Annotated in this window: 103 protein-coding genes and 1 riboswitch (1 of these 104 cut by a window edge); of the genes, 55 read left to right on the top strand and 48 right to left on the bottom strand. The window is 64.4% G+C overall.

The window, feature by feature from the left end; all coding sequences use genetic code 11:
* Positions 1 to 329: 329 nt before the first annotated feature.
* A complete protein-coding gene (locus IVA87_RS31845) occupies positions 330 to 902 on the bottom strand; it encodes a 6,7-dimethyl-8-ribityllumazine synthase (protein ID WP_247299492.1) in 573 nt (190 codons plus the stop codon).
* Between the two features lie 77 nt (positions 903 to 979).
* Positions 980 to 1,153, bottom strand: a riboswitch (FMN riboswitch).
* Positions 1,154 to 1,583: 430 nt separating this feature from the next.
* Between IVA87_RS31845 and IVA87_RS31840 the strand changes: the two genes are divergently transcribed.
* Positions 1,584 to 2,084 carry a YbjN domain-containing protein gene (locus tag IVA87_RS31840; protein ID WP_247277547.1) on the top strand — a complete coding sequence of 167 codons (501 nt, stop codon included), beginning with the start codon at positions 1,584 to 1,586 and terminating at the stop codon, positions 2,082 to 2,084.
* Between the two features lie 211 nt (positions 2,085 to 2,295).
* Entirely contained in the window at positions 2,296 to 3,120 is an 825-nt protein-coding gene (gene proC, locus IVA87_RS31835; RefSeq protein WP_247299490.1) for a pyrroline-5-carboxylate reductase, read from the top strand.
* A 15-nt stretch (positions 3,121 to 3,135) separates the two neighbouring features.
* Here proC and IVA87_RS31830 read toward each other — a convergent pair whose 3' ends face one another.
* The 4 genes from IVA87_RS31830 to IVA87_RS31815 all read right to left on the bottom strand — a co-directional run bounded on the left by IVA87_RS31830 (position 3,136) and on the right by IVA87_RS31815 (position 6,630).
* Complete coding sequence (locus tag IVA87_RS31830; protein WP_247299488.1) at positions 3,136 to 3,528, bottom strand: hotdog domain-containing protein; 393 nt, start codon at positions 3,526 to 3,528, stop codon at positions 3,136 to 3,138.
* A gap of 88 nt (positions 3,529 to 3,616) precedes the next feature.
* Complete coding sequence (locus IVA87_RS31825; protein WP_247336890.1) at positions 3,617 to 3,820, bottom strand: tautomerase family protein; 204 nt, start codon at positions 3,818 to 3,820, stop codon at positions 3,617 to 3,619.
* Between the two features lie 120 nt (positions 3,821 to 3,940).
* The gene (hisS, locus tag IVA87_RS31820; protein WP_247299486.1) at positions 3,941 to 5,455 is read right to left on the bottom strand and encodes a histidine--tRNA ligase; all 1,515 of its coding nucleotides are present in this window, start codon (positions 5,453 to 5,455) and stop codon (positions 3,941 to 3,943) included.
* Between the two features lie 92 nt (positions 5,456 to 5,547).
* Complete coding sequence (locus IVA87_RS31815) at positions 5,548 to 6,630, bottom strand: branched-chain amino acid aminotransferase (RefSeq protein WP_247336887.1); 1,083 nt, start codon at positions 6,628 to 6,630, stop codon at positions 5,548 to 5,550.
* A 340-nt stretch (positions 6,631 to 6,970) separates the two neighbouring features.
* Here IVA87_RS31815 and IVA87_RS31810 point away from each other — a divergent pair, with 340 nt between their 5' ends.
* The 3 genes from IVA87_RS31810 to IVA87_RS31800 are packed head-to-tail and all read left to right on the top strand — an operon-like array spanning position 6,971 to position 9,656.
* Positions 6,971 to 7,513, top strand: coding sequence for a MarR family transcriptional regulator (locus tag IVA87_RS31810; RefSeq protein ID WP_247299482.1), 543 nt, complete (start codon positions 6,971 to 6,973; stop codon positions 7,511 to 7,513).
* Positions 7,510 to 8,241, top strand: coding sequence for a response regulator transcription factor (locus IVA87_RS31805; RefSeq protein ID WP_247336884.1), 732 nt, complete (start codon positions 7,510 to 7,512; stop codon positions 8,239 to 8,241). The genes IVA87_RS31810 and IVA87_RS31805 overlap by 4 nt, the downstream gene beginning before the upstream one ends.
* Positions 8,242 to 8,267: 26 nt before the next feature.
* Positions 8,268 to 9,656: an ATP-binding protein gene (locus tag IVA87_RS31800; protein ID WP_247299478.1), complete on the top strand. Its 1,389-nt coding sequence runs from the start codon at positions 8,268 to 8,270 to the stop codon at positions 9,654 to 9,656.
* 64 nt (positions 9,657 to 9,720) lie between these two features.
* On the opposite strand, the gene IVA87_RS31795 is transcribed toward IVA87_RS31800, so the two are convergent.
* On the bottom strand, positions 9,721 to 10,251 hold the full coding sequence (locus tag IVA87_RS31795) for a DUF3617 family protein (RefSeq protein WP_247299476.1): 531 nt from the start codon (positions 10,249 to 10,251) through the stop codon (positions 9,721 to 9,723).
* A 43-nt stretch (positions 10,252 to 10,294) separates the two neighbouring features.
* A complete protein-coding gene (locus IVA87_RS31790) occupies positions 10,295 to 10,600 on the bottom strand; it encodes a hypothetical protein (RefSeq protein WP_247299474.1) in 306 nt (101 codons plus the stop codon).
* Between the two features lie 184 nt (positions 10,601 to 10,784).
* Between IVA87_RS31790 and IVA87_RS31785 the strand changes: the two genes are divergently transcribed.
* The 4 genes from IVA87_RS31785 to IVA87_RS31770 all read left to right on the top strand — a co-directional run bounded on the left by IVA87_RS31785 (position 10,785) and on the right by IVA87_RS31770 (position 13,585).
* Positions 10,785 to 11,246 carry a hypothetical protein gene (locus IVA87_RS31785; protein WP_247299472.1) on the top strand — a complete coding sequence of 154 codons (462 nt, stop codon included), beginning with the start codon at positions 10,785 to 10,787 and terminating at the stop codon, positions 11,244 to 11,246.
* 117 nt (positions 11,247 to 11,363) lie between these two features.
* Complete coding sequence (locus IVA87_RS31780) at positions 11,364 to 12,068, top strand: ribonuclease T2 (RefSeq protein ID WP_247299471.1); 705 nt, start codon at positions 11,364 to 11,366, stop codon at positions 12,066 to 12,068.
* Between the two features lie 189 nt (positions 12,069 to 12,257).
* Positions 12,258 to 13,118 carry a 23S rRNA (adenine(2030)-N(6))-methyltransferase RlmJ gene (gene rlmJ, locus IVA87_RS31775; protein WP_247299469.1) on the top strand — a complete coding sequence of 287 codons (861 nt, stop codon included), beginning with the start codon at positions 12,258 to 12,260 and terminating at the stop codon, positions 13,116 to 13,118.
* 251 nt (positions 13,119 to 13,369) lie between these two features.
* On the top strand, positions 13,370 to 13,585 hold the full coding sequence (locus tag IVA87_RS31770; RefSeq protein ID WP_008544396.1) for a cold-shock protein: 216 nt from the start codon (positions 13,370 to 13,372) through the stop codon (positions 13,583 to 13,585).
* A gap of 70 nt (positions 13,586 to 13,655) precedes the next feature.
* Here the strand turns inward: IVA87_RS31770 and IVA87_RS31765 are convergent, their stop codons facing one another.
* A complete protein-coding gene (locus tag IVA87_RS31765; protein WP_247299467.1) occupies positions 13,656 to 14,279 on the bottom strand; it encodes an outer membrane protein in 624 nt (207 codons plus the stop codon).
* A gap of 249 nt (positions 14,280 to 14,528) precedes the next feature.
* On the opposite strand from IVA87_RS31765, the gene uvrC reads away from it, so the two are divergent.
* From uvrC to IVA87_RS31720, 9 genes are all read left to right on the top strand, one after another.
* Entirely contained in the window at positions 14,529 to 16,598 is a 2,070-nt protein-coding gene (gene uvrC, locus IVA87_RS31760) for an excinuclease ABC subunit UvrC (RefSeq protein ID WP_247336881.1), read from the top strand.
* A gap of 97 nt (positions 16,599 to 16,695) precedes the next feature.
* Positions 16,696 to 17,313, top strand: a complete 618-nt coding sequence (gene pgsA, locus IVA87_RS31755) for a CDP-diacylglycerol--glycerol-3-phosphate 3-phosphatidyltransferase (RefSeq protein WP_247277561.1) — start codon at positions 16,696 to 16,698, stop codon at positions 17,311 to 17,313.
* Entirely contained in the window at positions 17,310 to 17,561 is a 252-nt protein-coding gene (gene moaD, locus IVA87_RS31750; protein WP_247299463.1) for a molybdopterin converting factor subunit 1, read from the top strand. The genes pgsA and moaD overlap by 4 nt, the downstream gene beginning before the upstream one ends.
* Positions 17,562 to 17,648: 87 nt before the next feature.
* Complete coding sequence (locus tag IVA87_RS31745; protein WP_247299461.1) at positions 17,649 to 18,116, top strand: molybdenum cofactor biosynthesis protein MoaE; 468 nt, start codon at positions 17,649 to 17,651, stop codon at positions 18,114 to 18,116.
* A complete protein-coding gene (prmB, locus tag IVA87_RS31740; RefSeq protein ID WP_247299460.1) occupies positions 18,116 to 19,105 on the top strand; it encodes a 50S ribosomal protein L3 N(5)-glutamine methyltransferase in 990 nt (329 codons plus the stop codon). Before IVA87_RS31745 ends, prmB begins: the two co-directional genes overlap by 1 nt.
* Before the next feature lie 90 nt (positions 19,106 to 19,195).
* Positions 19,196 to 19,783: a phage holin family protein gene (locus IVA87_RS31735; protein WP_247299449.1), complete on the top strand. Its 588-nt coding sequence runs from the start codon at positions 19,196 to 19,198 to the stop codon at positions 19,781 to 19,783.
* The gene (locus IVA87_RS31730; protein ID WP_247299447.1) at positions 19,784 to 20,914 is read left to right on the top strand and encodes a YihY/virulence factor BrkB family protein; all 1,131 of its coding nucleotides are present in this window, start codon (positions 19,784 to 19,786) and stop codon (positions 20,912 to 20,914) included. It abuts the gene before it with no gap.
* Between the two features lie 201 nt (positions 20,915 to 21,115).
* Positions 21,116 to 22,588 (top strand): EAL domain-containing protein, encoded by a 1,473-nt coding sequence (locus tag IVA87_RS31725; protein WP_247299445.1) that lies wholly within the window; start codon positions 21,116 to 21,118, stop codon positions 22,586 to 22,588.
* A gap of 15 nt (positions 22,589 to 22,603) precedes the next feature.
* Complete coding sequence (locus IVA87_RS31720; RefSeq protein ID WP_247299443.1) at positions 22,604 to 23,458, top strand: TIGR01459 family HAD-type hydrolase; 855 nt, start codon at positions 22,604 to 22,606, stop codon at positions 23,456 to 23,458.
* A 171-nt stretch (positions 23,459 to 23,629) separates the two neighbouring features.
* On the opposite strand, the gene IVA87_RS31715 is transcribed toward IVA87_RS31720, so the two are convergent.
* Positions 23,630 to 24,025 carry a response regulator gene (locus IVA87_RS31715; protein ID WP_008567674.1) on the bottom strand — a complete coding sequence of 132 codons (396 nt, stop codon included), beginning with the start codon at positions 24,023 to 24,025 and terminating at the stop codon, positions 23,630 to 23,632.
* Between the two features lie 230 nt (positions 24,026 to 24,255).
* Between IVA87_RS31715 and IVA87_RS31710 the strand changes: the two genes are divergently transcribed.
* The 7 genes from IVA87_RS31710 to arfB all read left to right on the top strand — a co-directional run bounded on the left by IVA87_RS31710 (position 24,256) and on the right by arfB (position 33,277).
* Positions 24,256 to 25,227: a bifunctional riboflavin kinase/FAD synthetase gene (locus IVA87_RS31710; protein WP_247299441.1), complete on the top strand. Its 972-nt coding sequence runs from the start codon at positions 24,256 to 24,258 to the stop codon at positions 25,225 to 25,227.
* Positions 25,228 to 25,427: 200 nt separating this feature from the next.
* Positions 25,428 to 28,436 (top strand): isoleucine--tRNA ligase, encoded by a 3,009-nt coding sequence (ileS, locus tag IVA87_RS31705; protein ID WP_247299439.1) that lies wholly within the window; start codon positions 25,428 to 25,430, stop codon positions 28,434 to 28,436.
* A 9-nt stretch (positions 28,437 to 28,445) separates the two neighbouring features.
* The gene (gene lspA / locus IVA87_RS31700) at positions 28,446 to 28,940 is read left to right on the top strand and encodes a signal peptidase II (RefSeq protein WP_247299437.1); all 495 of its coding nucleotides are present in this window, start codon (positions 28,446 to 28,448) and stop codon (positions 28,938 to 28,940) included.
* Between the two features lie 94 nt (positions 28,941 to 29,034).
* Complete coding sequence (locus IVA87_RS31695; protein WP_247299512.1) at positions 29,035 to 29,757, top strand: hypothetical protein; 723 nt, start codon at positions 29,035 to 29,037, stop codon at positions 29,755 to 29,757.
* A 202-nt stretch (positions 29,758 to 29,959) separates the two neighbouring features.
* Positions 29,960 to 31,354: a pitrilysin family protein gene (locus IVA87_RS31690; RefSeq protein ID WP_247299435.1), complete on the top strand. Its 1,395-nt coding sequence runs from the start codon at positions 29,960 to 29,962 to the stop codon at positions 31,352 to 31,354.
* Positions 31,273 to 32,742 carry a pitrilysin family protein gene (locus IVA87_RS31685; RefSeq protein ID WP_247336878.1) on the top strand — a complete coding sequence of 490 codons (1,470 nt, stop codon included), beginning with the start codon at positions 31,273 to 31,275 and terminating at the stop codon, positions 32,740 to 32,742. The genes IVA87_RS31690 and IVA87_RS31685 overlap by 82 nt, the downstream gene beginning before the upstream one ends.
* 118 nt (positions 32,743 to 32,860) lie before the next feature.
* Positions 32,861 to 33,277 (top strand): alternative ribosome rescue aminoacyl-tRNA hydrolase ArfB, encoded by a 417-nt coding sequence (gene arfB, locus IVA87_RS31680; RefSeq protein WP_247277573.1) that lies wholly within the window; start codon positions 32,861 to 32,863, stop codon positions 33,275 to 33,277.
* Positions 33,278 to 33,440: 163 nt separating this feature from the next.
* On the opposite strand, the gene IVA87_RS31675 is transcribed toward arfB, so the two are convergent.
* Positions 33,441 to 33,749 (bottom strand): hypothetical protein, encoded by a 309-nt coding sequence (locus IVA87_RS31675; RefSeq protein ID WP_247299431.1) that lies wholly within the window; start codon positions 33,747 to 33,749, stop codon positions 33,441 to 33,443.
* 316 nt (positions 33,750 to 34,065) lie between these two features.
* Between IVA87_RS31675 and mutL the strand changes: the two genes are divergently transcribed.
* Entirely contained in the window at positions 34,066 to 35,877 is a 1,812-nt protein-coding gene (mutL, locus tag IVA87_RS31670) for a DNA mismatch repair endonuclease MutL (RefSeq protein WP_247336875.1), read from the top strand.
* A 1-nt stretch (position 35,878) separates the two neighbouring features.
* Here the strand turns inward: mutL and rsmD are convergent, their stop codons facing one another.
* The gene (rsmD, locus tag IVA87_RS31665; RefSeq protein ID WP_247299427.1) at positions 35,879 to 36,436 is read right to left on the bottom strand and encodes a 16S rRNA (guanine(966)-N(2))-methyltransferase RsmD; all 558 of its coding nucleotides are present in this window, start codon (positions 36,434 to 36,436) and stop codon (positions 35,879 to 35,881) included.
* On the bottom strand, positions 36,437 to 38,482 hold the full coding sequence (locus IVA87_RS31660; RefSeq protein WP_247336871.1) for a pseudouridine synthase: 2,046 nt from the start codon (positions 38,480 to 38,482) through the stop codon (positions 36,437 to 36,439).
* A 118-nt stretch (positions 38,483 to 38,600) separates the two neighbouring features.
* Between IVA87_RS31660 and IVA87_RS31655 the strand changes: the two genes are divergently transcribed.
* Positions 38,601 to 39,059, top strand: coding sequence for a nucleoside deaminase (locus IVA87_RS31655; RefSeq protein WP_247299423.1), 459 nt, complete (start codon positions 38,601 to 38,603; stop codon positions 39,057 to 39,059).
* Here IVA87_RS31655 and IVA87_RS31650 read toward each other — a convergent pair.
* The 8 genes from IVA87_RS31650 to IVA87_RS31615 form a co-directional block, all read right to left on the bottom strand.
* The gene (locus IVA87_RS31650) at positions 39,056 to 39,961 is read right to left on the bottom strand and encodes an alpha/beta hydrolase (RefSeq protein ID WP_247336868.1); all 906 of its coding nucleotides are present in this window, start codon (positions 39,959 to 39,961) and stop codon (positions 39,056 to 39,058) included. The two genes, IVA87_RS31655 and IVA87_RS31650, sit on opposite strands and share 4 nt — an antisense overlap.
* 220 nt (positions 39,962 to 40,181) lie before the next feature.
* A complete protein-coding gene (gene purD, locus IVA87_RS31645; RefSeq protein ID WP_247299419.1) occupies positions 40,182 to 41,465 on the bottom strand; it encodes a phosphoribosylamine--glycine ligase in 1,284 nt (427 codons plus the stop codon).
* A gap of 313 nt (positions 41,466 to 41,778) precedes the next feature.
* Positions 41,779 to 42,291 (bottom strand): hypothetical protein, encoded by a 513-nt coding sequence (locus IVA87_RS31640; RefSeq protein WP_247299417.1) that lies wholly within the window; start codon positions 42,289 to 42,291, stop codon positions 41,779 to 41,781.
* Positions 42,292 to 42,294: 3 nt separating this feature from the next.
* Complete coding sequence (locus IVA87_RS31635) at positions 42,295 to 42,801, bottom strand: hypothetical protein (RefSeq protein WP_247299415.1); 507 nt, start codon at positions 42,799 to 42,801, stop codon at positions 42,295 to 42,297.
* Positions 42,798 to 44,840, bottom strand: a complete 2,043-nt coding sequence (locus IVA87_RS31630) for an ATP-binding protein (protein WP_247336865.1) — start codon at positions 44,838 to 44,840, stop codon at positions 42,798 to 42,800. Before IVA87_RS31630 ends, IVA87_RS31635 begins: the two co-directional genes overlap by 4 nt.
* A 124-nt stretch (positions 44,841 to 44,964) precedes the next feature.
* The gene (locus IVA87_RS31625) at positions 44,965 to 45,264 is read right to left on the bottom strand and encodes a transcriptional regulator (RefSeq protein WP_247299409.1); all 300 of its coding nucleotides are present in this window, start codon (positions 45,262 to 45,264) and stop codon (positions 44,965 to 44,967) included.
* Between the two features lie 2 nt (positions 45,265 to 45,266).
* On the bottom strand, positions 45,267 to 45,821 hold the full coding sequence (locus IVA87_RS31620; protein WP_247299407.1) for an alkaline shock response membrane anchor protein AmaP: 555 nt from the start codon (positions 45,819 to 45,821) through the stop codon (positions 45,267 to 45,269).
* Positions 45,818 to 46,828, bottom strand: a complete 1,011-nt coding sequence (locus IVA87_RS31615) for an alpha/beta hydrolase (protein ID WP_247299405.1) — start codon at positions 46,826 to 46,828, stop codon at positions 45,818 to 45,820. Before IVA87_RS31615 ends, IVA87_RS31620 begins: the two co-directional genes overlap by 4 nt.
* Positions 46,829 to 46,966: 138 nt before the next feature.
* Between IVA87_RS31615 and xseA the strand changes: the two genes are divergently transcribed.
* Entirely contained in the window at positions 46,967 to 48,589 is a 1,623-nt protein-coding gene (xseA, locus tag IVA87_RS31610) for an exodeoxyribonuclease VII large subunit (protein ID WP_247299403.1), read from the top strand.
* A gap of 226 nt (positions 48,590 to 48,815) precedes the next feature.
* Here the strand turns inward: xseA and IVA87_RS31605 are convergent, their stop codons facing one another.
* From IVA87_RS31605 to IVA87_RS31595, 3 genes are read right to left on the bottom strand one after another with little or no spacing between them, the layout of a single operon-like run.
* The gene (locus IVA87_RS31605; protein WP_247299401.1) at positions 48,816 to 48,965 is read right to left on the bottom strand and encodes a hypothetical protein; all 150 of its coding nucleotides are present in this window, start codon (positions 48,963 to 48,965) and stop codon (positions 48,816 to 48,818) included.
* Positions 48,966 to 48,977: 12 nt separating this feature from the next.
* Positions 48,978 to 49,196, bottom strand: a complete 219-nt coding sequence (locus IVA87_RS31600) for a hypothetical protein (RefSeq protein ID WP_247299399.1) — start codon at positions 49,194 to 49,196, stop codon at positions 48,978 to 48,980.
* 19 nt (positions 49,197 to 49,215) lie between these two features.
* A complete protein-coding gene (locus IVA87_RS31595) occupies positions 49,216 to 50,040 on the bottom strand; it encodes a dienelactone hydrolase family protein (protein ID WP_247336862.1) in 825 nt (274 codons plus the stop codon).
* Positions 50,041 to 50,216: 176 nt separating this feature from the next.
* Here IVA87_RS31595 and IVA87_RS31590 point away from each other — a divergent pair, with 176 nt between their 5' ends.
* A complete protein-coding gene (locus IVA87_RS31590; protein WP_247299395.1) occupies positions 50,217 to 50,444 on the top strand; it encodes a DUF2093 domain-containing protein in 228 nt (75 codons plus the stop codon).
* 16 nt (positions 50,445 to 50,460) lie between these two features.
* On the opposite strand, the gene IVA87_RS31585 is transcribed toward IVA87_RS31590, so the two are convergent.
* Positions 50,461 to 50,943, bottom strand: a complete 483-nt coding sequence (locus IVA87_RS31585) for a hypothetical protein (RefSeq protein ID WP_247336859.1) — start codon at positions 50,941 to 50,943, stop codon at positions 50,461 to 50,463.
* Between IVA87_RS31585 and IVA87_RS31580 the strand changes: the two genes are divergently transcribed.
* The 4 genes from IVA87_RS31580 to IVA87_RS31565 all read left to right on the top strand — a co-directional run bounded on the left by IVA87_RS31580 (position 50,942) and on the right by IVA87_RS31565 (position 53,798).
* Positions 50,942 to 52,279: a TadE/TadG family type IV pilus assembly protein gene (locus tag IVA87_RS31580; RefSeq protein WP_256466518.1), complete on the top strand. Its 1,338-nt coding sequence runs from the start codon at positions 50,942 to 50,944 to the stop codon at positions 52,277 to 52,279. The two genes, IVA87_RS31585 and IVA87_RS31580, sit on opposite strands and share 2 nt — an antisense overlap.
* 11 nt (positions 52,280 to 52,290) lie before the next feature.
* The gene (locus tag IVA87_RS31575; protein WP_247299390.1) at positions 52,291 to 52,794 is read left to right on the top strand and encodes a TadE/TadG family type IV pilus assembly protein; all 504 of its coding nucleotides are present in this window, start codon (positions 52,291 to 52,293) and stop codon (positions 52,792 to 52,794) included.
* Complete coding sequence (locus IVA87_RS31570) at positions 52,791 to 53,168, top strand: TadE/TadG family type IV pilus assembly protein (RefSeq protein ID WP_247299388.1); 378 nt, start codon at positions 52,791 to 52,793, stop codon at positions 53,166 to 53,168. Before IVA87_RS31575 ends, IVA87_RS31570 begins: the two co-directional genes overlap by 4 nt.
* Positions 53,169 to 53,612: 444 nt before the next feature.
* A complete protein-coding gene (locus IVA87_RS31565; RefSeq protein ID WP_247299386.1) occupies positions 53,613 to 53,798 on the top strand; it encodes a hypothetical protein in 186 nt (61 codons plus the stop codon).
* A gap of 220 nt (positions 53,799 to 54,018) precedes the next feature.
* Here the strand turns inward: IVA87_RS31565 and lpxK are convergent, their stop codons facing one another.
* The 6 genes from lpxK to IVA87_RS31535 are packed head-to-tail and all read right to left on the bottom strand — an operon-like array spanning position 54,019 to position 59,509.
* Complete coding sequence (gene lpxK, locus IVA87_RS31560; RefSeq protein ID WP_247336854.1) at positions 54,019 to 55,035, bottom strand: tetraacyldisaccharide 4'-kinase; 1,017 nt, start codon at positions 55,033 to 55,035, stop codon at positions 54,019 to 54,021.
* Positions 55,028 to 56,332: a 3-deoxy-D-manno-octulosonic acid transferase gene (locus tag IVA87_RS31555; RefSeq protein ID WP_247299382.1), complete on the bottom strand. Its 1,305-nt coding sequence runs from the start codon at positions 56,330 to 56,332 to the stop codon at positions 55,028 to 55,030. The genes lpxK and IVA87_RS31555 overlap by 8 nt, the downstream gene beginning before the upstream one ends.
* Complete coding sequence (locus tag IVA87_RS31550) at positions 56,325 to 57,038, bottom strand: lysophospholipid acyltransferase family protein (protein WP_247277594.1); 714 nt, start codon at positions 57,036 to 57,038, stop codon at positions 56,325 to 56,327. The genes IVA87_RS31555 and IVA87_RS31550 overlap by 8 nt, the downstream gene beginning before the upstream one ends.
* On the bottom strand, positions 57,035 to 57,277 hold the full coding sequence (locus IVA87_RS31545) for a DUF4170 domain-containing protein (RefSeq protein ID WP_027575891.1): 243 nt from the start codon (positions 57,275 to 57,277) through the stop codon (positions 57,035 to 57,037). The genes IVA87_RS31550 and IVA87_RS31545 overlap by 4 nt, the downstream gene beginning before the upstream one ends.
* A gap of 59 nt (positions 57,278 to 57,336) precedes the next feature.
* Positions 57,337 to 58,155, bottom strand: coding sequence for a 3'(2'),5'-bisphosphate nucleotidase CysQ (locus IVA87_RS31540; protein ID WP_247299380.1), 819 nt, complete (start codon positions 58,153 to 58,155; stop codon positions 57,337 to 57,339).
* Positions 58,142 to 59,509: a TldD/PmbA family protein gene (locus IVA87_RS31535; RefSeq protein ID WP_247336894.1), complete on the bottom strand. Its 1,368-nt coding sequence runs from the start codon at positions 59,507 to 59,509 to the stop codon at positions 58,142 to 58,144. The genes IVA87_RS31540 and IVA87_RS31535 overlap by 14 nt, the downstream gene beginning before the upstream one ends.
* 305 nt (positions 59,510 to 59,814) lie before the next feature.
* Here IVA87_RS31535 and IVA87_RS31530 point away from each other — a divergent pair, with 305 nt between their 5' ends.
* Complete coding sequence (locus tag IVA87_RS31530) at positions 59,815 to 60,333, top strand: DUF6101 family protein (protein ID WP_247299378.1); 519 nt, start codon at positions 59,815 to 59,817, stop codon at positions 60,331 to 60,333.
* 7 nt (positions 60,334 to 60,340) lie between these two features.
* Here IVA87_RS31530 and ubiA read toward each other — a convergent pair whose 3' ends face one another.
* Complete coding sequence (gene ubiA, locus IVA87_RS31525; protein WP_247299376.1) at positions 60,341 to 61,273, bottom strand: 4-hydroxybenzoate octaprenyltransferase; 933 nt, start codon at positions 61,271 to 61,273, stop codon at positions 60,341 to 60,343.
* A complete protein-coding gene (locus IVA87_RS31520; RefSeq protein WP_247299374.1) occupies positions 61,270 to 61,932 on the bottom strand; it encodes a hypothetical protein in 663 nt (220 codons plus the stop codon). Before IVA87_RS31520 ends, ubiA begins: the two co-directional genes overlap by 4 nt.
* A 210-nt stretch (positions 61,933 to 62,142) precedes the next feature.
* On the opposite strand from IVA87_RS31520, the gene IVA87_RS31515 reads away from it, so the two are divergent.
* From IVA87_RS31515 to IVA87_RS31490, 6 genes are all read left to right on the top strand, one after another.
* Complete coding sequence (locus IVA87_RS31515) at positions 62,143 to 62,895, top strand: 16S rRNA (uracil(1498)-N(3))-methyltransferase (RefSeq protein WP_247299372.1); 753 nt, start codon at positions 62,143 to 62,145, stop codon at positions 62,893 to 62,895.
* A 133-nt stretch (positions 62,896 to 63,028) separates the two neighbouring features.
* Positions 63,029 to 64,180 (top strand): ATP phosphoribosyltransferase regulatory subunit, encoded by a 1,152-nt coding sequence (locus IVA87_RS31510; RefSeq protein WP_247299370.1) that lies wholly within the window; start codon positions 63,029 to 63,031, stop codon positions 64,178 to 64,180.
* 3 nt (positions 64,181 to 64,183) lie between these two features.
* Positions 64,184 to 65,161: an ATP phosphoribosyltransferase gene (hisG, locus tag IVA87_RS31505; RefSeq protein WP_247336851.1), complete on the top strand. Its 978-nt coding sequence runs from the start codon at positions 64,184 to 64,186 to the stop codon at positions 65,159 to 65,161.
* Positions 65,162 to 65,246: 85 nt separating this feature from the next.
* Positions 65,247 to 66,293, top strand: a complete 1,047-nt coding sequence (locus IVA87_RS31500; protein WP_247277602.1) for a glycosyltransferase family 2 protein — start codon at positions 65,247 to 65,249, stop codon at positions 66,291 to 66,293.
* A complete protein-coding gene (locus IVA87_RS31495) occupies positions 66,290 to 67,135 on the top strand; it encodes a ChbG/HpnK family deacetylase (protein WP_247299367.1) in 846 nt (281 codons plus the stop codon). The genes IVA87_RS31500 and IVA87_RS31495 overlap by 4 nt, the downstream gene beginning before the upstream one ends.
* A gap of 125 nt (positions 67,136 to 67,260) precedes the next feature.
* A complete protein-coding gene (locus tag IVA87_RS31490) occupies positions 67,261 to 68,073 on the top strand; it encodes a DUF2076 domain-containing protein (protein WP_247336848.1) in 813 nt (270 codons plus the stop codon).
* Positions 68,074 to 68,723: 650 nt separating this feature from the next.
* Here IVA87_RS31490 and IVA87_RS31485 read toward each other — a convergent pair.
* Positions 68,724 to 69,536, bottom strand: a complete 813-nt coding sequence (locus tag IVA87_RS31485; protein WP_247299364.1) for a L,D-transpeptidase — start codon at positions 69,534 to 69,536, stop codon at positions 68,724 to 68,726.
* Positions 69,537 to 69,847: 311 nt separating this feature from the next.
* Between IVA87_RS31485 and IVA87_RS31480 the strand changes: the two genes are divergently transcribed.
* Positions 69,848 to 70,627 (top strand): protein phosphatase CheZ, encoded by a 780-nt coding sequence (locus IVA87_RS31480; RefSeq protein WP_247277606.1) that lies wholly within the window; start codon positions 69,848 to 69,850, stop codon positions 70,625 to 70,627.
* A gap of 243 nt (positions 70,628 to 70,870) precedes the next feature.
* Here IVA87_RS31480 and IVA87_RS31475 read toward each other — a convergent pair whose 3' ends face one another.
* Positions 70,871 to 71,392: a hypothetical protein gene (locus tag IVA87_RS31475; protein WP_247299362.1), complete on the bottom strand. Its 522-nt coding sequence runs from the start codon at positions 71,390 to 71,392 to the stop codon at positions 70,871 to 70,873.
* A gap of 316 nt (positions 71,393 to 71,708) precedes the next feature.
* Between IVA87_RS31475 and IVA87_RS31470 the strand changes: the two genes are divergently transcribed.
* The 3 genes from IVA87_RS31470 to IVA87_RS31460 all read left to right on the top strand — a co-directional run bounded on the left by IVA87_RS31470 (position 71,709) and on the right by IVA87_RS31460 (position 75,151).
* Positions 71,709 to 72,005, top strand: a complete 297-nt coding sequence (locus IVA87_RS31470) for a co-chaperone GroES (protein ID WP_247299361.1) — start codon at positions 71,709 to 71,711, stop codon at positions 72,003 to 72,005.
* A 159-nt stretch (positions 72,006 to 72,164) separates the two neighbouring features.
* Positions 72,165 to 73,796, top strand: a complete 1,632-nt coding sequence (gene groL, locus IVA87_RS31465) for a chaperonin GroEL (protein WP_247299360.1) — start codon at positions 72,165 to 72,167, stop codon at positions 73,794 to 73,796.
* A gap of 143 nt (positions 73,797 to 73,939) precedes the next feature.
* Entirely contained in the window at positions 73,940 to 75,151 is a 1,212-nt protein-coding gene (locus IVA87_RS31460) for a hypothetical protein (RefSeq protein WP_247336845.1), read from the top strand.
* 111 nt (positions 75,152 to 75,262) lie between these two features.
* Here IVA87_RS31460 and IVA87_RS31455 read toward each other — a convergent pair whose 3' ends face one another.
* Both IVA87_RS31455 and IVA87_RS31450 read right to left on the bottom strand, forming a co-directional pair.
* Positions 75,263 to 75,661: an META domain-containing protein gene (locus tag IVA87_RS31455; RefSeq protein ID WP_247299358.1), complete on the bottom strand. Its 399-nt coding sequence runs from the start codon at positions 75,659 to 75,661 to the stop codon at positions 75,263 to 75,265.
* Between the two features lie 140 nt (positions 75,662 to 75,801).
* Positions 75,802 to 77,466 (bottom strand): L-lactate permease, encoded by a 1,665-nt coding sequence (locus IVA87_RS31450; protein WP_247299357.1) that lies wholly within the window; start codon positions 77,464 to 77,466, stop codon positions 75,802 to 75,804.
* A gap of 313 nt (positions 77,467 to 77,779) precedes the next feature.
* Between IVA87_RS31450 and IVA87_RS31445 the strand changes: the two genes are divergently transcribed.
* Positions 77,780 to 79,534 carry an ABC transporter ATP-binding protein/permease gene (locus IVA87_RS31445; RefSeq protein ID WP_247299356.1) on the top strand — a complete coding sequence of 585 codons (1,755 nt, stop codon included), beginning with the start codon at positions 77,780 to 77,782 and terminating at the stop codon, positions 79,532 to 79,534.
* A gap of 265 nt (positions 79,535 to 79,799) precedes the next feature.
* Here IVA87_RS31445 and IVA87_RS31440 read toward each other — a convergent pair whose 3' ends face one another.
* From IVA87_RS31440 to IVA87_RS31425, 4 genes are all read right to left on the bottom strand, one after another.
* Positions 79,800 to 80,813, bottom strand: a complete 1,014-nt coding sequence (locus IVA87_RS31440) for a TorF family putative porin (RefSeq protein WP_247277757.1) — start codon at positions 80,811 to 80,813, stop codon at positions 79,800 to 79,802.
* Positions 80,814 to 81,201: 388 nt separating this feature from the next.
* Positions 81,202 to 81,561: a histone gene (locus IVA87_RS31435; RefSeq protein WP_247299354.1), complete on the bottom strand. Its 360-nt coding sequence runs from the start codon at positions 81,559 to 81,561 to the stop codon at positions 81,202 to 81,204.
* A gap of 84 nt (positions 81,562 to 81,645) precedes the next feature.
* Positions 81,646 to 82,968: a glycolate oxidase subunit GlcF gene (glcF, locus tag IVA87_RS31430; RefSeq protein ID WP_247299352.1), complete on the bottom strand. Its 1,323-nt coding sequence runs from the start codon at positions 82,966 to 82,968 to the stop codon at positions 81,646 to 81,648.
* Positions 82,965 to 84,203: an FAD-binding protein gene (locus IVA87_RS31425; RefSeq protein WP_247299350.1), complete on the bottom strand. Its 1,239-nt coding sequence runs from the start codon at positions 84,201 to 84,203 to the stop codon at positions 82,965 to 82,967. Before IVA87_RS31425 ends, glcF begins: the two co-directional genes overlap by 4 nt.
* A 317-nt stretch (positions 84,204 to 84,520) precedes the next feature.
* Between IVA87_RS31425 and IVA87_RS31420 the strand changes: the two genes are divergently transcribed.
* The 3 genes from IVA87_RS31420 to IVA87_RS31410 all read left to right on the top strand — a co-directional run bounded on the left by IVA87_RS31420 (position 84,521) and on the right by IVA87_RS31410 (position 86,744).
* Positions 84,521 to 85,426: a ferritin-like domain-containing protein gene (locus tag IVA87_RS31420; RefSeq protein ID WP_256466517.1), complete on the top strand. Its 906-nt coding sequence runs from the start codon at positions 84,521 to 84,523 to the stop codon at positions 85,424 to 85,426.
* A gap of 367 nt (positions 85,427 to 85,793) precedes the next feature.
* Positions 85,794 to 86,048, top strand: coding sequence for a hypothetical protein (locus tag IVA87_RS31415; RefSeq protein ID WP_247336842.1), 255 nt, complete (start codon positions 85,794 to 85,796; stop codon positions 86,046 to 86,048).
* A 357-nt stretch (positions 86,049 to 86,405) separates the two neighbouring features.
* On the top strand, positions 86,406 to 86,744 hold the full coding sequence (locus IVA87_RS31410; RefSeq protein WP_247336838.1) for an antibiotic biosynthesis monooxygenase family protein: 339 nt from the start codon (positions 86,406 to 86,408) through the stop codon (positions 86,742 to 86,744).
* A gap of 213 nt (positions 86,745 to 86,957) precedes the next feature.
* Here IVA87_RS31410 and IVA87_RS31405 read toward each other — a convergent pair whose 3' ends face one another.
* Positions 86,958 to 88,451, bottom strand: a complete 1,494-nt coding sequence (locus IVA87_RS31405; protein ID WP_247299344.1) for an FAD-linked oxidase C-terminal domain-containing protein — start codon at positions 88,449 to 88,451, stop codon at positions 86,958 to 86,960.
* 276 nt (positions 88,452 to 88,727) lie between these two features.
* Between IVA87_RS31405 and cycA the strand changes: the two genes are divergently transcribed.
* Positions 88,728 to 89,123: a cytochrome c-550 CycA gene (gene cycA / locus IVA87_RS31400; RefSeq protein WP_247299342.1), complete on the top strand. Its 396-nt coding sequence runs from the start codon at positions 88,728 to 88,730 to the stop codon at positions 89,121 to 89,123.
* 18 nt (positions 89,124 to 89,141) lie between these two features.
* On the opposite strand, the gene IVA87_RS31395 is transcribed toward cycA, so the two are convergent.
* On the bottom strand, positions 89,142 to 90,098 hold the full coding sequence (locus IVA87_RS31395; protein WP_247336835.1) for an alpha/beta hydrolase: 957 nt from the start codon (positions 90,096 to 90,098) through the stop codon (positions 89,142 to 89,144).
* A gap of 328 nt (positions 90,099 to 90,426) precedes the next feature.
* Here IVA87_RS31395 and IVA87_RS31390 point away from each other — a divergent pair, with 328 nt between their 5' ends.
* Complete coding sequence (locus IVA87_RS31390; RefSeq protein WP_018648440.1) at positions 90,427 to 90,609, top strand: hypothetical protein; 183 nt, start codon at positions 90,427 to 90,429, stop codon at positions 90,607 to 90,609.
* 7 nt (positions 90,610 to 90,616) lie between these two features.
* On the opposite strand, the gene IVA87_RS31385 is transcribed toward IVA87_RS31390, so the two are convergent.
* From IVA87_RS31385 to ykgO, 3 genes are all read right to left on the bottom strand, one after another.
* Positions 90,617 to 90,877: a hypothetical protein gene (locus IVA87_RS31385; RefSeq protein WP_247299338.1), complete on the bottom strand. Its 261-nt coding sequence runs from the start codon at positions 90,875 to 90,877 to the stop codon at positions 90,617 to 90,619.
* Positions 90,878 to 91,056: 179 nt separating this feature from the next.
* A complete protein-coding gene (locus tag IVA87_RS31380; protein ID WP_247336832.1) occupies positions 91,057 to 91,698 on the bottom strand; it encodes a tetratricopeptide repeat protein in 642 nt (213 codons plus the stop codon).
* A 105-nt stretch (positions 91,699 to 91,803) separates the two neighbouring features.
* Complete coding sequence (gene ykgO / locus IVA87_RS31375; protein WP_006611362.1) at positions 91,804 to 91,929, bottom strand: type B 50S ribosomal protein L36; 126 nt, start codon at positions 91,927 to 91,929, stop codon at positions 91,804 to 91,806.
* 313 nt (positions 91,930 to 92,242) lie between these two features.
* Between ykgO and IVA87_RS31370 the strand changes: the two genes are divergently transcribed.
* From IVA87_RS31370 to IVA87_RS31360, 3 genes are all read left to right on the top strand, one after another.
* Positions 92,243 to 93,127, top strand: coding sequence for an amidohydrolase family protein (locus IVA87_RS31370; RefSeq protein WP_247277625.1), 885 nt, complete (start codon positions 92,243 to 92,245; stop codon positions 93,125 to 93,127).
* 377 nt (positions 93,128 to 93,504) lie between these two features.
* On the top strand, positions 93,505 to 94,236 hold the full coding sequence (locus tag IVA87_RS31365; protein ID WP_247299334.1) for a haloacid dehalogenase type II: 732 nt from the start codon (positions 93,505 to 93,507) through the stop codon (positions 94,234 to 94,236).
* A 54-nt stretch (positions 94,237 to 94,290) separates the two neighbouring features.
* Positions 94,291 to 94,761 carry a YbaK/EbsC family protein gene (locus IVA87_RS31360; protein WP_247336829.1) on the top strand — a complete coding sequence of 157 codons (471 nt, stop codon included), beginning with the start codon at positions 94,291 to 94,293 and terminating at the stop codon, positions 94,759 to 94,761.
* 74 nt (positions 94,762 to 94,835) lie between these two features.
* Here IVA87_RS31360 and IVA87_RS31355 read toward each other — a convergent pair whose 3' ends face one another.
* Both IVA87_RS31355 and IVA87_RS31350 read right to left on the bottom strand, forming a co-directional pair.
* Entirely contained in the window at positions 94,836 to 95,180 is a 345-nt protein-coding gene (locus IVA87_RS31355; protein WP_247336826.1) for a hypothetical protein, read from the bottom strand.
* A gap of 95 nt (positions 95,181 to 95,275) precedes the next feature.
* A complete protein-coding gene (locus tag IVA87_RS31350) occupies positions 95,276 to 96,262 on the bottom strand; it encodes a tripartite tricarboxylate transporter substrate binding protein (RefSeq protein WP_247299330.1) in 987 nt (328 codons plus the stop codon).
* 148 nt (positions 96,263 to 96,410) lie between these two features.
* On the opposite strand from IVA87_RS31350, the gene IVA87_RS31345 reads away from it, so the two are divergent.
* Entirely contained in the window at positions 96,411 to 96,674 is a 264-nt protein-coding gene (locus IVA87_RS31345) for a hypothetical protein (RefSeq protein WP_247299328.1), read from the top strand.
* A gap of 118 nt (positions 96,675 to 96,792) precedes the next feature.
* Here the strand turns inward: IVA87_RS31345 and IVA87_RS31340 are convergent, their stop codons facing one another.
* Positions 96,793 to 97,728 carry a LysR family transcriptional regulator gene (locus IVA87_RS31340; RefSeq protein ID WP_247277631.1) on the bottom strand — a complete coding sequence of 312 codons (936 nt, stop codon included), beginning with the start codon at positions 97,726 to 97,728 and terminating at the stop codon, positions 96,793 to 96,795.
* Between the two features lie 117 nt (positions 97,729 to 97,845).
* On the opposite strand from IVA87_RS31340, the gene IVA87_RS31335 reads away from it, so the two are divergent.
* Positions 97,846 to 98,559, top strand: the 5' portion of a protein-coding gene (locus IVA87_RS31335) for a 3-oxoacyl-ACP reductase family protein (RefSeq protein WP_247299326.1). The gene runs 39 nt beyond the window's last position; 714 of the gene's 753 nt are visible here — the first part of the coding sequence; the start codon lies at positions 97,846 to 97,848; the stop codon falls past the right edge of the window.

The following is a 98,559-nucleotide window of genomic DNA, read 5'->3' as shown; positions in this document are numbered from 1 at the left end:
CCGGCACAGATCGTGCTATGCTTGGCCATCTTCGTCGATCCCTCCCTTGTTATGCGAACCTAAAGTTCGTTCAACCATTCGGGTCCCGATGAAGTGCCGGTCGCGATCTCGCTATGCCAGACAGCCCTCAAGGCTTCGGTGGGCACCGATCCGATCGAACGGCGACCCAGCTCGGCGGCCACCCGGGCTGGGCCATTCCTCACGGAACGGCTCAACATAACCGATCAGGCTAATACAAGGGCGGGCAAAGGCGCAACGCCGTGCCCACCTTTCTCTTTCGATGAAGCTGGTGGGCACGCTTGCGCTTTGCCCACCCTACGGCGGTCTGCCTACCCCACGATCCCCGCCGCGACCTGGCCGCGCAGACGTTCCAGGCCGAGCAATGTCTCCGCACAGGCGGCCGCGACCTCCGCGCCCTTGATCGCAAAATGCTTGCGGAAGAAGTCGTAGTGCACCTCGGTCTCGTGGAATTGCTGCGGCGTCAGCACAGCCGAGAACACCGGCACCTCGGTGCGGAGTTGCACGTCCATTAGCGCCTTGATCACGGTGTCGGCGACGAATTCATGGCGGTAGATGCCGCCATCGACGACGAGTCCGGCCGCGACGATCGCGGTGTAGCGGCGCGTCTTGGCGAGGACCTGCGCATGCAGCGGGATCTCGAACGAGCCAGGCACCTCGAACACGTCGACATGGGTGAGGTGCCGCGCTTCTGCCTCCTTCAGGAAGGCGAGGCGGGCCTCCTCGACCACGTCGCGGTGCCAGCAGGCCTGCACGAAGGCCACCCGCTGCGGCTTTGCGAAGCGCGGGTATTCGGGCGCGGGTCCTTGCGGAACCGGCGGTTCGGCGACTTCAGTTTCGACTTTGGAGGTTTGGACTTGGGGATCTTGCAACATCTGATTCATGGCTTTCCTCGGTTTAAGGACCAGAATCAGGGCACACGGAACGACAAACAGCCGCATCTTGCGATGCGCCTGCCACCGACCGTTCTCTTTCATCCGGACTTTGACCGTCGGCTTCGGAGTTGCACCGAATCTGCTGACCCTTCCCTTCGGCAAAATCCTTTTCAGGAAAGAACCTGAGGAAGGCGCTCGCGGGCTTGGGCCTTTCGGCCCTTACCGCCGGTGGGGACTTTCACCCCGCCCTGAGAACATCGGCCGTTCGGGATGAACGGCCTACCAGGAAATATGCCGCCGGCGAGCCGTTGCGGCAAGCGCGTTCCGCATGGGCAAAGCGCATGGTCCCATGCCGTCGCGGTGGGAGCGGCCTCGCGGGACGGAATTAGCAATTGGCGTCGGCCGCCCGAATCCGATTCCGGTTTGTTCTCCCTCGTCCGGTTTTGTCTCTCCCCGTTAACAATTATGGCGGAGATGAGCTGTGGACGAACGAGTCCTGGCTTGTGGACGGACTCGGGACGCGGTTGCGCAGATTCCGCAAATCACATCACTTGATCCGCGACAGGCCCGCGCTGATCCGAGGGGATCGCAAGAGCGACCCTAGGGATCGCCGTAGCGACGTTTAGGGAGCGCGCGCCGGGCCAACCGCGTGCGTATCAAAACAACAAGAAGGCAAGAGGTCGAGACGGCATGTCCCTGCTCGAAGGCACTATCGATTCCAAGAGCCATCCGCTCGCGGTGGTCGAGGATATCGCTGCCAGCAACAACTGGCCGTTCGAACGCTCCGGCGAAGACGAACTCACGATTGTCTCGAAGGGACAATGGACCGATTACCAGCTCTCCTTCACCTGGATGGGCGAGATCGAGGCGCTGCATCTGGCCTGCGCCTTCGACATGAAGATCCCGCTGCAGCGCCGGGGCGAGGTGCAGCGGCTCGTCGCCGCGGTCAACGAGCAATTGTGGGTCGGCCATTTCGACCTGTGGACCAACACCGGCATGATCATGCACCGCCAGGCGCTGGTGCTGCCGGGCGGCCTCACCGCCTCCACCGCGCAATGCGAAGCCATGCTCGCGGGCGCCATCCACGCCTGCGAGCGCTACTTCCCGGCGTTCCAGTTCGTGGTGTGGGCCGGCAAGACCACCGCGCAAGCCATGGACGCGGCGATGTTCGACACGGTGGGCGAGGCGTAAGGCGCCCCAGCGCGTGAGGAGGGCATCGCCCATCCTTCGTCGTCCTGGACAAGCGATGACGGCGCGAAGCGCTATCGTGGCCCAGATCCAGGATCCATGCCGCGAGGGCTCTCCGTATCTTGCGATGCTTGTTGCTCTGCCCTCCATCCACTAGAACCACCTGGGGAAATGGGTCCTGGCTTTGGCCAGGACGACGGATTTGGCAGCAGCGATGGCGAACAACACCCTCCAAAACATCACCGGCACCATCCTCCTTGCCGGCGCCGGCAAGATGGGCAGCGCGATGCTGAGCGGATGGCTCGCGGGCGGGCTCGATCCGCGCCGCGTTGCGGTGATCGATCCGCACCTCTCGCCCGAGATCACCGCGCTTGCCGCCAAGGGCGTTGCGCTCAATCCTGACCTGAAAGCGGCGGGCACGGTCGAGACGCTGGTCGTCGCGGTGAAGCCTCAGATGTTCCGCGAGGCCGGCGCCAAGCTGAAACCATTCGTTTCGGACAAGACGTCGGTGGTCTCGATCATGGCAGGCATCACGATCGCCTCGCTTGAAGAGGTCTGCGGCCGCGCCGTGGTGCGCGCGATGCCGAACACGCCGGCCGCAATCGGCCGCGGCATCACCGTCGCCGTCGCCGCACAACATGTCAGCTCGGCTCAGCGCGCGGTGGCCGATGCGCTGCTGCGCGCCACCGGCTCGGTGGAATGGGTCGAGGATGAAGGCCTCATGGACGCGGTCACCGCAGTCTCCGGCTCAGGGCCAGCCTATGTCTTCCTGCTCGCCGAAGAGCTCGCGCGCGCCGGTGTGGAAGCGGGCTTGCCCGAGGCGTTGGCGACAAAGCTTGCGCGCGAGACCGTCGCCGGCTCCGGCGAGCTGCTGCACCAGTCCGAGCTTGCTTCAAGCACGCTGCGCCAGAACGTCACCTCTCCCGGTGGCACCACCGCTGCCGCCCTCGACGTGCTGATGGGCGAGCCCGGCCTGCGCGAGTTGATGATCCGCGCAATAGCGGCCGCGACGAAGCGGTCGAAGGAATTGGCGAAGTAGCTAACGGCCTCGCAGCTACGCTCCTAGTCGCTTGTTGAACATCTCAACATTGACGAGACCGCGCCCGTGGCGGCCCTCGCCGAGTTTGCGGGCGCCCTCGAACGCCTCGACCTCGAAACGAATGACGCGGCGCTCGACCGCGACAACTTTCGCTGTGGTCCGCACCGTCGCACCGACGCGAGCTGCCGCGAGATGGCGGATGTCAACCTCGGTGCCGACAGTGACCCAGCCGGGCTGAAGCGCGGAGCGGATCGCATCGCTTGCGGTCATCTCCATCTCGAGGATCATCATCGGCGTCGCATAAACAAACGGCATGCCGGGCACGAAATGCCCGACCGTGCGCTCCACCGGCACCACCAGCGTGCGCTCTGCGCTCATGCCGATTGTGATGAAGTCGCGTGCGTCCATGTTCTTTCTCGTCATTCCAGGCGCAAAGCGCGAACGCGAAAAGCCAGAGATTACGCCCTGACGGGCTGCCCCGGAATGAACTAACGCGTCACTTCTTCGCAGCCGCCGCGCGCTCAACAAAGGTCTTGCCGCCCTTCATCTTGTGGCGCAGCGGGGCCTCGTTGATCTGGATGACGACGGCATCGGCGTCGACGCCGAGATTCTTCACGAGCGCCTGGGTGATGTCGCGCATCATGCCGGCCTTCTGCCCGTCGGTGCGGCCTTCGGCCATGCTGATTGTGATCTCAGGCATCGTCTGCTCCCTGCTCGTCGTTGATCATCTATTCGTCATTGCCGGGCTCGATCCGGCAATCCCATCATTTGGAAGATGGATGCGCGGGTCAAGCCCGCGCATGACGAATGGAGCGAATGGCTAGCCCCAGCTCACGTCATGGCGCGCCAAGACCTCGCGCACCTTGGCGACGAGATCGGCCTCGCTGCACGAGAATTGCGCCGGTCGACTCTCGCGCCATTCCTGGTTGGAGGCGATCGCAGCGGCGGCCTTGGCACCCTCGATCAGATCCTTGATCTGAACCTCGCCGCGCGCCTTCTCGTCGGAGCCCTGGATGACGACGCAGGGCGCGTTGCGGCGATCGGCATATTTGAGCTGATTGCCCATGTTCTTGGGATTGCCGAGATAGAGCTCGGCGCGGATGCCGGCGGTGCGCAAGGAAGCGACCATCTTCTGATAGTCGGCGACGCGGTCGCGGTCGAATACGGTGACGACGACCGGCCCGAATTCCGGCCGCGTGTCGAGCTTGCCGAGCAGCGTCAGTGCGGACTGCAAGCGAGACACGCCGATGGAGAAACCGGTCGCCGGCACCGGCTCGCCGCGGAAGCGCGAAACGAGTCCGTCATAACGTCCGCCGCCGCCGACAGAGCCGAAGCGCACCGGGCGACCCTTCTCGTCCTTGGTGTCGAGCAGGAGTTCGACCTCGTAGACAGGGCCGGTGTAATATTCGAGGCCGCGCACGACGGAGGGATCGATGCGAATGCGATCCATGCCGTAACCCGAGGCCGTGACCAGCTTGGCAATTTCTTCCAGCTCGCTCACGCCGGCCTGACCGACTTCGCTCTTGGCGAGGTAGGTTTCTGCGGCGGCGATGGCTTCTTTCCAATCATCGCGCTGCTTGGTGATGGCGAGAACAACGTCAGCCTCCGCCGCACTTAGATTGGCGCCTTTCGTGAAGTCGCCCTTGCCTTCTTCGCCACCGTCCCATCGTCCGGGACCGAGCAATTTGCGCACTTCGTCGGCGGAAAACTTGTCGAGCTTGTCGATCGCGCGGAGCACGGTCAGCCTGCGTGCCGCGTTGTCGTCGCCGCCGAGCCCGATGGCTTCCAGAACACCGTCGAGCACTTTTCGGTTGTTCACCTTCACGACATAGGAGCCGCGTGCAATCCCGAGCGCCTCCATCGTGTCCGCGGCCATCATGCAGATCTCGGCATCCGCCGCCGGTGTCGCCGAGCCCACCGTATCCGCGTCAAACTGCATGAACTGGCGGAAGCGGCCGGGACCGGGCTTCTCGTTGCGGAACACGTAACCGGCGCGGTAGCTGCGATAGGGCTTTGGCAGCGTGTCGAAGTTTTCAGCGACGTAGCGGGCGAGCGGCGCGGTCAGATCGTAACGTAGGCTGATCCATTGCTCGTCGTCGTCCTGGAACGAGAACACGCCCTCGTTCGGACGGTCCTGGTCGGGCAGGAATTTGCCGAGCGCATCGGTGAATTCCATCGCCGGCGTCTCCACCGGCTCGAAGCCATAGAGCTCGTAAACAGCGCGGATCTTCTCGACCATCTCGCGCGTCGCGCGTATCGCGGCGGGATTGCGATCCTCGAGCCCGCGCGGCAGGCGCGCCTTCAATTTCTGGGGTTTTTTGGGTTTCTCGGCCATGCGCGGCGTTTACCAGCCGACGCGCAAGGCGGCAACCGTTCTTGCCCTCTCCTCTCGCGGGAGATCTCCCACAAGGGGAGAAGATAAAAGCTTCAAAACACCTTGCGGATCCAGTTGTGCGGATCGTTGGTGCGGCCGTACTGGATGTCGACGAGCTGCTTGCGCAGGCCCATGGCGACCGGGCCGGCCGCGCCGCCACTGATGTCGAAATCGCCGCTCACCGAGCGCACCTTGCCGATCGGCGAGATCACGGCGGCAGTGCCGCAGGCGAAGGCTTCTTTCAGCCTGCCGCTGGCGGCGTCCTTGCGCCACTGGTCGAGCGGGTAGGGCTCCTCGCGCACCGTCTTTCCGGCATCGCGGGCGAGCGTGATGATGGAGTCGCGTGTGATGCCCGGCAGGATGGTGCCGAGCGGCGGCGTCGACAACGAGCCGTCGTCGAACACGAAGAAGACATTCATGCCCCCGAGCTCCTCGATGTAACGGCGCTCGAGCGCATCGAGGAACACGACCTGATCGCAGCCATGCTGGATCGCTTCCGCCTGGGCGCGCAGGCTTGCGGCATAATTGCCGCCGCATTTGACGGCGCCGGTGCCGCCGATCGCAGCGCGCGTGTAGTTCTCGGACACCCAGATCGACACCGGTGCAGGGCCGCCCTTGAAATAGGAGCCGACCGGCGAGGCGATGACCGCGAAGATGTATTCGGATGACGGCTTGACGCCGAGGAAGGTCTCGCTCGCGATCATGAAGGGCCGTAGGTAAAGACTGCCCTCGCCGCCCGGCATCCAGGCGCGGTCGATGCGCACGACCTGCTCGACCGCCTCGATGAAGACATCCTCGGGCAATTGCGCCATCGCCATGCGGTCGGCCGAGTCCTTGAATCGCCGCGCATTGGCATCCGGGCGAAACAGGTTCACGCCGCTGTCGTCGCGCTTGTAGGCCTTGAGGCCCTCGAAAATTTCCTGAGCGTAATGGAGGACCGCGCCGGCCGGATCGAGCTGGAAGTTGGCGCGCGCCTCGATTTTGGCCTCGTACCAGCCGCCCTTGGCCTGATTGTAGCGGACGATCGCCATGTGATCGGTGAAGACTCGCCCGAACCCTGGGTCCACCAGCTTGGCGACGCGGTCCTTCTCAGGAGTCGGATTGGATGCGGGCTGGATGTCGAATGTCATGCTCATGTCCTTGGCTCCCGCTGCCGGTATCGGCGCTGTTCTGGCACCGGCCCGCCCCTGTTCGGGGCCGGCTGGCTTCATTAGGTGTCTGGCTGGACCGGCGCCAGCCTTGTTACGGCCGGTTTCCCGTGGCCAGCATGTCGCCGAGGACATGCTTTTGCGGAAGGCGGAAGTCCAGTATGTTTTGTCGAAATGCCGCTCGACAATCGCACGGTAGATCTGCTCCGGCCGTCGTCGCCTGTCCGGCTGTTTCCGCCGTCCCCGCTTCGACGCCGCCCGTCGCGATACGATCTAAAATTTCGTGCGGGCCAATCGTTTTGTAACATTGAACCTAAGATACGTCAATATGCCTGACATAAATTTCGCGAGTCCGTCTCAAGACGCCGCCGAGCCTCGGCCGGCCGCAGGCGATGGAAACAATTTGCGCTGGGATATCATCGAGCTGCTGTTCTTCGCCTATCGCGATTTCGTCGGCGATCCCGACCAGGAGCTGGAGGCCTTCGGCTTCGGCCGTGCCCATCACCGGGTCATGCACTTCGTCTATCGCTACCCCGGCCTCAAGGTCGCCGACCTCCTCGACGTCCTGCGCATCACAAAGCAATCGCTTGGCCGCGTGCTCAAGCAGCTTCTCGACGAGGGCTATATCGTGCAGAAGACCGGCGACAATGACCGTCGCCAGCGCCTGCTCTATGCGACGCCGAAGGGCGAAGCGCTGGTGCAGAAGCTTGCCGGGCTGCAGACCACGCGGATCAACAAGGCGCTTGCCGAAATGGGTCCGCAGGATGCCGAGACCGTCAAGCGCTTCCTGCGCGCGATGATTGATCGCGACGATCCGGACAAGGTGCTCGAGACGATCTTCGCTTCCGTCAACCACGACGCCAAGGAGTGACCGTGCCGCTCGCTGCCACGCTCGCCCGCCCGCCGGTGCAACCCGCCGACGATGCCCCGCATCTGCTGCTGGTCGATGACGACCGCCGCATCCGCGATCTGCTGTCGCGCTTTCTCGCCAGCGAAGGCTACCGCGTCTCGACCGCCGCCAGCGCCAGCGATGCGCGCGCCAAGCTCATGGGCTTGCATTTCGATCTCTTGATCCTCGACGTCATGATGCCCGGCGAGACCGGCTTCGACCTTGCCCGTTTCATCCGCACCTCGTCCTCGGTGCCGATCGTGATGCTGACGGCACGGCACGAGGCAGAAGCGCGCATCGAGGGCCTGCAGATCGGCGCCGACGACTATGTCGCAAAACCGTTCGAGCCGCGCGAGCTCGCGCTGCGCATCAACAACATCCTGAAGCGCGCCGCGCCGCCGCCGCAGGCCGCGACCGTGGAGAAGATCGCTTTCGGACCCTACGTCTACCATCTCGATCGCGGCGAGCTGCGCCAGGGCGATGAGGTCATTCACCTCACTGACCGTGAGCGCGAGATGCTGCGCATCCTCTCGGAGACGCCGGGCGAAACCGTGCCGCGCAGCGCGCTGACCGGCAACGGCAGCGTCAACGAGCGCGCCGTGGACGTTCAGATCAACCGCCTCAGGCGCAAGATCGAGACCGATCCCGCCAATCCGCTGTTCCTCCAGGCGGTGCGCGGCATCGGCTACCGGCTGGTGGCCTTGCCTTAAAGCCATAGAGCAGTGAAGCGCCACCGATGAGCACGATCGATACGGGCCTGACGCTTCTGAAGAGCGCCGCCGACCGCGTCTCCGCCGCCAATGGCTGGATGGGCAACGCATTCAAGGGCTGGATGCCGACCGGCCTCTATGCGCGCGCGCTGCTGATCATGATCGTGCCGATGGTGATCCTGCAATCGGTCGTCGCCTTCGTGTTCATGGAGCGGCACTGGAACACGGTGACTCGCCGCCTGTCCGCGGCGGTGGTGCAGGACATCGCCGCGCTGATCGACGTCTACAAGGGCTATCCGCAGGACAAGGACCGCGACCAGATCCGCCGCATCGCCCAGCAGCGGCTCGGCCTCGTCGTCGATTTCCTGCCCGCCGGGGACATGCCGCCGCCAGGACCGAAGCCGTTCTTCTCGCTACTCGACCAGACCCTGTCGGTGCAGCTCGGCCGCCAGATCGGGCGTTCGTTCTGGATCGACACGGTCGGCCGCTCCAATCTCGTCGAGATCCGCATCCAGCTCGACGATGCCGTGATGCGCGTGTTTGCCCAGCGCAGCGCCGCCTATGCCTCGAACTCGGAAATCTTCCTGTTCTGGATGGTCGGCACGTCCTCGATCCTGCTGATCGTCGCGGTGCTGTTCCTGCGCAACCAGATCAAGCCGATCCTGCGGCTCGCCGATGCCGCCGAGAGCTTCGGCAAAGGCCGCGAGGCGCCGAATTTCCGCCCCAGAGGCGCGCGCGAGGTGCGGCGCGCCTCCGTCGCCTTCCTCGAGATGAAATCGCGCATCGAGCGCACGATGGAGCAGCGCACCGCAATGCTGGCTGGCGTCAGCCATGACCTGCGCACCATCCTGACCCGCTTCAAGCTCGAGCTGGCGCTGATCGGCGATAGTCCGGAGCTCGAGGGCATGCGCAAGGACGTCGACGAGATGTCGATGATGCTGGAGGATTACCTTGCCTTTGCCCGCGGCGATTCCGGCGAGCAATCGCAGCCGACCGATATGGCCCAGGCCCTGGAAGAGCTGCGCAGCGACGCCGAACGGCACGGCCACACCGCGACCGTGGCGTTCCACGGCCTGCCAGTGGTGACCGTGAAGCCGGCCTCGTTCAAGCGCTGCCTTGCCAACCTCGTCACCAACGCCGCGCGCTACGGCAAGGCCATCGCCATCACCGGCCAGCGCGATCACCGCTATCTCACGGTCACGATCGACGACGACGGGCCGGGCATTCCCGCGCATTTGCGCGAAGAGGTGTTCAAGCCGTTCCTGCGGCTGGACAACGCCCGCAACCAGGACGAAGGCGGCACGGGCCTTGGTCTCGCGATCGCCCGCGACATCGCCCGCTCGCACGGCGGCGACATCACGCTCGGCGACAGCCCGATGGGAGGATTGAGGGCGAGCGTGAGAATACCGGTGTAACTGCTCTTGCCTCTCCCGTAAGAACGGGGCGAGGGAGCACACCGGTTTTCCGGCTACGATCTCGCTACTTCGGCAGCAGTGCCTTCAGCTTATCCACGTCGCGCACGTTCATCTTGAAGCCGCCTGGCATCACGATGTCGCCGGGCTTCTGGTCCGGCTTGCAGGCCCCGAGCCATTTCGCTTCGAGCGTCATGGTGCTATCGCGCCCTGCCGTGCCGGCGACGCCGCCTTGCGCATGCGAGGAGGTCTTCACCGTATAGGCCGAGTTGAAATCGCCTGATATCTCGGCATGCGAGGTCGTGCTGACGCCGGCGACGTTGCACTCGGAATCGCTGACATAGCCGGTCGCGGTCTTCTTGATCTCCTGCTTGGCGCAGATCTGCTTGGCCATCGGGGAGACGTTGTTGCTCATCTCCTTGTCGACGGTCTCGTCGGTGCAGTGCTGCATGGTCATCTCGGGCACGGGCGAGCCGGTCGTGACCAGCTTCATTTCCCAAAGGCCGGCCTTGCGCAGCGGCAGATCGTCGGCGCTGGCGCTGCCTGCCGACAACACGAGACAGGCGGCCGAGCCGAGCAAAGCGAGTTTGCGCGTCATCTGGGAGCTCCCGGCTGAGAGATTGCGGCGTTACGACCGCGGTTCAGTACAGCGTTCGGATCGGCTGGTCGGCGGCGCCATAGGGCACCCAGCGGCAGGAGAACGAGATGTAGCCGCCCTCGTAGGCCTGCACCGCGAGAAATTTGGCGACCTTGCCGTAGCGCGCGCAGTGATCGACCGCGACCTGCCGGGCATCGACCTGGGTCGCCATCGAATAGGCGATGATGCCGCCGGTGTCGTTGCCCTTGAACGGCGGCACTGGAAGGATATCGGCGCGCGCCGACTGGCTCGCCATCATACCCGAGACAACCAGGCTGGCGAGAAGACCCGCGGCCGCAATGATTCGCATTCCCGTCACTCCAATTGGCTGGCCGCCAGTTTACGGTGCTGCGATGGAAGTGGAAAGAACGGAAGCCATGCCGAGCGCGACGTTGTGGTCAACTCCTGGCGAAGTGTTGCCGCGCTGCACTTGACCCCGCCGAGCCTTCGCGGCACGGTCCCATCTTCGCAAGACCCAGCAGTCCGGATTGCCCATGCGCGCCCCCTCCCTGAAATCGCTCCGCTTTGCCGCCGTGCTCGGCCTCACGTTCGGGGCGCTGCCGCTCGGTGAGGCCAGGGCCGCCAATCCGCTCGAGACGAATTTCTGGCTGAGTGGGCCACGTTACGACGGCGCCGTCGCCGATTGCGACAAGGCGCTGCCGACGATCGCCACCCAGTTCTGGGAGAAGGAAAGCTCGTTCTGGAATTCCTCGTTGAAGATCACCGGCTTCTCCGCCGTTCGCGAGACCGCCTTCCGGCCCTGGCAGTCCGACAACATTCCGCGCCGCTATTGCACCGGCGACGCCATGCTCAATGACGGCAAGGTGCGCAAGGTGCATTTCTCGATTATCGAGGATGGCGGCTTTGCCGGCTACGGCAATGGTGTCGAATGGTGCGTCGTCGGAGTCGACCGTAACTGGGCCTACAATCCGGCCTGCCGCGCCGCCAAGCCCTGATTTCAAGGGCCCTTCGGGCCGATCCGGCGACCGAACGGCGGTGGCCCGAATTTTGTTCTTGAAATGTTCTTATCGCCTGCTAGGCTTCATTGCACAGTCTAGTTGAGGGGCGTCGCCATGTTTCATTCCAGATTGCATTCGTTCTCCCGCCTGGTGATCTCGCTGACCCTTCCCCTGATCCTTGCCGCAGGCTTGGCTTCGTTCGCCGGTGGCGCAAAGGCCCAGGACAAGCGGCAAAACGCGCCGGGCGAGTTCGATTTCTATGTGCTGTCGCTGTCATGGTCGCCCTCCTTCTGCGAGGAAGCGGCCGAGCGCAGCGGCCGTTCACAGATGCAGTGCAGCGGGCGGCCCTACGCCTTCGTGGTGCATGGCCTGTGGCCGCAATATGAAAACGGCTTCCCCGAATATTGCCAGCGGCCGGCACCGCGGCTGAACCGCGGCATCGTTTCCTCGATGCTCGACTTGATGCCGGCGCCGGGCCTGATCTTCAACGAATGGGACAAGCACGGCACCTGCTCCGGGCTCGAGAGCCGCAGCTATTTCGAAACGATCCGCAAAGCGCGCGCCGCGATCAAGATCCCGGCCGAATATCTCGATCTGTCGCAGGCCAAGACCGTGGCGCCGGCGGAGGTCGAGGACGCTTTTATCAAGGCCAATCCCGGCCTCAGCAATGCCGCCATCTCGGTCACCTGCAACCGGACACGGCTGTCCGAGGTCCGCATCTGCCTCAGCAAGGACCTGCAATTCCGCGCCTGCGACGAGCTCGAGCGCCGCACCTGCCGCCGCGAGCAGGTGACGATGCCGCCGATCAGGGGTGGGTAGAGCGAGCCCTCGGATCGTCATTCCGGGGCGCGCGGCTTGTCCGCCGCAGCCCGAAGAGCGAAGGCGGAAGCGCGAGCCCGGAATGCATCTGTCCGCGTTCTCAAAGAAATGGATTCCGGGTTCGGTGCTGGCGCACCGCCCCGAAATGACGGCCGTTACTTTCGCCTCGCGATGTCGTAACTCTCCGTCATGAACTACCGTCACGCCTTCCATGCCGGCAGCTTCGCCGACGTCATCAAGCACATCGTGCTGGCGCGCATCCTCACTTATTTGCAGGACAAGCCGGCGGCGTTCCGCGTCATCGACACCCATGCCGGCGCCGGCCTCTACGACCTCGACAGCAACGAGGCGCGCCGTGGCGGCGAGTGGCTGACCGGCATCGCGCGGCTGATGCAGGCGCGCCTGTCGAACGAGACCGCGGCGCTGACCAAGCCCTATCTTGACATCGTCCGCGCCTTCAATCCGAAGGGCGAGCTCAAAGCCTATCCCGGCTCGCCACTGATCGCGCGCGGCCTGCTCAGGCCGCAGGACCGCCTCGTCGCCTGCGAGCTCGAGCCGAAGGCGCGGAAAGCGCTGATCGACGTGCTGCGCCGCGACGAGCAGGCTCGCGTGGTCGATCTCGACGGCTGGATGGCACTGCCCGCCTTCGTGCCGCCGAAGGAGCGGCGCGGCCTCGTGCTGATCGACCCGCCGTTCGAGGCCAAGGACGAGTTCGAGCGGCTTGGCGAGGCCTTCTCAGCGGCGTTCGCGAAATGGCCGACCGGTATCTACGTCATCTGGTATCCGGCCAAGAACCGGCGCGCCACCGACACGCTGGCGCAAACGGTGGCCCGGCTCGCAGCCGCAGCAAAGCCGCCCGGAAAATGCCTGCGCCTCGAATTCAGTGTGGCGCCGCAGCTCGATGGCGCGGCCCTCACCTCCACGGGTCTCCTCATCGTCAACCCGCCCTACACGCTGCACGGTGAGCTCAAGACCATCCTGCCCGAGCTCGAAATGCCGCTCGGCCAGGGCGGCGCTGCCAGATTCCGATTGGAGGTGCCGAGGCCGTAACACTCCGGCATTCTTGGGAAAAATATGCAGGAACGGTAGTCAATCTGCGACGAACCGTATTATGCTGTTTCCGTGACTGGCTTTACGTTCCGCTTCCGCGAATGGTTGCGGCGGAGTGAAGGCCCAAGAAAGATCCGGCCGGACCTATGAGGTCCGCCCAAGGATGGCCAGCTCCCGGGCTTCGTAAGGTCCGGTCATGTCGTGACGCGAGTCTGCGCCGCGGCGGAGGAGCAATGAGGGGGAGTTTCCCGATGGCCATGACGGGAACGGTCAAGTTCTTCAACGGCGAGCGCGGCTACGGCTTCATCAAGCCGGACGACGGCGGCCGCGACGTCTTCGTTCACATCACCGCCGTAGAGCGGGCGGGACTGAAGGACCTTGCCGAAGGACAGCGTATTACTTTCGAAGTCGAACCGGACAAGAAGGGGAAGGGACCGAAGGCGGTCAATTTGGTCATCCTCTCCTAGCGAGCCTGGCTTAAAAAAATCCCGGCCGCTAGCGGCCGGGAGGTTGGTCCGGTCTTTTCTTCTTCAGCTATCAGAAGTGATAGTTCACGCCTGCGCGGACAACGCTGGCGCTATAGCCGTTTGACACGCCCGTAATTGCGAACTGACTCGTCGACAGATCGATGTAGAGGTATTCGAGCTTGGCGGTCCAGTTCGGCGCAAGGCCGACTTCCGCGCCGGCACCGACGGTCCAGCCAGCGGTGGTGTGCGATTCTGTCCAGCCGAAGGTCTGCGCCCGCAGTTCGCCGAAAGCGAGGCCAGCGGTGCCGTAGAACAGCACATTGCTGAAGGCATAGCCGGCGCGGCCGCGCAGGGTGCCGAACCACGGATTGGAGAACTTCCACGGCGCGAAGGTATCGTCGGCACCGGCGGCCTGAATGTCGCCCTCGACGCCAAACACCCAAGGGCCGTTCTGGAAATTATAGCCGGCCTGCACGCCGCCGACGAAGCCGGAAGGCTTTGAGGGATTGTTGTCGACCGAACCCCATTCATAGCCGACGTTGCCGCCTAGATAAGGACCGGCCCAGCTGTACGCATTGAGCGGCTGATTGACCGTATAGGGCGCACGCTGCCCGTAACTGAGATCGGCGGCCCCTGCCGAAGCTGTCCAGCCGGCAGCAACCAACGCGGCTGCGCCCACAACGAGCCCCTTCATCACACACTCCAACGCAAACTACCGCCCCCGCGATGCCTGCGCCGCCGCGCAAAGCCAGACCGCATGGTTACGGAACCACCACTTTTTCGCGTAAGATTTATCGAGAGCTTTAAGTTAAAGGGCTGTTAAGCCGGGTTACCGCGCTATTAACAGGCTTAACCAAGCGTTACCGGGAACTGCGCCCGCCATCCTGTGCGTGCGCCACGGCCGGAACTTCAAATCGGCACCCCCAGCCCCTAAATTCGCACCATGGTTCACGATTCCCCCGACAATCCGGACGATGCACGTACGCGCAAACCCGTGCGCGTCACCGCACCGAACGCCCAACATCCGGAAACGGACATGGCGCCACCGGACCTCGATCCCGCGACTGCGAGCGGTGACGACGAGGACGATGCGCGGCTGCCGGATATCCTGGAAGAGAGCGGCGCGGTCGGCGAGGGCCCGCTGGCGACCGGTCATGAGGCGATCGAGCGCGCGGTCCGGCTCGCCCCCACCTCGCCCGGGGTCTATCGCATGCTTAATGCGAACGCGGACGTTCTCTATGTCGGCAAGGCCAAGAACGTCAAAAAGCGCCTGTCCAACTACGCGCGCCAGAGTGCCCCCCAGCCGGCGCGCATCCTGCGCATGATCGCCGCCACGGCGACCGTGGAGATCGTCTCAACCACAACCGAGACGGAAGCGCTGCTGCTGGAAGCCAACCTCATCAAGCAGCTGCGGCCGCGCTTCAACGTGCAGCTGCGCGACGACAAGTCGTTTCCCTACATCCTGATCACAGGCGACCATTGGGCGCCGCAGATCCTGAAGCACCGCGGCGCGCAGACCCGGCCGGGGCGCTATTTCGGCCCGTTCGCCGCGGCGGGCGCCGTGAACCGGACCATCACGGCCCTTCAGCGCGCATTCCTGATCCGCTCCTGCACCGATTCCTTCTTCGAGAGCCGCACCCGGCCCTGCCTGCTCTACCAGATCCGCCGCTGTGCCGGGCCCTGCACCCGCGAGATCGACTTTCCCGGCTATACGACCCTGGTGCGCGAAGCGACCGACTTCCTCTCCGGTAAGAGCCATGCGGTGAAGCAGGAGCTCGCCGGCGAGATGGAGAAGGCCTCCGGCGAGCTCGAATTCGAACGCGCCGCACTCTATCGCGATCGCCTCGCCGCGCTGTCGGCGATCCAGTCGCAGCAGGGAATCAATCCGCGCACGGTCGAGGAAGCCGACGTGTTCGCCATCCACCAGGAGGGCGGCTTCTCCTGCGTCGAGGTGTTCTTCTTCCGCACCGGACAGAACTGGGGCAACCGCGCTTATTTCCCGCGCGCGGAAAAGACATTTACCCCCGAAGAGGTGCTCGGCTCCTTCCTCGCCCAGTTCTACGACGACAAGCCGCCGCCGAAGAACATCCTGCTCTCGCACGAGATCGAGGAGAGCGAGCTGCTCGCCAGTGCGCTGTCGACCAAAGCCGGCCACAAGGTCGAGGTCACCGCGCCCAAACGCGGTGAGAAGAAGGAGCTCGTCACCCACGCGCTGACCAATGCGCGCGAGGCGCTCGGCCGCAAGCTCGCGGACACCGCGACGCAGAGCCGCCTGCTCGAGGCCATGGCCGCGACGCTGAGCCTGCCGCACGTGCCCAAGCGCATCGAGGTCTACGACAACAGCCACATCCAAGGCACCAATGCGGTCGGCGCCATGATCGTTGCCGGCCCGGACGGCTTCGTGAAGAACCAGTACCGCAAGTTCAACATCAAGTCGGAAGGGCTGACGCCTGGCGACGACTACGCCATGATGCGCGAGGTGCTGGAGCGACGCTTCAAGCGACTGATCAATCCGCCCGAGGAAGGCGTGGCCAAGGCGAAGGACGACGATTTCCCGCAATGGCCCGACCTCGTCATCATCGACGGCGGCCGCGGCCAGCTCAACGCCGTCCGCGAGATCTTTGCAGCTCTCGGCTTGACCCAGGTGTCGCTGATGTCGGTCGCCAAGGGACCGGACCGGGATGCCGGCCGCGAGACCCTGTTCATGCCCGAGCGCGAGGCGATCAAGCTGGAGCCGCGCGATCCCGTGCTCTATTTCATCCAGCGCCTGCGCGACGAGGCTCACCGCTTCGTCATCGGCTCGCACCGCAAGCTGCGCAAGAAGGACATCCGCGAGGCCGGTTTGCAGGAGATCCCCGGCATCGGGCCGTCACGTAAACGTGCCTTGCTGCATCATTTCGGAACCCTGAAGGAGATCGAGCGGGCCTCGATCGCTGATCTCGGCAAGGTTCCGGGCGTGAGCGCCGAAAGCGCCCGCAGGATTTTCGAGTATTTCCATCCCCAGCCGGGATGAACTAAAGGGGGGCCGCGGTCATATGATCGTTGCGTCCGCGCCTCATTTGGAGAGCGGGACGGTTGACGTTCAGGCACCAGCGGTATTGGTAGGACGGATGAACATCGCGACGACACGAGGGGCAACCAGGCGCTCGATGTCCCTTCCCAACATCCTGACCTACGGCCGGATCGCCGCGATCCCGGTCGTGGTCGGATGCATTTACGCGCAGTCGATCATGGACGGGCCGCTATGGCTGCGCTGGGTGGCGGTGGCCATCTTCATCGGCGCCGGGGTGACCGATTACCTCGACGGCTATTATGCGCGAATCTGGAATCAGCAATCAGCGTTCGGCCGGATGCTCGATCCGATCGCCGACAAGCTGCTGGTTGCCTCGTGCCTGCTGATGCTGGCCGCCGATGGCATCATCCATGGCTGGTCGCTATGGGCCGCCATCGTGATCCTGTGCCGCGAGATCCTGGTCTCGGGCCTGCGCGAATACCTCGCCGCGCTGCGCGTCAGCGTGCCCGTAACGAAGCTCGCTAAATGGAAGACGACGGTCCAGCTCGTCGCCATCGGTTTCCTGCTCGCGGGCCCGGCCGGCGATGAGGTGGTGCCGGTGGTCTCGATGATCGGGCTGGCGCTGCTGTGGGCTTCGGCGATCCTCACCATCTACACCGGCTACGACTATTTCCGCGCCGGCATCCATCACCTCATCAAGGAGGACGAGGGATGAAGGTGAAATATTTCGCCTGGGTGCGCGAGCGCGTCGGCAAGGCCGAGGAGACCATCGAACCGCCCGCAACGGTGCGCACCGTCGAGGAGCTGATCGCCTGGCTGTCCGGCCAGAACGAGGCCTATGCCTACGCCTTCGAGAAGCCGAAGGTGATCCGCGCCGCGATCGATCACGCCCACGTCAAGCCGGACACCGCAATCGCGGGCGCCCGCGAGATCGCGTTCTTCCCGCCGATGACCGGCGGCTAGACCAATGTTCTCGAACAGACCAGCGTACGGTGCCACCTCACCTCTCCCCGCCGGGGAGAGGTCTGGCACCGTCGGATCGGGACGAGCATGAGCTGCCCCGTGAGCATCCGCATCCAGGAGGACGATTTCGACCTCGCGCGCGAGATCGAAATCCTGACCAAGAGCCGCACCGACATCGGCGCGGTCGTGAGCTTCTCGGGGATCTGCCGCGCCGACGAGGACAGCGCGAAGGTCGCTGCGCTTACGCTCGAACATTATCCGGGCATGGCCGAAGAAGAGATCAAGCGTCACGTCGACGAGGCGACCTCGCGCTGGCCGCTGAACGGCGTCACGGTGATTCACCGCGTCGGCCGCTTCATGCCTGGCCAGAACATCGTGCTGGTGCTGACCGCCTCGCAGCACCGCCAGGCCGCGTTCCAGGCGGCCGAGTTCCTGATGGACTATCTCAAGACCAGCGCGCCGTTCTGGAAGAAGGAAGAGAGCGAAGCCGGCACCGGCTGGGTCGCGGCCGAGGCCCGCGACGACGAAGCCGCCGCACGCTGGACCCGGTCCTGATGGCAAGAGCATCCAAAAAGACCGCGCGTGGCCGCGCCGCGCCAAGACCTGGTAAGATCGGCCTTGCTAAGATCGGCCTTGCTAAGGTCGCTCCTGGTGAGCTTCTCACGCTGCTCGATTTGGTCCGCTATGCGGTGAGCCGCTTTGTCGAAGCCGAGCTCGCCTTTGCCCACGGCACCACCGATCCGGTCGCCGAGGCGGCCTTCCTGGTCAGCGAGGCGCTGCATCTCAATCCCGAACAGTTCGAGCTTTTCGCCAACGCGCGCGTCACCCTGGCCGAGGGCAAGACCGTTCTCGATCTCATCCATCAGCGCGTCACCACCCGCAAACCGGCCGCCTATCTCGTCAACAAGATCTACATGCGCGGGCTACCCTTCTATGTCGACGAGCGCGTCATCGTTCCACGCTCCTTCATCGGCGAGCTGCTGGACTCGCATTTTGGCCGCGACGGGACTGCCGGATCGCTGATCGACGATCCCACGGCGGTCGAGCGCGTGCTCGATCTCTGCACCGGATCGGGCTGCCTCGCCATCCTCGCCGCGCATCATTTTCCGAACGCCACCGTCGACGCGGTCGATATCTCCAAGGGCGCGCTCGAGGTCGCCACGCGAAATGTCGGCGAATACGGGCTCGAGAACCGGATCAGCCTGTATCGCGGCGACCTGTTCGCCCCGCTCGGCGATGCACGCTATGACCTGATCATCACCAATCCGCCCTACGTCGATGCGGAAGGCATGGCCGCGCTGCCGCCGGAGTGCCGGGCCGAGCCGAAGCTCGCCTTCGACGGCGGCGCCGACGGTCTCGACGTGGTGCGCCGTATCCTGCGCGAGGCGCCCGATCACCTGACGCCGGATGGCGGGCTGGTCTGCGAGATCGGCCGCGGCCGCGAACTGGTCGACAAGGCCTTTCCGGAACTACCGCTGCTCTGGCTGGACACCGAAGACTCCGAGGGCGAGGTGTTCTGGATCGCAGCCGCCGATCTCGGCTGATCCGCTACGCCGGGCACGCTCTCTCGGAACAAGTCAAATTCCGCCACGTTCATCCCCCGACGAATTGTCTTGCTCTCGGAGGATGTCCACATGCTCGCGCCATCGGGCGAATTGCTGCGCGCCGGCATGGCGCTCAAACTCAACCACCTCAAACGCGCCGCACAATCGTATTTGCGCGACCGCACCAACCAAGCCACCGGACGGGCGACGTCCTACGCGGTCGCAGCCGGCCTGTTCGCGATGGCCGGGCTATTCGTCATTGCGGCCCTCTTTGTCGGCCTGGTCGCGCTGTACCGCTGGGTTGCGATCACCTACGGGCAATTCTGGGGCTTTGGCGCCGTCGGAGCCCTGCTGCTGGTGCTCGCCGTAACCTGCGCCGGGTTGGCTCTGGCTCAAGTGAAGCGTCGGGACAAGCCGGTCGTGCCGCTCGCCAGCCGGATGCGGGTTGCGATCGCCACCCCGCGGATTCCTCGCGGAACGATCAAGCAGGCAGTGAAGGAGGTCGCAACGACGATCCCCCTCGTGCCGCTTGCACCCGGTGAACGCGGTCGCGACAGCAAAGCCTGGCCGAACCGCGCCAACCGTCCCGTGCAACTTGGCCTGATGCTCGCGGCCGTCGGCCTGGTCGGGTTGACGGCTGCACGCCGGCGGCGTCACAGGCACGGATTGGAAGCGTGAATGCTGATGCGGCGCTCCGAGCAAATGGACAGTTGGCTGCTGGTGGCGGCCACGGCAGTGTTCGTGCTCACCGCGGAGCGCTACTTCCAGGACTCCGGCCTGGCCAGGTCGGGGCCTCCGCAAGACCATCGCAAGGCCGAGGCGAATTCACCGGAAACGCATCCGGCGAGCGCGGCCGTGGAGCCCGGCCGCGGCCGTCATGCCAAGAGCCCGTTCACGATCCCCTGGGCGGGCTGGAAGGACATCTTCTGGCGGACCTATCAGCGCATCGATGAGGATCGCCTGCTGGCGACCGCAGGCGGCGTCGTCTTTTTCGGCCTGCTCGCGATCTTTCCCGCTGTCACGGCACTTGTCTCCTCTTACGGCCTGTTCGCCGATCCCGCGACAATCAGCGCCAATCTCCAGACGCTTGCGACCATGCTGCCCGAGGGCTCGTTCCAGATCGTCGAGGACCAGGTCGCGCGCGTGGTGTCGCATGGCAACACCACGCTCGGGGCCACCTTCCTGCTCGGGCTTCTGCTTGCGATCTGGAGCGCCAATGCCGGCGTCAAGGCGATCTTCGACGCTCTCAACGTCGCCTATGAGGAGCGCGAGAAGCGCAGCTTCATCAAGCTCAACATGGTGTCGCTGGCCTTCACTGTCGGCGGCATCGTAGCGCTGTTGCTGATGGTGGGCGCCGTCGTCGCCTTCCCGCTCGCGCTCAATCATCTCGGCATGGCGCCCGGAAGCAAGCTAATCGTGGCGCTGGCACGATGGCCGCTCCTGTTCCTCATCCTGCTCGTGGCGCTCGCCATCCTCTATCGCTTCGCGCCCAGCCGCGACGCGCCGCGCTGGCAATGGCTGAGCCTCGGCGCCGTGACGGCCGCCATCCTCTGGATCGCCGGCTCGGCGCTGCTGTCCTGGTATCTGTCAGAATTCGCCAATTACAACGCGACCTACGGCTCGCTCGGGGCAGCGATCGGCCTCATGATGTGGATGTGGATGTCGGCGATCGTCATCATGTTCGGAGCCGAGCTGAACTCGGAGATCGAGCGGCAGACCCTGCGCGATACGACCACCGGGCGGCCGAAGCCGCTCGGCAGCCGCGAAGCCGTCTCGGCCGACACGGTCGGCGCGGCCGCGCCGTCCTGACGGTGCAATTCGGTCCGCCCTTGATCGTGAGCGCCGGTTGCAAAGCTTGCGCGCCAACCTCGGCCCGCACGCTGCTATCCCCTCGAATCAACAATGATGTTAAGCTCACATGGCTCGGGGGAGCATGAGACGTGAGGCGTCGGACGGCGGCCCGTGTTTTCCCGGTGAGACAGTCAGCTCTCTAGAGGCTTAACGCGCGGCATGATTCGCATTTCGACGATCTTCATCGCCATCTGCATGGTTCTGGTCGCGGCCTCGCTCGGGCTCGTGCTCTATTCGGTCGCCGGCATCAGCGGAACCGAATCCGCGATCGTGGCGCTGACCGCGCTGACCTTCCTGATCCTCTACAACGCGGTGTCGATGCGGCTGCGCGACCGCAGCGACGTCGGCGGCCAGATCGCCGACCTTTCGCGCGGCACTGCCGACCTCGCGCGCCAGGTGGCCGAGTTTGGCCGCCGGTTAGCTGCAATCGAGGGACGCATCGCCTCGTCCAATTCGACCAACGCCGAGCGCATCCAGTCGGTGGTCGGCGAGATCAACGAACTCGGCGGACTGGTCAGGCAGCTCGCCACCACCGTCTCGGCCCATGAAGACCTGCTAGCTGGCGGCGCTCCGGTATCAGCCGCAAGCCCGGTCGAGAAACAGGAGCCCGCGCCGCTCGACCTGAGCGCGACGATCGACGAGCGGCCGGCTGACCCGTCACCGCTGCCCGTAGCCCCGCCACCTCCCGCAGCGCAGCCGCGGCCTTCACAGACGGTCCCGACGCAGGTCGCCAACGGCCGCAACCAGACCCAATTGTTGGCGACGCTGCGCAACGCGATCGACGAAAACCGCATCGATATCTTCCTCCAGCCGATGGTGACGCTGCCGCAGCGCAAGGTGCGGTTCTACGAGGCCGTGACGCGCTTGCGCGATGAGCGTGACCAGCTGATCGCCGCGGAGGAGTTCATCAGCATCGCCGAGGCCTCCGGGCTCATCGGACGCATCGACAACATGGTGATGCTGCGCTGTGTGCAGGTGCTGCGGCGCCTGATGGTGCGCAACAAGGATGTCGGCGTGTTCTGCAACGTCGCGGCCTCCACGCTCGGCAATTCCACCACCTTCGCGCAATGTCTCGACTTCCTTGAAGCCAACCGGGCGCTGGCGCCCTCGCTGGTGCTGGAGTTCAAGCAGTCGACCTTCCGTAACCTCGGTCCGGCCGAGACCGAGAATCTCGCCGCGCTCGCCCAGCGCGGCTTCCGCTTCTCGATCGACCATGTCACGGATTTGCGCATCGAGCCGCGCGAGCTCGCCGACCGCGGCGTGCGCTTCATCAAGGTGCCGGCCACGCTGCTGCTCGATCCGAAGCAGGCCTCGGCCTCGGACATCCACCCGTCCGACCTCTCCGACCTGCTCGGCCGCTTCGGCATCGACCTGATCGCCGAACGGATCGAGGGCGAGCGCGCGGTGGTCGACCTGCTCGATTATGACGTGCGGTTCGGCCAGGGCTTTTTGTTCGCACCGCCCCGGCCATTGCGGCCTGAAGGGGCATCTGCTACCGGCGGGGCCTCGCCGACTCCGGCGCAGGACATCCAGGGATCCAATGGCTCCGGTACACCCAGTTCAGGCGGGACGTCTTCCGCGCCTCCGTCACAGCGTATCATCGGCAACGCCGCGCTCGCGCGCCGCATCTGATCGGCCGCACGCATCATGACCACGCTGCATTTTGTCGAAAGCCTGCGCCAGCTCGTGGGTGACGTCGACGTCATACTCAGCGACATCTGGGGCGTGGTCCATAACGGTCTCGAATCCTTCCCCGAAGCCTGCGAGGCGCTGCATACCTATCGCAGCCGCGGCGGTACGGTGATCCTGATTACCAACGCACCACGCCCGGCCGACTCCGTGCAGCGGCAATTGCGCAAGCTCGGCGTCGCGGACGAGACCTATGACGCGATCGTCTCGTCAGGCGACCTGACGCGGCTCTATGTCGCCGAGCATCCCGGCCGCAAGATGTTCTGGCTCGGCCCCGAGCGCGACAACTCGATCTATCGGGGCCTCGATGCGACGACCGCGCCGCTGGAGCAAGCCGATTACATCGTCTGCACCGGTCTCTATGACGACGAGACCGAGACGGCGGAAGACTATCGCGCAATGATGCTGAAGGCGCGCGAGCGCAAGCTGACGCTGGTGTGTGCCAACCCTGACATCGTGGTCGAACGCGGCGACCGGCTGATCTATTGCGCCGGCGCCATCGCCGAGCTCTATCGTGAGCTCGGAGGCGAGGTGATCTTCTACGGCAAGCCGCACCGGCCGATCTATGAGCGCGCGATGGCGCTCGCCGGTGAACGCCAGGGCCACCCGATCGACCGGCGGAAGGTGCTGGCGATCGGTGATTCCGTCCGCACCGATCTCACCGGCGCGCGCGAGTTCGGCATCGACTGCCTGTTCGTCACCCGCGGCATTCATGCCGAAGAGTTCGAGGGCCTCGACCAGCTCGACCCGGCGTCCGTGATGGAATTGTTCGGCCATCCGCCGAAGGCGCTGATGCGCGAATTGAAGTGGTAGAAATATCGTGCCCGGGTCGCCATAAGCGCGTTTACGCGCGTGTTCGACGCGCTATGGCGAAGCGCTGAGAGCCGGGGCCCGGAAGCCGCAAGTGACGTCGTGGATAGACTGGATCCCGGCTCAGCGTCGCGTCACTCATGTGCCGCGCCTTGTCCGGGACACCAAAGTGCCTTACGCGCTTGCCATGTCCGGGAAGACCGCCTCGATCTTGGTCTTCAGCGTCGCCGCATTGAACGGCTTGACGATGTAGTTGTTCACGCCGGCCTTCTTGGCCGCGATCACGTTCTCGGTCTTGGACTCGGCCGTGATCATGATGAAGGGCGTGGTGGCGAGGTTCGGATCCGCGCGCACTTCGCGCAGGAGGTCGTAGCCCGTCATCGGCTCCATGTTCCAGTCGGAGATCACGAGCCCGTACTTCTTGCCGCGCATCTTGTTCAGCGCTGCCGAACCGTCGCTGGCATCATCGATATTCTCGAAGCCAAGCTGCTTCAGCAGATTCCTGATGATACGGATCATGGTGCTGTAGTCATCCACCACCAGAACCGGCATCGACAAATCAACCGCCATCTCGACTCCCCCAACGCAAACGCAGGAATATTACGATCGGACCTGCCAAGGCGAAGCCCGGCAGTTCCACGCCTCAAGGAGTAGCATCAAGGCGTTAAACAGCCCGTTAACTGCGGATGCCACCAGTGGACTGAAATCGTGTTCAATGTCCCGCTCCGCCCGCTTGACTTGGTCAGGTCGGTCGAGCCACGGTCCGGCCCGGTCCTGCCCCCGGTTTGAGAATTCCCCTGATGGCCTCGCCCTTTACTGTCATCCGCGACACAACGCCGGATTCCGCGATTCCGCGGGGTGCAGTGGTCGCCATGGGCAATTTCGACGGCGTTCATCTCGGCCATCGCGCCGTGATCACGGCCGCCCTGGAAATGGGCCGGGCGCATGGCCGCCCTGCGCTGGCATTGACCTTCGAGCCGCATCCGCGGCGGTTTTTCAGCCCCAACACCCCGCAATTCCGCCTGACGGACGAGCGGGCCAAGCTGCGGCTTTTGGCCGGCACCGGCCTTGCCGGTGCCGTGGTCATGACCTTCGACAAGGCGCGCGCCGGAACCAGCGCGCAAGATTTCATACACCATGACCTGATCGGCCGCCTTGGCGTCAGCGGCATTGCCGTCGGCTACGACTTCCATTTTGGCAAGGGTCGCGTCGGCTCGCCGAGCCTGCTGGTCAACGAGGCGCCCCGGCTTGGCATCGAGGTCGACGTGCAACCCCATATCGATATCGACGAGCGGCCGGTCTCCTCCAGCGCGATCCGGATCGCGCTCGCCGAGGGGCAACTCGATGAAGCCACCACCATGCTGGGTGGTCCCTGGTTCATCACCGGCGAGGTGATCCACGGCGAGAAGCGCGGCCGCGACCTTGGCTATCCCACCGCCAACATCCGCCTGGACGCCAATTGCGGCCTCAAGCACGGCATCTACGCCGTGCGGATCGGCCGCGGCACCGAGCGCCTCGGCGGCGTGGCGAGTTTCGGCCGCCGTCCGACCTTCGACAATGGCGCGCCGCTGCTCGAAATCTTCCTGTTCGACTTCAAGGGCGATCTTTACGGGCAGGTGCTCGACTGCGCTTTCGTCGGCTTCATCCGCGAAGAGCTGAAATTCGACAGCCTGGAGGCCCTGATCCGCCAGATGGACGACGATTCCGCCCGCGCCCGCGCCATGTTGGCCGCCGCCCCGGATGCGTTTCCGAAACTTGGCGTGATCGATTGAGCCCGAACCGGGCCACCCCACCTTTGCGCTTCCCCCGTCCGGCTGCTATGGAGAGCCCATGTTTGCGCGGCGCATCATAGGGATTAGCGGCCCGGCTTCCGCCTGAGCCTTCGGCTCGGCGCAAGACCGGGATGTATCGTCTCACCCCGCGATTCCCTATCGCCATCCGTTTCCCGCGCCCTTCCGAGCCAGTCAGCCTCATGTCCGAAAAGCCGCAAAAGTCCCAAAAGTCTGAAGTCAAAGACTATTCGAAAACCCTGTTCCTGCCGCAGACCGAATTCCCGATGCGCGCCGGCCTGCCGCAGCGGGAGCCGGAGATCCTCAAGCGCTGGTATGAGATCGGCCTCTACGAGAAGCTGCGCGAGAGGGCGAAGGGCCGCGCCAAATTCGTGCTGCATGACGGCCCGCCCTACGCCAACGGCAACATCCATATCGGCACGGCGCTGAACAAGATCCTGAAGGATCTCGTCACCAAGAGCCAGCAGATGCTCGGCTTCGATTCCAACTACGTGCCGGGCTGGGACTGCCACGGCCTGCCGATCGAGTGGAAGGTCGAGGAAGAGCACTATCGCAAGAAGGGCAAGCAGAAGCCCGACTTCCGCGATAGTGCCGCAATGATCGACTTCCGCAAGGAATGTCGCGCCTATGCCACGCATTGGCTCGGCGTGCAGCGCGAGGAATTCAAGCGCTTGGGGGTGATCGGCGACTGGGACCATCCCTACGCCACGATGAGCTATCCCGCTGAAGCCCAGATCGCGCGCGAGCTGATGAAGTTCGCCGCCAACGGCACGCTCTATCGCGGCTCCAAGCCGGTGATGTGGAGCGTGGTCGAGAAGACCGCGCTGGCCGAAGCCGAAGTGGAGTACGAGGACTACACATCGGACACGGTGTGGGTGAAGTTTCCGGTGACCTCGCCAGCGCACGGTGCGCTCGCCTCCGCAAGCGTCGTGATCTGGACCACCACGCCATGGACGCTGCCGGGTAACCGCGCCATCTCATTCTCGCCGAAGATCGGCTATGGCCTGTACAAGGTGACGGACGCGCCCGCCGACAATTGGGCCAAGCCCGGCGATCTCCTCATCCTCGCCGATGCGCTCGCTGCAGAAGTCTTTAAGCAGGCGCGCGTGACGGCCTATGAGAAGGTCCGCGACGTCCCCGGCGACACCATGGACGCGATCGAGTGTAGCCATCCGCTGAAGGGCCTCGACGGCGGCTACGACTTCATCGTGCCGCTCTTGCCCGGCGACCACGTCACGGATGACACCGGCACCGGCTTCGTGCACACGGCACCCGGCCATGGGCGCGAGGACTTCGACGCATGGACGGCGCAGGCGCGCGATCTCGATGCGCGCGGCATCAACACCGCGATCCCCTATACCGTCGATGAGAACGGCGCCTACACCGATCATGCGCCGGGCTTTGCCGGCAAGCGCGTCATCAACGACAAGGGCGAGAAGGGCGACGCCAACGAGGCCGTGATCAAGGCGCTCGTCGAAAGGGGCATGCTGCTCGCGCGCGGTCGGCTGAAGCATCAATACCCGCACTCCTGGCGCTCCAAGAAGCCGGTGATCTTCCGCAACACGCCGCAATGGTTCATCGCGATGGACAAGGATGTTGCCGCTGACGGCAACACCAGGTCCGGCGACACGCTGCGCGCGCGCGCGCTGCACGCGATCTCGGTGACGCAATGGGTGCCGCCGTCGGGCGAGAACCGCATCAACGGCATGATCGAGGCCCGCCCGGACTGGGTGATCTCGCGCCAACGCGCCTGGGGCGTGCCGATCGCCGTGTTCGTGCGCGAGAAGGGCGACGGCTCGGCCGAGATCCTCCAGGACGAAGCCGTCAATGCGCGCATTGGGCAAGCCTTCGAGAACGAAGGCGCGGACGCCTGGTATGCGAAGGGAGCGCGCGAGCGCTTCCTCGGGCCCCGCGCCAACGAGGACTGGCAGAAGGTCGACGACATTCTCGACGTCTGGTTCGATTCAGGCTCGACGCACGCCTTTGTGCTCGAAGACCCTGTACATTTCCCCGGCCTTGCCGGCATCAAGCGCAAGGTCGACGGCGGCACCGACACGGTGATGTATCTCGAAGGCTCGGACCAGCATCGTGGCTGGTTCCACTCATCGTTGCTGGAGAGCTGCGGCACGCGCGGTCGGGCTCCTTACGACATCGTGCTGACCCACGGCTTCACCCAGGCCGAGGACGGCCGCAAGATGTCGAAGTCGCTCGGCAACACCATCGAGCCGCAGGCCGTCATCAAGGAATCCGGCGCCGACATCCTGAGACTCTGGGTTGCATCCTGCGACTACACCGACGACCAGCGCATCGGCCCCGAGATCCTGAAGAACACCGTCGAGACCTATCGCAAGCTGCGTAACACCGTGCGCTGGATGCTGGGTACGCTGCATCACTACAAGCCGACCGACGCAATCGAGCCCGCCGAGATGCCGGAACTCGAGCGCTTGATGCTGCACGAGCTCGCGGTGCGCGCCGCCGCGATCGGCAAGGCCTATCGGGAGTTCGACTACAAGACCGTGGTCGCTATCCTGTCCGCGTTCCTCAACAGCGAGCTGTCAGCGTTCTATTTCGACATCCGCAAGGACACGCTCTATTGCGACCCACCGTCCTCGCTGACGCGCAAGGCGGCGCTGACGACCATCGACCTGTTGTGTGCCTCGATCCTGAAATGGCTGGCGCCGATCCTGAGCTTCACCGCCGAGGAAGCTTGGCGCATGTACCGGCCGAACGCCGAGCCTTCGGTGCACCTGACGCTGTTTCCTGATGGCCTCGAGAAGCTCCGCGACGACAAGCTCGCCGCCAAGTGGGAGACGATCCGCAACGTGCGCCGCGTCGTCACCGGCGCACTCGAGCTCGAACGCGCCGCCAAGAACATCGGCTCCTCGCTCGAGGCCTCGCCGGTGATCTATGTCGCCGACCGGGCCATGCTGGCGACGTTGTTCGATGTCGATCTCGCCGAAGTCTGCATCACCTCGAACTACGAGGTGCGCGAGGGCGAGGCGCCGGCTTCCGCGTTCCGTCTCGATGCCGTGCCGGGCGTCGCAGTCGTCGTCGAGAAGGCGGTCGGCACCAAGTGCGCCCGCTCCTGGAAGATCTCGCCGACGGTGGGCGAAGACCCCGAATACCCCGACGTCACCCCGCGCGACGCCAAGGCGTTGCGTGAATGGAAGGCGCTGGGGGTGGCGGTCTGACCGTCAGCCATGACCCCGCTGCGCGCCGGCATCATCTCCGCCCTGGTCACACTCGTCCTCGACCAGGCCTCTAAGCTTTGGCTGCTGAACGTGTTCGACCTCGCCCGCCGCGGCGCGGTGCGGGTGACGCCGTTCTTCGATTTGGTGCTGGCCTGGAACATCGGCATCAGCTTCGGCTGGCTCCAGAACGACAGCCAGGCGGCGCAGTTCGCGCTGATGGCCGTCAAAGGTATTGCGGTGGTCGCGCTGGCGATCTGGATGGCCCGCTCCCACACCCTCCTTGCCACGATTGCGCTCGGCCTGATCATCGGGGGCGCCATCGGCAACGGCATTGACCGCCTGGCCTATGGCGCGGTGGTGGATTTCGCCCTGTTTCACATCGAGATTGGCGGAAATATCTATAATTGGTACGTGTTTAACCTCGCCGACGTGGCCATCGTTGCTGGGGTGGCGGCGCTATTGTATGATTCCTTCCTGGGGGTACCCGCCGCAAAAGCGCCCTGATCCCGGCCGATACGACCGGCGGGTGGAACCCGCTTTTGCGAGGGTCAAGCCGCGTGCGAGCGGCAATCTGCCACAATATGGAACAGGTATGGTGATGCGCAGCTCGAAGACCAGCGGTTCGATGGTTCGAGACCCCCAACGGGGCATCTGGCGGGCATTGAAATTGTCCGCAGTCGCGCTTGGCATCGGTCTCGTCATGTCGTCCGGCGCCGCCCGCGCCGGTGACGACGACGAGGACGACGACATGACTTTCGAAGAGAAGCTCATCGACAATCTGATGTCCGGCATCGGCGCCAAGAGCATGGAGAAGCCCGGCATCGAGTACCGCGAGCGTTCGCCGCTGGTCGTGCCGCCCAAGCTCGACCTGCCGCCGCCCGCCGCAACCCAGGCCAAGAATGCGCCGAACTGGCCGAAGGACCCCGACGAGAAACGCCGCAAGGAAGCCATTGCCGCGCGGAAGAAGGCCAACAAGGCGCAGGAGAGCTGGCAAGCCGCTCAGCCGCTGTCGCCCGCCGAGATGAAGGCCGGCCAGGTCGCCGCAGCCCCCCGCACCAGCAACGATCCGATTCAGCCGGGCACCAACGGCAACCCGTCGCTAATGCCGGCCGAGCTCGGCTATTCCGGCGGTCTCTGGGGCATGTTCAAGGGCAACAGCTCGGAAGAGAAGGCATTCACCAGCGAGCCGCCGCGCCAATCGCTGGTCGAGCCTCCGCCGGGTTATCAGACGCCGTCGCCGAACTACGCCTATGGCTCCGGACCGGACAAGTCGCGGCGGACCTATTTCGACATCATGTCGGGCAAGGACAAGGAACAATAGCGTTCCCGTCGCGCCGCGACGTCCTGACAGAAGCGAACCCTGCGCCGGCGACTCGTGCACGCCGGACACGGTTCCTGAATTGCCGATCAGTAACTTGCCTACGCGTTGAGTTCTCTGCTTCGTGACGCGAAGCCTCAGCCGCACGGTGTACGATGCCGTGCCTCCGAGCCGGAGATCCGGACCTCGGCCTGTCATAAGGATCATGATGTTCTCTTACCGATCGGCTGCCTGCCTCCTTGCCGCGCTGCTTTCGACGAGTGTCCTGACGGCCGGCGCGTCCCTCGCCCAGACCACGGTAACATCGGCCCCGCCCGCCAGCTTCACGCTCAGCAACGGCATGCAGGTCGTGGTGATCCCGGATCACCGCACGCCCGTGGTCACGGAGATGATCTGGTACAAGGTCGGCTCGGCCGACGAGACTCCGGGCAAATCCGGCCTCGCACACTTCCTCGAGCACCTGATGTTCAAGGGCACCTCGAAGCATCCCGTCGGCGAATTCTCCCAGACCGTGCTCCGCGTCGGCGGCAACGAGAACGCCTCGACCTCGGTCGACTACACCAACTACTACCAGCGCGTTCCGCGCGAGCAGCTGCCGACCATGATGGAGTTCGAGGCCGACCGCATGACCGGCCTCATCCTCAAGGACGAGAACGTGCTGCCCGAGCGCGACGTCGTGCTCGAAGAGTACAACATGCGCGTCGCCAACAATCCGGACGCGCGGCTGAACGAGCAGATCATGGCCGCGCTCTATCTCAATCATCCCTACGGCCGGCCGGTGATCGGCTGGCATCAGGAGATCGAGAAGCTCGATCGCGAGGATGCGCTCGCCTTCTACCGCCGCTTCTACGCGCCAAACAACGCCATCCTGGTGATCGCCGGCGACGTCGATGCCGCCGATGTCCGCCCGTTGGTCGAGCGCAATTTCGGCTCCATCCCGGCCCAGGCCGCCATCCCGGCGCGGCGCGTTCGTCCGCAGGAGCCGGAGCCGGCCGCCCCGCGCACCGTCACGCTGGCCGACCCGCGCGTCGAGCAGCCGAATATGCGGCGCTATTACCTGGTGCCCTCGGCGACGACCGCTGCGGCCGGCGAGAGCGCGGCCCTCGACGTGCTCGCGCAGCTGATGGGCAGCGGCAGCAATTCCTATCTCTACCGCGCCCTCGTCGTCGACAAGCCGCTCGCGGTCTCCGCCAACGCCAGCTATTCGAGCATCTCGCTCGACCCGACCCAGTTCGCGATCTCGGCCGCGCCGAAACCCGGTGTCAGCTTCGCCGAGGTCGAGCAGGCGGTCGATGGCGTCATCGCTAATGTCGCGCAGAACCCGATCCGCGCCGAGGATCTGGAGCGGGTCAAGACCCAGCTTATCGCGGAAGCGATCTACGCCCAGGACAACCAGGCGGTGCTGGCGCGCTGGTATGGCGGCGCGCTGACCACGGGCCTGTCGATCGAGGACATCAGGAGCTGGCCCGACCGCATCCGCGCGGTCACGGCCGAGCAGGTTCGCGCCGTTGCGCAGAAATGGCTCGAGAAGAAGCGCTCGGTGACGGGCTATCTGATCAAGGACACCGCCACCGCCAAGCGCGAGGAGAAGCGTTCGTGACCTATTCCCTTCTTCGCGCAAGGCGCTTCCTGCGAACAAGACATTTCGCGCTGTCCTTCGTTACCGGCGCGGCCCTCGCACTGGCTGCGGTCTCGCCGTCCTATGCAGCCGCAAAGATCCAGCACCTGATCTCTCCGGGCGGCATCGAAGCCTGGTTCGTGCAGGACGCAACCGTGCCGCTGATCGCCATGGAATATTCCTTCGCCGGCGGCTCGGCCCAGGACCCCCCAGACAAGTCGGGCGTCGCCAACATGGTTGGCGACCTCCTCGACGAAGGCTCCGGCGATCTCGACTCCAAGACGTTCCATGAACGGCTCGACCGCCGCGCCATCGAGCTCTCGTTCAACGCCACCCGGGATACCCTCCGTGGTAGTCTGCGCATGCTGCGCGACAACAAGGATGAGGCTTTCGACCTGCTCAGGATGGCACTGACCTCGCCGCATTTCGATGCGGCCGACGTCGAGCGCATCCGCTCGCAGGTCGTCTCGGGGCTGCGCCGCGAGACCACCAATCCGACATCGCTGGCGAGCCGCAAGTTCCTGGAGGTCGCCTTCGGCGGCCATCCCTACGGCCGGCAGAGCAACGGCAACCTCGACAGCTTGCCGACCATCACGGTCGCCGACATGAAGGATTATGTCGGCCGCGTGCTTGCCAAGGATGGGTTGAAGATCGCGGTCGTCGGCGACGTCGATCCGGCCACGCTCGGCAAGCTGCTCGACCACACCTTTGGCGCCCTCCCCGCCAAGGCCAACCTCACGCCGGTCGCGGACGTCGAGGCCGCAAAGCCGCCGCAGCGCGCTTTCGTGGCCCTCGACGTGCCGCAGACCGTGATCACCTTCGGCGGCCCCGGGCTGAAGCGCAGCGATCCCAACTTCATGGCAGCCTATGTCGTCAACCACATCCTCGGCGGTGGTGGATTGTCCTCCCGGCTCTATCGCGAGGTCCGCGAGAAGCGCGGGCTGGCCTATTCCGTGTACGAATCGCTGCTCTGGATGGAGCATTCGGCGCTCTTCATCGGCAATACCGGCACGCGCGCCGACCGCGCGGGCGACACCATCGACGCCATCGAGAAGGAAGTCCGCCGCATCGCCGACGAGGGCCCGACGCAGAAGGAGCTCGACGAAGCCAAGTCCTACCTCAAGGGCTCGCAGATGCTGGCACTCGACACGTCCTCCAAGCTGGCGCAAGCGCTGTTGCAGTATCAGCAGGACAAGCTGCCGATCGACTATATCGAGAAGCGCAACGCCATCGTCGATGCCGTGACGCTGGACGACGCCAAGGCGGCCGCCAAGCGCCTGTGGGGCCAGGGGCTTCTGACCGTCGTCGTCGGCCGCGCGCCGCAGGCTGCCGCACAACCGGCGGCAGCACCTGCGACCAAGTCGAACTGACGGTCGGGTAAAAAGTCTCCTGATGGGCCGGGCTCGTCCCGGCCATTTGCGTTTCCAGATGCACCATTGCCGAACCTGGACGTCCGCGATATGTCCGGACATTACGAATGGTGCCATCATGCTGCGGATATCCCGCGATCTCGTCATCGACGAGGACGACATCGAGATCGGCTTTGTCCGCGCCTCCGGGCCCGGCGGGCAGAACGTCAACAAGGTCGCGACCTCGGCGCAACTGCGCTTCGACACGCGCAAACTGACCCTGCCGGAGGATGCCGCCATCCGGCTTGCCCGCATCGCCGGACAGCGCATGACCAAGGACGGCGTGATCGTGATCCACGCCCAGCGCTTCCGCACCCAAGAGCGCAACCGGCAGGATGCCATCGACCGGCTCACCGAGATGCTGCGCGAGGCGATGGTCCGCCCGATCCCGCGGCGGGCGACACGGCCGACCTTCGCGTCCAAGCAGCGCCGGCTCGAGGGCAAGAAGCGCCGCAGCGACGTTAAGGCGAAGCGCGGGCGCGGTTTCGACGATTGACTGATTGTCGAAAAACCTCCGGCCGCCAAGCGACCGAAGGTTTGCCGTTTCGCAGACCAAATCGCGATGAGATCAGGGTGAATCGTCATCGCGCTTTAGGTCATTGTTTGAGCATGATCTTTGCGGAAACCCGCTGCACACTTTTGCTGATCATGCGCTAGCGTCAGTAGCGCTTGCCGGTCGCGGCACCGCCCGAAACGGAATCGTCGGCCGTGCCCTTGTGCGTCGCGCTGCCCGTGGTTCCGGCGGCGCCCTTGGTGCCTTTGGTCGACTTCATGCCGACCTTCTCGCCCGCGGCTCCCTGCTGTGCGCCGAGGTCCTCATCCTCGCTTCCTGACGCGCCGCCCTGCATGGGTTTGCTTTGCACGGTGCCGCCCGGCCTGGCGCCAGATGACGTACCTTGCGCAAGAACGGGCGTCGCAATCAGGGCCGAGAGAGCGCATGCGATCACGGAGGTCTTCACCAATTTCATCCATTTCTCCTGGATTTTTCGCGATGACGGTTCGGCTGCTTCCTGCGCCGCTCGCCTGCACCGAACCGGTTCATCGCGAAGAGAGTTCGAACGGCGCGGTCGTGATGCAAGCCGCGTGGTGTGTTGATCGTTTAGGGATTTCGCGGCGGTTTCGCGGAATTGTGCTCCTCATATGCGGCGGCTCGTGCACGCACGCCGCATTCATCGGGACTGCCAGAAGCGCTGGATTTCCCACATCTGGTATGTGGGAAGCGCGACCTTCCCCATGCATTTGTTGCGAGGCGGCGTTAGACTGGGACATTCGCCGAGTGAACCCATGCCCGTCCGCCAACTTCCCGAACAGATCGTTAACCGCATCGCCGCCGGCGAGGTGGTCGAGCGCCCGGCGAGCGTGGTCAAGGAGCTCGTCGAGAACGCGATCGATGCCGGCGCCAGCCGCATCGACGTTTTCACTGACGGCGGCGGGCGGCGGCGGATCGGCATCACCGACGACGGCGGCGGCATGACCGCAAAGGATCTCGCCCTCGCAGTCGAGCGCCACGCCACCTCCAAGCTCGACGACGAGGATCTGCTGCAGATCCGCACGCTGGGGTTCCGCGGCGAGGCGCTGCCCTCGATCGGGTCGGTCGCGCGTCTTTCCATCACCACCCGGCACGCCAGCGAGCCGCACGCCTGGGCGCTCACCGTCGAGGGCGGCGAGAAGTCCGAGATCATGCCGGCGGCGCTCGCGCATGGCACGCGGGTCGAGGTCGACGATCTCTTTTATGCGACGCCAGCACGGCTGAAATTCCTGAAGACCGACCGCACCGAGGCCGAGGCGATTCGCGAGGTGGTGCGGCGGCTGGCGATGGCCCGGCCCGATATCGCCTTCACGCTCGCGGGCGAGGAGCGCGCGCCGGTGACCTGGGCAGCGGCGCTGCCCGGCGCGGCGGGACGATTGACGCGGCTCGGCGATATTCTGGGCGCGGAGTTTCGCAGCCATGCCGTCGAGGTTCATGCCGAGCGCGAGGACGTCGTCGTCGCCGGCTATGCCGCGGCGCCCGCACTGACGAAAGCCAACGCGCTCGGGCAATATCTGTTCGTCAACGGCCGTCCGGTTCGCGACAAGCTGATCCTCGGCGCGGTGCGCGCGGCCTATTCCGACTACCTGCCCCGCGACCGCCATCCCGTAGTGGCGCTGTTCGTCACGCTCGATCCGCGAGAGGTCGACGCCAACGTGCATCCAGCCAAGACCGAGGTCCGCTTCCGTAACGCCGGGCTGGTGCGCGCACTGATCGTGCATGGGTTGAAGGAAGGGCTTGCGCGGGAGGGCCGGCGCACCGCCGCCAATGGCGGCGAGAGCGCGCTCTCTTCGTTCCGGCCCGCTTTCACGCCGCGCCCGGCAAGCTGGGACTGGCGAGCCTCGCCATCCGCTCCAGCCGCGTCGATCCCGTCCTTCGAAGGTTCAGCGGCTTCGGCTTTCGCCGAGCGCGCGCAAGCCGCATTCGATGTCGGTGCACCCAGTGCGGACGTGCGGATCGAGGCGCACCCCGTCAGCGATCTCGTCGACCGCCCGCTCGGCGCCGCGCGCACCCAGATCCACGAGACCTACATCGTCTCGCAAACCCGCGATGGCCTCATCATCGTCGACCAGCATGCCGCGCACGAGCGCATCGTCTATGAGCGGCTGAAGGCTTCGCTTTCGGCGAATGGCGTGCAGCGGCAGATCCTGTTGATCCCCGAGATCGTCGAGATGGATGAGGCCACGGTTGAGCGCCTGCTCGATCGGAACGAGGAGCTGGCGTCGTTCGGTCTCGCCATCGAATCTTTCGGCCCCGGCGCGGTCGCGGTGCGCGAGACGCCGTCGCTGCTGGGCAAGACCGATGCAGGCGGGCTGCTCCGCGATCTCGCCGAGCACATGGCCGAGTGGGACGAGGCATTGCCGCTGGAGCGTCGCCTGATGCATGTCGCCGCCACCATGGCCTGCCACGGCTCGGTCCGCGCCGGCCGCCGGCTGCGGCCGGAGGAGATGAACGCCCTACTCCGCGAGATGGAGGACACCCCGAACTCCGGTCAGTGCAATCACGGCCGTCCGACCTATGTCGAGCTGAAGCTGTCGGATGTCGAGAAGCTGTTCGGGCGAAGGTGACCTACGTCTTGCGCTTCAAAAACACGAACTCCGTGTCGTCGTACGCGCGCCGCTCCAATTCTTCGTAACCCTCAGGCGTCACGAACTGCGCGGCCTTCGCCTCCTCCACCACGAGCAGCGCGCCCGGCGTGAGCCAGCCGCCATCGCGCAAGCTCGCCAGCGCTTTCTCCGCAAAACCCTTGCCATAGGGTGGATCGAGGAACACCAGCGAGAAGGGCTCGACGGGATGCGCGGGACCCAGATCGGTCGCATCGCGGCGATAGACTTTTGTCACGCCACCCAGGCCGAGCGCTTCGACGTTATTACGGAGCAGCGCGCGGGCCTCGGCGCCAGTGTCGACGAACAGCGTGAACTTCGCGCCGCGCGACGACGCCTCGATGCCGAGCGCGCCAGTGCCGGCGAAGAGATCGAGCACACGCGCGTCCTCAATCGGATCGTCATAGGCGTGCACGAGGATGTTGAACACGGACTCGCGCAGGCGGTCCGCCGTGGGGCGGATGTCGCGCGAGGACGGTGAGGCGAGATTGCGCCCCTTCAAGCGACCGCCGACGACGCGCAACTAGTCCTCCTGCGGCTTCAAATCGCGCTTGCCGTGATAGCCGCGCTTGGGACGGCGCGGCGGGCCATAGCCGCTTGCTTCCAACTCGTTGCGCTCGCGCGCCTCCTCGCTGCCAGTACGCTGCACCAGCACGCGGCGGCCCTTGCGGTCGTTGATCACGGCGCGGTTCATCGGCTTCTTCGGGGCGTCGTCGTCGCGCGTAGCGGATTTCGCGGGCACGTCGAACTCGGCGCCCGACTTCTCGATCACCTTGTCGCCGAGCTGGTCGCGCAGCACGCGCGACTTGATCTCCTCGACTTGGCCCTCGGGAATCTCGCCGAGCTGGAATGGGCCGTAGGAGACGCGGATCAGCCGGTTCACCTCGAGGCCGAGATGGGCGCAGACGTTGCGCACCTCGCGGTTCTTGCCCTCGCGGATCGCGAACACCAGCCAGACATTGGCGCCTTGGTCGCGCTCCAACGTCGCTTCGATCGGACCGTATTTGACGCCCTCGATCTCGATACCGTGCTTGAGCTCGTCGAGCTGGGCCTGGGTGACGTCGCCATGGGCGCGGACACGGTAGCGGCGCAGCCAGCCGGTGTCGGGCAGCTCAAGCGTACGCGCGAGGCCACCGTCATTGGTCAGCAGCAACAGGCCCTCGGTATTGAAGTCGAGCCGGCCGACGCTGATCAGGCGCGGCAGACCTTCGGGCAAATTGTCGAACACGGTCGGGCGCCCCTCGGGGTCGTCGTGCGTCGTCATCAACCCGCGCGGCTTGTGGTAGAGGAACAGCCGCGTCCGCTCGCGCGGTGGCAACGGCTTGCCGTCGACCGCGACCACGTCGTTCTGCGTCACGTCGAGCGCGGGCGAATTGATCACCCGCCCGTTGACCGTGACGCGGCCCTGCGTGACCATCTCCTCGGCGTCGCGGCGCGAAGCGAGGCCCGCGCGCGCCAGCACTTTTGCGATGCGCTCGCCGGCCTTCTTCGGCTTCGGCGCGTCTTCACGGCGCGGCCGCCCCTCGAAGTCGCGATCGCGCTCGCGATAGGCACCGCGGCCGCCAAAGGCGGGGCGCTTCTCAAAGATCCTGCTGTCGTCCTCGTTCGCGCGGCGCGGACGATCACGGGAATGACCTTCATTGCGCGGGTGCTCGTGCCAGTCGGAGCGGCCCTCGGAGCGCTCGCGCGGACGAGCGAATTTCTGGCGGTCACCACCGCGCCCGCCACGTTCGCCCTCGCTCTCACGGCGGGGCCGGTCGAACTTTGCGCGATCCTCGCGTGGCCGGTCGAATTTGGGCCGCTCACGAAATGGACGATCGCCGCCCGATGCACGATCGTCACGCGATCGCGAGAACCGCGGACGGTCATCCCCGCGGCCGCCTTCGCGGCGGTCGTCACGCTTCTGCCACGGCTTCTCTTCGCCGCGATCGCGGCCGCCGAAGTTTTTGCCGAAATCCTTGCGCGGGCGATCGCCGTGCGGACGATCGTCGCGCTTCTGCCACGGCTTTGAATCGCCGCGATCGCCGCGGTCGCGCTCGGGTCCGCCCCGCGAAAACTTCCGCTCGCCCTCGAACTTGCGTTCCGGACGATCGCCGCGCGGTGCGTAGGGGCGCTTGTCTCCAAATTTCTTCTCGCCGGTCCGGCCGGCCGGGCGGGAATCCTCGCGATCACGGCCGCGCGGCGGACGGTCGTCACGTCCATAGGACGGGCGATCACCGCGCGGCCCAGACGACCGCTTCTCGCCATCGCGCGAGGGGCGATCGGAAAACGGACGGTCGCCACGCGGCTTGAAGCTGCGCTCGCCGCGGCCCTCTGTGCCGCGGTCGTCGCGCTTGAAGCGCGGACGGTCGCTGAAATCGCGGCGCGGCGCATCGCCCTCCTCGCGGCGGCGAAGCGGGCGGCCCTCACGCCCCTCGCGAGGCGGACGGCTGTCGCGGTCGCCCTTGCCCTCGAAGCCGCGCTTGGCGAATTTCTTGTCCGGTCCCCGGGGCTTGCCGGTACGGCCCTTGGAAGGGCCACGATCACGCCGGCCGCGGGAATCGTTGTCTTTGTCGCTGTCGCGAGGCATGAATAATCTCACTCAGGGGTAGCCAGAAAGCATTGTGCGCGCTCGTTCCGAGCCGCATGCTCAGGCAAAATCGGTATCCACTCTTGCTGAAGGCGGAGCTAGTAGCAGGTTTCTGGCGATGATACGAGGCATGAAAGCCCCTTCTTTCATGGATTTGGCGCTCAAGACGGCCGAAAATGCCGGAAAATCGGGCGAAGTTCCGATCGGATGCGTCGTGGTCCGCAATTACGAGGTCATCGCCACCGCCGCCAATCGGACGCTGACCGATTATGACCCGACGGCCCATGCCGAGATCATTGCGCTGCGCGAGGCGGCGAAGAAGATCGGCAGCGAGCGCCTCGTCGACTGCGACCTTTACGTGACGCTGGAGCCCTGCACCATGTGTGCGGGCGCGATCTCCTTTGCAAGGGTGAGACGGCTCTATTACGGCGCCGCCGACCCGAAGGGCGGCGCGGTCGAGTCCGGCGTGCGGTTCTTTGCTTCCCCGACCTGCCATCACGCGCCGGACGTCTATTCCGGCGTCGGCGAGAGCGAGGCGGCGCGGCTGCTGCGGGAGTTCTTTCGCGAGCGGCGCTAATCCGCGAGGAAGAACTCGCGCAACGCCCTCGCGGTGGCGTCCGGGTTCTCCTCGGTGAGGAAGTGGCCGGAATCCACCGGCATGCCCGCGACATTCGTGGCCCATTGCGTCCAGGTGTCGAGCGGGGTGGCGGCGGCCTGGGCGATGCCGGCATTGCCCCACAGCGCCAGCATGGGAATGGTGATCTTCTTGCCGGCCTCGAAATCAGCCTTGTCGAGGTCGTAGTCGAAATAGGCGCCGGCGCGATAGTCTTCGCACATCGCATGCACCCGGGCGGGATCGCGGAACGGGGCGAGGTAGTGCTCGAGCGCGCGCTCGTCGATCGCCTCCAACGTCTTCGACTTGGTCTGGCTCGCCATCTTGAAGCGCAGGAAGAACTCGCCATTGCTCGCGATCAGGGTCTCGGGCAGCGGATAGGGCTGCGCCAGGAAGGTCCAGTGGTAGATCTTCAGCGCGTAGGCGCGGTTCATTCGCTCCCAGTAATTATAGGTCGGCAGGATATCGAGCACGGCCAGGCGCGACAGCCGGCCGGGATGGTCGAGCGCGAGGCGGTAGGCGACGCGGCCGCCGCGGTCGTGGCCGGCGAGCGCGAAATGGACATGGCCGAGGCGCTCCATCACCTCGACCATAGCTTTAGCCATGGCGCGCTTGCTGTAGGGAATATGCAGTGCATCGCTGGCGGGCATGTCGGACCAGCCATAGCCCGGCAGGTCGGCAACGATCAGCGTGAACCTGTCGGCCAGCTGCGGCGCGACGCGGTGCCACATCACATGGGTCTCGGAGAAGCCATGCAGGAGCAGAAGCGGCGGCCCGCTGCCGCCGACGCGGGCGAAGATGCGGCCGAAGGAGGTATCGACCCATTCGGCAGCAAAGCCCGGATAGAGATCGGCGAGATCGGACATCTTCTTGCATCCTTATTGGTCAGTCCCGGGGGGGGGCGCCGACAACGTAAAATGTCGAAAACAACCCCATGCACAGTAGCGGTATTATCGGCGGGGCAGCTAACCCCAACCGCTGATTACACATATCTGGATTGCCGATGTGGCGGCGCGGTGGCACCAAAGCCTCGAGATGCCGATCGGCGCTTTTTGCGCGCCGTCCGGAACGACGAGCTAAGTCTTGCTAATTCTTGGCCTTCTCCGCTTCCACCGCCTGCCAGCCGATGTCGCGGCGGCAGAAGCCTTCCGGCCAGTCGATACGGTCGACGGCCTGATAGGCACGGCCTTGCGCCTCGGTCACGGTCTTGCCTAGCGCGCAGACATTGAGCACGCGGCCGCCATTGGCGAGGATCGCGTCATCCTTCGCCACGGTGCCGGCGTGGAAGATCTCGACGGTGTCGACTTTGGCGGCGTCATCGAGCCCACGGATGCGCGTGCCCTTCTGGTAGTCGCCCGGATAGCCCTTCGCCGCAATCACAACCGTGAGCGCGGATTCCGGATGCCAGCGCAGGTCGAAATTCTTCAGCTGTCCGTCGCAGGCCGCAAGGAAGGCCGGCACGATGTCGCTCATCATGCGCAGCATCAAGACCTGGCACTCGGGATCGCCGAAGCGGACGTTGAACTCGAACAGTTTGGGCCCCTGCGTCGTCAGCATGATGCCGGCATAGAGCACGCCGCGGAACGGCGTGCCGCGCTGCTTCATGCCCGAGACCGTCGGCAGGATGATCTTCGCCATGATCGCGTCGTGGATGGCGGGCGTGACCAGCGGCGTGGGCGAATAGGCACCCATGCCGCCGGTGTTCGGGCCGACGTCATGGTCGAACACGCGCTTGTGGTCCTGGGCCGAGGCCAGCGGTATAGCCGTCTCGCCGTCGCACAGCGCGAAGAAGCTGATCTCGCGGCCGGGCAAAAACTCCTCGATCACGACCTCCGTGCCGGCCTCGCCGAAGGCGCCCTCGAACATCATGGCGATGGCGTCCTCGGCCTCGCGCACGGTCTTGGCGACCACGACGCCCTTGCCGGCGGCAAGGCCGTCGGCCTTGACCACGATCGGCGCGCCCTGGCTCTGCACATAGGCGCGCGCATCATCGGCCTTGGTGAATCGCTTGTAGGCGCCGGTCGGAATGCCGAACTCGGTGCACAGCGCCTTGGTGAACCCTTTGGAGCTTTCGAGCTGGGCCGCCGCCTTGCTCGGGCCGAACGCCTTGATGCCGGCGGCGCTGAGATCGTCGACGATGCCGGCCGCCAGCGGCGTCTCCGGGCCGATCACCACGAGCTCGACCGCGTTCGTCTTGCAGAAGTCGATCACCGCGGCATGGTCGGCGACATCGAGCGCCACGCACTCCGCCTCCTTTGCGATGCCGGCATTGCCGGGCGCGCACCAGAATTTGGTCACCAGGGGAGAGGCTGCGATCTTCCACGCCAGAGCATGTTCGCGGCCGCCGGAACCGAGCAGGAGAATGTGCATCGAAGGCTCAGAATGAGGGGTTTTGCTGAGGGCGGAGGTCGCACGAATCGGGGTGGGGCTCAAGGGGGCTGGGCTCCGGACCCCACGTCATTCCGGGGCGCGGCGAAGCTCCTCTTCCCTTCCCCCCTTGTGGGAGAGCCGACAAAGGAAATAGCCCAGCAACATCAGTCGGTCCACGTCGGAGCGTATCGGCAGTTTAGAAAATAGTAGATTCCGCTTATACTCGCGGGAAATAGCGCGTCGGTTCGCTAACGGCAGGTCGCTAGGCGAAGCCCAGCCGGAGCCGAACGCGCCTATGGTGGCCCGGCGCGAGTCAGCGAGCCTTGAAGACGTAAAGCGCGGCGATAACGGCGACGCCCAAAAGCGCGACGCCTAGCCAACCCCAAACGTCTTTGGTCTGGTCGTCATCGCTCGGATTGAAAAGGGCGCGGGTCAGCACGATGCCGATCGCAGCGAAACAAACGGTCCCAGCAATATCCGACAGCGTGAGGGTCGCCAGCGGCGTGTTCGAGATATCCTTCGGTGCCCAGATATACAGCAGAAGAAACAGCGCGGCGTAAGTAAGTAACCTCGTGACGAAGCCAATCGGTCGGAGCCATCGTCGATTCTCGGCAACCCCGGCAGCTTCGATCCTGCTGGCCTCACAGAAGCGCTCGAATTCTACGAGCGAGTCCGCGATCTCTTCCGGAGTGGGCGGATTCGGTTCTAGTTTGAGGGGACTTTTGCGGGTGGACGGGCTTCGACGCGCGATAAGTAGACCCAATACCATCACAACTAACAAAAACAGTCCCAATCCTAGCACGGCCACGCCAACTGAATCTGTCATTGCTCAAGTCCCGGAACCGTCGAGCAGCGCCATCAATTCGTCGCCGTCGATGCGGACCGTATCCGTCCCGTCTTCCCATCGTCGGACCATCAGTTCGGCAGCGAGTCGTTGCACCTTGGCTGCGTGCTCTCTTAGGATCTCCTCGGCAAGCCGGTAGCCTTCCGCGCGCGCGGAGCGTCTCTTGGCTTCAGGCAGCTCCAATAGCAGTCTCCGCATCTTCCTGAAGTCACTGATCTTTGTCCCTCGGGACGATCTCGCGTCGAAAGCATGCTCGGCTCTGCAGCCGGCAACACAAACCGCAAGGTTGTTGACCTGCTCGACGAAGTTTTGCGAGTGCGACCTGCCATTGCCGGTCGTCAAATCGATCTCCACGAATACGACATGTGCGCCGAGAACACTCGCAACGATGGCGTGGCCTGCCTCGTGGACCGTTAGCGCGCGATCCCTCGCGTCAAAGTGAGCCACGAACAATTCAATACCGGCTTCGTCATCTTCCTGAGGTGCGCTCATTCGGAGGTGTCCAGCTTGTCCATCTCAGACGGGCGCTCTAAAACCGCACCGTCGGTCGTTTCTATCTGCTCGTCGGCGTTGATCAGCACGCCTTCAAGCAACTCGCGATGCCGCTCCTGCAAAAACGCGAGCGCTTGGCCATCATCGACCTTATGTTCGAGCTTCTCTTTGACGAACTGAAGTCGAGCGTTGTTCTCTTCGAGGATTTCGCCCCAAGTCTTCACGCCGACCTTCACCCTGTCAGTCCGCTGGATCAGACGGCGCTGAGGATCGGGCCCGCCCCGTATGCGGGCCTCGACTTGCTTGTTGTAGGCATCAGAAATGATCCAGAAATGCCAACGCAACCCTTCAACCCGGTTGAACCGAGGGTCTTCCTCCACGGCTAGGGCGTAACCCTCGATTTGATTCAGGTGTTCCGCATTGATAGTGACTTTTGGGGCCTTAAGCTCGATCACCAGATGTTCAAGGTCGTCCGCACGATGTCGGCGTTGTGCGCGCGAGAGCATGAGATCGACTATGCCGCGCGCTTTGTTGATCACTTTGACCGGGTCGTCGATGACGAGATCGGAATCGAGCTTATCCCGATGCACTTTCAGCACCGTAGTAAGGTCCTTGTCGCTGGCCCAGAGATTATACTCCTCTCCGAAAATCCACGTATTTTGCTCTAAGATCTTATGAAGCTGCGAACGCTCGCGCAGCTTCTGGCGAGCCTCGTAGTCGAACAGGATAAACCGCAGGGCTTCGAGGAACTTCAATCGATCAGCGACAAGGGTAGCCGCACTAATGATTCCGGCGAGCGTGGTCTCGTTAAGCAGTTCAGCCAGCTCTTTCTGCTTTCGCTTGGGTAATTTCAGAACTTGATCGAGAATAAGCTGCAGCTCGGCCGGACTGCGCTCGATGGCATGGCGCAACAGCCTCAGGTGTAGGGCGGTTTGCTTTGAGGCCGTCTCGCAGAATTCTGGCGAGGCATCTTGAACAGTAACGGCGACGATGTCGAAAATCTGGCGCTCGGCCTTCTCAACGGGAGTCACCGGGTCACCTTCGTAGGGATAGACCTTCTTTTCCTTCCATTCGTCAACGACGATCCGAGCCCGCTCAGCCCCGCGATTTCGGAAGACCTCTTTGACCTTTGCTCGCGCTTCCTCGATTGAGGCAACCAGAGCCGGGACCATTTCCGCGAGATCAAGCCGTCCGTCTTGATGCAGCTCGCTGATAAAGCTGGATTTCAGGTAAGCAGAAAAATGGAAGTCCCCTACATGGAAGCGCGTCTCTACTTGCGATAACGGGAAGCCCTGCTCGTTGCACAGATAAAGGGTTCGGCGGGTTTGTCCGCGCCATTCGATTATTTCGAGATCGACAGAGTGCTGTTCTCCATCATCGTCCGCGATGGGCGCTAATTCGAAGTTCCATGTACCTGCGATTGCCCGATCCGGGTCGATTCGCTCGCCTGCGATCGTGATCGTAACGTTGCGATAATCCTTGAGATAGATAGCGAATATCTCAGAAAGCTCTTGAACGGCGTTTTCCGGCTGTAACGAACTGAACTGCCTTTTCAGTTCGGATATCACCACCGTTACTCCCGTGGCAGCGCCGGGAGCCGGTGCTTCCTCCCCAACACGGGCCCGCTCAATCTGTTGCTCCAGCACGGCGACATCATAGCGGAACGGAGTGCCATCTCTCGCATAAATGATCTTCCAATCGACCACCCCGCCGAGGGCAAACGCTTTGAACCGGCCGCGCCCCTCGCGTCCGTGGAGCATGCGATTCAGGCGGGGTGTGGTCAGCCGTAGTTGCTTCCAAGATCCTCCAAGGTTTTTGAAGACCTGCGGAGCCTCATCGCGCGGAATGCCGTCTCCATTGTCCGCAACAACGATTTTAGAGATGCCGCCGATACCGTCTGACTCGAACTCAATGCTGACAGATGTCGCGTCAGCATCGAGAGAATTCCAAATCAGCTCCGCGAGCGCCTGCATAGGCTGCGCTTTCGCCTGCCGCGCGAGAAAATCAGGCCTTACTTCGACCTTTACTTCTTCCTGCATGGTACCCCCTATCTCTTACTACCTCGGAGAGCACTGAAAAGCGAGGGGTTGTACGTTCGTCCTTGACTCGGGTCGCCCGACACTCCCGCAAGAGAGAGGGCACTATGATCTGCATCGCAGAAAGCTACACCTGTTTCCCCGCGATGATCTCCTGCAGTGTCGCCACATGCCGCGCAAACGCCCCCCGCCCCGCAGCCGTGGCCGTTACCGTCGTCTGCGGCTTCTTGCCGACGAAGGCCTTGTCCACCGAGACGTAACCGGCCTTGGCGAGGGTCTCGATATGTGCGCCGAGATTGCCGTCGGTGGCGCCGGTGAGCTTCTTCAGCCGCGTGAATTCCAGGCCGGTCGACTGCGGCAGCGCGTTCAGCGCCGCCATGATCTTCAGCCGCAGCGGCTGATGGATGATGTCGTCGAGCTCGGCCAATTCTAGCTCCGCCGCATCCAGAGGCCGCCGAGGATCAGGCCGCCGCCGTTGACGAACGCCATCCAGAGCGGGAACGCCTCACCGATGTAGAAGAAGCCAATCAACGTTAGCGCCGAAATGCCAAGACCAATCGCAACGAAGGCGTAACCGAACCAGAGACCCGCGAGCGCGTAGAACAGCATGAAGTAGAGCGGCCAGAACGCACCCAACTGGCGTGGCCCGAAATGGCCGATCACGTTGGTGCAGAGATAACCGAAGCCGAAGAACAGCACGAACACCAGCAGCAGCCTGATGCCGAAGGCGGCACCATGCGGGTGATGTGGTGGATTGAACAAGCGAAGCGCAACCAGACCGCCGACGCCCATGACGTCTACGGCAACCCAGGCATAGACTGCGTAGACCGGCCAGAGCCAGGTCACGACATTCCCTGCAAAGACCAACACGCCCCACCACACGGCAGCGATGCTCGCGAGGTCATAGAGCTGCGATTGCTTCACGCGCCGGACGATGTCGTCGATATCGGCCAGCGCCGCGGACGCCTCCTTGCTGTCGATCATGACTGCCCTGCCCCGCGCGTCGCCACATCTTCGGCGATCGCGGAGACGGCCTTTGGATTGGTGACGATGCCCATGTGGTTGACGCCGTCGATGATCTTGACGTCGACGGACGGCTTGATGGCCTGCACGGCTTCCGCATATTTGTCCGAGATCATCATCTCGTCCTCGGCGCCGCCGATGATCGTGATCGGACGCGTCGTCGCGGGAAGATCGATGCGATAGCCGCGCGTCGCGAAATTGCGCATCAGGCGGTCGGAATAGGTCGAGGTGAGATACTTCGCCGAATTCGCCGGCACCGCGAAGGCGAGCACCGGAAGCTGCGCACAGCAGTCGATGCCGAGCCTACGCAGTGCGGTCAGGCCGAGGAAGCGCGGGAGGTCCATGTTGGCCCAGCCGCCGGCCTTCGGCCTGTTCGTCGGCGCATCATAGCCGAGATAGGGCGCGAGCAGCACGGTGCGGACGAACATGTCCTGCATGATCGGTGTCGCGGCAACGCGCAGCGAAAAGCCGGCGCCGGCGGAATGGCCGATCAGGGTGAGCGGCAGATCAGGCGCGTTCCTGCGGACATGAGCGACGAAGTCGACGAGGTCGTCCTCGAGCTGGCCGACATAGCCGATGTCGCCGCGCGTGCCAGAGCCGCCATGGCCGCGGATGTCCAGCGCCCAGGTCTCCACTCCGCGCGCGGCGATCGCATGGGTCAGCGCGTGATTGACGGTGCCGCTGGAGCCGGAGGAGCCATGGATGAAAATCGCGCCGCGGCCCGTCTCCTGGCCTTTCGGCGCATAATGGCGATAACCGATCCAGGTGCCATCGCGGGCCTGAAAGCGTTCGAGCGGTGGCAACGTGGACCAGTCCATGCCTTTGGCTGAATCCGAGACCGATCGCATCTCGGGCGGCCGCTCCAGCGGCGTTGCGATCATGGCGCCCAGGATCAGCGCCACGCCGCCGACCGCACACAAGGTCCATTTCAGGCCGGTCAAAACGCCGCGCAGCAGCCGGATCGCCATGGCTCATCTCCCGAAACTCATCAATTAATAGAGAACTCTATATTACAGAGTACTCTCCTGATCAATATCCGGATTGGCGCCGCGGCGCGAAAATCCTTAACGTCGGGTCTGACCCCAAAATGCCGAATCGTTTGCTAGATGCCGCCTGCGGAACAACTGCTCAACGCGCCCGAATTCACCGTCTCCGAGCTCTCGCTGTCCCTGAAGCGGACGGTCGAGGACGCCTTCGGCCATGTCCGGGTCCGCGGCGAAATCTCCGGCTTTCGCGGAGCGCACTCCTCCGGTCATTGCTATTTCGCGCTCAAGGACGAGAGCGCCAAGATCGAGGCGGTGATCTGGAAGGGCGTGCACAGCCGCATGCGGTTCAAGCCCCAGGAAGGGCTCGAGGTCATCGCCACCGGCAAGCTCACCACCTATCCGGGCTCTTCCAAATACCAGATCGTCATCGAGGCGCTGGAGCCGGCCGGCATCGGCGCGCTGATGGCGCTGATGGAGGAGCGCAAGAAGAAGCTCGCCGCCGAAGGCTTGTTCGACGAGGCGCGCAAGCAGCTGCTGCCCTGGCTGCCGGAGGTGATCGGCGTCGTGACGTCGCCGACCGGCGCGGTCATCCGCGACATCCTGCATCGGCTGGAGGATCGCTTTCCCCGCCGCGTGCTGGTGTGGCCCGTCAAGGTGCAGGGCGAAGGCTCGGCCGAGCAGGTCGCGGCCGCGATCCGCGGCTTCAACGCGATTGCCCCCGGCGGCAGGATTCCACGACCCGATGTCCTGATCGTCGCGCGCGGCGGCGGCTCGCTGGAGGATCTCTGGTCCTTCAACGAGGAGATCGTGGTGCGCGCGGCGGCCGACAGCATGATTCCGCTGATCTCCGCGGTCGGGCACGAGACCGACATCACGCTGATCGATTTCGTCGCCGACAAGCGCGCGCCGACGCCGACGGCGGCGGCCGAGATGGCGGTGCCGGTGCGCAGCGACTTGTTCGTCGAGGTCGCCGATCTCGCCCGCCGCACCCGCGCCTGCTGGCAGCGCGGCCATGAAAACCGCCGCAACGAGCTGCGCGCGGCCGCGCGCGCCTTGCCGGCGGCCGGCGACCTGCTCGCGATCCCGCGGCAGCGGCTGGACTCGGCGGGCGCGTCCCTGCCCCGTAGCCTCAAGGCCAACACGCACGCGCATTTCCGCAGGTTTACCGCCGCCAGCGCCAAGCTGACGCTGCGGGTGCTGCACGGCCAGATCGCGCAGGCCGATCACCGCCTCACTGTTTGCGGCGAGCGGCTCGGCCTCTCCGCGCGCTCGCTGCTGCGGCGGCGGCGCGACCGCTTTGCCGGGCTCGAGGTTCGCCTGCGCGCCTCAAAGCTCTCCAACGCGCAGGCCCAACGCAGCGCGATTCTGCGCCAGCGCGAGCGCACGCATCGGCTGTCCGAGCGCGCGCAACGCGCGCTCGTCACCCTGCTGCAGCGGCTCGATGCGCGTGTCGCGAACAGCGGCAAGCTGCTCTCCGCGCTGTCCTACCGCAGCGTGCTCGCGCGCGGCTTTGCATTGGTGCGCGATGAAGCCGGCCATCCCCTGCATGCGGCCGACAGCGTCGGGCCGAATGCGCGGCTCGAGATCGAATTTGCCGATGGCCGCGTGGCCGCGACCGCGGATGCGGACCGCCCGGCGCCTGCGGCGAAGCGCGTATCGTCGCAGCCAAAGCCGGCTACGCAAGACGCAAAACCCGCGCCGAAGCGCGTGGCCAAGCCGGTGGATCAGGGTAGCTTATTCTGAGTTGGGACTACGCCGCTTCACCCACACTGTCATTCCCCGCGAAAGCGGCGAATCCAGTACGCCGCGGATCCTCAGAAGATCACAATCGTCTCGGAGTACTGGATCGCCCGGTCAAGCCGGGCGATGACAGCGAGTGTGTGACGCATCTGCCCACACACTCCCCGTCGTCCCGGCGAAGGCGGGGAAACACTGAGTGTCTCTCCGACAACGGCGCCGTGGCCGGCTCTCACCTACACGACAATCCCGCGTCGATCGTGGTCCAGAAGCCGCAATGTTCCGGCGCGAGCTGTGGCGCGCCGGCGTGGGCTTCAAACAGGAAGATCGCGACGGTGAAGACGATCAGGGCGGAGGCGAACAGGACGATACGGCTGCGCATTATGACACGCGTTTAATCGACATCGTGGTCGAATGATGGCATGGCATATGCTGAAAACCGGCGGCGCGCGCGATCCGTAGATTCCCGGTCGGCCATCATGGCGTGCAGGGCGGTGGTCGATGCGGGGCTGTCCGCCTGATGTTGTTCCTCGGGCGGCCCCGCTTCCAGATTTGTGGCCCGCATGAGCGCCGCGCTTGCGGGACCGACCTCCCCGGATGTCGCTTCGCTCATTCGGGCTACGGCGCCGCGATCACCGCGCCAGCCATTCCGCGACGTCCTTCTGCGATTCCGCGCGGGCCTGCATATCGGTGCCGAGATGGCCATGCTCGGGCGCGGCGACGTCGGTGCCGCCGGCGGCTGCGTGCAGTGGCGTGTTGGCGCGGTCGAAATCGTGATAAGCGCCGGGATAGACCACGATGCGCGCAAGCGCGCTGCGGCCGCGCGCGCCATCCACCATCTGGCGGCAGGCCGGCGGCGACGAGACGTCGTCATTGGCGCCGATCAGCACCAGGGTCGGCACCCGCGTGCTCCAGCCGAGGCCGGCGGAGATCCGGCAATCGGGATAGAAGGCGACCGCGGCACGGAAATCCGGGCCCAAATCGCGCGCCGCACTCTGCGGCCGCACCGCCCAGAGCAGCGCGCTGGCGCCGTTGGCCCAGCCGATCAGGCTGACGCGGTCGCGCGCCACCCAGTTCTGCTTCATCAGCCAGGCGCGTGACGCCGCGATGTCGGTGACGCGTTCACGGCGCGCCTTGACGTGCATCTCCTTGACGCGACATTGCGGCCCGAGCTCGCGCGAGCCGTAGCTGTCAGGCAGCAGCACCGCATTGCCGGCCCGCAGCAGCCGCTCCGCCCAGTCGCGATAGCGCGGCAGGACGGAATCGGAATGGCCACTGAGCCCGCCGCAGCCGTGCAGCGCGATCACGGCCGGAAAAGGCCCCTCGCCCTCCGGCTTGTAGAGCTGCGCATGCAGGACGCCCGACGACAGCGGGATGTCGACCTGCTGCGGCACCGGCGCGGCGTACGCGGCCGACATCAGGAGCGTCAGGAACAGGGCGGTCAGTCGAAGGCGCATCGGACCCTGCGTCAAGATCCTTCGTCCAAGCACTATCACGCGGAAACGGCGCCAAAACATCACAAACCGGTGGGTTTACCGGGCGGACAAGCCACCCTATCTATGCTACATCCAGCCCGACACATTGTGCCCTCCAAGGTTTTCCACGGAGGGGCCTTCCACGGAGACTTTCGACCGTGCTGAACAAGTTCGGCCCCTCGGGCCATGGCGAAGCGCAGGTGCAATATCTCGACGGCGATTTCCGCGTGATCTCGCCGGGCACCTATGTGCGTTGCGCCATCACCGACGTACGCATCCCGCTCGACGAACTGAAGTACTGGAGTGTGGACCTGCAAGAAGCCTACGCCACGCCTGCTGCCGTGCTCCAGCGGCATTTCCCCGGCGTGCCGAAGCCGCAGGCCTAAGGCCCCGCCCGCAGGTCTATTGTTGGTCCCGGCCATCCGCGCCCACGCACGTCTTGACGAAAGTCTTGCGGGCCGCGCCGACGATCTTCTGATCAACGGCCTGCTTGAGGCAGTCGAGCCGCGCCTGCGCCATGCAGAGCTGCATCTGGTCGCGTTTATCCTGTCCCTTCAGGTTTTGCGCCGTGGCGAGGCACGTGACGCGCTTGGTCGCGGGAACCGGCACCGCACTTGTCGGATTTGCCGGAGCGGCGGCAGGCGGCGGCGAGGAGGTCTGAGCAAGGGCGGGCAAAACCGGCAGACATACGAGGCTGGCGACAAAGATCGCGGACCGCAATTTCATCGAATTCTCCTGATCGGAGCTATATCGATAGGCGCACGGCCATGAATGTCGGCTGAATGTCAGCTGATGTCTAAAATTGTCTCGCTCCCGTTGGGCCCCATTTAAGTCGGTCTGCACCACATTGTGCCGGGAAAAGTGGCAGGCGGGCAGGAAGCGCATGGAGCCTCGGAGACTTTGCAGCCGTTCGTTCGATGCACCATTATGCCCAGCAGGATTATGCCCAGCAGGTCATGCTCGTCGGCGCGGACGAACGATTAGCCTGCTTCGACGATTCGCCCGAGATCAGTCGGGCAGCTATGTGCTCATTTCGGCGCTGCTGATGCCGGTCCTGGTCGGCACCGCGGGCCTCGGCACGGAAGTCGGCTGGTGGTACTACAAACACAAGAATATGCAGAGCGCGGCTGATTCGGGCGCGGTCAGCGCTGCGACAGCGGCGAGTGCGGGCACCGACCCCTTGTCCGAAGCCAAGGCGGTGACGGCAAACTACGGTTACGCGAACGGGTCGAATAACGTCACGGTCACCGTGAACCAGCCACCGAAGACAGGCAATCATGCTTCGAATTCGCAGGCCATCGAAGTCATCGTGAGTCAGCCGCAACAGCGGCTGCTATCAGCCTTGTTCGGCTCGGATCCTGTGCTCATAACCGCACGCTCCGTCGCCCTGCCAAATTCCGGGACAGGCTGCGTCCTTGCGCTCAACTCGAGCGCAAGTCCCGCCGTCAACGTCGGCGGCGGCAACCAGCTCAATCTAATCAAGTGCAACCTTTACAGCAACTCGAGTGCAAGTCCCTCGCTCAACGTTGCCGGCAGCGCCTCCGTCGCTGCAAATCAGGTCGGAGTGGTTGGCGACGTCTCCGGCGCGAGCAGCATCACGGCGACCAACGGTATCAAGACGCACATATCGCCCGTCGCCGATCCCTACGCCAACGTGTCTCCCCCGGCGAGGCCGAGTTGCACCAACGCCAAGATTACGGTCAACGCCAATGGAAAAACAAACTCGCTCGACCCTGGCTGCTACATGGGCAGCATTACGGTCAATGCCGGCGCAGTCCTGAATCTAAGTCCAGGCATCTATTATCTGGACGGGGCCAACTTGAGTGTCGCTGGAAACGCCACCATCGCGGGCAGCGGCGTGACCCTGGTGTTTACGGGCTCGGGAAGCGACTGGGGCACAGCTTCGATCGGCAGCAACGCGACCATCAACCTGACGGCACCGACCAGCGGCCCCACGAAAGGCATCGTCATGTACGGCGACCGCAATATGCCGGCCGGGACTGCTTTCAATCTCACCGGTGGCAGCACACAGAACTTCGGCGGCGCCATCTATCTGCCAAAGGCTAATCTCAGCTTCAGCGGCGGCAACGGCACGAGCACATCCTGCACCAAGATCATCGCGGACACGCTGACGTTCAGCGGCACGTCGAACCTCCAGGTCAATTGCACCGCGCTCGGCACCGCGACGATAGGTTCGCAAACCGCACAGCTCATCGAATGAGGTTTGGGTCAATGCAAATTCAGAGCGTCTCATCCAGGCGCCGTCGTCGGTTGCTTGATTCTCTAACAGGGCACGTGCGCGCTGCTGTCGGCGACAAACGCGGCGTCGCGGCCGCCGAATTCGGCATCTTGATCCCGGTGCTGTCCCTGATGGTCGTTTCCGTAACGGACATCGGGCTTGCACTGTATCGCAAGATGCAGGTCGAAAACGCCGCACAAGCGGGAGCGCAATACGCAATTGCGCGCGGCTTTGACGCGAGCGGCATTTCGAACGCCGTAAGAAGTGCCACCAGCGCCACGGACATCACTGCCTCACCTCCGCCGGTCCAATTTTGCGGATGCCCAACGAGTGCAGGTGTCAGCACTGTCACCTGCGGGACGGTTTGCACCGGCGGCGCGCAGGCTGGAACGTATGCGACGGTCTCGGCGCGAGCGACGTACTATACCATCATCGACTACCAGATCGTGGCGGCCACATACACTTACAGCGCGCAATCCACTGCGAGGCTGCAGTGAAACTCGCGGCACTATGGCAAGACAATCGAGGCGCATCGGCACTGGAATTTGCGCTGACCGCTCCGGCGTTCTTCCTGTTCATATTTGGGATCATCGAATGCGGGCTGCTGTTCTGGACTCAACTGGGAATCCAGCATGGGAGCGAAATGGCGGCGCGTTGCGCAACCGTCAACAGCACGCTCTGCCCAAGCAGCAGCGCCATCACCAGCTACGCTGCGCAGCAGGCGTTCGGCCTCACGCTCCCTGCGGAGACATTCACCTTTTCTGCGTCAGCATGCGGCAACGAGGTCAGCGCGACTTATGCATTCACGTTTCCGCAGATTCTCAACCTCTCTCCAGTGACGCTGACCGCCCGGGCATGCTTTCCGAGTTGAGGTCGTTGGGAGAGCGCGGCCATCCTGCAACACGGGCGCAGCTTCTCGCGCGACTTGGGATGGAGACGATGTGCACGCGCACCTGAACCGCGACTCTGGCAGCCGAAATGATTTCCGCCGTTCCGATCCGCGTTGCATCAAAGATTACTTGCACTCCGTGGTTCGTCATTTCACGCTGTAGTTGGATTCTTTGTCGCAAATAGGCGCTCTTAAGTTGTTTGACGAAGTCTTGGTGAAACAAAAGGCTGCTATATTGCGTGTTAGGTAATTAGCCCTGCTGCTTTTATCGCGCAGACAATCAAGTCAGCCAAGCGGCGATCGAGCTTTGGAACTGGCGCAGTCTGTGAACGGGCTCATATCGAAGAGTCATCCGGCGGGCTACGATCACCTCGAAAATTCGCGGTGGAATATCTGTAAATCAAAGTCAGATGAGGGGGCTGAATCATGCCCACCATATTGGACCTGCTCTATCGTGAATATTGCCGCGCCCGCCTCGCTGAAATGCGGAAGCAGCTTCTGATCTCAGCCGAACGCTCTGAAGCGCTCGAAGCGCACTACCATCCTGCGGATCAGGGTGACGATGAGAGGACGGACGCGCAGCCCAAGACCGGTTGCGGCGCGCCGAATTGAAGCGGCCGAGGACCGGCGATCTCTCCCGCGTGCAGCGACCAAGCCCTTGGCAACAGTTTGGGAGGACGCAATGAATACACCCGAATGCTATACTGTCATGGTAGCCTGCGCCTCATGCCTGACGATTGTCGGGTTAATGGCCGTCGGGGCGTGGTGAGCATGACTGCCGCGACACTTCGCTTTTGGCGCTATGGCAGAGACTCTGGCCTAACGTGCGAGATCAACGCGTGCTGAACCGCCGCTCGCGCGCCCTGTACAGATGGTCGCTGATCACTTCCTGCGCCTTTGCCGGATCGTCGAACTCAAGTTGCACGGCGAACGCCACGATGCCCTCTGGCACGCCCTCACGGCCGCGCAGACGCGCGAGATCCTTTTCCGTGGTCACCAGCGTGAGCTGCTCGCGCCGGGCCTGCACCGCGAGTGCGGCGAGCTCGTCATCCGAGAACATGTGGTGATCGTCGAACCGGCGCGTGCGTGCGACGTCGATGCCGCTGGCGCGCAAGCCGCGGAAGAAGCGCTCGGGATCGCCGATGCCGGCGAAGGCGAAAACCCGCTTGCCAAGGAGCTGCGCGAGCGAAGCCGCATGCGGCTTCAGCCGTGCGCGCAGCTCCGGCTTGTCGCGCTTGGCAAGCTCGGCCGCGACATCGTTCGCGGCACGGCCATCGCCGATCAGGACCAGCGCATCGGTGCGCGCGAGCTGCGCCTGCAGTGGCGCGCGCAGGGGACCGGCGGGAAACACCTTGCCGTTGCCGAGGCCGCGCTCGCTGTCGATCACGATCAGCGAGGCGTCCTTGTGCAGACGCGGGTTCTGGAAGCCGTCGTCCATCAGGATCATTGTGGCGCCTTGCGACTTCGCCAGCGCGACGCCCTCGAGGCGATCGCGCGCGACCGCGACGGGGACTTCGCGCGCCAGCATCAGCGGCTCGTCGCCGACGTCGGACGCGGTGTGACGCGCGCAGTCGACCATAATCGGACCTTTCAGGCGTCCGCCATAGCCGCGGCTGAGCACCACCGGGGTCTCACCGAGCTCGCGCAGTAGCTTGGTCAACGCCAGTACGGTCGGCGTCTTGCCGGCACCGCCAACATGGTAGTTGCCGACGCAGATCACGGGAATGCCGGCATCAAAGCCCTGGCGCGCCATGCGACGCGCAGTGACCGCGCCGTAGAGCGCACCCAGAGGACTGAGGACATGCGACTGCGGGGAGCGTGGCCGGTACCAGAAGGCCGGCTCACGCATTGGCGGCTCCCATCTCGATCCGCAGTTGCAACAGGTAGGGCTCGAGTGCCGCCATGGTGCGATCGAGCGCGCCGCCGAGCTGCTCGACCACGCCCTCGCCTGCGCGCTGCATCTTGTCGCGCGCGGTGGGATCGGCCAGCAATTGGCCGAGCTGCTTGACCAGCGCTTCCTGCGTGTCGACCTGGCGCGCCCCGCCGCGCCCGTCGAGCGTCTCGTAGACATCGGCGAAATTGAAGACGTGCGGACCATGGATGATGGCGGCACCGAGCTTGATCGCCTCGATCGGATTCTGGCCGCCATGATGGATCAGCGATCCGCCCATGAAGACGATCGGCGAAAGGCGATAGAACAGGCCGAGCTCGCCCATGGTGTCGGCGACATAGAGGTCGGTCGTCGCCGCCGGCAGCTCCTCGCGCGAGCGCAATGCCGGCTTGAGGCCCGAGGCGGTGATCAGACCCGCGATCGAGGAGCCGCGGTCCGGATGGCGCGGCACGATCACGGTCAGGAGCTGCGGGAAGAAGCCGGCGAGGCTGCGGTGCGCCGCGATCAGCATCTCGTCTTCGCCCGGATGGGTCGAGGCCGCGACGATGATCGGCCGCCCGCGCGTCATCGCCATCAGCCGCTCGAGCCTGGCGGGATCGGCCGGCGGCGCCGGGACGTCGAGCTTGAGATTGCCGGTGGTGAGGACGTCGCGGCCGCCGAGCGCGGCAAAGCGCTCGGCATCCGTCTTTGATTGTGCCAGACAAATGTCGAACCGGGACAGCAGCGCCGAGATGGTGCCGTGCATGCGCCGCCAGCGCGGAAACGAGCGCGGCGACATCCGCCCGTTGATCAGCACCATCGGCACCCGGCGCGCCGCGCAGGCGAGGATCAGGTTGGGCCACAAATCGGATTCGATGAACAGCGCCAGCGACGGCTTCCAATGATCGAGGAAGCGCGCGACGTAGCGCGGGGAATCATACGGCACGTATTGATGGATGACGTCGGGCGGGAAGCGCTTCGCCACCACGGCCGCCGAGGTGACGGTGCCGGAGGTGAGCAGGATGCGCAGATTGAGATCGCGCAGCCGCTCGATCAGCGCTGCCGCAGCCAGAACCTCGCCGACGCTGGCGCCGTGGATCCAGACCAGCGGGCCATGTGGCCGCACGTCCCGCGACAAGCCCCGACGCTCGCCGACGCGCGCGGGATCCTCCTTGCCCTGCTTCAATCGCCGCTTGATCAGCGCGGGCGCGAGCGGCACCAGGCCGGAGGCCAGGCGCTGATACATTCGCAGCGTCATCGGCAGCGGGTCAGGCATCTTCCGGTCCCGGGCGCCCGAGTTGCGCATAGGCGCGGCGGGTCGCCTCGTTCAACGTCTCCTCCAGCTCCAGCCGAAGCGCTTCCATGGTTGCGGCGTCGGCATCCGGTGGAACGTGGATTTCCTTGATGCCGACCAATGCGCCTCGTCCGAATGGCAAATTGATGGTGGTGCGGTCCCAGTTCTTGAGCCGTATGAAGCGGCTGGTCGCCATCGCGAAAGGCATGATCGGCCGCCCCGATTCCCGTGCCAGCATGATGATGCCGAGCCCGGCCACGCGCGAGCGTTTGGGGACATCGGCGGTCAGCGCGACATTACAACCGTCCTGGAGCGTCCGCACCATTTCCTTGAAGGCGCCGACCCCGCCCTTGCGGTGGAAGGCGCCGCCGTGATCGCCGGAACCACGGATGGTGCCGATGCCGAGCCGCTCGGCGGCGATCGCATTGAACTCGCCGTCGCGATGACGGGAGATCAGCACCTTGGCCCGGTACCAATCCTTGTTCTTGATGAAGGGGGTGAGGAAATGCTGGCCGTGCCAGAAGGCGAAGATCGCCGGGATCTGCGGCTCGACGCGGTCATAGACGTCAGGCGGATCGAACCTGAACTTGTTGGTTCGCCAGACCAGACGCAGATATTCAGCCGCCAGGACCCCGACGGCACGCTGAATAAAGCTGCTTCGCAGCGTATTGCGAAGCAGTTTTTTCAACGCGCCGGTTCTTGATTGGGGTCGAGCAGGCGGTGGAGATGGACGATGAAATAGCGCATCTGGGCGTTGTCGACCGTGCTCTGCGCCTTGGCTCGCCAGGCCGCGTGCGCGGTGGCGTAGTTCGGATAGAGGCCGACGATGTCGACATCGTCGAGGTTCTTGAAAGTGTTGTGCTCGAGATCGACGAGCTCGCCACCGATAACGAGATGAAGCAGTTGTTGCGGGGCACTATCTGGCATGGGTTCTCTTCCTAACGGGCTGCCCGGCAAAGCAGTGTTCGACAAGCACGACGAAGCGCTCAGGGCAAGGGGCGGTTTCGAAAATGCGCGACAATGCCCGCATGACGATCGCGTCCCGCTGCCACCAGCACCCCGTGCGCCACTTCCCGGCGGTTATAGAGGATGGGTTCTCCGGAGAGGTCACTCATCTTACCACCCGCTTCCTGCACGATCAAATCGGCCGCCGCAAGGTCCCAATCTTGGCTGTTGCCGCCCGCAAAAGCCGCATCCAGCGCGCCATCGGCGACCCGGCACAGACGCAGCGCGAGCGAGCCGATTCGCGGATGCAGCTTGATCTCGCCGCCCGTGGCATTGAGCCGCTCGACCAGCGGCTTCGGGCCGGCGACGCGCGCGAAGTCGAGCTCGGACCCGGACGTCGCCCGCACCGGCTCGCCGTTCAGCGTTGTACCCTGGCCGCGGACCGCGAAGAAGAATTCATCGCGCGCCGGAGCGAACACCGCGGCAAGCACCGGTGAGGCATCCTCGACCAGCGCGACGCTGACGCACCAATCGTCATGACCGCCCAGATAATTGCGCGTGCCGTCGATGGGATCGACGATCCAGGTCAGTCGCCGCGACAGCCGTGCCGCATCGTCGGCGCTTTCCTCGGACAGCCAGCCATAGTCGGGCGTCGCAGCGCGCAAGCGCGTTTCGAGCAGATCGTTGACCGCGATGTCGGCTTCCGACACCGGCGAGGATGCCCCCTTGATCCACTTCTTCAGCTCGGTGCGGAACATCGATTGCGCCAGCGCGCCTGCGTCCCGCACCGCGTCCTTCAGCAGCGCCGCATCGCGTGTCAGGATGGTCGCATCGGGGGATTGCGCGTCAGCGTCCGCCAAGCGTCAAACCCTCGATGCGCACCGTCGGCGCATTGATGCCGTAGCGGAATTCGAGATTGTTCGCCGGCTGCATCGACTTGAAGATCTCGAACAGATGCCCGGCGATCGTCACCTCGCTGACGGGATAGGTGATCTCGCCGTTCTCGATCCAGAAGCCGGAGGCGCCGCGGCTGTAATCGCCGGTGACGCCGTTGACGCCGGAGCCGATCAGGTCGGTGACGTAGAAGCCTTGGCTGATGTCGGCGATCAGCTCGGCCGGCGTCGGCGTGCCGGGCTCGAGATGCAGGTTGTACGGCCCGGGCGACGGCGAGGAGGAGACGCCGCGATGGGCGTGGCCGGTGGTGGTGAGGCCAAGCTCGCGCGCGGTGGCGCAGTCGAGCAGCCAGGTCGTCAGCACGCCCTCGTCGACCAGCGCGATCTTCTTCACCGCGACGCCTTCGGCGTCAAACGTCTGCGAGCGCAGGCCGCGCTTGCGCAAGGGATCGTCGACGATGCGAATGTTCTTCGCGAACAGCTGCTGGCCGAGCTTGTCCTTCAAGAAGCTGGTCTTGCGCGCGATCGAGGCGCCGTTAATGGCGCCGACGAGATGGCCGACCAGGGAGCCCGCAACGCGCGGATCGAACACGACGGGCACCTTGCAGGTCTCGACCTTGCGCGGATTGTAGCGCGCCACCGTGCGCTCGCCGGCGGACCGGCCGACGGTTTCCGGCGACAACAAATCGGCGCCGTGTGGCGCCGAGGTGAAGTCGTAGTCGCGCTCCATGCTGGTGCCCTCGCCCGATATGGCGGCGGCGGAAATGCCTTGGCTGGAGCGCAGGTAAGAGCCGTGGAAGCCGGTAGAGGTGACGAGCACCATGCCGCCGATGCCGGCGGAAGCCGAGGCGCCGCCGGATTTGGTCACCCCCTTCACGCCGAGCGCCGCAGCTTCGGCCGCAAGAGCGCGGCGCTCGAGCTCAGATCTCGTGGGCAGGTTGGGATCGAGCAGGTCGAGATCGGGGAAGTCGCGCGCGAGCAGCGCGGGATCGGCGAGGCCGACATATTTGTCGTCGGGCGCAACACGCGCCATCGCCACCGCGCGTTCGGCGAGCTTGGTCACGGCATCGCCGCTGACGTCATTGGTCGAGACCACCGCCTGGCGCTGGCCGACCAGCACGCGCAGGCCGACATCGTCGCCCTCGGACCGCTCGGATTCCTCGACGCGGCCGTCGCGCACCTCGACGCCCTGCGAGACGCCGCGCACTGCGACGGCATCGGCTGCATCAGCGCCGGCGCGCTTGGCGGCCTCGACCAGCCGCTGCGCGAGATCGGAGAGCGCGGACTGATCGAACAGGTCGCGATGGGCCTGCGACGACATTTGGGTCGAAAGCGTCGAGCTTGCGGATGGTGAAGAGTTCACGAACGAAATCCTGTTGGGGCGGGCTCGGGACCGGAACCCACAGATGTGCCCTGATGGCGCGGACTTCAAGCATTTTCAGCCCGCCAAAAGCTCAGATTCGCAGCTCTCGCGCAACGTCTCGTCAATCATGCGCGCCAAGGTCTTGTCAATCATGAGCAGCAGTGACGGTGGGTTAACCAGCCTTTTTAAGCGGTTTCGGAAAGGCGCGCGCTAAGGTCCTCGCATCGACCGGGAACATAATCCCGGCGGGGAGAACTAAAGCCGTGAGGCGTCAAACAGCAACATGCGGGGTCGCTCCCGCCGGGTCGAGCCGCTCCTTGCGGCTCGACCCTCTTTCCCTTCCCGTCCGCTTCGATGCGCACGATCCGCGCGCCGACGGACATGTCCGGCAGATCGAGCTTCATCGCGAGCGTGTCGTGCTGCGCCGTGCCGTTCGCGGCATGCAGATGGCCATCAACGTCCGTGTCAGCGACTTCACCGGCGTCGCGCTGCGCGGCAGTGACGAGGTGCAGACCCTCGTGCTCGTGCATCGCGATCCCTCGCTCTCCATTCCGCTGCTGGTCGGCGCCGATGCCGACGAGATCGCGCAAGCCTGGGCGATCTGGAGCGAGATCTTCGCGCTTCCGCAGCTCGACGAAGGCGCACGCAAACCCGCGCCGCGCCGCCGCCGCGCCAATGCGATCCGCGCCCGCCGCCCGAAATTCTTGATGCGCCGGCGCACCGGCATCGCGCGCGAACTCACCGTTCATCAGGGCGAACGCGAGATCATTGCAAGGGATTGAGTGGCAACTACGCCGCCCGTATTGCAGCGTCGGCGAGTAATCCTGCAAATAGCAACAGCCCCGCATCGCGGTTCGACTTGAACAGGCGCAGGCACAGTTCGGGGTCGTGGATCCTCAGCCGCACGATCTGCCACGCCAGATGAACGGCGAAGGCCGCAAGGCCGAGCCAGGCCGGCCAGCCCGCATCACCTGAAGCCAGCGCGACGCCGATCAGCATCACCGCAAAGCCATAGAACAGGATCAGCGCCTGGTGCGTATGCGCGCCGAACAGGCGCGCGGTGGATTTGATGCCGATCAGCGCGTCGTCCTCCGCGTCCTGATGCGCGTAGATCGTGTCATAGCCGATCACCCATGAAATCGCGCCGGCATAGAGCACGAGTGCGGTGACGTCGATGCGTCCGAAGGTGACGGCAAATCCCATCAGCGCGCCCCAGGAGAAGGCCAGCCCGAGCACGATCTGCGGCCACCAGGTGATGCGCTTCATGAAGGGGTAGATCGCGACGATCAAGAGCGAGGCGATGCCGGTCAGGACCGCGAAGCGGTTGAACTGCAACAGCACCACGAGACCGATCAGCGCCTGTGCGACCATGAAGACCAGCGCCTGCTTCGTGGTCACCTGCCCTGACGGCAATGGCCGCGAGCGGGTGCGCTCGACCTTTTCATCGAGGTCGCGGTCGGTGATGTCGTTCCAGGTGCAGCCGGCTCCGCGCATCACGAAGGCGCCGATGAAGAACAGCACGATGGTGAGCGGCAGGCCGCGGATCTCGTGCGCCATGCCGGCGGCGAGCGCCGCCGACCACCAGCACGGCATCAACAGCAGCCAGGAGCCGATCGGACGGTCGAAGCGGGACAAGCGCAAATAAGGCCGCGTCCATCGCGGCGCGAGCGTATCGACCCAGTTGCCTGTAGAGTCGGCAACGCGGGCGGATGTATCGCTCATCGGGTCAGGACGTTGCCGTTGAGCGTATCGAAGGTGCTGCCGCCCTTCTTGCCGGCATTGGCTTCGGGCGCCGAGCCCGAACCGAGCACCTCGCTCAGCGATGGGCCGGCCGGGCGCGCCTGCTGCTGCTGCATCTGCTGCGCGACCATGCAGACCTTCTTCTGCATGGCCTCGGTGTTCTTGTGGCCGGTCTTCATCTGCTCGCCGATCTGCGGCGGGATTCCGCATTTCGCAGCGTGGGACTCGATGTACTTGATCATCTTCAGCTCAGCCTGGCTGAAATTGCCGATCAGCTTGCAGGCCTCGTCCGGCGGCGCATGACGGTCGCTCGCGGCCTTGATCAGCTTGCCGCGCTTCTCGGCCTCCTCGCGGAGCGGAATGAAGGCCTTCATGCAGTCCTCGCCCGGACCGCCTTGCGTCGGCGGAGCTGCGCTGAAAGCGCCGGCACCGCCGATCGGCGCGGCGCCGTTCACGGGAAAGGATGACTGCGGCGCCGTGCCGACGGAGGCAACGGGTGCCGAGCCGTTCACGGGCGGAAAGGCGGAGCTGGTGGCGGCCTGGTTTGGCAGCGGTGCCGGGAACGCGCTTTGCGCATTAGCGCCCGCAGCACCCATGGCGACCATGGCGGCAGTGATCGGAACCATCAGATGACGGATCATGAAGGCAGTCTCTCCGGCAGGAGCTTACGGGGTTCGGCTTCTTCCAATCGAAGCGCAACCAGCGTGTTCGCGTTTTTACGATTCCCGCCGGCGCTTAACAACCCGCTGAATAGGGCAAGAGCGCGGCGCGGAGACGCACCAATTCGGCGATATTTACCCCCAAAAATACTGGCTTCGGTTAAGAACAGCGGCAAATTGGATCTTTGAACTATGCCTTCCCACGATTTTCGCGCCCCTCGCCTGTTCGTGGACGCCCCCCTCGCCCAAGACGCCAGGGTGCCGCTCGACCGCGACCAGAGCAATTATCTGGGCAACGTGCTCCGGCTGGCCGCCGGGGCCGAGGTTTTGGCGTTCAACGGCCGGGACGGCGAGTGGCAGGCTGCCATCGAAGGCCGCAAACGCCCGGATGGCCTCGTGATCCTTCAGCAGACCCGGCCCCAGGACGGGCTGCCTGACGTGGCCTACGTGTTCGCCCCGCTCAAGCATGCCCGGCTGGATTACATGGTCCAGAAGGCCATCGAGATGGGCGCCGCCACGCTTCAGCCGGTCCTGACCCGGTTCACCCAGGCCTCCCGGGTCAACACCGAGCGAATGCGCGCCAACGTCGTCGAGGCGGCCGAGCAATGCGGTATCCTCAGCATCGCCTCGGTGGCCGAGCCGGTGCCGCTGGAGCGGTATCTCAGCCAGCGCGCCGCAGGCCGGTTGCTGATCTTCTGCGATGAGGCGGCCGCGGTCGCAAACCCCGTTCAGAGCCTGCAGAACGCGCGCGAGGCCGGCAAAGGTATCGACGTGCTGATCGGCCCGGAAGGGGGCTTTGCCGAGGAGGAACGGGCGCTGCTGCTGCGGCAGCCGAGAATCCTGCGGTTGGCGCTCGGCCCGCGGATCATGCGGGCCGACACCGCCGCGGTGGCTGCGCTGACGCTGGTGCAGGCGGTGCTGGGCGATTGGGGCAAGTCCACTTGAGCCGGGAATTGCCCACCCGTTAAGCGATTGATCCTTTGGAGGTCGAAACCGCTTTCGGGCCATGCTAAGGGCTGCGGCAATTCCCGTCCCTTCCCTTGCCTGCCCGGTTCCACCGGGACGATGGACCCCTATTATGACCGCGACCGCCACCTCAAATGCTGCCGGCTCCGCCGCCTGGGCGGATACGCTGCTGTTGTCGTTCGCGCAGGCGGGCTATGTCAGGGCCGAGCCCGCCATCCTGCAACCGGCCGAGCCGTTCCTCGACCTCTCGGGCGAAGACATCCGCAAGAGCCTGTACCTGACCACGGACCTTTCGGGCGAGGAGCTCTGTCTGCGCCCGGACCTGACCATTCCGGTGGCGCGCGATTACCTTGCCTCTGGCCGTGCCGGCCAAGCGGCCGGGTTCAGCTATCTCGGCCCGGTGTTTCGATACCGCAGCGGCCAGACCAGCGAGTTTCTCCAGGCCGGCATCGAGTCCTTCGGCCGTCAGGACCGCGCTGCGGCGGATGCCGAGATGCTGGCGCTGGCCCTGGAGGCAACTGCCGCCTTCGGTGTCGGCGACGTCGAGATCCGCACCGGTGACGTCGCGCTGTTCAATGCCCTGCTCGACGCGCTCGATCTCTATCCGGTCTGGCGCCGCCGCCTGGTCAAGGATTTCAACCGCAAGATCAGCCTGGAGCAGGATCTGGAGCGGCTGGCGGCCGCGGCCACCGCGACCCGCAGCGAATATGAGGGCGTGCTCGCTGCGCTGGCCGGCTCGGACCGCAAGGCGGCGCTCGCCTTCGTCACCGATTTGATGTCGATCGCCGGCACCACCAATGTCGGCGGCCGTACCACGGCCGAGATTGCCGACCGCTTCCTCGAGCAATCGACCCTCAAGGGTGGCGCATTGCCGCGCGAGGCGATCACCGTGCTCAAACGCTTCCTGTCGATCGCAGGCAATCCCGACGATGCCGTCGCAAAGCTGCGTGCACTGACTGCGGATGCCAAGCTCGATCTCACATCTGCGATCGACCAGTTCGAGAGCCGGGTCGGCTTCATGGCTGCGCGCGGCATCGACGTGAAGCTGACGCGTTTCTCGACCGCGTTCGGCCGCGGGCTCGACTATTACACCGGTTTCGAGTTCGAATTGCATCACAGGGGTAATGGCGCCGAGCCGCTGGTCGCCGGCGGCCGCTATGACGGGCTGATGACCCAGCTCGGCTCCGTGCAGCCAATTCCCGCGGTCGGCTTCTCGGTCTGGGTAGACGCGCTGGCCAAGATCGGCCGCAAGGTGGGAGCTTAAGTCATGAGCGCGCCATTCGTTCTGGCCGTTCCCTCCAAGGGCCGCCTTCAGGAAAACACCGAAGCCTTTTTCGCCCGCGCCGGGCTCAAGCTGTCGAAGGCCGGCGGCGCCCGCGACTATCGCGGCGCCATCGCGGGTCTCGACAATGTCGAGGTCGCCTATCTCTCGGCGAGCGAGATCGCCTCGCAACTCTCCCGCGGTTTTGCGCATCTCGGCGTCACCGGGGAAGATCTGGTGCGCGAGAACATCGCGGACGCCGACAAGCGCGTGTCGCTGATCGAGGGGCTCGGCTTCGGCTATGCCGATGTCGTCGTCGCGGTGCCGCAGGCCTGGATCGACGTCCGCACCATGGCCGACCTCGACGACGTCACCACCGGCTTCCGCGAGCAACATCACATGCGGATGCGGGTCGCGACCAAGTTCATCAATCTGACCCGCGCCTTTTTCCAGAGCCACGGCATCACGGACTACCGCATCGTCGAAAGCGCCGGCGCGACCGAAGGCGCGCCCGCGGCGGGCAGTGCCGAGCTGATCGTCGACATCACGACGACCGGTGCGACGCTCGCCGCCAATGGCTTGCGGGTGCTCGACGATGGAGTGATCCTGCGCAGCCAGGCCAATCTGGTCGCCTCCAAAGAGGCCGACTGGTCGTCGCAGGCACGCGAGACTGCGCGCGTCATCCTCGATCACATTGCGGCGCGAGCCCGCGCCAACAAGTACCGCGAGGTCCGCACCCGCTTTCGGCAGTGCGACGCCGCCCTGCTCGGCGAGGCCCACAGCCGGTTCGGCGTCGCGGCCCCGTTTGGCGGACCGACCTCGTCAGGCATGCTGACGCTGCACTGTCCCCCGGGCCAGCTCTATGCGCTGGCGAGCTTCCTGCGCGAGCATGGCGCCGAGACCGTCTCGGTGGTTTCGCTCGACTACGTGTTCGACCGGGAGAATCCGCTGTTCGCCAAGCTCGAGGCCTTCCTGGGGCGGTGAGCCTCAGTTTCGTTCAGCGTAGCGACAGCAAACCGCAGCTACCATATGCTGTTGATAAGACCTAAACGCCTTGGAACCTTGAACGATGACGCTGGGCTCTGACGTTTCCGGCATGACGACCACCGCGGCCAGCGCCGCCGCGAAGGGACTGTCGATTGTCGTCCCCGTCTACAATGAGGCGGCGGGCCTCGCCGCCCTGCACCAGCGGATCTGCGAACTCGCGAAGACCTTGCGGCAGCGCTATCGCCTGGCCTGCGAGGTCGTCTATGTCGACGACGGCAGCGCGGATGCGACGCTGTCGATCGCCCGCAGCCTGCCGGCTGACGCAATCGGCGTCCAGGTGGTCTCGCTGTCGCGCAATTTCGGCAAGGAGGCGGCGCTGATGGCCGGCCTCGACCATGCCCGGCTCGGCGCCGTCATGTTCATGGACGGCGACGGCCAGCATCCGCCGGCCCTGGTCGAGCAGCTGGTGCGGCACTGGATCGATGACGGCTACGACGTCGTCTATACCGCCAAGGCGCATCGCGACAACGAAAGCTTCCTGCGCCGGCTCGCCGTGCACGGCTTCTACGCCCTGATCAATTGGGGCGCGCGGCAGAAGATTCCCGAGGACGCCGGCGATTTCCGCCTGCTCTCGCCGCGGGCGGTCGCAGCGCTGAGACAGCTGCCGGAGCGTAACCGCTTCTTCAAGGGACTGGCCAGCTGGATCGGCTTTCGCCAGATCCGCGTCGACTACGAACCGGCGCCGCGCGCCCATGGCGCCACCACCTTCAACGCCGCACGCCTGCTCGGCCTGTCGATCGAGGGCCTGACCTCATTCTCGGTCGCTCCCTTGCGCTTCGCCAGCCTGCTCGGCGTGGTGCTCGCCGGGATCGCCTTCCTGTTCGGCCTCTCGATCCTCTGGGAGGTGTTCACGACTGGCAAGCAGGTGCCCGGCTATCCCTCGCTCGTGGTCGGCCTGATGACCATCGGCGGCGTGCAGCTCATCATGATCGGCATCGTCGGCGAATATATCGGCAAGATCCTCTCCGAGCTAAAGGCGCGCCCGATCTACTTCGTCGCCGAGCACAGCGAAAAGCGCTTCGAGACCGACAACGCCGACGACGCTTCGAAGCGGACGGCGGCCGAATGAGCGCGGCCGCGAGTCTGCGGCGAATCTGGCTCTGCGCCGACGATTACGGTATCAGCGCGGGCGTCAATCGCGCCATCCGCGACCTGATCGAACGCGGCCGCCTCAACGCCACGTCGGTGATGATGGTGGGACCTGCGATCGCGCGCAGCGAGATCGAAGCGCTGGAGGCGGCAGCCAAATCGAGCCCGCATTGCGCGATCGGCCTCCACGTGACGCTGTCGGCACCGTTCCGGCCGCTCACCATGCATTTCCGTCCACTCGACGGCGACATGTTCTTGGCCTTTCCGAAGCTGCTGCGCGCCGCACTGATGCGACGGCTCGACCGCGAATTCTTTCGCAACGAGGTGAAGGCGCAGCTCGCAGCTTTCATGGAAGCATTCGGGCGTGCGCCCGACTTCGTCGACGGCCACCAGCACGTCCAGCTCTATCCGCAGGTGCGCGACGGCTTTGTCGATGCCGTTAGCGAGACCGCACCGAACGCTTGGGTACGCCAGGGCGGCCGCAACCTGCCGCTGGCGCGGCGGCTGGCCTCACCAAAGGCCATGGTGCTCGATATCCTCAGTGCCCAATTCCGCCGCCGCGCCGGCAGCGCCGGCCTCAGCTTCAATCCAGGCTTCGCCGGCGCTTACGACTTCACGCGGGCGGCCGATTTCGGCGCATTGATGCGGCAGTTCCTGGAAGGCCTCCCCGACGGTGGTCTCGTGATGTGTCATCCCGGATTCGTCGATGAAGTCCTTGTTGGCCTCGACCCGATGACGGATGTGCGCGAACGCGAGCACGCTTATCTCGCCAGCGACGCATTCCCACGTCTGCTAGCGGACAGTGGCGTCACGCTGGGGTGAAATCGCCGAAACGGCGGTGCGAGGCAGCTTGTCGCATACCGAAATTTAATCCGGCCGGCACTGTTGGGGCCACAATGGAACCCTACATCTGCCTCGCGCTTGGTTTTGCGCGAAGGAGACAGATCATGACGCCGCAGGAACGCCAGCTCGTCGACGAGCTTTTCGACCGGCTTACCAAACTGGAAAATGCACCGCGCGATCCCGACGCGATCGCCGCGATCTCCGACGGCTTGCGCAAGGCACCCGGTGCGATCTACGCGCTGGTCCAGACCGTGCTGTTGCAGGACGAAGCGCTGAAGCGCGCCCACAGCCGCATCCAGGAGCTGGAAGCGGGGCAGGCGCCCGAGCAGGCGCAGTCCGGCGGCTTCCTAGATACCATGCGTGACACGCTATTCGGCGGCGGCTGGTCGCGCGGTTCTGTGCCGAACGTGCCGCCGCGCGATTCGCGGCCGGTCTGGAACAGCGGCCAGGCGATGCAGCAAGGCCAGCCGGGTTATGGTCAGCCGCCTTACGGACAAGCCTATGGCCAAGGTCCGGGTCAGGGCTATGGCGCGCCTCCTATCGGCGGTGGTGGTGGCTCGTTCCTCGGCACGGCGGCGGCGGCTGCAGCCGGCGTCGTCGGCGGCTCGCTGCTGCTCTCCAGCATCCGCGGCATGATGGGCGGACCGCATCAGCAGGCTTTTGGCGACACCAACGCCTTGGGCGACCGCAGCCCCTGGGGCGGCAGCGATCAGTCGGGCGGCTCGCTCGCGCGCGACGCGGGCCTCAATGACATCGGCTCGAATCGCGACTCCCGCCAGGGCTTCTTCGACCAGGCGTCGAACGACCGGGACAACAACAGCGATCAGAGCTACGACGACGATCGCGACGACAACATGGATCTGGCCGACGACAGCGATTTCGACGGCGGCGACGACGGCGGCAGCGATTACGCGTGAGCAATTCGCCCGATAGATGCGCAGCGGCCGCCTTTAGGCGGCCGTTTTCTTTTGCCGGATAACTCAAGCGCCCTCGCTGCCAGGTCGCGCAGAGAATCCGATCGATACATATGACTAATGCGCCTCTTGTTGCATTGCACGGAGCTGACCGGCCGGACGCGCCGAGTTCACCATGAAACACGAAATCGCCTTCTGACACGCGCGGCCGTAGACTCCCGGATTTCCAAATTTGGACATGGGTGTTCAACTTGAAGAACACGTTGCTCATGCCACACACACCGACGTGGCTGCCTCTCTGGTTATAGTTGGGGTTTTAGAAATGAGTCCACTTCAGCAGCGCATTGCAACCTTGTCCGACATGACAACACATCTCATCACCGAATTGTACGAGTTGGAGGGACTGCACGAGCGTGTCAGGAAGGCGGAGCGGTCGGCGCGGCGGTTGAACCGCTCCGCTCGCACACCGCATTCCCATTCGTCAACTCGTCGTCGCCGCTCGCTTGCCCATCGTCTCGGGTCGACGCGTCACCGCCAGCGAGCATAGACGCTAGCTGAAGGCGTACGCCGGCGGCACGCAACGCCTTCGATGCCGGGCATCGCGAGCTGGCGCGACACGCGGAGTAGTCGGCTCACATCGAGCGCATGACGCTTCACATCACCACGACCTTGGTGCCGACATTGACGCGGCTATAGAGGTCGATGACGTCCTCGTTGCGCATGCGGATGCAGCCGGAGGAGACGTTGGTGCCGATGGTCCAGGGCTCGTTGGAGCCGTGAATGCGATAGAGCGTAGAGCCCAGATACATCGCGCGGGCGCCGAGCGGATTTTCCGGGCCGCCTTCCATGTGCCGGGGCAGATCGGGGCGGCGCGCGAGCATTTCCGCCGGCGGCGTCCAGTCTGGCCATTCGCGCTTGGCCGTGATCGACTTCACGCCCGACCAGGTGAAGCCGGGACGACCCACACCGATGCCGTAACGCATTGCCCTGCCATTGCCCTCGACCAGATAGAGGAACTTGTTCGGCGTATCGACCACGATCGTGCCGGGACTTTCCTTGCCGCTATAGTCGACGAGTTGCTTCTCGAATTTCGGATCGAACGGACGCTGCCGCGGATCGACCGCGTCCTGCTGGACCGCACCTTGCGGAAGCGCGCCTTGCATCTGCGGCTCGCCCATCGGCGGCAGACGGCGCTGGTCGTAATAGGCCGGCTGCTGCTGATACACCGGCCGCTCGGGCGCGTAGGCCGGACCACGACCGGGACCGTCACCGAATAGAAACTCGATGAAGCCGCCGCCCATGTTTGAATTGGAGGCGACGCGCACTGGCGCCTGCGGTATCTGCGGCGCATAGAGCACTGCGGGCGGATCGTTCGGCATCCTGTTGTCGAAGGCGCTGGCGCTGTTTGCGCCCGCAATGACGGTGCAAGCGCTGCCGAGCAGCGCGACGGACATCTTCTTGAACATCGACGTACTCTGTACTGTTTCGTCTAGATCGCATGCCGTGGAGAGCTGGCGGCTGATCCGCGTCCCTCGGCGTGGTCAATAAAAAGCAAAAGCCGTTTTGTTTGGTAAACGGAAGCAGCGTTTGGATTCACCACGTCGTCAAGCGCGGGGCAATTTGGCGATCAGCGTTTATTTTCGGTGAATGCAGCAAGGCCATGGTTAATCGCGTCCTTGCGCGGCGGCGCGACGCCGCGCATCAGTTCCTGCTGTGAACTTCGTGTTAAATCGCTTCTGCCTACAAAGACGCGTGAGTGAGGTGGGGGAGTATCGTGATGGCTGTTCACCGCAAACGTTTCCGTGTCGAAGACATCGTCGGTGGCGAGATGCCGATTCTTGACGAAACCGAAGAGGCAATCCCGATGCACAGCGAGATCATGGCCGAGTTGCGAGCGATCCGCGCACAGATGGCGAAGGGCACTATTCCGCTGTCCGGCAGCGCCGCCATGGCGGCGATCGATGCCTCCACCACCCACGAGCTCTCCGAGGCCCGCACCATGCTCGAGACCTACCGGGCCCAGATCGAGCAGTGCGAGAAGCTGAAGGTCGAGCTCGACCTCATCCACGACGCCATCGACCGCACCAAGCGCGAGATCGCGACGCTGCACGGTAAGAGCTTCGACGGCGGCGAAATGGCCAAGGTCAATGGCGAGCTTGGCGCGGTCGTCGGCGGCACCGAGCAGGCGACCCAGCAAATCCTCGAAGCCGCCGAGTCGATCGACCAGGCGGCCAGCGCGATGTCCAAGGTGCAATCGGCCGATCAGCAGAAGCGGCTCGCCGACGACATCCAGGAACGCGTCATCTCGATCTTCGAAGCCTGCAACTTCCAGGACCTGACCGGCCAGCGCATCAGCAAGGTCATGACCACGATGAAGTTCATCGAGCAGCACATCAATGCGATGATGGAGATCTGGGGCGGCGTCGACGCGATCAAGGCCCATGTGCCCGCGCATGTCGACAACCGCAGCGAGGACGAGAAGCTCCTCAACGGCCCGAAGCTCGCCGGCGACGTCGGCCACGCCTCGCAGGACGACATCGACGCGCTGTTCGACTGAGCGGACGCGAGGATAAGAACGAGACGTCGGCCTTGGGGGCCGGCGTTCTTGTTTTTGGAGACGTCGATCGCGCGCCCTTCTTCCCTTCTCCCCTTGTGGGAGAAGGTGGCGCGAAGCGCCGGATGAGGGGTCTGTATCCGCGAACTCAAATGAAGTTGAATTTCGGGGAGAGAGACCCCTCACCCGTCTCGCCGCTGTCGCGGCGAGCCAACCTCTCCCACAAGGGGAAAGGGGAAAAGTCAATCACGCTCTCGGCGCGCAGCGGACGTAGACCATGTTGCCGTAGCGGGTGGCAGCGTCCTTGTCGATGAAACGGGTGATCAGCACGCGGCCGTCGAAGGAGATGATCTCGCGGTCCTGCTCGCCCGGCGTCGGGCCGGCCGGCCCGATGTAATTCTTGCCGCTCGGGGAGCCCTTCAGCCGCAGCTCCTGCGGGGTCGCCTGGTCGGCCAGATGCATGATCACGCCGCCGGAAGAGCCGGCGGTGATCACATAAGGATTCTTGCACTGGGCCCGGGCGGCCGCCTCGGTGCGGGCCCGGTCGGCCGGATTCTGGAACGAGGCGAGGCCCCAGCGGCCGACGATCTCGTCGGGACGGATCGTTGCGGGCATCTCCGGACCGGTGCCGGGCTCAGCCTCGGGCGGCGGCGAAGACGACGAGAAGGACGGCAGGCTCATGCCGCCGCCGCAGGCGCCCAGCAATAGCGCCAGGCAAGTCGCGGCGGCCAGATTGGCAACCGTGCGCGCGCGAGCTGAATTGATCATGGCATTCCCCCGAACAAGACCATGGCCGCACCCCTGCCGCAGCCAAGCGCAAAACCGCTGCCGGAGCAATGCCGTCGTTTGATACGCCGGCGCCCCGAACGAGTTTCCAATGCCACCATCCTATATCCGCCTCACCAATCGCTTAACCACCTTTGCTTGACAGGATCGCGGCCAAGCCATATTTCCGGGCGCACTATTAGCACTCGGAAAGCCCGATTGCTAAGCGCGCCGTCCGCTCCTCGGCAAGAGGGTGGGCGGAAGCGCCGCCCCAACCCACTTCCACTACTTCCGAAGCGAGCCTCCAAAGGGAAACGTCATGGCTAAATCCAAATTTCGTCCGCTGCATGACCGTGTCGTGGTTAAACGTATCGACGCCGAGGAAAAGACCAAGGGCGGCATCATCATTCCCGACACTGCCAAGGAAAAGCCCTCCCAGGGCGAAATCGTCGCCGTCGGACCCGGCGGCCGCGACGAGACCGGCAAGCTGATCCCGATCGACCTCAAGGTCGGCGACCGCGTGCTGTTCGGCAAGTGGTCGGGCACCGAGGTCAAGATCGAGAACGAAGAGCTCCTGATCATGAAGGAGTCGGACATCATGGGCGTGCTGGCCTAAGACCAACCGCCTGAACGGCCGCTGAATATCCCTACTGTCATGCCCGGGCCTGACCCGGGCATCCATCATTCTTCGCTTGAAGATGGATTGCCGGGTCGAGCCCGGTAATGACGAAGGGAAGCGCGGCAGACACAACACCAAACACGAGAGACTGCAGATATGGCTGCCAAAGACGTCAAGTTTTCCGGAGACGCGCGCGATCGCATGCTGCGCGGCGTCGACATTCTCGCCAACGCCGTCAAGGTGACGCTCGGCCCGAAGGGCCGCAACGTCGTCATCGAGAAGAGTTTTGGCGCACCCCGCATCACCAAGGACGGCGTCACCGTCGCCAAGGAGATCGAGCTCGAGGACAAGTTCGAGAACATGGGCGCCCAGATGGTGCGTGAGGTCGCCTCCAAGACCAACGACCTCGCCGGTGACGGCACCACCACCGCAACCGTGCTGGCCCAGGCCATCGTGCGCGAAGGCGCCAAGGCGGTTGCCGCCGGCATGAACCCGATGGACCTCAAGCGCGGCATCGACATCGCGGTTGCCGCGGTAGTCAAGGACATCGAAAAGCGCGCCAAGCCGGTCGCCGCCTCCTCCGAGGTTGCCCAGGTCGGCACCATCTCGGCCAACGGCGATGCCGCCATCGGCAAGATGATCGCCCAGGCGATGCAGAAGGTCGGCAACGAGGGCGTCATCACCGTCGAGGAGAACAAGTCGCTCGACACCGAAGTCGACATCGTCGAGGGCATGAAGTTCGACCGCGGCTATCTCAGCCCCTACTTCGTCACCAATGCCGAGAAGATGACCGCCGAGCTCGAGGACGCCTACATCCTCCTGCACGAGAAGAAGCTCTCGGGCCTGCAGGCCATGCTGCCGGTGCTCGAAGCCGTGGTGCAGTCCGGCAAGCCGCTCGTCATCATCGCCGAGGACGTCGAGGGCGAGGCATTGGCCACCCTGGTCGTGAACCGCCTGCGCGGCGGCCTCAAGGTCGCAGCCGTCAAGGCGCCGGGCTTCGGCGACCGCCGCAAGGCCATGCTCGAGGACATCGCGATCCTCACCGGCGGCCAGCTGATCTCCGAGGAGCTCGGCATCAAGCTCGAAAACGTCACGGTGAAGATGCTCGGCCGCGCCAAGAAGGTGGTGATCGACAAGGAGAACACCACGATCGTCAACGGCGCCGGCAAGAAGCCCGACATCGAGGCCCGCGTCGGCCAGATCAAGGCTCAGATCGAGGAGACCACCTCGGACTACGACCGTGAGAAGCTCCAGGAGCGCCTCGCCAAGCTCGCCGGCGGCGTCGCGGTGATCCGCGTCGGCGGCGCGACTGAGATCGAGGTCAAGGAGAAGAAGGACCGCGTTGAGGACGCGCTCAACGCCACCCGCGCCGCGGTGCAGGAAGGCATCGTGCCCGGCGGTGGCGTTGCGCTGCTGCGCGCCAAGAAGGCGGTCGGCCGCCTCTCCAACGCCAATGCGGACGTCCAGGCCGGCATCAACATCGTGCTGAAGGCGCTCGAAGCCCCGATCCGCCAGATCTCCGAGAACGCGGGCGTGGAAGGCTCGATCGTCGTCGGCAATATCCTGGAGAACAAGTCCGAGACCTTCGGCTTCGACGCCCAGACCGAGGCCTATGTCGACATGGTCGAGAAGGGCATCATCGATCCCGCCAAGGTGGTCCGCACCGCGCTGCAGGACGCCTCCTCCGTGGCCGGCCTGCTGGTGACCACCGAGGCCATGGTCGCCGAGACGCCGAAGAAGGAAGCGCCGCCCGCCATGCCGGCCGGCGGCGGCATGGGCGGCTTCTAACGCCCATCTCACCTTACAATGTTGCGAAGGCCGCCTCCGGGCGGCCTTCTTTTTTGCCGACCCTGCCCCTCCGCTTTCCGATTCAACCGGCGGCCAAAACCCACTACGGTGGCGCCGATTCTGATGGCTCGAGGATTTCGTCGATGCGCGCGCTCCTGGTTTGTTCGACCGCCCTTTTGGCAGCCTTGCTCGCCGTTTCGCCTGAGGTCGCTTCCGCCCAGATGAAGCTATCACCGAAGGCCACGACGCCGGGTGGAACCGAGACGCGCTATTTCACGTCGATCGACGGGCTGATGGACGGTAATGCCGACGCGATCCTGAAGGAGACGCGTCAGGGTAAGACGGTCACGGCGGCCGTGCTCGACGTCTGCTATCCGATGGCGAAGAATTCCGACCGCAAGGACCGCTTCGTCGTCAATCTTCAGGTTGCAGGCCAGAACCTGACGGGCACGACGCAGAGCCTCGGCGCGAAGGCACCCGTCAGTGTCAAGCTGCTGCGCAAGCAGGTCGGGGACATGTTCGAATTCCGCGGTCAGATCACGATCGGACAGGTCGTGACCGAGGTCACCTCGTCCGACAATTCCGATCTCAGCGAGAAGGAATTCCTGGACAACCAGACCTCCGATGACGGCATCACGCCGCAGCCGAAGGATTTCACCGACGTCTCGCCGGAGGCGATCGCGGTCAAGGTCAAGCTCGATGCCGCGACCGACTTCCTGAAGAGCCTGAAGGGCCAGGAGGTCGAGGTGACGCTGGCCAGCCTCAATGTCAGCTGCGACGCCCTGCGCGCCGGTGAGCAGACCATCAACATGTCCGTCGATCCGGAGCGCGCGGGCGCACGGCTGGCAAAGTTCAAGACGATGCCCGGCGTCACCGCCGCCGGGTGGACCGCGGGCATGACCGAGATGGACCGCACCATCCGCTTCCCCGCCGCCGACTGGCGCGACGGCGACAAGATCAACCGCGACAAGCTCGCGACCGCGGTTGCGGGCGTGCTGAGCAGGACGCTCGCGGCAAAGCCGGTCTCACAGAGCTTCAACCCCGCCACCGGCAAGCTCAAGCTGGTGTTCAAGCGGCCGAACCAGGATCACCCGGCGCTAGAGCTCACCGACACGATCGAGGTCGCAGGGCTCGTTTCGCCCGACAAGCCCGGCACGACCGACAAGCTGATGCTCTGGATCGGCAGCCCCGCGACGACCACGGCCGATGAGAGCGCCGGCGCCAGGCTCAATCTGTCCGACGACGCGAGCCCCGACGAAGAAGGCGATCTGCCCGACGACAACGGCTCGATCGAGGCGCTTGCCAGGGAGCTGAAGGGTCAGCGCTGGGACGCCGACAAGTCGGTGTGGAAGTGACGAAGTCATTCCGGGGCGACGCACCAGCGTCGAACCATGGTGCGCAATCGCGCCCCTGAATCTCGCGCCACAATCTGCAGATTCCGGGTTCACGTTTCGCGCGCCTCACGCTCAATTCCCGTTGACGCGAAAGCGCAGCGGCTTGGGACCGACCAGCGTGAGCACCTCGCCCTGGCGCTTCCAAGTCTCGACGCTGCCGAGCGCGGCCACGAGATCGTCGTCGGCCTGCGCCTTCGCAGGCGGACAGGACCGGTCCTGGATCTGGCCGGGGACGAAGATCACGGTGTTGCCGGCGACCGAGAACTGGCCCTTGCCGCCCTTGCACCAGAGCTCCAGCACGACCTCGCCATTGTCGCCGATCTCGATGTTCGGTATCCGCTTCGACCCGGGCTGCGGCAGCGCTTCCAGCGTCATCTCGGTGCCGAACGGGAACCCCTCCTCGGCACGCGCAAGCGTGGACATCGCGAACATTGCCACTGCCGCACACGTCAATCGTTTGAGCGAAACCATGAGACCTCTCGACCACCTGACTTGCCGCACCTTCTATAAGACGGCGACGCCCTTGAGAAGTTCGCGCAGGCGGATGTAGATGCAAAAATCCCCGCGAGGCGAACCGCGCGGGGATTTGCGTCGCAGCCTGGCGCCGATGGCTACTTCAGCACCAGGGCCGTGAACGGCCAGACATAGGCCTGCAACGTCACGAGCACACCGACGAGGCAGGCGAGCACGATCGAGTGCCAGAACACGAAGCGCAGGATGGTGCCCTCGTGGCCGTACCAGTTGGTCGCAGTGGAGGCGACCACGATGGACTGCGCGTCGATCATCTTGCCCATCACGCCGCCGGAGGAGTTCGCCGCGGCCATCAGGACCGGCGACAGGCCGAGCTGCTCGGAGGTGATCTTCTGCAGGTTTCCGAACAGCACGTTGGAGGCGGTGTCCGATCCCGTCAGTGCGACGCCCAGCCAGCCGAGCAGCGTGCCGAAGAAGGGATAGAGCACGCCGGTTGCGGCGAAGGCGAGACCGAGCGTCGCGTCGACACCGGATAGCCGGGTCAGCGTCCCGATCGCGAGCATCGCCGAGATCGTGATCAGCGAGATCGCGCACAGCCGGATGGTGCGGCCGTATTCGGTCAGGAGCCGGCCGGGACCGACGCCCATCAGGAAGCCGGAGATGATCGCCGCGATCAGCATGCCCGTGCCGGTGAAGGACAGGTAGGTGAAGGCGAACACCGCGCTTTCCTTGGTCGGCCCTGGCGCGACCGGCGGCATCTTGTTGATCATCTGGTGCAGCTCGGGCACGGGATAGTTCCAGGTGAAGATCGAGTTCGCCCAGCCCTTGAAGGCGCCGCTGCCCCAGACCAGCATCACGATGCAGACGATGATCCACGGCAGCAACGCATTAAACAGCTCGCCCTGCGTGAGTGGCGTCTTGTCGAGCGGCTTTGCCGCCGCCATCGTCGAGGCCGATTCGTCGCGGCCGCGCAGCGCCGGCGATAACCAGAGCTGCTTCGGCTGCCACACCTTCAGGAACAGGATCAGCGCGCCCATCGAGATCAGCGAGGCCCCGATGTCGACGATCCAGGGATTGATGTAATTGGAGATGACGAATTGCGGGATCGCGAACGACACGCCCGTGACGAGGATCGCCGGCCAGACGTCCTTCATGCCCCTCCAGCCCGCGAACGCCCACACCACCCAGAACGGCACGATCAGGGAGAAGAACGGCAATTGCCGGCCGACCATCGCACCCAAGGTATAGGGATCGAGCCCGGTGACGGAGGCAAGGCCCTGGATCGGCGTGCCCAGCGCGCCATAGGCGACCGGTGCGGTGTTGGCGATCAGCGACAGGCCGGAAGCCGCGAGCGGCGAGAAGCCGAGGCCGATCAGCACCGCACCCGTGATCGCGACCGGCGTGCCGAAGCCCGAAGCGCCCTCGAAGAATGCGCCGAACGAGAACGCGATCAGCAACAATTGCAGCCGCCGATCTTCGGTGACGCCGCCGACCGCGCGCTTCAAGAGCTCGAAGCGCCCGGTGGTCACCGTCACCTGGTAGAGGAAGATGACGTTGAGGACGATCCAGCCGATGGGGAAGAACCCTGTGACGATGCCCAGCACGGAGGCGCGGATCGACATGTTCGCGGGCATGGTAAAGACGAAAATCGTGATCAGGTTGGTCACGATCACGGCGATGATTGCGGCGATGTGGGCCTGGACGCGCCCGCTCGCGATCAGGACCAGCAGCGTGACGACGGGCACCGCTGCCGCGATCGTCGACAGCACCGGGCTGTGCAGCGGATCATAGATTTGATTCCACATGGTCTTCCTCCCCCACGCATGTTGCGGCAGGCGACTCGCGTGGAGAGCCGATCCTGCTTGACGCTGGAAGCGATAACCCCCGAGCTGGACGCGAATTCCTCGCGAATGCGGCGGTTCCCGTCCGCTCACAAGCTCGCGAAACCCTGTTCACCCCGCCCTGCGCCGTCGAGCCCCATGCTAGGGTTGCAAGCTGCGACAAGCCAACGCAAATTGCAGATCTTGCGACTTTAGTCTAAGCGCGCCCGTTTCCGCCATTGCCTCAGCCATTTGGCTCCGGGCCGTTATGCACATCCCCTCTAGGAGACCCCGCTCTGTGAACAACATCCGCGCCACGCTCGCGATCGTCTGGCGAATCGCCGGCCCCTATTTCCGATCGGAGGACAAATGGGCCGGCCGCGGCCTGCTCGCCGCCGTCATCGCCATGGAGCTGGCGCTGGTGGCGATCAATGTTCTCGTCAGTCAGTGGCAGAACCGATTCTTCAGTGCGGTCCAGGGATATGAATTGGACCGGTTCGTCAGAGAGATTTGGATCTTTCTCGGCCTTGCTTTCACCTTCGTCGCACTGGCGGTCTACAAGCTCTACCTGAACCAGTGGCTCCAGATTCGCTGGCGACGGTGGCTGACGCAGCATTATCTCGGCGAATGGCTGAGCGGCTCGACGCATTACCGCATCCAGCTCAAGGGCGACCCCGCCGACAACCCGGATCAGCGCATCACCGAGGACGTCAAGAATTTCGTCGAGCAGACCTTGACCCTCGGGCTCGGCCTGCTGTCGTCGATCGTGACGCTGGCCTCGTTCGTCGTCATCCTCTGGGGTCTGTCGGACAAGGCGCCGCTGCACATTTACGGCACAGACATCATCGTCCCCGGTTTTCTGGTCTGGTGTGCGCTGGTCTACGCGATCCTGGGTACGGCGCTGACGCACTGGATCGGTGGCCCGCTGATCAACCTCAATTTCGAGCAGCAGCGCTTTGAGGCCGACTTCCGCTTCAACCTGATCCGCGTGCGCGAAAATTCCGAGCAGATCGCACTTTTGAAAGGTGAGAGCGCGGAGCGAGGGAATTTGCTGCAGCGCTTTGGTTTCGTCATCGGCAACTGGTACGCGATCATGAGCCGGACCAAGCGCCTGACCGCCTTCACGGCAAGCTACAGCCAGGCTGCAGTGATCTTTCCCTATGTGGTCGTTGCTCCGGCTTACTTCGCCAAGAGAATTCAGCTCGGCGACATGATGCAAACTGGCTCGGCGTTCAGCAGCGTGCAAGATGCGCTCTCTTTTTTCGTCACAGCCTATCGCTCGCTCGCGGAATGGCGCTCGGTGATTGCCCGTCTCGACGGTTTCGAGATGTCGGTCAAGTCGGCGGCCCACACGGCGACGCGCGAGCCGACCATCGGCGTTGCACCATCGAGCGGCAAGGCAATCGGTCTCGATCAGTTGCTGGTAAAGCTGCCGAACGGCGAGCCGCTTGTTGCGGCCGATGCCTTCGCGATCCAGCCGGCGGAGCGCGTGCTGGTGACCGGGCCGTCGGGCTCCGGGAAATCCACGCTGTTCCGGGCCATCGCCGGAATCTGGCCGTTCGGCACCGGAACCATCGCGATTCCCGAGAAGGCCAAGCTAATGATGCTGCCGCAGCGGCCGTATTTTCCGATCGGCCCGCTCGGCGACGCCGTAATCTACCCCGCAGGGCGTGGCGCGATCGCACCCGAGAAGATCGCAGAGGCGCTGAACGCGGTCGGCATGCCGCGGCTGGCAAAGCGGCTCGACGAGAACGGTCACTGGAATCGGATGCTCTCGCTCGGCGAGCAGCAGCGCCTCGGGCTCGCCCGCGCGCTCTTGCATGTGCCGGATTATCTGTTCCTGGACGAGGCCACCGCCTCGCTCGACGAACCCTCCGAGGCCCGGCTCTACCGGCTGCTCGCTGAGAAGCTACCGCAGACCACCATCGTCTCGATCGGCCACCGCTCGACGCTCGACGCTTTCCACACCCGCAAGGTGGCGCTGGTGAAGGACGGTGCGATCCACGTCCTCGGCGGCGAACGGGCTGCAGCGGAGCCGAGCGCGGCGCGTTGAGGCGCAGGGCAATCCCTACTGCGTTCTCGTCAGAACGGATGCCGAGTCTGCCTCGCGACAAGGCGCCAGCGGCTTTTCACCGGTGTTTCTGCGTCGCCACGGCCGGGCTTGCCCCGGCCATCTACGCGCTCATTGCGCGGCAGTGCCAAAGAACGTGGATGCCCGGAACAAGCCCCGGGCATGACGTTTGCGAAGAGACCCGACCCCAAAGCAAAAGGGCGGCGGATTGCTCCGCCGCCCTCATCAAGTCGTTTCGGGAAGAAACTTACTTCAGGTTGGTCATCGCTGTCAGGTCGAAGGACAGCTTGGCGATGCCGGCGGCGCCGCACCAATTGGAGCCGACGCCAGTCGGATTGATGTTGCTGAAGCTGCCGTTGAAGCCTGCCGTGTAGTCGCTGGTGAAGGCGTTGCAGTTCGCCTTCGAAAGGTCGGTGTCGGAGTAACGCAGGTCGAGAGTGAATACCTTGTACGTGAATCCGATGCCGATATTCCAGGTGTTGTAGTCGGCGTACTTGATGCCGTTCGGGAACGGACCAGCGAAGCCCGGCGCAGCGAAGCCGGTGCCATAGAACGAGTCGGAGGTGCCCAGGAATTGGCGGCCGAACTCACCCGAGACGTACATCCCGACGCCGCTGGAGCCGAAAAAGGTGCTCGGCGCCGTGTACTTGGCGGTGATCGACACATAGTCGCCCCACGCACCGGAGTTCAGGAAGCTCGGCGTATAGTACTCGTTCAGGCCAACGGTCCAGTTGTCGTTGATGGTGTAATTCACCTTGCCGTAGACCTCGAAGAAGCTCACGTCCTTCTTCATGACGTTGCCGTTGAGCAGAGCGTTGGCGGCGCACTGCGCGCTAAGCGGGTTGCCGGCGGTGTCGGTCGGCGCGCCGTAAAAGCAGGTGCCACCCGGATAGAGATAACCCCAAACACCGATGTCGAAAGCGAATGCACCGAAGGTCGGGCGGATGCCGCCGTAGACGTCGATCTCGGCCGCGGCGCGGTTGGGGAAGGAAATGCTCTCACCGGCGACGCCGATGTAGAGCTGGAGGTCCTTGGTGACGTTGTAGCGCGGCTCGAAATAGGCGGCGACCGACGGTTTGTGGTTCGACTGGCTGATACCGCGGAAGATGTAGTCGCTCATGATCGCGCCGCCAAAAGCGATGTCCCAGGGATCGAAGGCGGGCGGCGGCGGGGCTTTCAATGCCTTGACCGGCATGTCTGCCGCGAAAGCCGAACCCGTCACCATTGCCAGCGCCGTTGCCAACAAAGCCACTTTTTTCATTTCGATCCCCATCGCCAGTTCTTAAGCCCCAGTCGGATCCCGGTACCCCCCGGAGCGCTCGACTTGATTGCAATCTCGTAACTGCGGCAATTTGGATTGAGGGGTGCGAGCCGTGAAGCAAAAAGCGCGGGCATCTGCCGACTTTTTAGGCGTTTTGACGATTCCACGAAACGTTGTCAGCCTGTGTGTCTTCTCGAACACATTCTTTGCGTTGCAAGGTGCACGAGAGGGACCGTGCAAGTACGGGAAAGCCAGGCAGCGTGGCACCCCGGCTACGAATCAGACAGGCGCAGAAAAGGGCGGCCTCTAAAGGTGCTTGCGGCGATGCAAAAAGGCCGCCGCGTCACCGCAGCGGCCTTCCTGTCGTCGATGGTGGTGGTCGCTCTGCCTAGCCTTGCCCCTCGGCCGGCGCAGCTTCCGCAGAAGACGAAGGCATCGCCCAGCTTGTCTCAGCGACAGGCTCGGCAGCCGGAGCTGCCGGCGTTGATGGCTTCGGCGCGGGAGCTGCCTTCGCCTTCTTCGGTGCCGCTTTCTTCGCGGCCTTCTTGGGTGCGGCCTTCTTGGCCGACTTAGTCGCCGCCTTCTTGGCGGCCTTCTTCGGGGCTGCCTTCTTGGCAGATTTCTTCGTAGCCTTCTTGGCAGACTTCTTCGCGGACTTGGCTGCCTTCTTAGCGGTCTTCTTCTTCGCCGCTACGACCTTCTTGGCCTTTTTGGCCTTCTTGCTTTTTTTCTTCTTCGCTTTCGCCATCGTGGTCCTCCTGTTGCCGCCGAACAATGGTCGATCGGGCGTCTTCAGCCGTCACCTCCGGACGAAAGCTCAGCTTTTGAAAGCTCAAACTTGCGCGTTCAATGCCGGCCGCGACCCGCCCGTAGCCCAATCGAGAAGCTCAATCGTGTGTACGACCGGAACTGACGTGCCACTGGCAATCTGCACCATGCAGCCGATATTGCCCGCGGCAATCATGTCCGGCTTGACGCTCGCGATGTTGGCGACCTTGCGATCGCGCAACCGGCCCGCAAGCTCGGGCTGGAGAATGTTGTAGGTCCCCGCCGAACCGCAACACAAATGGCTCTCCGGCACATCTTTCACCACGAATCCATTCTTGGAAAGCAATTCTTTCGGAAGGTCCGTGATTTTCTGCCCATGCTGCAACGAACACGCAGAGTGATAGGCGACGACGATGTCATCGTGCGGCGCGGTGGTCGCGAGTTCGAGGCCGGCGACGTATTCGGTGATGTCCTTGGCGATCGCGGAGACCTTGGCCGCGTCGGCGGCGAACGCAGCGTCCTCGCGCAGCAGATAGCCGTAGTCCTTGATCACGGTGCCGCAGCCGGAGGCCGTCACCAGGATGGCGTCGAGCCCCTCGCCGGCCGCTTCCTTCCGCCACGCCGCGACATTGGCGCGGGCTCGCGTCAAGGCGTCATGGTCGTCGCCGAGATGATGGGTCAGCGCGCCACAGCACTGCTCGTCCCGGACCAGGACAACCTCGATGCCGTGGCGGGTGAGAAGGCTGACGGCGGCTTGGTTGATGCGCGGCGCCAGCACCTGCTGAGCGCAGCCTTGCAGCAGAGCGACCCGGCCGCGCTTCTTGCCGAGCGCGGCGAACACGCTGCCGGCGCGGGGCCCCGGCGATGGCAGCCGGTTCGGCGCCAGCGCCAGCATCGCCTTGATGCGCTGGATCAACCCGGGCGTGGCCGAGGGCCGGGGCGTCGGCAGGAAGACGGCAAGCGGGCGGGCCAGCCGCGCCAGCACCATGCTCGCGCGAAAGCGCCGCGGGTCTGGCAGGACGAAGGCCAGCACCTGGCGCAACAACCGCTCAGTCAGCGGCCGCTGATAGCGCTGCTCGATCCGGACCCGGGCCTGGTCGACGAGATGCATGTAGTTCACCCCTGAGGGGCAGGTCGTCATGCAGGCGAGGCACGACAGGCAGCGGTCGACATGCTTGACCACCTCGGCGGTCGGCGCCTGGTCCTTTTCCAGCATCTCCTTGATCAGGTAGATGCGGCCGCGCGGGCTATCGAGCTCGTCGCCGAGCAGCACATAGGTCGGGCAGGTTGCTGTGCAGAAGCCGCAATGGACGCAGGCGCGAAGGATCTTGTCGGCCTCCGCGATGTCGGGGTCGGCGAGCTGCGCCAGTGAGAATTCGGTCTTCATGTCGCAGCGCTCCGCGTCAACCGCCCCCGGTTGAGAATGGTCTTCGGATCGAAGCTGGCGCGCACCCGCTCGCTCAGCGCGGCAATGCCAGGCGCTTGCGGATGGAAGACATCGACGTCACGCCTGACGCCCTCGGTCGCCCGGATCAGCGTGGCATGTCCTCCGAACGCGTTGGTGCGCTGGCGCACGGCCGGGGCATGCGCGTCCGGCTTCGGCGGCAACGCCGCCCAGATCAGCCCGCCGCCCCAATCGTAGATCACGTCCCCGCCGGTCTCACGGGCCAATTGGGTGCCGAGCGCTGCCCCTGATGCCGGCGGACAGACGATCCGCCAGACCGGCCAGGCGCCCAGCGCACCGCTTGCCGCGAACGGCAGGACGTCGCGGATCGTGGCCCACAGCGCCGCGGATGCCACGTCCTCGACCAGCGTCGCAGTTCCGAACGGCGCCAGCAATTCGCGCAAGGAGCCTGCGCGGTGCGCGGCAGAGGCCGTGATGCCCTCGAGCCGCAGCACGGTCAACGCCTCGTCCTGGCTCGCGATGTCGCCAAGTCCTTCCGACTTGGCCCGAAAGGCCGATTTCGGCAGATGCGCGGCACCGGAAACGTCGAAGGGCGAGCCGAGTGCCGCCGTCATCGCCTTGTTGGCCTCGGCGTCGTCGAGCCCGCGCAGCACCAACATCCGCTCGGCCTCGGGCTTGGGCATCACCTTGAGCGTGACCTCCGTCATCACCGACAGCGTGCCCCAGGAGCCGGCGAGAAGCTTGCAGAGGTCGTAGCCGGTGACGTTCTTCACCACCTTGCCGCCGGTCTTGAAGCTGTCGCCGAAACCGGAGACGGCGTGCGCCCCGAGCAGGTGATCGCGCGCCCCGCCCGCCCTGATCCGCCGCGGACCAGCGAGCCCGGCGGCGATCATGCCGCCGATGGTTCCGAGCGCCGGCGCGCCGAGCAACGGCGCCGTGTTCATCGGCTCGAAGGCGAATTGCTGGTTCTTGGCATCGATCAGCGACAGCACGTCGGCCAGCGGCGCACCGGCCTGGAGCGTGACGATCAGCTCGTTGGGCTCGTAGGAGGTGACTGCATTGAGCGCCGAGACGTCGAGTACAGCATTGGTCGCCATCGCGTGGCCGATGCCGCGCTTGGAGCCATGACCGATGATCTCGAGCGGCTGCTCGTTGGCGATCGCCGCGCGCACCACCTCTTCGACGTCTTTGGCGTCTCTGACCTTCAGCGTATCCACGGGAAGAGGCCGTAACGAAATTCGCGCCGGAAATCAAATCTGGCAAGCCTTGCGCATCGCTCGGCCCGGCAATCTCTGGTGCAACGCGAAAGAGCGGCGGCCACGCGCTCCCCTTGCTGGGCAGACATCAGCGCACGCCGCGGACTGTCACAGGGCGATTGCGGACGATCAGGGTTGCCTGCTCCCCAATAGGAACGGACGCACGCACTCGCATTTGACATGCATTCGGCGCGCCAGCGCGAAGCGGGCGAAAATGGGCGGGGCGATCTGCGGCTCTTGTAAGGCGCGTCACAACCACCACGAAGAGGAGGTTTGCCATGAACGTGGAGCGAGTTCGTATCTCCCGACGGCAATCCGTTGCCGGTTTGTCGGTCCTTGGCCTGAGCGGGCTGTTGATCCCCACAGCCCATGCGCAGCACAAAGCACAACAGAAGCACCAGGAAACCACTGGCGTCGGAATACATGCCGCCGAAGTGAAGGATGAGGACATCTTTCAGTTCGCGTTGAACCTGGAATACATGGAGGCTGAGTTTTATCTGCGTGCCACGACCGGCAAGGGGATCGATGATTCTGACGCTGGACCCGACGCCGCGAGGGTCGCTGGCGGACACGAAGCCAAATTCGACAGGAAGGAAATCCGCGAGTTTGTCGAGGAGCTGGCCGAGAACGAGCTTGCCCACGTGCGCTTCTATCGCAAGACGCTGGGCCGGATGGCAGTATCGCGCCCGGCCATCGATTTCGATGCGGGCTTCAAGGCAGCCGCCCAGGCCGCTGGTCTCCCCGCCGACTTCGATCCGTTTGCTGATGACATGAGTGTCTTGCTGGGCGGCATGCTGTTTGAGGATGTCGGCGTGACGGCATATGCCGGGGCAGCGCCGCTGCTCAAGAGCAAGGAGTTCGTCGAGGCTGCGGCGGGCATTCTGGCCGTCGAGGCGTACCACATGGGGATGGCGCGCTCGCAGCTCTATTTGATGGGTGAAAAGGCCTGGAATGCGGCCAACGCCATCTCCGACGCCCGGGACAAGGTCGACGGTGGTCAGGACAAGGACCAGGGCATCCGGATGAACGGCAAAGCCAATGTCGTTCCGTCCACGCCCGATGCCATTGCCTTCCGCCGCACGCCGCAGGAGGTGCTCCATATCGTTTATCTGACCGAGAAGCAGGGTGTCAGCAAAGGCGGGTTCTATCCGAACGGAATGAACGGCGTGCTCAAATCCACCTGAGTTCTCGGCCAAATGGGAGCCGGATCGGCCGTCGTGCCGGCGGCCGAAGCGCGCCTTGGCACGATCGTCGGGTAGGTCGCTTTTGACGCTGTGGTGATCTTGTTCGCGTGGCTCGCCCACCCGGACGAGAGCATTGTCGGCAGGTCGAGCGAGCAAACCGTGAGCGACGCAATCGCTCGGCGCCCACAGCTAGACTCCGCGTTCTGCATCAACCGTCGCGATCATCGGCACTGCTTTTTCGGCGAATCGGAGCCGCGCACGTCGGGCGTTTGCTGACCTGCGATAATGGATTGATGAACAGGCGTTCATGGAACGGCGCAGTTTCCAACCCGTTGATCAAAGTTCTTCGCTGAGAGGAGGAATGAAGATGAAGAGGATGATAATTGCACTTTCTGCCATCGCCCTCATTGGCACTGCACCAACCGTCTTTGCCCAAGGCGTATCAAGCAAGACGCCGGGCCACGAGATGCAAACCAAGGGCTCCAAGGCAGGCCATCCGGGAGCATCCGGCTACGCTCCGGGACATAAGAAGCAGGCCATGGGTTCTAAGAAAGGTCATCCCGGCGCTTCTGGCTACGCTCCCGGCCAAACCACGGGCGCGAGCACGAAACGTAGCTACTGACGGCCATCTCGCAATTGCCAATAGGCCAATGACAAGAGCCGCCGCGGTCTCAACCCGGCGGCTCTTTGTGTGAGCGATCCCAAGGCGACGACGAGGGTTGCGAACGTGGGCGGCCACCCCGAGCGTCGCGCCTTCCCTCGTCCTGAGCAGCTTGCGCAGCAAGCGTCTCAAGGACGAAATCCGCGCTGCAACCGCCGGGCCTTCATGGGCGAGACGACAGCTTGTCGGTCTCCCATGAGGATATGGAGTGCACCTCGGCCTACGCCCGGCGACATCCGCACTTCGATCATCATCGAACCATCTTCACCCGAGACTTCGCTACCGGTCGCATGGTTCTCGTCACAACGGAGCTCCATCATGGACGAACAATCAATGAACCAACAAGCCATCCATCAGGCCGTCGGCGGCGGCGGTCTGCTGGTCGTGGCGCAATGGGAAGCGAAGGCTGAAGAAGCCGATCGGGTTGCCGAGATCCTGCGTAGCTTCCTGCCACAGGCTCAAAGCGAGCCCGGCGTAAAACTATTCCTGATCAGCCGCGCCAAGGACAATCCGGCCCAGTTCCTGTTCTACGAGCTATTCCGCGACGAGGCCGCGTTCAAGGCGCATCAGGACAGCGCACATTTTAAGAGCCATATCGCCGGTCAAGCCCTACCTCTGCTGACCAGGCGCGAACGTACGCAATATGCGCTGATATAGACCCGCGGTAGCATCAGGAAAGCCGAATGGTGTAGCCTCGCTGCGCCGTTCGGCGACGCGCCACGCCCGGTCATGTGTCTCCTGCCAATCGCCGCCTCTCACGCGCGATCGAGCTGAAACGTGACCGATCTTCGGGTGTGAATTGCGGCGAGCACTTCTCCCGACAGCGTCGACATAGACAGTCCAGGATGAGGAAGATCCGACATTGCGAGCCTAGAACCGCGGGATGTCCGGAAACGCCAGCTTGCCTGCATGGACATGCATGCGGCCAAGCTCGGCGCAGCGATGCAGGGTCGGAAACACTTTTCCGGGATTGAGCAGGCCCTGGGCGTCGAAGGCGCATTTGAGGCGCTGCTGCTGGTTGAGGTCGATCTCGCTGAACATGTCGGGCATCAGATCGCGCTTCTCGATGCCGACGCCGTGCTCGCCGGTGAGCACGCCGCCGAATTCGACGCAGGCACGCAGGATGTCCGCACCGAAGGCCTCCGCACGCTCGATCTCGCCCGGCTTGTTGGCGTCGTAGAGGATCAGCGGATGCAGATTGCCGTCGCCGGCATGGAACACATTGGCACAGCCGAGCTGGTATTTTTCCGAGAGCTCGCGGATGCGCGCCAGCGCCTTCGGCAGCGCACCGCGCGGGATGGTGCCGTCCATGCAGAGATAATCGGGCGAGATGCGCCCGACCGCGGGGAACGCGGCTTTCCGGCCCGCCCAGAACAGATTGCGCTCGGCCTCGGAATTGGAGATCTGGCAGGTGGTGGAGCCGCAGCCATTCGCGATCGCCTCGACGCGCGTGATCAGCTCGTCGACCTCGATCTTGGGACCGTCGAGTTCGATGATGAGCAGCGCCTCGACGTCGAGCGGATAGCCGGCGTGGACGAAGGCTTCGGCCGCGTGGATCGCGGGCTTGTCCATCATCTCCATGCCCCCAGGGATGATGCCGGCGCCGATGATGCGTGCCACGCATTCGCCGGCGGCTTCGACTTCTGCGAAGCCGACCATCAGCGCACGCGCGGTCTCAGGCTTTTGCAGGATGCGCACGGTGATCTCGGTGATGACCCCGAGCAGGCCCTCGGAACCGGTGATGACTCCCATCAGGTCGTAGCCGGGATTCTCCGCCGACTTGCCGCCGATGCGCAGGATCTCACCGCTCATCAGCACGATCTCGCAACCGAGCACGTTGTTGGTGGTCATGCCGTATTTCAGGCAATGCACGCCGCCGGAATTTTCCGCGACGTTGCCGCCGATCGAGCAGGCGATCTGCGAGGACGGGTCGGGCGCGTAATAGAAGCCGGCATGCGCAACCGCCTGACTGATGGCGAGATTGGTGACGCCGGGCTCGGTCACGACGACGCGGTTGTCGAAATCGATCTCGCGGATGCGCTTGAACTTGCCGAGCCCGAGCAGCACGCCGTCCTCGAGCGGCAGGGCGCCGCCGGATAACGAGGTACCGGACCCCCGCGGCACGACCTTGATGCCCTGCCCTGCACAATATTTCAGGATCAGCGAGACCTGCTCGGTGGTGTCGGGCAGCACCACGACCATCGGCGGCTGCCGATAGGCCGTCAATCCGTCGGATTCATAGGCTCGCATCTCGGCGGCGCTGTCGATCACACCCTCGCCAGGCACGATTGCGCGCAGTGCGGCAACGATGTCCGCGCGGCGTGCAAGCACGGCCTGGTCGCTCGCAGGCATCATGATGGCCATATCAAGTCCTTCACGGCATTTCGTTTCCGGCTCACGCCGCCTGATAATTTGTCGCGGCAAATCAACCACGTCCGCGGATGTTTGGGTAGGCCAATCGAAAGTCGGATCAACGATCTTTCCGAGAGTTCGCTCTGGGACAAGTAGGAAATCGTGAAACCTGTCATGGTCTGGCGGCTTGTCCAAGCCGGGCAGGCCTGCCAAAACCGGCACGTCCGACCATTGCCGCGCAGGCAAGAGACTGACTAGACCCACCAGGGAAGAGACGAAGAGCACCCGATGACAAAACTGACTTTTGGCGCACTGACGATCCTCACCGTGATTGCCACCGCACCCGCCGCGATGGCGCAGGATGTCGCGGCCGGCAAGACGTCGTTCAACAAATGCCTGGCCTGCCACGCGATCGGCGAAGGCGCCAAGAACAAGGTCGGCCCCGAGCTCAACGGCCTCAACGGCCGCAAGTCGGGCACCGCTCCCGATTACAACTACTCGGATGCGAACAAGAATTCCGGCATCACCTGGGACGAGGCGACGTTCAAGGAATACATCAAGGATCCCAAGGCCAAGATCCCCGGCACCAAGATGGCGTTCGCCGGCATCAAGAACGAGACCGAGATCAACAATCTCTGGGCCTTCATTTCCCAATTCGACAAGGACGGGAAGATCAAGCAGTAAGCGCGGAAAAGGCGGCCGCTAATCGGCGGCCGCCTGCGCCGGCACGATCTTGCCGATCATCGCCTCGATCTCCGCCTTCACGAGATCCGGCACGGCGTTCTGCACCATGTGGCCGAGATCGGGCAGCACGATCAATTTCGCATTCGGCACGGTGGCAGCGAACGGGCGCGCGTGGATGCCGGTCGAGACGGTCTTATCGGGCTCGCCGGCGATGATCGTGACCGGCGCCGATATCTCGCCGTAACGCGCGACTTGCCCGGCCACGGCTTCCTTCAGCGTCACCAGATCATAGGCATTGGCGATGAACTCGCGTGGACGCAGCAGCAGCGGCGTCGCGGAATCCTTGACGAAGCCGTCCGGCATGACTTGGGGCAGGAAGACGTTGCGCGCACCGGATTCAGCGAGGACGTAGCCGAGCGGCAGCGTGATCGTGTAGGCGAGCAGCGGACCGACCACGGGCGTTGCGATGATCTCGTTGTAGCGGTCGACGCCGCCGCGCCAGGGATGAGTGACGGGCGCGAGCATCACGAGGCCGGCGACGCGGTGGGGGTGATCGAGCGCGATCCGCGCGCCGAGGGCGCCGCTCCAGGAATGCACCACGAACACCGCGCGATCGATCCCGAGCCTATGAAGCGCTTCATCGATCATCCGCGCCTGGATCTGCGGCGTCGAATCCTGCCGCCGCAGGCGCGTGCTCCAGCCGTGGCCGGGGCGGTCGATCAGAATGACGCGACGATCCCTGGCGAGGAGATCGCCGAGCGGCCGCCGCATCGCTTCGAGATTGGAGCTCGCGCCGTGCAGCATCACGATCGGCAGGCCAGCGTCGCGCGGGCCGAGATCGACGACGTGAAGCACAGCGCCGTCGACCTCGATCATCCGGCCCTGCGCCGGAAAGGCGCGCTGCACGACGACGATTCCAGCCTGCGTGACCAGCGCCAACAGAACCAGCGCCGTCACGATTGACATCACGATCATCGAGAGAATCCGGGCGATCCTGGACACAGGGCAGTTACGGGTCTTGGCACACGGCAGTTTCGCTCAGCCGGCATCAAGGCTTCCACCGGAAATGGTGGGCTGTGGATATGTGCACAATCTCGGACCGTAAAAACTCAATGGAATCAACAATATTCCTTGGCGATACGGACACCTCGGCCCAGCTTCATGCGGTCGTTATCCCGGAATCCATATAATCGCCATGGTCGTTTCGGCCATCTAGGCGCGGGTGGGCGCCGATCCTGCTCGCAACCTCGGGGATGCGGGAAAGACCGGCAGGATTTTCCTGGTTTGAACCGGAGGATTTTCGATGAGCTTCAGATCGAACGACACTGCGATCGATGAGATCGTCGCGAGCTGTAACGGCGACCTGCGCGGTGCCGTGCGGGCGCTGCTCCTGATCAACGAGCATCTCGAAGCGGAGCTTGCAAAAGCTTACGCTGCGGCCGCCGATCGCGGCCTCGCCGAGCGCGGCGGCAGCGTCCTGCATTGAGTGCAGGCTAGTTCGACCCGTCCTCGTCCTTTTCCTCGTCCGGCGTGAGCGCGGGACAGGCGCGGATCGTCGAACGCGCAAGCTTGGCGTCGGCCTTGGATTTGTAGGGGCCGTCACCGAACCAGATATCGCCGATGATCACAGGATTGCTGGTCACGATGTTGCATTTGCCGGTGGCGCGGTTGCCGACCACCCAGAACAATCCGTCGGCGAGGCTCGCCGTGCCCGACGCGAGCAGCAAGCTACCCGCAAAGATTAAACGCTTCATGGCTTTGCTCCCGCCATGCAGGTAGGCCGGCGTCGGCCCCGGCAATAGCCCTCACGATGCGACGCCTGCTATCGTGGTTAATCCGCGCCGGCCGCGATCGCTAGAAATGATCGAGTTAAGCCTTATTGCTTCAGCACGATCTCTCCGGGAAACCGCTGCACACTTTTCCGGATCGTGCTCTAGATGTCGCGGCCTTCGACCTTCTCGGTCAGGGCCTTGACCTGCTCCGGAATCTTCTCGAGGTGCGGATTGACGGCGAGTGCCTTGCGGTAGGCGTCCAGCGCGCGCTTCTCATCACCGACCTCCTGCATGATCATGCCGAGCCCTGCGAGCGCACCGAAATGGCGCGGTTCGCGGATCAGCACTTGCTGGATATCCGCGAGCGAGCGGCCGTAATCGTTCTGTATGTAATAGAGCGTAGCGCGCCGGTTCCACGCCTCGATGTAGTCGGGCCTGAGCTTGATGACCGAATCCAGCAGCTTGATCGCGACCTCGATCTTCTGCGCGTCGACCGCGGTCTTGGCGCGCGACATCAACAGTGCCGCAGTGTCGCTCGGGGTCTGGAGCCAGATCGCCCAGATCCGCGCCTCGACATGCTTGGCGCTGGCCTCGTCGGGCGCCGCCTTCAGTGCGCCGAATAGGAAATCGAGGTTCTTGGTGCGGTCGACCTTGGGCAGCTTGGCCGGCGCTTCCGGCAGCTTCTTCTGCTTGCCGGGCGGGGGCGGCGGCTCAATCTGCTGCGCTCGCGCCGGGGCGAAGCCGGCGGTTCCCAGGACAAGGGCCAGACACAGCGTAAGCGCGAAAGGGAATCTCACTGCCATGGTGAAAGTCTAAACGCGTAAAGCCGCCCTTGCAAAGCAAAGGCGGCGTCAAACTCGTGTGAGACCGGGTCTTGCGGGACGCGCGCGGCGTCCGGCAGGGCGAGATCAGCCCTGGCGCGCCTTGAAGCGGCGCTGCACCTTGTTGATCACATAGACCCGGCCCTTGCGGCGGACCAGGCGGTTGGCGCGATGGCGACCGCGCAGCGATTTCAGCGAGTTACGGACCTTCATGGCAGAATCCTGAACGTTCGAAAGGCCGTGTTCGGCACTACCGTTTCGGCACGCGCGAATGTGGCAAAATGAGATTTTTCCCGCTGGCGGACCGACCGCCCGGGACGGGGCGGTTCTTAAGGCATGGCGGGCGGTGATGTCAATGTTAACGGCCCCGTTCCGATCCAGCAAATGCGTGAAAACAACCCCATGCACAGTAGAAACGGCCGGATCGGCCGGATCGGCCGGATCGGCCAAGCGATAACCTGCGGCAGCGCCTTGCAAAATTCGTTATATCATATAATCAATTCGGCAACCCGCCGGGAGGAAACCCATGCCGAAGCTGAAGCTGCCCAACATCGACGATGTCGTCGCCATCGACATCCACACCCATGCCGAGGAGCCCTGCGGCTGCCATGCCGACGACGGCTATGACGATTTCCAGGCGCAGATGGCGGAGTATTTCAAGTCGCCAAACAAGCATCCGCCGACAGTGCCGGAGACCGCGGCGTACTACCGCGCCAAGAACATCGCCGCCGTGATCTTCCCGGTCGACGCCGAGCGCGAGACGGGCTTCCGCCGTTACAACAATTACGAGATGCTGGAGGTCGCCTCCGACCACCTCGACGTCCTCATCCCCTTCGTCTCGATCGATCCGCACAAGGGCAAGCTGGGCGTCCGCGAGGCGCGCAAGCTGATCGAGGAATACGGCGTACGCGGCTTCAAATTCCACCCGACCATGCAGGGCTTCTACGCCAACGACCGCATGGCCTATCCACTCTATGAAGAGATCAACAATGGCGGCGCCATCGCGCTGTTCCACACTGGCCAGACCGGCGTCGGCTCCGGCATGCCCGGCGGCATGGGCATGCGGCTGAAATACTCCAACCCGATGTACATGGACGATGTCGCGGCCGATTTCCCCGACCTCAAGATCATTCTCGCCCACCCCTCCTTCCCGTGGCAGGAGGAGGCACTGTCGGTCGCGACCCACAAGCCGAACGTCTATATCGACCTCTCGGGCTGGTCGCCGAAATATTTCCCGCCGATCCTGGTGCGCTACATCAACTCGATTCTCCAGGACAAGATGCTGTTCGGCTCGGACTGGCCGGTGATCACTCCGGACCGCTGGCTGTCGGATTTTGCCAAGATCGACATCCGCGACGAGATCCGGCCGAAGGTGCTCAAAGCCAATGCGCGCAAGCTGCTGGGAATCTAGACGCGCTCATGGATCGGTGGAGTCTGGCTGATTTTCGTGGGCGCAACGGATACTGCGCCAACGGAAGCTGCTTCCGGTCACATCGTCCGCGCCAAATCACGGTGTAACTCCCGGTTCTCTAGTGGCTTCGGCGCGCAGCTTCTCAACTGCACGCAAGAGCTCCCCTTCGGTGGTATCAGCCTGATCGACTTCGGAACGCATTCACGCCAGATGCGCTTCGCTTCGTTGAAAGATTGCAGCGTTCGCCTCGCAACCCGATCGAATTCCTCGCACACGCTTGGCCGCGCAACAGCGCCCGATCCGAATTTCCTGCTTGGATCGATATCACCGCGCCCGCTATAGTCCTGCGCCTGCATCGAGCCCCGGAGGACGGTCAATTGCCCCTCAAAGCCGTCGTCTTCGACGCCTACGGAACGCTCTACGACATCCAGTCGGTCGCTGAGATCACCGAGGATGCATTTCCAGGCTATGGCGAGATCATCACGCAGGTCTGGCGCATCAAGCAGCTCGAATACACCTGGTTGCGTTCGCTGATGCGGCGTTACCAGGATTTTTCGGCGGTCACGCGCGACTCCCTGGCTTATACGTTGCGCGTGCTCGGGCTCGCTTATGACAGCGAGGCGTTCGAGCGCGTGATCGAGAAGTATCTGCATCTCGATCTCTATTCGGATGCGACCGCAACGCTTGCGGCCCTGAGGCCGCGCAAGCTCGCCATTCTCTCCAACGGCAGCCCGGACATGCTGAACGCGCTCGTGCGCAATTCCGGCCTCGATGCCCTGCTCGATGCCACCATCAGCGTCGACGCCAAGAACATCTTCAAGCCGAGCCCGGAGGCCTATGAACTCATCGGCGAGGTGCTCGGCACCGCGCCGGATGAGGTTCTGTTCGTCTCCTCCAATCCTTGGGACGCCGCCGGCGCGAAATCATTCGGATTGAAGGTTGCCTGGATCGAGCGGGTGGCACCCGAAGCCATGGCGCTGGCTTGCGTCGAGACCGAACTCATGGCACCGCTGACGATGTTCAAGGCGATCCGCACCCAGATGGACGAGCTCGGCTTCGCGCCGGATCATCGTGTCCGCGCGCTCTCCGAGCTGCCAAGCATCGCTTAGAGATCGCTAGCTGCCCATGAGTTCGAGTGAACTGTTTGGAATGAGCTGTTTGGAATGAGCCTGCAATCCGTTCGCGATTTCTTCGCCGAGAAAGCCCCCGACATTACCGTCATCGAATCCCCGATTAGCTCCGCCACGGTGATGCTGGCGGCTGAAGCCTATGGCGTCGAGCCGGGGCGCATCGCCAAGACGCTCTCGTTGCGCGTCGGCGAGCGCGTGATCCTGATCGTCGCCGCCGGCACATCGCGCATGGACAACAAGAAGGTGAAGGCGCAGTTCGGGGGCAAGCCGAAAATGCTGGGACCGGAAGAGGTCGCCGAGATCACCGGCCACGAGGTCGGCGGCGTGTGCCCGTTCGGCCTGAAGGCACCGCTGCCGATCTATTGCGACGTCTCGCTGAAAGCGTTCGACGTCGTGGTGCCAGCCGCGGGCTCGACCCACAGTGCCGTGCGCATCGCCCCGGATCGGATGGCCGAGTTGGTCGCGGCCGAATGGGTCGACGTCTGCGAAATCAGGTCCGACTAGGGCCTTATCGGTTTTGATCGAATCAAAACCGAACCTCTCCACGCGACCGGGTATCCACGTCGCGTGAAAGCGCTTTAATCGTCATCGTAGGGTCGGGGCTGAGCCCCAGGCGGAGCCGCGTTATAGCGCGGCGGCGGCGGTGCGGCGCGGTTACGCGGCACCGGCTGCTGCGGTTGGGTCTGATTGTTCGACTGGAACACCGCACGGCACCCGCTGGAGAGCTGCGGCGTGTTCTGCTGCAAGCAGGCCACGATACGGTTCACGTCGGGAATCTGATCGCTGCACAGACGCCACACATCAGGTGTGCAGGCCATCTGCTGTTCCATCGTGCCGCGGTATTCTTGCGCGGATGCCGCGCTCTGCGCGACGATGCCGCTGACCGCGAGCGCCACACCCAGCGCAATCCGCTCTGTTCGCATGTCCCGATCCTTCCCGAATCCGTCAAAACCTCCTCAATCAATGAGGCGGGGGAAGGTTCTGGACCAACAACAAAACGTGAAAGCGCGCCTGGAACCTACTCCACCTTGCCGATCTTCTTCACCGCCGCGATCAGCCGCGCGCTGTCGGCCGCGACGAATTGCGCGAAGGCCGGGGCATCCTGATAGGCCACGAGGCTGCCCGAGGCCTCGAACGATTTGAGCACGTCCGGACTCGTCATCACCTGCGCCATCGCCTCGCGCAGACGGGTCGCGATCGTGGCCGGCAGCGCGCTCTGCGCGAACAGGCCGGCCCAAATGTACATCTCGACATCCCTGTAGCCGAGCTCCTGAAAGGTCGGCACGTCGGGGAAGCTCGCGATGCGCTGCGCGCCGCAATTGCCGAGCACGCGCAGCTTGCCGCCGTCGACCTGCGGCTTCAGCGTGCCGGGTGCGGCGGCGATCGCCTGCACGGTACCACTGAGGATGGCGGTCAGTGCGGGACCTGCGCCGCGGAACGGCACATGCAGCAGCTTGATGCCGGCGCTGCTTGCGAACATTTCCATCGCCACGTGCAGCGTGCCGTAGGGCCCGGACGAGCCATAGGTGATCTGGCCCGGTCGCCTCTTCGCGTCCTCGACGAAATCCTGCGCCGTCTTCCACGGTGCCGAGGCTGGCACCGCGAGCAGCGTGGGATCGGCGAGCACGCGCGCGATCGGCATGAACTGCGAGACCTCGTAGGCAACAGGACGCTCGAACAGGCGGTCGGCTTCCGGGAGCACCGCGAGCGAGGACAGTGTCATCAGCAGCGTGTGGCCGTCGGGCTCGGCGCGCGCGGCCGCGGCATTGCCCACCGATCCGCCGCCACCGCCGGCGCGATTGTCGACGATCACGGGCTTGCCGAGGATCCGCTCCGGCGCCTGGGCCACCGGACGCGCCGCCAGATCGGCCTGTCCGCCAGCGGGAAACGGCACGATCATGGTGATGTTGCGGGCGGGATAGGTTTGAGCGAAGGCATTGTCAGGTAACGCAGCGCGAAGCAACGGCAGTGCAGCAGCGGCGCGCAGGACGTCGCGTCGGTCCATGGCAGGTCCCTCCCCTCATTTTTTCTTCGTTCGCTTGCCAGCCTAACGTCGCGATCGGCAAGAACAAGATGTTTACGAAGCATTAGCCATGTTCGACCGGGTCCGGAACGCATGCCTGAGGCCTCCGTTTCCCTCCGAGGAGTGTGCCATGGGAAAACTTGCGACCATCGACGTCGCCTTGGACGAGATGCTGGTGAATCTCGCCGGGATCGTCTTGCGACTTTCAACGCCCGAAATGACGCGAACGCCGGAAGCGCGACGCGCACTGGCGCAATCCGTCCATCAATATGCGGTTTGCGCGAGACGCTCGAGCGACCCTCGTGTTCACGAATTGAAGTCGCAGCTGGAAGAGACGCTGAAGCCGAGCTTGCGCATTGTCGCGATCGACGGCGTGAAGTTGCCTTCGTTTTAACCCGTCATTGCGAAGAGCTCTTGCAACGAGCAATCCAGAGTCTCTCCGCGGGTTTACTCTGGTTTGCTTCGCTGCGCTCGCAATGACGAGGTCGTGAGATCTGTCAGTCTGCGTGGCTCTACGACGTCTTTGCCTTCCCGCGTGTCCGCCGCTTACAGGTGCCCGGCAGCTTCGCGGCCAGGAAATCGCCAAGGGCCTCGACGCGCGCGGGACGCGGGCCACCGGGCGGCGTCACCAGGTGCACGGCGCCTTCGGCCTGCTTCCAGTCCTTGAGGATCACTTCGACCTGACCTGAGGAGATCGCCTCGCCGACGATGAACTCGGGCAACTCGGCGATACCGAGGCCCGCGATCAGCGCCGGCATCACCGCTTCACCATTGTTGACGCGGAGCTGGCCGCCCGGGCGCACGCTGGCCTGCTCACCGGCAGAATTGGTGTAGTGCCAAGCATTCGGCGTCGAGAGATAGGCGTAGCTGAAGCATTTGTGCTCGGCCAGATGCATCGGATGCGTCGGACGGCCATATTGCTTGAGGTAAGACGGCGCCGCCACGGTATAGCGCGGCATGGTGAAGAGCTGCCGTGCGATCAGCGAGGAATCCGGCAGCCGCGCGATCCGTACCGCCATGTCGAAGCCTTCCCCGATCAGGTCGACGGTCGCATCGCTCAAATGCAGGTCGACCGAGACTTCCGGATAGGCCTGAAAGAATTCCGGCAGCAGCGGCGCCACGGCCTTGATGCCGAATGTCATGGGCACCGCGAGCCGGACCAGGCCGCGCGGCGCCACCGATTGCGCCAGCGCTTCGTTCTCCGCGGCTTCGCCATCGGCCAGCAGGCGCGTCGCGCGTTCGGCGAGCTTGTGGCCGGCATCGGTCAACGCGAGCCGGCGGGAGGTGCGGTTGAACAGCCGGGCGCCGAGCCTCTCCTCCAGCCGGGTGACCGCCTTGGAGACCGTCGCCTTCGACATCGCGAGCTCGCTTGCGGCCCCTGCAAACGACCGCAATTCCACGACTTTTGCGAAAACCGCGAGCGCCTCGAAATCAGGGAGTTTTGCCATCTGAAGTCCGTCGTTGGGGCATTTAGTGAAACAATGAGTTTCAACAGTTTCTATTTCTATACCACAGACGGAGGCTTATCCAAGGGTCAATCGCAATTCCAGCAATGGAGACATCCAATGACCAAGAAGCTCTCAGGCAAGGTTGCTCTCGTGACCGGCGGCTCGCGCGGCATCGGCGCGGCTTCGGCCCGCGCGCTCGCAGATGAAGGCGCGGACGTCGCCATCAGCTACGTCGCCTCGCCCGAAAAGGCGGAGGCCGTCGTTGCCGATTTGAAAGCCAAGGGCGTCAAGGCACGCGCCTTCAAGGCCGATCAGGCTTCGGCCGATGACGTGACGCAGCTGGTCAAAGACGTGGCCAAGGAGTTCGGCCATCTCGACATCCTCGTCAACAATGCCGGCGTCGCCGCGGGCGGAGCGATCGACGATGCCAATGCCGACATCGAAGCGTTCGCCCGCCAGGATCTGGTCAACGTGCATGGCGTGATCGCGGCGATCCGCGCCGCCTCGCAATTGATGAATGAGGGCGGTCGCATCATTACGGTCGGCTCGATGCTGGCCGACCGCGCCTCGTTCCCCGGACTTGCCGACTACGTCGCCACCAAGGCGGCCGTGGTCGGCTACACCAAGGGTGCGGCGCGCGATCTCGGCCCGCGCGGCATCACCGTGAACGTGGTGCAGCCGGGCTCGATCGACACCGACATGAATCCGAAGGACGGCGGCGAGTTCGCCGAGACCCAGCGCAAGCAGCACGCGCTCCAGCGCTTCGGTCGCCCCGAGGAAGTCGCCGCCGGCGTCGTCTTCCTCGCAAGCCCCGAAGCCTCCTTCGTCACC

It is taken from the genome of Bradyrhizobium sp. 147 (assembly GCF_023073935.1).
Lineage (GTDB): Bacteria > Pseudomonadota > Alphaproteobacteria > Rhizobiales > Xanthobacteraceae > Bradyrhizobium.
The sequence above is the reverse complement of the archived record's forward strand: the minus strand, read 5'-3'. Positions and strand labels throughout refer to the sequence as shown.

Bases quoted from the DNA above. Each gene is read 5' to 3' on its own strand.
- IVA87_RS31630 (WP_247336865.1), bottom strand. From the start codon at position 44,840: ATGCAGGAAGAAGTAAAGGTCGAAGTAAGGCCTGATTTTCTCGCGCGG.
- IVA87_RS31410 (WP_247336838.1), top strand. From the start codon at position 86,406: ATGGACGAACAATCAATGAACCAACAAGCCATCCATCAGGCCGTCGGC.
- IVA87_RS31715 (WP_008567674.1), bottom strand. From the start codon at position 24,025: ATGGCGGTTGATTTGTCGATGCCGGTTCTGGTGGTGGATGACTACAGC.
- IVA87_RS31565 (WP_247299386.1), top strand. From the start codon at position 53,613: ATGCCCACCATATTGGACCTGCTCTATCGTGAATATTGCCGCGCCCGC.
- IVA87_RS31345 (WP_247299328.1), top strand. From the start codon at position 96,411: ATGGGAAAACTTGCGACCATCGACGTCGCCTTGGACGAGATGCTGGTG.
- IVA87_RS31575 (WP_247299390.1), top strand. From the start codon at position 52,291: ATGCAAATTCAGAGCGTCTCATCCAGGCGCCGTCGTCGGTTGCTTGAT.
- IVA87_RS31340 (WP_247277631.1), bottom strand. From the start codon at position 97,728: ATGGCAAAACTCCCTGATTTCGAGGCGCTCGCGGTTTTCGCAAAAGTC.
- moaD (WP_247299463.1), top strand. From the start codon at position 17,310: ATGAAGGTGAAATATTTCGCCTGGGTGCGCGAGCGCGTCGGCAAGGCC.
- IVA87_RS31470 (WP_247299361.1), top strand. From the start codon at position 71,709: ATGGCTAAATCCAAATTTCGTCCGCTGCATGACCGTGTCGTGGTTAAA.
- IVA87_RS31695 (WP_247299512.1), top strand. From the start codon at position 29,035: ATGCGCAGCTCGAAGACCAGCGGTTCGATGGTTCGAGACCCCCAACGG.
- IVA87_RS31810 (WP_247299482.1), top strand. From the start codon at position 6,971: ATGCCTGACATAAATTTCGCGAGTCCGTCTCAAGACGCCGCCGAGCCT.
- IVA87_RS31785 (WP_247299472.1), top strand. From the start codon at position 10,785: ATGCGCGCCCCCTCCCTGAAATCGCTCCGCTTTGCCGCCGTGCTCGGC.
- IVA87_RS31710 (WP_247299441.1), top strand. From the start codon at position 24,256: ATGGCCTCGCCCTTTACTGTCATCCGCGACACAACGCCGGATTCCGCG.
- ubiA (WP_247299376.1), bottom strand. From the start codon at position 61,273: ATGAGCGATACATCCGCCCGCGTTGCCGACTCTACAGGCAACTGGGTC.
- IVA87_RS31535 (WP_247336894.1), bottom strand. From the start codon at position 59,509: ATGTCGTCGCAGGCCCATCGCGACCTGTTCGATCAGTCCGCGCTCTCC.
- IVA87_RS31440 (WP_247277757.1), bottom strand. From the start codon at position 80,813: ATGAAAAAAGTGGCTTTGTTGGCAACGGCGCTGGCAATGGTGACGGGT.
- IVA87_RS31380 (WP_247336832.1), bottom strand. From the start codon at position 91,698: ATGGCAGTGAGATTCCCTTTCGCGCTTACGCTGTGTCTGGCCCTTGTC.
- IVA87_RS31595 (WP_247336862.1), bottom strand. From the start codon at position 50,040: ATGCGCCTTCGACTGACCGCCCTGTTCCTGACGCTCCTGATGTCGGCC.
- glcF (WP_247299352.1), bottom strand. From the start codon at position 82,968: ATGAAGACCGAATTCTCACTGGCGCAGCTCGCCGACCCCGACATCGCG.
- IVA87_RS31415 (WP_247336842.1), top strand. From the start codon at position 85,794: ATGAAGAGGATGATAATTGCACTTTCTGCCATCGCCCTCATTGGCACT.
- IVA87_RS31370 (WP_247277625.1), top strand. From the start codon at position 92,243: ATGCCGAAGCTGAAGCTGCCCAACATCGACGATGTCGTCGCCATCGAC.
- IVA87_RS31655 (WP_247299423.1), top strand. From the start codon at position 38,601: ATGATACGAGGCATGAAAGCCCCTTCTTTCATGGATTTGGCGCTCAAG.
- IVA87_RS31845 (WP_247299492.1), bottom strand. From the start codon at position 902: ATGAATCAGATGTTGCAAGATCCCCAAGTCCAAACCTCCAAAGTCGAA.
- IVA87_RS31490 (WP_247336848.1), top strand. From the start codon at position 67,261: ATGACGCCGCAGGAACGCCAGCTCGTCGACGAGCTTTTCGACCGGCTT.
- IVA87_RS31650 (WP_247336868.1), bottom strand. From the start codon at position 39,961: ATGTCCGATCTCGCCGATCTCTATCCGGGCTTTGCTGCCGAATGGGTC.
- IVA87_RS31585 (WP_247336859.1), bottom strand. From the start codon at position 50,943: ATGCGCTTCCTGCCCGCCTGCCACTTTTCCCGGCACAATGTGGTGCAG.
- IVA87_RS31840 (WP_247277547.1), top strand. From the start codon at position 1,584: ATGTCCCTGCTCGAAGGCACTATCGATTCCAAGAGCCATCCGCTCGCG.
- IVA87_RS31735 (WP_247299449.1), top strand. From the start codon at position 19,196: ATGCTCGCGCCATCGGGCGAATTGCTGCGCGCCGGCATGGCGCTCAAA.
- lspA (WP_247299437.1), top strand. From the start codon at position 28,446: ATGACCCCGCTGCGCGCCGGCATCATCTCCGCCCTGGTCACACTCGTC.
- cycA (WP_247299342.1), top strand. From the start codon at position 88,728: ATGACAAAACTGACTTTTGGCGCACTGACGATCCTCACCGTGATTGCC.
- IVA87_RS31600 (WP_247299399.1), bottom strand. From the start codon at position 49,196: ATGAGCGAAGCGACATCCGGGGAGGTCGGTCCCGCAAGCGCGGCGCTC.
- IVA87_RS31825 (WP_247336890.1), bottom strand. From the start codon at position 3,820: ATGCCTGAGATCACAATCAGCATGGCCGAAGGCCGCACCGACGGGCAG.
- IVA87_RS31815 (WP_247336887.1), bottom strand. From the start codon at position 6,630: ATGAGCATGACATTCGACATCCAGCCCGCATCCAATCCGACTCCTGAG.
- IVA87_RS31485 (WP_247299364.1), bottom strand. From the start codon at position 69,536: ATGTTCAAGAAGATGTCCGTCGCGCTGCTCGGCAGCGCTTGCACCGTC.
- pgsA (WP_247277561.1), top strand. From the start codon at position 16,696: ATGAACATCGCGACGACACGAGGGGCAACCAGGCGCTCGATGTCCCTT.
- IVA87_RS31495 (WP_247299367.1), top strand. From the start codon at position 66,290: ATGAGCGCGGCCGCGAGTCTGCGGCGAATCTGGCTCTGCGCCGACGAT.
- IVA87_RS31685 (WP_247336878.1), top strand. From the start codon at position 31,273: ATGGCTCGAGAAGAAGCGCTCGGTGACGGGCTATCTGATCAAGGACAC.
- IVA87_RS31515 (WP_247299372.1), top strand. From the start codon at position 62,143: ATGCCTTCCCACGATTTTCGCGCCCCTCGCCTGTTCGTGGACGCCCCC.
- IVA87_RS31510 (WP_247299370.1), top strand. From the start codon at position 63,029: ATGACCGCGACCGCCACCTCAAATGCTGCCGGCTCCGCCGCCTGGGCG.
- prmB (WP_247299460.1), top strand. From the start codon at position 18,116: ATGGCAAGAGCATCCAAAAAGACCGCGCGTGGCCGCGCCGCGCCAAGA.
- uvrC (WP_247336881.1), top strand. From the start codon at position 14,529: ATGGTTCACGATTCCCCCGACAATCCGGACGATGCACGTACGCGCAAA.
- IVA87_RS31780 (WP_247299471.1), top strand. From the start codon at position 11,364: ATGTTTCATTCCAGATTGCATTCGTTCTCCCGCCTGGTGATCTCGCTG.
- hisS (WP_247299486.1), bottom strand. From the start codon at position 5,455: ATGGCCGAGAAACCCAAAAAACCCCAGAAATTGAAGGCGCGCCTGCCG.
- IVA87_RS31360 (WP_247336829.1), top strand. From the start codon at position 94,291: ATGAGCCTGCAATCCGTTCGCGATTTCTTCGCCGAGAAAGCCCCCGAC.
- IVA87_RS31620 (WP_247299407.1), bottom strand. From the start codon at position 45,821: ATGATCGACAGCAAGGAGGCGTCCGCGGCGCTGGCCGATATCGACGAC.
- IVA87_RS31420 (WP_256466517.1), top strand. From the start codon at position 84,521: ATGAACGTGGAGCGAGTTCGTATCTCCCGACGGCAATCCGTTGCCGGT.
- IVA87_RS31605 (WP_247299401.1), bottom strand. From the start codon at position 48,965: ATGCGCAGCCGTATCGTCCTGTTCGCCTCCGCCCTGATCGTCTTCACC.
- lpxK (WP_247336854.1), bottom strand. From the start codon at position 55,035: ATGCGTGAGCCGGCCTTCTGGTACCGGCCACGCTCCCCGCAGTCGCAT.
- rlmJ (WP_247299469.1), top strand. From the start codon at position 12,258: ATGAACTACCGTCACGCCTTCCATGCCGGCAGCTTCGCCGACGTCATC.
- IVA87_RS31500 (WP_247277602.1), top strand. From the start codon at position 65,247: ATGACGCTGGGCTCTGACGTTTCCGGCATGACGACCACCGCGGCCAGC.
- IVA87_RS31720 (WP_247299443.1), top strand. From the start codon at position 22,604: ATGACCACGCTGCATTTTGTCGAAAGCCTGCGCCAGCTCGTGGGTGAC.
- xseA (WP_247299403.1), top strand. From the start codon at position 46,967: ATGCCGCCTGCGGAACAACTGCTCAACGCGCCCGAATTCACCGTCTCC.
- IVA87_RS31350 (WP_247299330.1), bottom strand. From the start codon at position 96,262: ATGGACCGACGCGACGTCCTGCGCGCCGCTGCTGCACTGCCGTTGCTT.
- purD (WP_247299419.1), bottom strand. From the start codon at position 41,465: ATGCACATTCTCCTGCTCGGTTCCGGCGGCCGCGAACATGCTCTGGCG.
- IVA87_RS31475 (WP_247299362.1), bottom strand. From the start codon at position 71,392: ATGATCAATTCAGCTCGCGCGCGCACGGTTGCCAATCTGGCCGCCGCG.
- IVA87_RS31480 (WP_247277606.1), top strand. From the start codon at position 69,848: ATGGCTGTTCACCGCAAACGTTTCCGTGTCGAAGACATCGTCGGTGGC.
- IVA87_RS31395 (WP_247336835.1), bottom strand. From the start codon at position 90,098: ATGATCGTGATGTCAATCGTGACGGCGCTGGTTCTGTTGGCGCTGGTC.
- IVA87_RS31555 (WP_247299382.1), bottom strand. From the start codon at position 56,332: ATGCCTGACCCGCTGCCGATGACGCTGCGAATGTATCAGCGCCTGGCC.
- IVA87_RS31690 (WP_247299435.1), top strand. From the start codon at position 29,960: ATGATGTTCTCTTACCGATCGGCTGCCTGCCTCCTTGCCGCGCTGCTT.
- IVA87_RS31405 (WP_247299344.1), bottom strand. From the start codon at position 88,451: ATGGCCATCATGATGCCTGCGAGCGACCAGGCCGTGCTTGCACGCCGC.
- IVA87_RS31450 (WP_247299357.1), bottom strand. From the start codon at position 77,466: ATGTGGAATCAAATCTATGATCCGCTGCACAGCCCGGTGCTGTCGACG.
- IVA87_RS31385 (WP_247299338.1), bottom strand. From the start codon at position 90,877: ATGAAGCGTTTAATCTTTGCGGGTAGCTTGCTGCTCGCGTCGGGCACG.
- IVA87_RS31640 (WP_247299417.1), bottom strand. From the start codon at position 42,291: ATGACAGATTCAGTTGGCGTGGCCGTGCTAGGATTGGGACTGTTTTTG.
- IVA87_RS31580 (WP_256466518.1), top strand. From the start codon at position 50,942: ATGGAGCCTCGGAGACTTTGCAGCCGTTCGTTCGATGCACCATTATGC.
- IVA87_RS31795 (WP_247299476.1), bottom strand. From the start codon at position 10,251: ATGACGCGCAAACTCGCTTTGCTCGGCTCGGCCGCCTGTCTCGTGTTG.
- IVA87_RS31765 (WP_247299467.1), bottom strand. From the start codon at position 14,279: ATGAAGGGGCTCGTTGTGGGCGCAGCCGCGTTGGTTGCTGCCGGCTGG.
- hisG (WP_247336851.1), top strand. From the start codon at position 64,184: ATGAGCGCGCCATTCGTTCTGGCCGTTCCCTCCAAGGGCCGCCTTCAG.
- IVA87_RS31790 (WP_247299474.1), bottom strand. From the start codon at position 10,600: ATGCGAATCATTGCGGCCGCGGGTCTTCTCGCCAGCCTGGTTGTCTCG.
- IVA87_RS31635 (WP_247299415.1), bottom strand. From the start codon at position 42,801: ATGAGCGCACCTCAGGAAGATGACGAAGCCGGTATTGAATTGTTCGTG.
- IVA87_RS31675 (WP_247299431.1), bottom strand. From the start codon at position 33,749: ATGAAATTGGTGAAGACCTCCGTGATCGCATGCGCTCTCTCGGCCCTG.
- IVA87_RS31435 (WP_247299354.1), bottom strand. From the start codon at position 81,561: ATGGCGAAAGCGAAGAAGAAAAAAAGCAAGAAGGCCAAAAAGGCCAAG.
- IVA87_RS31455 (WP_247299358.1), bottom strand. From the start codon at position 75,661: ATGGTTTCGCTCAAACGATTGACGTGTGCGGCAGTGGCAATGTTCGCG.
- IVA87_RS31390 (WP_018648440.1), top strand. From the start codon at position 90,427: ATGAGCTTCAGATCGAACGACACTGCGATCGATGAGATCGTCGCGAGC.
- ileS (WP_247299439.1), top strand. From the start codon at position 25,428: ATGTCCGAAAAGCCGCAAAAGTCCCAAAAGTCTGAAGTCAAAGACTAT.
- IVA87_RS31355 (WP_247336826.1), bottom strand. From the start codon at position 95,180: ATGCGAACAGAGCGGATTGCGCTGGGTGTGGCGCTCGCGGTCAGCGGC.
- IVA87_RS31545 (WP_027575891.1), bottom strand. From the start codon at position 57,277: ATGCCAGATAGTGCCCCGCAACAACTGCTTCATCTCGTTATCGGTGGC.
- IVA87_RS31520 (WP_247299374.1), bottom strand. From the start codon at position 61,932: ATGATCCGTCATCTGATGGTTCCGATCACTGCCGCCATGGTCGCCATG.
- IVA87_RS31460 (WP_247336845.1), top strand. From the start codon at position 73,940: ATGCGCGCGCTCCTGGTTTGTTCGACCGCCCTTTTGGCAGCCTTGCTC.
- IVA87_RS31800 (WP_247299478.1), top strand. From the start codon at position 8,268: ATGAGCACGATCGATACGGGCCTGACGCTTCTGAAGAGCGCCGCCGAC.
- IVA87_RS31745 (WP_247299461.1), top strand. From the start codon at position 17,649: ATGAGCTGCCCCGTGAGCATCCGCATCCAGGAGGACGATTTCGACCTC.
- proC (WP_247299490.1), top strand. From the start codon at position 2,296: ATGGCGAACAACACCCTCCAAAACATCACCGGCACCATCCTCCTTGCC.
- IVA87_RS31725 (WP_247299445.1), top strand. From the start codon at position 21,116: ATGATTCGCATTTCGACGATCTTCATCGCCATCTGCATGGTTCTGGTC.
- IVA87_RS31770 (WP_008544396.1), top strand. From the start codon at position 13,370: ATGGCCATGACGGGAACGGTCAAGTTCTTCAACGGCGAGCGCGGCTAC.
- IVA87_RS31615 (WP_247299405.1), bottom strand. From the start codon at position 46,828: ATGGCGATCCGGCTGCTGCGCGGCGTTTTGACCGGCCTGAAATGGACC.
- IVA87_RS31730 (WP_247299447.1), top strand. From the start codon at position 19,784: ATGCTGATGCGGCGCTCCGAGCAAATGGACAGTTGGCTGCTGGTGGCG.
- ykgO (WP_006611362.1), bottom strand. From the start codon at position 91,929: ATGAAGGTCCGTAACTCGCTGAAATCGCTGCGCGGTCGCCATCGCGCC.
- IVA87_RS31830 (WP_247299488.1), bottom strand. From the start codon at position 3,528: ATGGACGCACGCGACTTCATCACAATCGGCATGAGCGCAGAGCGCACG.
- groL (WP_247299360.1), top strand. From the start codon at position 72,165: ATGGCTGCCAAAGACGTCAAGTTTTCCGGAGACGCGCGCGATCGCATG.
- mutL (WP_247336875.1), top strand. From the start codon at position 34,066: ATGCCCGTCCGCCAACTTCCCGAACAGATCGTTAACCGCATCGCCGCC.
- arfB (WP_247277573.1), top strand. From the start codon at position 32,861: ATGCTGCGGATATCCCGCGATCTCGTCATCGACGAGGACGACATCGAG.
- IVA87_RS31660 (WP_247336871.1), bottom strand. From the start codon at position 38,482: ATGCCTCGCGACAGCGACAAAGACAACGATTCCCGCGGCCGGCGTGAT.